Genomic DNA, 115343 nt, shown 5'->3' with positions numbered 1-115343 from the left:
CCATCTCGCGCCGATCGGTCAGTCGACGACGGCCAGGATCTGCATGTCCTTCAGACTCGCCGGCTCGGCGGTCTCGGAAACCTTCTTCCCGTCCTCGTCCACCAGCAGGACCGCATACCCGTTGCTGGTCTTGACCCGCACGACCATCGACCCGTCTGACTGGAAGTAGACCTGGTGCAGGGTGCGCCCGCCCAACGGCAACGAAATCTGCTTGCCCGTACGGGTGTCCAGCACCACGTTGACTCGCAGGTCGCGAGCGACGTCGCCGGCGTCCCCATCCGGCTTGTGCCGCAGCAGCGCGACCAGCGAGCCATCCGGGGCGAGACTGACGACGTCGTCGGTTTGCCATCCGTCCCGGGAGAAGCCGGGGACGACTCGCTTCTTCGTGCCATCCGGACCGTAGAGCGTTACCCCGTAGTCAGTGGCCATGGCGATGGTCTGGCCGTCCGCCGACCAGAAGGCGCTGCAGGCCCTGGTTTCGATGGTCCACCAACGCACGGTCTTTTTCGCCGAGTGCATGTCCAACATGCCGTACCGACCGGGGCCCAGTTCTGCTATCTCGCGGAACAGCAACTGCCGCCGGTCCGGCGACCATGCCGCGCCGACGCAATACGCATCGACATTCGAGCGGATTGCTTGCCTGTCGGAGCCGTCGGCGTCGGAGACGATGAGGTCGTTGTTGCTGTCCACCCAAGCAACCCGGTGGCCGTCCGACGAGACGCTCATCCTGCCCTTGAACGCGATATCGGGCAGTGCGAGAAGCCGCGTCGTACTGCCGCCGGGGGTCCAGGATCGCAGGTTCGCGGTCTTCACGAAGGTCACACTGGCGGGGCCGTAGAAGAGCTTCCCGAACTGCACTGTCGGGGTGTTCGTGCTGGACCCGCCGCTGGGTGGGGCGCCTGGCGTGTCGCCGGCGCTGTTGGACGGCGTCGGGGTGGGCGTCGGAGTCGGCGTCGGCGTCGCGGTGACCGACGGGGTGTCGGCAGGCAGCGGGGGCGGAGACTCATTCGGCCGGATGGCGAAGGCGGTGCCGGCCGCCGCCGCGATCAGCACCAGCGCGGCGGCCGATGTGGCCACCGCCCGTTGGATACCGAGCCGCCGGGACGTGCGCAGCGTACGGTCCCGCAGGTCGACGGAGGTGACCTCGTCGGCCAGGGCGGTCAGGTCGAGCCGGAGGCGCTGGTCGTTCATCGGGTACTCCCTTCCAGGACGTACAGCTCGGCGAGTTCGGGCGCGACGGTGCGCAGCCTGGCCAGTGATTTGGCCGTCTGGCTCTTCACGGTGCCGATCGTGACGCCGAGCAGGTCCGCCGCCTCCGCCTCGGTGCGGTCCTCGAAGAACCGCAGCACCAGCACGGCGCGTTGCTTCGGGGAGAGCTTCGCCAGTGCCGCCCGCAGGGTGAGCCGCAGACTGGTCTGGTGGGCGTGGTCCGGGGCCGAGTCGCCTCCGCGTGGCTCGGGCAGGTCGCCCGGCATCGACTCGGGTACCCGGCGCCGTCGCCACCAGGACACCTGTAGGTGGTACATGGTCTTGCGGGTGTACGCCTCGGCGTTGCCGCTGTGGTGCAGGCGGTTCCAGGAGCGGTGGGTCCGGGCCAGGGCCGACTGGACGAGGTCCTCGGCCAGGTGCTGGTCGCCGGTGAGCAGGTAGGCCGAGCGCAGTAACGCCGGCGTGCGGGAACGGACGAACGAGTCGAACTCACTCAGCAGAGGGTCCACACGGGCCAATCCTTCAGGTCTGGGTGCGAGGGCCTGGTGTCATTGCAGACGTCGGGAACGGCATCGATGGTTGCCGGCGACGGGTGCGGCTCGGATCGAAATGGATCGCTCATCCTGCCGCACCGGCCGTAGGCTGCGCGGATGCTGCTACGCATGTCGACCCTGTTGCTGCGGACCCTGCGCGAGGATCCGGCCGACGCGGAGGTGCCGAGCCATCGGCTGCTGCTGCGCGCCGGCTACATCCGTCGTGCCGCACCGGGCGGCTACACCTGGCTGCCGCTGGGCAAGCTGGTGCTTGATCGGATCACCGAGGTGGTACGCGCCGAACTGCTGGCAATCGGCGACCAGGAGGTGCACTTCCCGGCGCTGCTGCCCGCCGAGCCGTACCGCACCAGCGGCCGGTGGACGGAGTACGGCGACGACATCTTCACCCTCGCCGATCGGCGCGGTGCCGAGCACCTGTTGGCGCCCACCCACGAGGAGATGGCGGCGCTGCTGGTCAAGGACGTGTTCACCTCGTACCGGGACTTCCCGGTGACGCTGTTTCAGGTGCAGACGAAGTTCCGCGACGAGGCGCGGCCGCGGGCCGGGTTGCTACGCGGCCGCGAGTTCCTGATGAAGGACGCGTACTCCTTCGACCTGGACGAGGCGGGGCTGCGGGAGGCGTACGGGCGACATCGCGCCGCGTACCAGCGGATCTTCGACCGGTTGGGGCTGGACTACACGGTGGTGCGGGCGATGTCCGGCGCGATGGGCGGCTCCGCGTCGGAGGAGTTCCTGGCGGCGACACCGGTCGGCGAGGACACCTTCGTCGGCTGTACCTCCTGCGACTTCGCGGCGAACACCGAGGCGGTGGCCACCCGGGTGCCGAGCGCCGGCGACCCGGGCGCGCAGCCGGCCGTCGAGGTGCACGACACTCCGGAGACTCCGACGATCGCGAGCCTGGTGGAGTTGGCCAACGCGCGCCGGTTGGGCGGTCGGGACGGCTGGACCGCCGCCGACACCCTGAAGAACGTCGTGCTGTCAGTTCGTCAGCCGGGTGCCGACCGGGCCGAGCTCCTGGTGATCGGGCTGCCCGGTGACCGGGAGGTCGACCTGAAGCGGGTCGGTGCCGCACTGCACCCGGCACAGGTGACCGTCTTCGAGGAGTGGGCAGAGCATCCGGAGCTGGTTCGCGGCTACATCGGACCGCAACTGTTCGACAAGCTTGGCGTCCGATACCTGGTCGATCCTCGGGTGGTGGCCGGGTCTGCCTGGCTGACCGGGGCGAACGAGCCGGGCCGACACGCGACCGACGTGGTGTGCGGACGGGACTTCACCCCCGACGGCACCATCGAGGCGGCCGACGTCCGCGCCGGCGACCCCTGCCCGGAGTGCGAAGCGGGTGAGCTGACCATCCGGCGGGGCATCGAGATCGGGCACATCTTCCAGCTCGGCCGCCGCTTCACCGACGCCTTCGCCGTCGACGTGCTCGGGCCGGCCGGCAAGCCGGTCCGGCCGACGATGGGCTGCTACGGCATCGGGGTGTCCCGGGCGGTGGCGGCAGTGGCCGAGCAGCACCACGACGACCGGGGACTGGTCTGGCCGGCGGCGGTCGCGCCGTGTGACGTACACCTGGTGGTTGCGGGCAAGGGCCCGCAGCTCGACGCGGCGCTGGAGCTCGGCGGGCGTCTCGCCGACGCCGGCCTGCGGGTGCTTGTCGACGACCGCACGCACGTCTCCGCCGGGGTCAAGTTCACCGACGCCGAGCTGATCGGCATCCCCCGGGCCGTCGTGGTCGGCCGCCGGCTCGCCGAGGGGTACGTCGAGCTGCGCGAGCGGGCCGGCGACGGGCGCACCGAGCTGCCGCTGGACGGTCTGGTGGATCGACTCGTCCACCAGGTACGCCAGGAACGTGCGAGCCTGGTGTAGCTGCCGCGTCACGGGGTAGTGCTGTCGGATCGGGTGGAAACGTCTTCGGAGGCTCTCATGACCGGTTACCGGGTCAGCGACGTGATGACCAAGCAGGTCGTGTACCTGCCGGCCGAGACCACCCTGGACGAGGCGGCCAGGGTGATGAAGGAGGCCGACATCGGTGATGTGGTGGTCACCGACGGCGCCAGCCTCGCCGGCATGCTCACCGACCGGGACATCGTGGTGCGGGCCGTGGCGGAGAACAGCTCCCCTGCGGCCACCACCATCGGCTCGATCGTCACCCGCGAGGTCGTCATGATCGAGCAGCACTGCACTGCGGGTGAGGCGGCGGCGCTCATGCGGGATCGAGGCATCCGACGGGTGCTGGTCTGTGACAGTGACCGCAAGCTGGTGGGGATCGTCTCGCTCGGCGACCTGGCCATGCAGCTCGACCCCACCAGCGCTCTCAGCGAGATCAGCGAGCAGTCGCCCACCGTGTGACAGGGGCCCCGGCACGACGGCGGTAACCTCGACACATGGCTGACATGCCGGCCCGACTGGCCGAGATCGTCGACGAGTTCGCCGCCGCGCCGCGCGACCTGGTTCTGGAGATGCTCCTGGAGTACGCCGATGTCATCCCGGTGCTGCCCGAGGGCACCGTTGAGCGCGAAGGCATGGAGCAGGTGCCGGAGTGTCAGACGTCGTTCTTCCTGCGCGCCAAGGTGACCCCGGAGGGCACCGTGGCGACGATCTTCGACTGCCCACCGGAGGCGCCGACCACGCGGGCGTTCGCCGGGATCCTCGCCGAAGGGCTGGCGGGCGCGAGCCCTCAGCAGGTGCTGGACGTGCCGGACGACCTCTACCAGCGGATGGGTCTGGCGCAGGCGATCAGCCCGCTGCGGATACGCGGCGGCACCGCGATCCTGGGCCGGCTCAAGCGTCAGGTGCGGGAACAACTGGGCTGACCACGAGGTTGCCACCGATCATGGAGATCGAGATCTACGCGGACGTCATCTGCCCGTGGTGCTACATCGGCAAACGCCGCCTGGATGAGGCCCTCGCCCGTTACGAGGGCGAGGTGACGGTCCGTTACCGACCGTTCCAGCTCGACCCGTCGCCGGTGTCCGAGCCGCTCCCGCTGGTGGAGGCGCTGGCCGGCAAGTTCGGCGGCCCGGAGCGCGCCCGGCAGATGGTCGACCACGTGACCCAGGTCGCGGCGGCCGACGGGCTGCGGCTCGACTACGACCGCGCGGTGATTGCCAACACCTTCGACGCGCACCGGCTGGTCGCCTGGGCGACCGATCAGGGCAGGGCGGCCGAGATGGTGGAGGCGCTCTACAAGGCGCACTTCAACCACGGGGTCGACGTCGGCTCGCGGGAGGCGCTGGCCACCCTGGCCGGCGAGATCGGCCTCGACGCGGCCGACGCGCGCCGGTTCCTCGACTCCGACGAGCGCGTCGCCGACGTCGCCGCCGGGCTGGCCGCCGCCCGGGATCTGGGCATCACCAGCGTGCCGACCTTCGTGCTGGCCGGGAAGTACGCGGTCTCCGGGGCGCAGGAGGTGCAGACGTTGCTCGCCGCGTTCGCCGAGGTCGAGCAGCGCGAGTCCGCAGCGCACTCACACTGAGTCATCGGCGACCGGGCGTCCGGCATCGATGATCACGATGTTTCACGTGCAACAACATCGATGCCGATGCCTGGTCAGACCGGCCTGGCCAGCCCTTCCACCACCTGGGCTCCGGGCAGCGCGCCCAACGCCGGCCCCGGCAGCGCGATCTTGCTGTGCCGTACGCCGGACCCGACGATCACGTGCGGTGTGGCGATGACCCGCGCGTCCACCAGGATCGGCCACTGCGCCGGCAGGCCGATCGGGGTGATGCCGCCGTACTCCATGCCGGTCAACTCGACAGCGTCGTCCATCGGGGCGAAGCTCGCCTTGCGGACGTCCAGCGCCCGGCGAGCCACCCCGTTCACGTCCGCCCGCGTGGTGGCCAGGATGATGCAGGCCGCGTAACGCACCACCCCCTCGCGCTTGCCGGCCACCACGACACAGTTGGCCGACACGTCCAGCCCCACCTCGTACGCCGCGCAGAACGCAGCGGTGTCGGCGAGGTCGGCGTCGATCGGCGCTACCAGCACGTCGTTGACGTCCACCGGCGCGTCGACCGGCCACTGCGCGATGGCCTCCGCAACCGGCGGGGCGAGCAGATCCAGGCGGGCGCGGGCCGGTTCGGTCTTCAGCGTTCCCATCACGGGTGCGATCCTCGCATCCGAGACACTGAACCGCCCAGCGGCTCCCCGGCCCCCCGGCGACGCCACCGGCCCGGGCCGGATCGATCCGGTGCTCAACTGCCGGCGAGGAAGGCGTTGTCGCGCATGAAGGAGCTGTCGCGGGCAGCCGCCAACTCCTCCTCGCGCTGGGCCTTGGCCCGTTGCAGCTCCAGATCCTCGAACGCGTGCCGGACACCCAGCCGGATCACGCCGTAGAGGAAGACGAAGCCGAAGACGTAGAGGATCACAGTGGTGACGACAGCGAACATGGCGTCACGGTAAGACGAACGTGAACCGGTGTCCCTCTCATTTCCGGCCGGTTCCCCCGTACGTGTCGGCCAGGTACTCGGCCCAGGTACGCACACCCCGGGGCAGCGCCTCGGTGGTCAGACCACCGGCCCGCAGTTCGTTACCGAGTCGGCCGGGAATTCGCACCGGCAGAAACGGTCGGCGCGAGCCTCGGGCCGCTCGCCACGCCCGGGCGGCCTCGTCGAAGCGGAGCACCTGCGGCCCGCCCAGCTCCTCGATGCCGCCCAGCGGGCCGGCGACCAGTCGAGCCGCCAGCCGCGCCGCCACCTCGTCCGGGTGGACCGGTTGGGCGAGCACCGCCCGGTCCCCGATCACCGGGCCCAGCCGCGCGCTGGCGGTCAGCATGTCGTCCAGGAACTGGGGAAACTGGGTGGCCCGCAGCACCGACCACGGCACCGGCCCGGCCGCGATCACCTGCTCGGCGGCGAGCTTGTGGCGGTAGTACGGGAACGGCACCCGATCAACCCCGACGATCGAGATGTAGACGATGTGCCGCACACCGGCCGTCCCGGCGGCCACCACCAGTCGGCGGGTGCCCAACACGTCCACCTGGTAGGTCTGCCGACCCCGAGGCGCCGACGCCAGGTGCAGCACGGCGTCCACGCCGGTCACCGCCTCGGTCAGCCCATCCCCGGTGGCCAGGTCGGTCACCACCCACTCCACGTCCGAGCCGGCGGACGGCCGGCGGCTGGTGGCCCGAACGCTGATCCCGTCGTCACGCAACCGGCCCAGCACCGAACTGCCCAGATTGCCGGACGCCCCGGTGATAAGAACCTTCATCTCGTCCTCCTGCAAACCCGTCCGACCCTTACCCGGCGTTGACGAAACAACGCGACAACCCGTGACGGCGAGCGGCCACTCACCCCGATCGGACCAGGTCCAGCACCGTGAGCAGCGCGAAGAACGCGATCACGATCTCGTTGACGATCCAGGCGTGCCCCTGGGCCCACTCCCGCATCCGGGTCAGCACCCGCGAGGCCCTGTTCCCCAGCAGCAGCAACGCGAGCAGAGGCAACGCGAGCAGGAGCACGGTGAGCAGCACGAACGGCACCAGGTGCCACCACGGCAGATCATGTCGGGCCACGCTCGCCCCGACGGTGGCCATGGTCAGGTCGTCGGTCGGCGTCGCCACGAAGAGCAGCGCACCCAGCCGCAGCGCCTGCGGCGGACCGGCATGCTCGATGCTCCCCAGCCAGCGCGGCGGCCCGGAGCGGCCCCGGCGGATCCAGATCAGCACGGCCAGGCACACCAGCAGGGCCAACACCACCAGGTCGATGGCGGGGCCACGATCGACCTTCCCGGCGACGGCGCTGGCGTCGGCGGCCACTCCGCCCACCAGCTTGGTCAACAACCAGGCCACCGTCACCCCGGCGGCGACGACCAGCCCCGCGCCGGTGAGGAAGCCCAGCGACGCCGCCCGGGGCCGATCCGACGAGGCCAGGAAGACCGCCACCACCAACTGCGTCCCGGCGACCATGACCACGGCGAGCGGCAGAATGGTCAGGAGGTTCATCGCCCGCCATCCTTCCGGCACGAGCGGGTGGGACGCGGCGGAATCCGCTGATCAGCCGACCTGTCGCACACCCCCGCCCACCACCACCCGGCCGGCCAGCAGCGCCCCGAGCAGCGCCAGCCCCGCGGTCACCACGAGCGTCGTCGTGTAGCTGGCCGGGCCCGGCGCGCTTCCCGCCGCCAACACGGCCCCGGTCAGCGCGAGCACTGTCGCCGCGAAGAGGGAGTCGCTCAGTTGCAGTGACGAGCTGTTGCGACCCTGCTCACCCGGCGCGGACAACTCCAATGTGAGCACCGACAACGGCGGATAGAGCAACCCCATGCCCAGGCCGGCGATCGCCCAACCAGCCACGGCGACGGCCACCGGCAGTTCGGGCCGTACGGCCAGCGCCACAGTGGCGGTGCCGACGGTGATGCAGGTCAACCCGGCGCGCGGCAGGCTGGCCCGCGACGCCGGCACCGGGATCCGGCCCTGCAACCAGGAGCCCGCCGACCAGGCCAGCGCGCCGACAGTGAGGACCAGCCCGGCCGCGGTCGGCGACAGGCCCCGTTCCCGGGAGAGCATCAACGGGATGACCACCTCGCTGCCGACGAAGGCCGCCGACGCCAGGCCACGCAGGCCCACTACTGTGGGCAACCCTCGTGCGGCCCGAAGGAACCCGGCCGGCAGCAGGCGCGGGGCACAGACCAACAGGCCGGCCACGGCGAACGCGACAAGCACCAGGGCCGTGGTGCCGCGCTGCTGTCCCCCGATGTGCAGCAGTGCGGCACTCACAGCGGCCCCGCACGCCCAACCGATCCGTGCCGCCGCACCCCTCGGCGGGCTCGTCGCCGCACTCCGACCCAGCGACCGCAGGCCGGGGTGGATCAGCAGCCCCGCCGGCACCGCCACCGCCGGCACCGCCAGGAAGACCCACCGCCAGCCCAGGTGCTGCACGATCAGGCCGGCAATCGCCGGCCCGACCAGTGACGGTACGACCCACGCCGCCGCGAACGCCGCGAAGATCCGCCGGTGCAGCTCCTGCGGGTACGCCTGCCCGACGATCACGTAGAGCGCCACCGAGAGCAGCCCGGAGCCGAAACCCTGCACCACCCGCCCGACGACCAGCGCGCTCATCACGGGCGCGGTCCCGGCGATCAGCAACCCGACCACGAACCAGGCGACGCCGTGCCACATCGGCCCCCGAGGACCCCGCGCGTCGCACCAGATCCCGGAGACCACCATGGCCAGCACACCGGTGGCGAACGGGCCACCGAAGGCGATCCCGTAGAGCGCCAGCCCGTCCAGGCTGCGCGCGACGGTCGGCATCGCCGTGCCGACCGCCAACGCCTCGAACGCGAGGAGTGAGATCAGCGCGACGCTGCCCACCGTCATCGCGCGCAGCCGGGGTGCGAAGAGTCCCGGTGCGGCGGGTGTGTCGGTGACGGCTGTGCTCGGCATCGACCGAGCATGCGACTTCAACCCTGATTCATGTCAACCGTCCGGTGACCCGGCTCTCGTCAGGCGTCCTGCAGCGCCTCCCCGACACCGCGCACCAGTCCGGAAAAATGCTGGTCTGCCAGCAGGTGACCAGCGGTGATCACCACAGCGATCGGCCACTCGATGACCTGTAGCGCGGCGAGCGCCCCGAGCCCGGCGTAGTAGACGACCTTGTCCGGTGGCGGCACCGCCACCTCACCCAGCATCGGCAGGTGCACCCGCCGGTCGTACATCTTGACGTTCTCCCGTGAACCGTTGAGATGTCGCGTCAGCGTGCTCATTCCGGCCTCCCCATGTCCGGTGATGGTCGTCGGGTTCCACAGCCCATCCCGTCCATGCGCCGGCGCCGGCGGAAAATTCCGCCACTCAGGGGGCATAACGGATGGCAGGTCGGGAAGCCAGGCCGCCGGACGTGAGTGCGGCGGGAGGACGACATGGCCAAGGTCAGGACAAGCGGCAACAGGGAGCCGGGCCGGCGCCCGTCCAGCCGTACGCCTCGATGACGGCGGCGGGTCGCGCTGCCGGCCGCATCCTGCCATCCTTCGGCGTGCCGCACCTGGTGGGCGAGGCGTCCCGGTCGGTCAGCTCGGCCGCGGTCCGGCTGGCCCGGACGGTCGGGTTGACGCGGCGTCGGGTCTGGTCCCGGCCGGGCCGGCACCACATCGAGGTGCACGGTGTCTGCCAGGAGGGCGGCGACCAGCTCGCCCGCCAGGTGGAGGGTGCGCTGGAGCGGATGCCCGGGGTGGCCTGGGCCAGGGTGAACGCTCCATCCGGGCGGGTGGTGGTGGCCGTGCGGGCCCCCGAACCGAATCTCGATGACCTCATCGCCACCATCGACCGCGTCGAGCGGACCTGCGACCACGAGCCCGACCCGGAGATCCCGCCCCCGCACCCGCCCGAGGAGGGCCCACACAACCCGCGCACCCTCGGCGCGCTCGCCTCGGACGCGCTGGGTCTGACCCTCTGGGCGGCCACCCGGATCCTGCCGTTCGCGCCGTTGCCCGGTGAGGTGGCCGGTCTGCTCGCCGCGGTGGATCTTCAGCCAAAGCTGCACGCGTTCCTTGGCAGGACGTTGCGCTCCGACCCGCGCGCGGAGGTTCTCTTTCCGCTGGCCGAAGCCGTGGTGCAGGGCCTGACCGGCCGCTGGACGGGCATCGTCCTCGACGGCGCCCAACGGCTCGTGGAGTGGGGCGAGGACCGGGCCCAGTTCTCCGCCTGGGTGAGCGCCGAACCGCGGTTGACCGGCGACCCCGAGCGTGCCGTCGCCCGGTGGCCGATCGCCGACCGTCCCCGCCCCAAGCCGCACGGCCCGGTCGAGCGGTACATCAACCGGGCGCTCGCCGCCGGTACGGCGGCCGGCGTTGCGGCGGTGCCCTTCGCCGGGCGCAAGCGGGCCGCCGCGCTGGGCCTGTCGGCGCTACCGAAGGCGCCCGGCAGCGGACGCGAAGGGTACGGCGCCCAGCTCGGCCGGATGCTGGCGCGGCGCGGGGTGATCGCGATGGACCGCAGTGTGCTGCGGGAGTTGGACCGGGTCGACACGCTCGTGCTGGACGCTGAGGTGCTCGGCTCGGACCGGGGCGTACTTGCCGATCTGGCGCCCGCACCGGACACGGACGTCGACCAGGTGGTCGAGCGGGCCTTCGCTTTGTTCGACCCGGACGACCCGGCCGCCTCCCGTGCGTCCGACGGCTGGCGGCTCGGACCGTTGGACCAGATGCCCGCGAACGACCCGGACGCCATTCCGGACGCGGCCCGGCTGCGCTCGGCCGGCGGACACCTGCTCGGCCTCGCCCATGGTGACCGACTTGCCGCAGTGTTGCGGGTCGAGCCGGAACCCGCACCCGGCGTCGACGGGCTGCCGGCCGCCGCGCGGCGGGCCGGCCTGCGGCTGGTCGTCGCCGGCGGTGACGAGCAGCGGTACGGCTTCGCCGACGCGATACTGCCCGGCGGAGACCGGCTGGCCGCGTCGGTACGCGCGTTGCAGCGCGACGGGGCGGTGGTGATGCTGGTTTCCGCGGACCGGAAGGCGCTCGGAGCGTCCGACTGCGGCCTCGGGTTCGCCGCGCCGGAGGAACTGCCGCCGTGGGGTGCGCACCTGCTGGTCGGCGCCGACCTGCGGGTGGTGGCGCTGGTGATCGAGGCGACCGGGGTGGCTCGGCGTACGGCCCAGCAGAACATCCGGCTGGCCATGGCCGGCACCGGCCTCGGGGCGCTGGGCGCGTTCACGGCCCCGCCGACCGAGCTGCCCGGCCGCTCGCTCGTCGCGGTGAACGGCGCGGCGGGGTTGGCCTTCGCCAACGGGGTCTGGCAGGCCCGCCGGTTGCACGACCAGTCGGACACCCCGGCGCCGGTCACGACCGCCTGGCACCTGATGCCCGTCGGCACCGTGCTCGACCACGTGCACTCCACGCCGGACGGTCTGACCAGCGTGGAGGCGCAGCGCCGGCACCAGGGCGCTGGCGGGAACGGCAATGCCGCACCGGGGAGCGGGGGGCTGCTGCGTGCCTTCGTGGACGAGTTGTCCAACCCGCTCACCCCGGTGCTGGCCGCCGGGGCGGTGCTCTCCGCGTCATTCGGTTCGCTTGTCGATGCCGCGCTGGTGGGCAGCGTCGTTGGTGGGTCCGCCCTGATCGGGGCGGTGCACGAGCGCAACACCGAGCGGTCGCTGGCCGAACTCCTGTCCCGTTCGGCGGTGACCGCACGGGTCCGCCGGGACGGTGCCGAGCAGGTTCTCGCCGCCGAAGACCTGGTCCTCGGGGACGTCATCGCCCTTGAGCCCGGTGACTCGGTGCCGGCGGACTGCCGCGTGCTCGAGGCGGTGGGCCTGGAGGCCGACGAGTCGTCGCTGACCGGCGAGTCGCTGCCGGTCGCCAAGTCCAACCGACCGGTGGTCGCTGCCGCACTCGCCGACCGGCACTCCATGTTGTACGAGGGCACCACAGTCGCCGCCGGGCACGGCACCGCCGTGGTGGTGGCGACCGGGTCGGACACCGAATCCGGTCGCAGCCTCGCCCTGGTCAAGCAGGACCCACCAGCCAGCGGGGTGGAGGCCCGGCTCGGCTCCTTGACCAGCGCCGCCATCCCGTTGGCGGCCGGTTCCGCTGTGGCGGTGGCCGGCGCCGGCCTGCTTCGAGGCGTACCCCTGGCCGAAACGGCGGCGACCGCCGCGAACCTCGCCGTGGCGTCGGTGCCGGAGGGGCTGCCGTTCCTGGTCAGCGCGGCGCAGCTGGCCGCGGCCCGGCGGCTGGCCGAGCACGGCGCGTTGGTCCGCAACCCGCGCACGATCGAGGCGCTGGGCCGGGTGGACGTGCTCTGCTTCGACAAGACCGGCACCCTCACCGAGGGCCAGCTGCTGCTTGCCGGGGTCGGCGACAGCGTCGGTGACCGGTACGCCGCGCTGGACCGGTTGGACGACCGACTGCGGATGACGTTGGCCGCGGCGCTGCGGGCCACCCCCGCCGCGAAGAATCCGGAGGAGTTGGCGTTGCAGACCGACCGGGCGGTCCGGCGGGGTGCGGGTGAGGCCGGGGTGGTGGAGCAGACCGGCGCCGCCGGTTGGCACGCTGCCGGGGGCCTGCCGTTCGAGCCGTCCCGCGGTTACCACGCGAGCATCGGACAGACCGATGGTCACCTGTTGTTGAGCGTCAAGGGTGCTCCGGAGACGGTGCTGCCGCGCTGTTCGTCCCGACGCCTGGACGGTCGTCGGGAGCCACTGGACGACGCCGGCCGTGCGGAGCTGGAGCGGATCCTCGCCGACCGGGCCGGTGCGGGAAATCGGATCCTGGCCGTCGCGGAGTGCCCGGTGAACGACCCGAAGGTGACCGACTCCGACGTTCGAGGGCTGACCTTCGTGGGTTTCCTGGCCCTCTCGGACGGTGTCCGGGAGAGCGCAGCCCCGGCGGTACGCCGGATCCGGCAGGCGGGCGTGCACACCATCATGATCACCGGTGATCACCCGGCCACCGCGGAGGCGATCGCCGCCACCATCAGTGAACACGACGAACAGCGGGTGGTCACCGCCGCTGAACTCGACCAGCTGGACGACGACGCGCTCGCCGAGCGGTTGGCAAACACCGACGTGGTGGCCCGCTGCACCCCCGCCCACAAGGTGCGGATCATCCAGGCGTTGCAGAAGTGCGGGCGGACCGTGGCGATGACCGGCGACGGCGCCAACGACGCCCCGGCGATCCGGCTGGCCGACGTCGGCATCGCCCTCGGTCAACGGGGCACCCCGGCGGCCCGCGCCGCAGCCGACCTGGTGGTCACCGACGACCGGCTGGAAACCATCATCGCCACCCTGATCGAAGGGCGGGCCATGTGGTCGTCGGTGCGGCACGCGCTCAGCATCCTGGTCGGCGGCAACCTCGGCGAGATCGCGTTCAGTGTGCTCACCGCAGCGGCGACCGGCCGTTCCGCGCTCACCGGACGACAACTGCTGCTGGTCAACCTGCTCACCGACCTGGCGCCGGCGCTGGCCATCGCGGTCCGGCCGCCCGCGTCGGACCGCACCGACGCGCTGCTGCGGGAGGGCCCGGACACCGCGCTCGGCGAGAGCCTCACCAGGGAGATCGGGCTGCGGGCGGCAGCCACCACGCTGGGCGCGACAGCAGGCTGGACGTTGGCCCGCTACACCGGACGCCGGCAGCGGGCCGGCACTGTCGCCCTGGTCTCCCTGGTCGGCACCCAACTCGGGCAGACCATCCTGGCCGGCGGCACCAGCCCGACCGTGCTGGCGTCCACCGCGGCGTCACTGGGCGTCCTGGTAGTGGTGGTGCAGACCCCGGGGGTGAGCCAGTTCTTCGGCTGCACCCCACTCGGGCCGGTGGGCTGGACCATCGGGGCCGGGTCGGCGCTCGGCGCGACCTTCGCCAACGGCGCGCTCACCAAGCTGGTGGAACGCCTCCCGGAGGCCCGCCCCAACCGGACCGGATCCGGTGCCGAGCCTACGGCGGACGGTGGTTCCGCCGACTGACCGTCGGCGCCACTAGCGTGCCGGGAATGCCTCCCGCACCGGGCCGGACTCGGCCCAGCAGTGGCCGCCCCGAAACTCGACGCCTGGGATGTCGTCGACGAGTCGGCTGATGTCCGCGACGCTGGCCAGCGAGGCGGTCAGGTCGCCCCGCAACTCCGCAGCGGCCGTGTCGAGGTCGTCCTCCTCGGTGGACCAGTCGATCCCGGCGGATCGCAGATCGGCGACCGCGTGACCGGTGACAGCAGCCGGATCGGTGACCATCACGTCGACACGGCAGTACAGGTGCAGGATGACGGGTTCCGGCTGTTCGTCCACCGATGAATCATGGCGAGCGCGACGCCGGGTGGAAAGCCGATTCCTCGGTGCTGGTGGTCCACCGACCACCAGCACCGAGGCGGCTTCAGGCGGCGGCGATCACGGCCGTGGCCGGTAGGTCAGGCGGCGCAGGACGATCTCGGCGGGGCCGGGTTGCTTGCGCCTGTCGAGCTGACCCGCGATCAGGACAGTGAGGAGCCAGACGGCCAGCGCGATGATCAGACCGGTCACCGTGGGGTTGTTGAACCGGTCGCCGAGGGCGAGCGTGAAGGGCGCCAGGAGGACGAGCCAGGCCACTGACTGGAACAGGTATCCCGACAGGGAACGCTGGCCCAGGGCTGCGAGAGCGCCGACGACGGGGCCGGATCGGTGGGTCCGCATGGCGATCAGGCCGAAGACGGCCACGTAGCCCGGTCCGGCGAACATGCCGCTGACCCCGTGGAGCAGCAGCATCAGGCTGCCGGCTGACTCGTCGACGTGCAGCCAGCCGGCACTGACCAGGGCGGCCGGGAGGCCGCCGACGACTGCGGCGCCGAGGCCGAGGACGGCGGTCCAGGTGAGCAGGGTCCGGTGTTGAGCCGGCTCTTCGAGGATCCGGCGGCGCGCGGCCCACATGCCCAACCAGGCGATCATGATGAAGGGCAGGACTGTCAGCGTGTGCACCGGCCATTCGCCGAGGCGGGCCAGCATGGCCGCTACGTAATCGGGCGCTGCGAGAGAGTCGACGTGGCCCGACGGCAGCGGTGCCGACCCGCCCGACCCGCCGAGGATGCCGCTCACCACCAGGGCACCGATGACCAGCATCTCGACCGCCGACAGCGCCCAGAGCACCAGCACGATGCGGTGGAACCTGTCGCCGCGGCGCAGCAGCAACAGGGTCATCGCGATCCCGACGATCCCGTACGCGCCGAGGAAATCGCCGTAGTAGAGCAGGGTGGCGTGCGCGAAACCGAACACGACGAGCCAGAGGTTACGACGCAGCAGCACGGCGCGGACCCGCTTCGGAGTGGCGCCGGAGGCGTCCTGGCGGCGGGCAAGCTGGACGAGGCCGTAGCCGAACATCACGGCGAAGACCGGATAGCCGCGGGCATGGACGAGTTCGAAGAGCAGGAAGTTGAGGCCGCGATCGACGCCTTCCGGGGTGGCGTCGAGGCCGGGTTCGCCGGCGAAGACGACTCCGGCGACGTTGGCGAGCGCGATTATCAGCAGCATCGCTCCCCGGGCCAGATCCGGCGCGAGGGCTCGCTCGGTGCGCAGCACCGGCCCTCTCGATGTCCGTACTGCGCTGTCAATGCTCATCGTCGTCTCTCCCCGCGACTCGGCTTTAGTTTCAGAGAGAAAGTATCAGACGTACACTAATGCTGTCTGTCATGATGTGGTCGTAACCTTCCGGGCGAACGTGGGAGCCCATGACCAGCGACGATTTCGTTCCGGCACCGCTGCGCCGGCTGTGGGGGATGTCAGAGCCGTCGCGTCTCGGACGGCCCGCGTCGCTCGACGTCAAGGTGGTCGTCGCCGCCGCGGTGGGTATCGCCGACAGTGACGGTCTCGACGGCGTCACGCTTCCCAAGGTCGCCAAGAGCCTCGGCTTCACGAGCATGTCGCTCTACCGGCACGTCGGCTCCAAGGACGAGCTGCTCACACTCATGGCCGACGCCGCACTGGGCCCACCGCCGGCCATCGCCGCCCCCGACTGGCGGGAAGGACTGCGCAGTTGGGCCTCCGCGCACCGCGCAGTGCTTCAGCGTCGGCCGTGGTTGACGCGCGTGCCCGTCGCCGGACCGCCCTCCGGGCCGCACCAGATCGCCTGGATGGAGGCCGCGCTGGCGATCATGTCCGGCACCCTCCTGGACTGGGCCCACAAGATCGGCGCGATGTCGCTGATCAGCGGCTACGTGGTCCAGTCGGTACGGCAGTTCAGCGAACTCGCCGAGGGTAGAGCCGACGGCAAAGGTCAGGCCGACGCCGAACGCGACTACGGCCGCGCGCTGGCCCGACTCGTCGACCCCGACCGCTTCCCCGAGACGGCCCGCCTGTTCTCCTCGACACTGTTCGAGGCGCCGCCGTCGGACACCCCCGACCAGACGATCGCCGACGCGGACTTCTCACTGGGGTTGGAGTTGATCCTCGACGGCATCGCCGTCCGGATCGCTCGCTCCGACTCCTGACAGCGTGTCACCGCATCGGCGCAGGCAGCGGGACCTCACCGCTGATCGCCTTCTCGGCCAATTCGACGCGCTCCGAATGGAGAGTGCTATCGCCCAGCACGTGGCCGGCCACGTTGATGCAGCGCTGACCCGACCTGGCGCTACAGATTGGGCACTGGAGGAAGAATCCGCTGGACGGCACCAGTTCGACCCCCTGGGCCAGCGCGGATCTACCGATCTTGACGAGCGCGTCGTACAGGTCATCGTCCTGGTGCCGGGTAGCGGCAGCGGCCACCTCCCGCATCCCTTCCCAGAACTTCTCGACCGCATCCGGTTCGTCGATGTTGATCCGCATGAGCGCGGATCCCCTGCCGGGAAGTGGCTAAACCATCCGCGCGGATCGTCACCCCCGCGCCCGTCCCTTGTGGATCGCACCCCGAGCGGCAGTGCATGGTGACCATGAAGATTCGGCGACAGCCGCGGTGCGGTCCTACGTCGTCGCGCTCCGGCGGATCCGCTACCGCCTCTTCGGAGCCAGGCTGCACAACTGGATCGGAGTCGATCGGGGAAGGTACTTGTGGAGCCCAGGGGACTCGAACCCCTAACCCCTGCCTTGCAAAGGCAGTGCTCTGCCAGTTGAGCTAGGGCCCCGTGGGTGGCCCTGGCGACGATCGCTCGTCGCCAGGGCCGAGCGTCAGCGCAGGTCGGGCGCGGTCGTCGCCTCGTGCCACAGGGCACGCTCGTCGTTCGACGCCTTGATCTTGTTGAACACGACGGCGGCCACACCGACGACGCCAGCCAGAATCAGCAGCTTCTTGAACATGGGGCGACCCCTCGCGCTCGACTACCGTCGGACGACATGCGGTGGGGCTAGATGGAATCGAACCATCGACCTCAGAGTTATCAGCTCTGCGCTCTAACCGACTGAGCTATAGCCCCGCGTTGCGACGAGCAAGATTAACCCATCCGCTCCGCCGGCCCCAAATCGGGGTCCGAGCTTGCGAGCCAGGCCCGTCGTCGCCTGCAAAACCTACCCGAGTACGGAACGCCGGAGCGACCGCTTTCCGCGGTGCCCCGGCGTCCCGGTCACTCAGTCCCGCTCGGCGAGGGTCAGCTCGATCCCGCCGACCAGGTCGGCGCAGACGTTGTAGACGAACGCGCCAAGGGTGGCCAGCGCGGTGAACAGCACCACGTTGACCAGGCCGATCAGCGCCGAGCTGAGAATCACGCCCTTGGCGGTGATCTGGAAGCCGCTGGTGCTCTGCCCACCGCCGGCGTTGACCAGATCGCTCAGGCTCTCGTTGACGCTCTGGAACACACCCATCGCGTCCAGCGCCAGGTAGAGCACCGAGGTGGCCACCACCACGACGATGAAGAGCACCACCGACACCGCGAATGCGAACTTCATCACGGACCACGGATCGATCCGCTTGAGGTTCAGCCGGGCCCGACGCGGCCCGCGGGAGGCGGCCGAGCTGACCGACGTACGCGCCGCACGCACCGCGTCACCGACGCGGGCTGCGCCGACGGCGGACGCGTTGCCGATCCCCGGTGGGAGGCCACCGCCGCTGGCCGGGCGGCCGGCAGTGGCGGTCGCCCGCGCCGCGTCAGGCTGCGGCTGGGTCATCCCGGGTGTGATCCGCGGCTGGGTGCCGGTGGACCCGGTTGACGCCGCCTGACCGGGCCGGAGACCGATCGGTTGGGTGGTCGCCGGACGTGCCGGGGGTGCCGCCGCCGGACCCGGAGGGCTGGCGGCGGCCGACGTCGGCGCCTCGGCGCTGGACGCCTCGGTCTTGTCGCCGGACTCGCCATCTTCGCCCGGCTGCTCCGGCGGGGGTGTCATGCCTGGAGCCCTGGTGAACTTCGGGGCAGGCGCGTCGGCGGGGACCGTCGCCCGGCCCACGGCCGCGCGGCCGGTCGCTGGTGTGCCGCCCTTGGCGGCCTCCTCGTCGACCGGTTTGGCCGAGGTCCCCGTGTTCCCCGACTTCGCCTGTGTCTCCGTCATTCAACTAGTCCTGTTCGTCAGGCTCGTCGGCATTGCGAGCAATCGCCACGATAGTCACGCCGTCCGGGAGGTCCATCAGCTTGACCCCCATTGTGTTCCGGTCACGCGTACGCCGTACAGGCTTCACCGGAGTCCGAATGACACCACCGTTGCTGGTGATCGCGAACAGCTCGTCGTCCGGATCGATCACCACCGCGCCAACCAGACCGCCGCGCCGTTCGGTGATCTTTGCAGTCAACACGCCCTTACCTCCCCGGCCCTGCACCGGGTATTCCTCGATCGGGGTTCGCTTCGCGTATCCCCCGTTCGTGGCCACCAGCACATCCAAACCTTCCCGCACGACTTCCATGGCGAGCAGGACGTCGTCGTCCGTGAAGCGCATGCCGATCACACCCGAGGTGGCCCGGCCCATCGGCCGCAACGCCTCGTCCGAGGCGTTGAACCGGATCGCCTGCGCCTTCTTCGAGACCAGCAGCAGGTCGTTCTCCGGCGCAACCAGCGCAGCACCGACCAGCTCGTCCTCATCGCGCAGGTTGATCGCGATGATGCCGCCGGAACGGTTGGAGTCGAACTCCTCGAGCCGCGTCTTCTTCACCAGGCCGTTCTTCGTGGCCAGTACCAGATAGGGGGCTACCTGGTAGTTCGGGATCTCAATGATCTGCGCTATCTGCTCGTCGGGTAGGAAGGCGAGCAGATTGGCCACGTGTTGGCCCTTGGCTACCCTACTGGCCTCCGGCAACTCGTACGCCTTGGCCCGGTAGACGCGGCCCTTGTTCGTGAAGAACAGGATCCAGTCGTGGGTCGAGCAGACGAAGAAGTGGCTGACGATGTCGTCCTGCCGCAGCGTGGCGCCACTGACACCCTTGCCGCCGCGCCGCTGCGAGCGGTACAGATCGACCTTGGTCCGCTTGGCGTACCCGGTGCGGGTGATCGTGACGACCACGTCCTCGCGGGCGATGAGGTCCTCCATCGAGACCTCGCCGTCGAACGGGATGATCTGCGTCCGGCGGTCGTCGCCCCACTTGGAGACGATCTCGCCCAGCTCCTCCGAGACGATCTTCCGCTGCCGCTCGGGCTTGGCGAGGATGTCCTTGAGGTCGGCGATCTCGATCTCGAGCTTCGCCAGGTCGTCGATGATCCGCTGCCGCTCCAGGGCGGCGAGCCGGCGCAGCTGCATGTCCAGGATCGCTGTCGCCTGGATCTCGTCGATCTCCAGCAGCCGGATCAGGCCCTGCCGTGCGTCGTCCACAGTCGGTGAGCGCCGGATCAGGGCGATCACCTCGTCCAGCGCGTCCAGCGCCTTACCGAGGCCGCGCAGGATGTGTGCCCGCTCCTCGGCCTTGCGCAGCCGGTACGCGGTCCGCCGGCGAATCACGTCGATCTGGTGCTCGACGTAGTAGCGGATGAACTGGGCCAGGTTGAGCGTGCGCGGCACCCCGTCGACCAGGGCCAGCATGTTGGCGCCGAAGGTCTCCTGGAGCTGGGTGTGCTTGTAGAGGTTGTTCAGCACGACCTTGGCGACCGCGTCGCGCTTGAGCACCAGGACGATCCGCATGCCGGTACGACCGGAGGACTCGTCACGGATGTCGGCGATCCCGGCGAGCTTGCCCTCCTTGATCAGCTCGGCGATCCGCTCGGCGAGGTTGTCCGGGTTGACCTGGTAGGGCAACTCGCTGACGACCAGGCAGGGGCGGCCCCGCTTGTCCTCCTCGACCTCCACCACGGCGCGCATCCGGATCGAGCCGCGGCCCGTGCGGTACGCGTCCTGGATCGCTGTGGTGCCGACGATCAGGCCGTGGGTCGGGAAGTCCGGGCCCTTGACGATGCCGATCAGGGCTTCGAGGGTGGTCTCCTCGTCCTCCTCCGGGTGCTCCAGGCACCACTGCACCGCCGCGCCGATCTCCCTCAGGTTGTGCGGCGGGATCTTGGTGGCCATGCCGACCGCGATGCCCTCGGAGCCGTTCACCAGGAGGTTGGGGATCCGCGACGGCAGGATGGTGGGCTCCTTGGCCCGGCCGTCGTAGTTGTCCTGCAGGTCGACGGTGTCCTCGTCGATGTCCCGCAGCATCTCCATGGCGAGGGGGTCGAGCTTGCACTCGGTGTATCGCATGGCGGCGGCCGGGTCGTTACCCGGCGAGCCGAAGTTGCCGTTGCCGTCGACCAGCGGGTAGCGCAGCGACCAGGGCTGCGCCATCCGGACCAGCGCGTCGTAGATCGCCGAGTCGCCGTGCGGGTGGAACTGACCCATCACGTCACCAACGACACGGGAGCACTTCACGTAGCCGCGGTCCGGACGGTAGCCGGAGTCGAACATCGCGTAGAGGATCTTGCGGTGGACCGGCTTGAGGCCGTCCCGGACGTCCGGCAGCGCGCGACCGACGATGACGCTCATCGCGTAGTCGAGGTAGGAGCGCTGCATCTCCACCTCGAGCCCGACCGGTTCGATCCGGTCGTGCGCGACCACCGCGGCGATGGCCTCGGCGGGAACCTCAGGCTCGTTCGGTGTGGACTCGGGAGAATCGGTCACTGTATACCCTTATCAGACTCAGAGTCGTTTTCGTGCTGTGGATAACGGCTGTGGATACCGGCCAAGCTGTGGATAACTCTGTGGACCGCCGGATCGGTCGGGCCCTGCCCGACCGATCCGGCGCAGTCCGTCAGATGTCCAGGAACCGCACGTCCTTGGCGTTGCGCTGGATGAACGACCGGCGCGCCTCGACGTCCTCACCCATCAGCACACTGAACAACTCGTCGGCGGTCGCCGCGTCGTCGAGAGTGACCTGACGCAGGGTACGCGTCGCCGGGTTCATAGTGGTTTCCCACAGCTCGGGATAGTTCATCTCGCCGAGGCCCTTGAAGCGCTGAATGTCGTCCGGCTTGGCGTTCGGCTTCTTCTGCTGGCGCAGCGCGATCAGGCCGTCCCGCTCACGGTCGGAGTACGCGTACTGGGCGTCGTCGCCCTTCTTGTTCCACTTGATCTTGTAGAGCGGCGGGGCGGCCAGGTAGACGTGCCCCATCTCGACCAGCGGACGCATGAAGCGGAACAGCAGGGTGAGCAGCAGCGTCTGGATGTGCTGGCCGTCGACGTCCGCGTCGGCCATCAGCACCACCTTGTGGTACCGCAGCTTCTCCATGTCGAAGTCGTCGTGGATGCCGGTGCCCAGCGCGGTGATCAGCGCCTGGACCTCGTTGTTCTTCAGCACCCTGTCGATCCGGGCCTTCTCCACGTTGAGGATCTTGCCGCGGATCGGCAGGATCGCCTGGGTCCGTGGGTCGCGGCCCTGCTTGGCCGAGCCGCCGGCCGAGTCGCCCTCGACGATGAACACCTCGGACTCGCGGGGGTCGGTCGACTGGCAGTCGGCCAGCTTGCCCGGCATCGAGCCGGACTCCAGCAGCGACTTGCGTCGGGCCAGCTTGCGCGCCTGCTGTGCGGCGATCCGCGCGCGGGCCGCCTGGGACGCCTTCTGAATGATCGTCTTGGCCTCGGCCGGGTTGCGGTCGAACCAGTCGACCAGCCGGTCGTTGCAGACCCGCTGCACGAAGCTCTTCACCGGGGTGTTGCCCAGCTTCGTCTTGGTCTGGCCCTCGAACTGCGGGTTGGTCAGCTTGACCGAGATGATCGCGGCCAAGCCCTCGCGGATGTCCTCGCCGGAGAGCTTCTCGTCGCCCTTGAGCAGCTTCTTGTCGGTGCCGTACCGGTTGACGACGCTGGTCAGCGCCGACCGGAAGCCCTCCTCGTGAGTGCCGCCCTCGTGCGTGTTGATGTTGTTGGCGAAGGTGTAGACCGACTCGCCGTACGACTCGTTCCACTGCATGGCGATCTCGAGGGACATGCCCTCCTCTTCGGCCTCGAACTCGACCACCGTCTTGTGCATCGGGTTCTTGGAGGCGTTGAGGTGTCGGACGAAGTCGGCGATACCGCCGTCGTAGCGGAAGGTGACCTCGCGGGTCTTGCCGTCCTCGTCCTCCGGGACCCGCTCGTCGAGCAGGTGGATGGTGATGCCCCGGTTGAGGAAGGCCATCTCCTGCAGGCGTCGGTAGATGGTCTGGAAGTCGAAGTCGATCGTCTCGAAGACGTCCGGGTCGGGCCAGAAGGAGACGGCCGAGCCGGTGCGGTCGGTGGTCTCGCCCTTCTCCAGCGCGGATGGCTTGGAGTGGGTGTACTGCTGCCGCCAGACGAAGCCGGACTTGTGGATCACCACGGCCATCTTCGTCGACAGCGCGTTAACCACGGAGACGCCGACGCCGTGTAGACCACCGGAGACCGCGTACGCCTTGCCGTCGAACTTGCCACCCGCGTGCAGCACGGTCAGCGCGACCTCGACGCCCGGCTTCTTGAGCTTGGGGTGCAGGTCGACCGGGAAACCACGGCCGTTGTCGGTGACCTGGACCCCACCGTCGGCCAGCAGCACCACGTCGATGGTGTCGCAGTAGCCGGCCATCGCCTCGTCCACCGCGTTGTCGACGACCTCCCAGACGAGGTGGTGCAGACCGCGCTCGCCGGTGGACCCGATGTACATACCGGGCCGCTTGCGAACCGCCTCCAGCCCCTCGAGAACGGTGATCGACTCTGCGCCGTACTCCTGCTTGTCCTGCGCTGCCACCCTCGGCCACTTTCTCGCGTCAGCCGCGCCGGTAGGGCGCGTCGGGCGCGGGTTCGGCGGACAGGACGCGACGTCGGCGCGCGCGGACCGGCGCCGGAGAACTCCGGACAGCGGGTCGAACGCGCCGGTCGCCGCGGTTGCCCGCGGATCGCGATCGGCTCGACCCGAAGTGGAGAATGAATCTGGGCCACCGGCCCCGTCCCACTCCCGCACCGGGTCTTCGTCTCGCTGTCAATCCTACTGTGCGCGGGGGACAGAACCACCACTCGGCACCCTCAGCGAGGCGGCTGAGAAGTCCGTAGCCGGCAGAACCCCATTGCCCGCGACTCCCCCCACACGCCACGGTCCGATCGCACGCGCCGTCCTCGAACGGGTTGACCCGCGCCCGGGCGGGTCGGGGGTCGCGGCCGAAGCGTCAGTGCCGTACGTTTGCGGCGCTCCGGAACCAGGCTTGATCTTTACCGGCCGGAACCGGGACGATCGACCCGATCGACCCGACACGTGCTCTTTAAGAGGTGACAGATGGGGCTGGACAACGTCGCGGTGCACTGGCCGCGGACCGGCCGCTTCTACGATCCGGTCGCGCCGGCCGAGTTCGTCGACTTCGGCGAGATCGTCGACCTGCCGCGCATCTCCGCGCCGACAGCGGCGCTGGCCGAGCTGATCGCGAAGACCGGCACCATCCGGGCGACCGCCTACACCGAGTTGGTGGATCTGCTTCTCGGCCTCGAAGGTGTGTTGTACGCCACAGACGCCGCAGCCGAGGACGAGGACCCGGTGATCGATCCGGACGGCTGCTCCTGGATCGCGAGCGGCATCGAACGGTTCGTGGCCGCGCACCGCGCGACAGGCGAGGCGGTCACCTTCGAGTCGGTGAGCATCGTGCTGCGCTCCCTGCTCGGCGACGGTCGGTTGGCCGAGCAGCAGCTGCGCTGGCTGGAGAGCCGGCTCGACGCGCTGCGCGACGAGAGCGGTGCTCCGCCGCAGTGGAACTTCACCTGCGCGGAGCTGGGCGTGCTGGCCGCGTTCTACAGGCGCTGCGCCGAGCGCGGCTTCGCCGTCTACGCCGACGTCTGAGCCGCCGCGTCATTCTCCGACGCGCCCGGTCGGTTGGCGGCCGCGATCAGCTGCGTGAGCACCGCGTGCAGGTGTTGCAGGTCCTCGACGGGCAGCCCGAGCCGCTGCACGATCGCGGCCGGGATCAGCTCGGCCTGACTCCGCAGCTCCGCACCGCTGGCGGTGAGGGTGACGGCGAGGCTGCGCTCGTCGCTCGGGTCGCGTTCCCGGCGCAGGTAGCCGGCCGTCTCCAGCCGCTTGAGCAGGGGTGACAGCGTGCCCGGGTCGAGCTGGAGCAGGCGACTGAGGTCGCGACCGGACAACGGCGCGTGCTGCCAGAGCGCCAACATCACCAGGTACTGCGGATGGGTCAGCCCCATCGGCTCCAGCAGCGGCCGGTAGACGGCCACCACGCTGCGCGCGGCCACCGAGAGGGCGAAGCAGACCTGCTGCTCCAGGGCCAGCGGGTCGACGCCGTCAGGTCGTTCGCTCATCGGTTGCCCTCTCTCCGCACGGTGACTATCGTACCGATCATTGGTACACCAACCATTGGTGCCCCAAAGGTCTGCTCGTGCGATGGACGAGAACCGGCGAGGCGACGCGGGGAAGAGGGCGGCAGATGAGCGAGGACGGCGCGATCACCAGGGGCCCGGGCGAGGGCGGCCGATTGATGCGTTGGGCCTTCCGGCACCTCGCCGGCCCGGCCGAGGGTGTCCAGGGCGCTGTGCAGGGCGGCTCGGCCGAGGCCCGCGAGGCGTGGAAGCGCGACCTGGCCGAACGCAAACGCTTCACCCGGGAGCAGCGGGAACGCAAGCGGGCAGCCCGTGAGGCCGACCGGCGCGGCTGAACGGCCCGCTCAGCCGTACGTGTCGCGCGGACCCCGGCCGCGTACCCGCCGCGGGCCCTTCCCCCAGGAGGGCGCGGCGGGGCCGTGGATGTGCAGCTTGCGCACCACGTTGTGCCCGACCTCGCTGGCGATCTGCTTGAGCAGCGAGCCGGCGAGCAGCCGCAGCTGGGTGGCCCAGGCGGTCGAGCGCGCCTCCACTGTCAGCTCGCCGTTCTCCAACTTCACCGGGCGACTGTTCTGCGCGACCTCCGCGCCGACGACCCGCTCCCAGGCGCCGAACACAGTGGCCTCGGCGGCCGGCTGCTGCCAGCCGCGCGCCTTCACCAGCCGGTTCAGCACGGCACTGAGCGGCTGCGGATCGCGCGGGTCGGGGCCGGGGCCGGAGTAACCGCGCAACCGCCGCCCCGAGCCGCCGCCGGCAGCGTCACCGCCCCCGGGAGTACGCCGGGCGCGGGCCGCCGCCTGCCGTCGGGACAGCGCCGCGTCGAGCACCGCCCGGGCCAGCTCCGGCCCGCTGGCGGCCGCCGCCGGCTCACCGCCCGCCGATCCCTCCGCCGCCTTCGGGGTACGCGCAGCAGGACCGTCGCCGGCCGCTGGTCGTTTACTGCCTGGCTCATCCGACACGGCGTACCGTCCCTTCGCCGACCTGGTAGCGGGTGCCGCGCAGGGCCGCCGGCACGTCATCGTCCACCGCGCAGGTGACCAGCAGCTGACTCGCCCCGCCGACCAGCTCCGCCAACCGCTCCCGGCGGCCGGTGTCCAACTCCGCGAAGACATCGTCGAGGACCAGCACCGGCTCGATGCCGTCGGCCCGCAACAGGTCGTACCCGGCCAGCCGCAACGCGAGGGCGAACGACCACGACTCGCCGTGGCTGGCGTACCCCTTGGCGGGCAGTGGGCCGAGGCTCAGCGCCAACTCGTCGCGGTGTGGGCCAACCAGGGTGGTGCCCCGCTCGATCTCGGCGGAGCGGGACGCGGCCAGGGCCGCCGTCAGCGCCTCGGCCAGCGCGGCCCGATCGGTGGTCGGCTCGACCAACTCGATCGAGGGCCGGTAGGTGATGCTCGCCGCACCCCGACCGGCGGCCACCGCGTCGTACGCCTTGGCCACGTGCGGGGTGAGCGCGGCCACCAGCTCCAGGCGGCCGGCGAGCAGCTCCGCCCCATGCTGGGCCAGGTGGGTGTCCCAGACCGCGAGGGTGCCGAGGTCGCCACCCCTGGAGCCACCGGTCTTGCGAGCCAGGTACGCGGTGCGCAGCAGGGCGTTGCGCTGCTTCACGACCCGCTCGTAGTCGGCCCGCACACCCGCGAACCGGGGCTGCCTGTTGACCAGCAGGTCGTCCAGGTAGCGGCGGCGCTCGGCCGGATCACCCCGGACCAGCTCAAGATCCTCCGGGGCGAACAGCACCAGCCGGAGCGCCCCGAGCACGTCCCGGGCCCGCCGCGCCGGTGAGCGGCCCAGTCGGGCCCTGTTGGCCTTGCCGGGCACGATCTCCAGCTCGACGAGGAGTTCGCGGCCGTCGTGCACCACCGCGCAGCGGATCACCGCGGACGTGGCGCCCATCCGGACCAGAGGCGCATCGGTGGCGACCCGGTGCGAGTCCAGGGTCGCCACGTAGCCCAGCGCCTCGACGAGGTTGGTCTTGCCGACGCCGTTGGCGCCGATCAGGACGTTCGCCCCCGGCTGGAGGTCGACGGCCACCCGCTCGTACGAGCGGAAGTCGACCAGTTCCAGCCGGTGAACGTACACAGGTTGTGGATACCGCTCAGCGCTTGTGGACGGCGTGGCCACCGAACTGCTGACGCAGCGCGGAGACAGCCTTCATGGCGGGCGAGTCGTCCTGCCGCGAGGCGAACCGGGCGAACAACGAAGCGGTGATGACGTTCAGCGGCACCGCAAGCCGGACCGCCTCGTCCACCGTCCACCGGCCCTCGCCGGTGTCCTCCGTGTAGCCGCTCAGATCGGCCAGCTCCGGGTCCTCGTCGAGCGCCCGGTCCAGCAGGTCGAGCAGCCAGGAACGGACGACAGTGCCCTCCCGCCAGGACTTGATGACGCCCGGCACGTTGGTCACCAGCTCCGAGGCGGCCATCAGCTCGTAGCCCTCGGCGTAAGCGTGCATCAGGCCGTACTCGATGCCGTTGTGCACCATCTTCGAGTAGTGGCCGGCACCGACCGGGCCGGCGTGCACGAAGCCGAACTCACCCTCCGGCTTGAGCGCGTTGAAGATCGGCATCAGGCGGTCCACGTGCTCCTGGGCGCCACCGACCATCAGCCCGTAGCCGTTCTGCCGGCCCCAGACGCCGCCGGAGACCCCGACGTCCAGGTAGCCGATGCCCCGCTGGTGGAGCCGCTCCGCGCGGGGCGCGTCGTCACTGAAGCGCGAGTTGCCGCCGTCGATGATGATGTCGCCCTCGCCGAGCACCTCGGCGAGCTCGTCGATGGTGGCGTCGGTGACACCGGCGGGCACCATGACCCAGACCGCGCGCGGCGACTCAAGCTTCTCTGCCAGGCCCGCGATGGTCGTGACGTCGCTGATCTGCGCGTTGTGGTCGAAGCCGACCACCTCGTGCCCGGCCGAACGCAACCGCTCCCGCATGTTGCCGCCCATACGGCCGAGTCCTACCAGGCCGAGCTGCATGTGTTTCTACCTCCGTGGATCTGGTGTTGCTGGGCGCGATCAGCGCGAGACGCGGATCGGCATGATGAGGTACCGGTACCCCGGAATGACCTCGCCATCCTCGCCAGCGGGTGAGATCACCGCGGGCTTGAAGGCGTCGACGAACGAGAGCACGGCCGTCTGAGCGCCCAGGTTTGCCAGACCGTCGATGAGGTACTGCGGGTTGAAGCCGATGGTCAGTGGCTCACCGGTGAAGGTGGCCTCCATCGCCTCGCTGGCCCGTGCCTCCTCGGAACCGCCGGCCTCGACCACCAGGCCGTCGGCGCTGAAGCTGAGCAGCACCGGGGTGGTCCGTTCGGCGACCAGCGCGACCCGCTTGACCACCTCGATCAGCGTGCTGACCGGCACCCGGGCCGCGGCGTTGTGCGTTGCCGGGAAGAGCGACCGCACCGGCGGGTAGTTGGCGCCGTCGAGCAGCCGGCTGGTGGTACGTCGGGTGCCGCCGGCAAGGCCGACCATTCCCTCGCCGGCAGCGCCCTGGGCGAGGGCGAGCGTGACCTCGCCGCCCAGCGGGCCGAGGGCCTTGGCGGTGTCGTTCAGGGTGCGGGCGGGCACCAGGGCGTTGATGCTCACCTCAGGGTCGTCCGGCCGCCACTGGATCTCGCGCAGCGCCAACCGGTAACGGTCGGTGGCGAGCATCGACAGGGTGTTGCCCGACAGCTCGACGCGGACACCGGTCATCATCGGCAGCGTCTCGTCGCGACCGGCGGCGATGGCCACCTGGGCCACGGCGGTGGCGAACGCTGCGGCGTCGACGGTGCCGGCGCTCTGCGGCATCTCGGGCAGCGCTGGGTAATCCTCCACCGGCATGGTGGGCAGCGTGAACCGGGCGCTGCCGCAGACCAGTTCGAGGTGCGCGCCGACCGCGGCGATGTCGACAGGCTTGGCCGGCAACGCCTTGGTGATCTCGGCGAGCAGGCGGCCGGAGACGAGCGCGGCGCCGTCGGCGTCGCCCTGCACCTCGACGGTCACCTGGCTGGAGACCTCGTAGTCGAACCCGGAGACCCGCAGGTTGCCGTCGGTGACGCGGAGCATCACCCCGGCGAGCACCGGTACGGATGGCCGGTTGGGCAGGCTTTTCGCGGTCCACGCCACAGCCTCGGCGAGCGCGTCGCGCTCCACTCGGAACTTCATCAATGCCTCCGCGTCGACGTCAGCGACAACTCTCTCATGCCGACCGCTGCCTACCGTCCCGCCCGACCGTGCGGGTACCCATCGCACCTTAGGGCGCGGGGACATCGGCTGTGCGCCCGACCCCATGGATCGTGTCGATGCTGACCGGCTGATCCGACAGCGTTCGGCCCGATCCACAGAAAGCCCAACGGTGATGATTGGTTTTTGTTCTCTTAGAAGAGATAACTCATCGTCTTCATCGCACCTGTGCAAACTGTGGAAAACCGAGGTCTGCGCAGGTCAGACAGGTTATCCACCGGTGATTTAGCTGTGGAGAACCGGGGGTACAACCGGCTCGTGTGTCCACAGCCCGGCGACGACGGCCGGTTGTCCACCGTTGTCCACCGGTTGTCCACCGGTAATCCACCGACTTTCTCCCCAAGCCTGTGGATCGCGGGGAAGATCACCATTGCCGTCATCCCCAGAACCTTCAACAGCTCGTGCACAGGTTGATGATGATCGGTGGATAACCTGACGGTCGTCCCCAGGCGTCCACAGCCTCGTACACAGGGTTTCTCCACAGCCTGTGGGTAACTGGCGGAGGACGGACCGTAGTTATCCACCGACGGTGGATAACGAGCTGTGGACAACGAGTGGGGATCGAGGCGGTCACGGCCTCAATGCTGTGGTCTCCACCATGTCGAGAGTCCAGCTACTGACCCAAAAAGAACGCCCGACCGGAGATCCGGTCGGGCGTGTCCTGCGGCTGTGCGCCGCCGTGAGAGCTGTCGTACGCCTCAGCTGTTCTGCTTGATGCGGTTGGTCAGCTCGGCGATCTGGTTGTACAGCGAGCGGCGCTCCGCCATCTGCTGACGAATCTTGCGGTCGGCGTGCATCACAGTGGTGTGGTCGCGGCCACCGAACGCCTGCCCGATCCGGGGCAACGACAGCTCGGTCAACTCCCGACACAGGTACATGGCCACCTGGCGGGCGTTGACCAGCACCCGGGACCTGGACTGGCCGCGCAGATCCTCCAGGCTCACCCCGAAGTAGTCAGCGGTCGAGGCCATGATCTGGTCCGCGTTGATCTCCGGACCGGCGCCGTCGGGCATGAAGTCCCGAAGCACCTCCTCGGCAAGCGACAACTCGACTGTCGACCGGGTCAGGCTGGCGAACGCGGTCACCCGGATCAGCGCGCCCTCCAGCTCCCGGATCGAGTTCGACACCCGGGAGGCGATGAACTCCAACACGTCCGGCGGGGCGTACATCCGCTCCTGCGCCGCCTTCTTCTGCAGGATCGCGATCCGGGTCTCCAGATCCGGCGGCTGGATGTCGGCCAGCAGCCCCCACTCGAACCGGGTTCGCATCCGGTCCTCGAGGGTCGCGAGCTGGCGCGGCGACCGGTCGGAGGTGATCACGATCTGCTTGTTGGCGTTGTGCAGCGTGTTGAAGGTGTGGAAGAACTCCTCCTGGGTGCGCTCGCGGTTCTCCAGGAACTGGATGTCGTCGATCAACAGGATGTCGACGTCGCGGTAGCGCCGCTGGAACGCGCTGGTCTTGTCGTCCCGGAGCGAGTTGATGAAGTCGTTCGTGAATTCCTCGGTCGAGACGTACCGGACCGAGCGGGCGTTGCCGAGTGTGGTGGCGTAGTGCCCGATGGCGTGTAACAGGTGCGTCTTGCCCAACCCGGAGTGCCCGTAGATGAACAGCGGGTTGTACGCCTTGGCCGGCGACTCCGCCACCGCCACGCTGGCCGCGTGGGCGAAGCGGTTGGACGAGCCGATGACGAACGTCTCAAACATGTACTTCGGGTTGAGCCGGTTGCCGCCGGTGTCGGCACCGGGCAACCGACGGTCGTCGCGGCCACCGGTCCGATGGTCCACGGCGCTGCGACCCGGGCCGCTGTCCGTTCCGCTGTCCCGGGGGAGCGAACGGATCACGTGCTGGTCGCGTGGTGACGCCGAGTCGTCCCGGTAGCGGGGCTCGTAGGGCCGCGTGTCTGGGCCGGGCGGGTCCAGGCGGGCGGCCTGCTCGTCGTAACCGCGCCGGTCCGGACCCGGCCGGGAGGGCCGCAGGGGCTCCGCGAAGGCAGCGCTGAACAGCGCCTCCTGCCCGTCCCTGCTGGCGGGAATCAACCCCGCGCGATGCCCCTCCACAGGCGGCGCGAGCGGCGGACCCGCCGGCGCGGGCAGCGGAGAGGGATCGGGGGTACGCGGCGCGGGTGACTGTTCTCCGGTCATCGCGTCGGCCGACGGTCGAGCACCCTGGTCGTCGTCGAACGGCGCGTGGCCCGGGCCGTCGATGTCGAGCTGCCCGGTCTCCGGGGCGCTGCGGTAGACGGTGCCGGCCGGCCGGCCGGTGGCGTCCTCGGCCACCCGAACGGTGACCGCGACCTGGATCGGTCGGCCGAGCCGGCGGGTGAGCGCCTCGGTGATCGCCGGGCGCAGCCGTGACTCGATCACGTCGCGGGTGAACGCGTCCGGAACGGAGAGCAGCGCGGTGTCCTCGACGATCGCTCGCAGCCGGGTCAGTCGGAGATAGGCACGCTGCTGGGCGGAGATGATCTCGTCGGCGAGCTCGTCGGTCGCCGCTAACCACACTGCGGCAAGGTCGGTCGTACCGGCCACCGTCGTGCCACCCCCTCGCTTCTGCTCCCGGCCGCCGCTGTCTGCCAGCCGGCCGTCCCGGGCCCGCTGCGTTCGCGGGTGGAACAACACCCACCCGGACGGTCGACCGGTGGTCATCCACAAGTTATCCACAGCCTGTGTACCGACCGATTGTGGCCGCCGCCGGACGCGGGTGGGACCTGCCCCTGCCTGAACGGGCGCTGAAGCGGGTACACCGTGCCGAACGATTCACTGCCATGTCCGGTCTTGCCTGCGCGACGACCGGAGCTTCCGACGCTCACCGCAATCGGGCACGGTAACAGCGTTGTCCCTGCGCCATCAACCGGCGACGCGGCGGCGCCCTTGTCGGCATCAGCGAAAACCACCCTTCGGCCTCGGGCGCGTCCCGTTGTCCCCTGCTCGGGGTGTTTGACGGTCATTGCCCCCCTGCGTAGGCTGGAACGGCTGCTTTCTCGCCCTCTGCTAGGGTGATGGGTGCTTGCTGTCCGCGGTCGCATCCCCGCAACACCGAGGTCCCGCTCCGCCGGGCAGCACCGATCGTGGGCCACCGTCGAGGTGGCCTGGACCACCACACGACCCCGGCGATCCCGTCGCGCGGGGCGCGTACGAAAACGGAGAGCCTGACGTGAGCAAGCGCACCTACCAGCCGAACAACCGCCGGCGCGCGAAGACCCACGGCTTCCGGCTGCGCATGCGCACCCGTGCCGGCCGTGCCATCCTGTCGAGCCGTCGCGCCAAGGGTCGCACCACCCTGTCGGCCTGAGCCGACCGGGCCGGTCCAGGGGACGTGGGCAGTCGTGCTGGCCGCCGCACAGCGACTGCGGCGCAGTACTGACTTCGCCGCAGCGGTTCGCGGTGGCCGACGCGCCGGACGTGGCGCCGTCGTGGTCCACCTGACCATGCCGGTGACCGTCGACCCCAGCACACCGACCTTGCCGGAGCCGGTACGGGACAATAGTGCGGAGCAGTCGTCCGTGCCGTCCCGTGCCGGCTTTGTCGTGTCCAAGGCGGTCGGCAACGCGGTGACCCGTAACCGGGTCCGGCGCCGACTGCGGGGGCTGGTCCGCGAACGGTTGACCGACCTGCCCGCCGGCAGCACCCTGGTCGTCCGGGCGCTCCCCGCCGCGGCGCAGGCGTCGTACCCTCGGCTCGCCACCGACCTGGACGCCGCCATCGCTGTCGCCCGGTCGCCGCGCGAACGGCGGTCCCAATGAGCGGTGCCGAGCAGAGCAGCCCTCGGCCGTCGACAACCGGTGCCAAGGTGCTGATCGCGCCCATCATCGCGTACCGTCGGTGGATAAGTCCGGCACTGCCGGCTCGCTGTCGGTTCTACCCGTCGTGCAGTGCGTACGCCCAGGAGGCTGTCGTTCGGCACGGCGCGCTCCGGGGAGCCGTGCTGGCGGCCCGACGGTTGTTGCGCTGCCACCCCTTTCACCCTGGTGGATATGACCCGGTGCCGGAGCCGGGCGACCGCCGCCGTGCTGATGTGACTGGAGCCCCGAATTGAGTCTGAGTCTCGACTGGATCTACTACGCGATTTCGTGGATCCTGCTGACCTGGCACTCTGCCTGGGACGCCATCGGGGTGCCCGTCGGTGCGGTGATCGGCACCAACTTCGCCTGGATCCTGTCCATCATCTTCCTGGTGGTCACCGTCCGGGTGATCCTGTTCCCGGTCTTCGTCAAGCAGATCAAGTCGCAGCGGGCGATGCAGGCGCTCCAGCCCAAGGTCAAGGAGCTTCAGGAGAAGCACAAGGGTGACCGGGAGACGCTCCAGAAAGAAATGATGGAGCTCTACAAGAAGGAGAAGGCCAACCCGCTGATGGGTTGCCTTCCGATGTTCCTTCAGATCCCGGTCTTCCTGGGCCTCTTCCACGTGCTGCGCCGGCTCGACCCGGACAAGCAGAACAAGACCCTCTACGGCTGGACCGTCGACCAGTTCCAGAGCGCCTCGCAGGCGAAGCTCTTCACCGCCCCGATCGCCGGCAAGTTCGGCTCCACCGCCGACGAGCTGGCCAGCCTCGGCGCCAACGGCAGCACCGTGAAGATCATTGCTGGTGTCCTGGTCCTGGTCATGATCGCCACCACCTACCTGACCAGCCGTCAGATGATCCTGAAGACCGGCTGGGCCGAGGACCCGCAGCAGCGGATGATCCAGCGACTGATGCTCTACGGCATCCCCGCGTCGCTGCTGATCTCCGGCGCGATCTTCCCGATCGGCGTCATCATCTACTGGGTCACCAACAACCTCTTCACCCTTGGCCAGCAGCAGTGGGTGCTGCGGAAGTTCCCGCCGCCGGTGACCGCCAAGAAGGCCGTGGCGCCCGCTGCCAGCCGCAACCCGGTGCAGCCCGCCAAGTCCGGTGGCCTGTTCGGTCGCGGCAAGGCCGCCCCGGCGGCGCCGGTCAAGGCGGCCGCGCCCAAGGTGGCCGGGCCGAAGCCAGGCGCCAAGCCGGCGAACAACCCGAAGAAGAGCCGCCCCGCCAAGCGGCAGGGCTGACCTACGAGGGCCGCCGCCGGACCACCGGCGGCGGCCCGTTCCGCACCGCGCAGCCGCCGTACGGCCGGCGCCGGGCGGAACCGACCGCGCACCGCGCGGCCACGGGCGACACTGCCCGTACAGACGTGCCCGTGGGCACCGGCAACCTCCAGCCGGCCCCGGGAAACCAGTCGGACCCGACGGTCCGGCCGAGCGAGTACGGAGATGAGACCGTGACCGAGACCAGCATCCCCCGCGCCGAGCAGTCCCTGGACGAGGAGGAGACCGCCACGCTCGCGGTGGACGGCGACGACACCGAAGCCGATGACACCGAGGCGGACGACGACACCGACACCGCCGCTGGCACCCGGGTGAAGAAGGCTGTGGGCGAGGGCGACCTGTTCCGGCAGAGCGAGATCGCCGCCGACTACGTCGAGGGCCTGCTCGACATCCTCGACTACGACGGCGACATCGACGAACTCGTCGCCGCCGGCCGTCCGATGGTCGAGGTGGTCGGCGAGCGGCTGCAGAATCTGGTCGGTCAGCGCGGGGCCACCCTGGAGGCACTTCAGGAACTGACCCGCCTTGCCGTCTTCCGGCAGACCGGTACGCCGAGCCGTCTGCTGCTCGACGTCGGTGGCTACCGGGCGAACCGCCGCAAGGAACTCGCCGCGGTCGCCAAGAACGCCGTCGAGAAGGTCAAGGAGTACGGCGAGCCGGTCCGCCTGGAGGCGATGTCCGCGTTCGAGCGCAAGTGCGTGCATGACGTCGTCAACGCCATGTCCGGTGTGGCGAGCGAGTCCGAGGGTGTGGAGCCGAACCGGCGCATCGTCGTACGGCCGGCGGACTGACCGGGTGACCCACGACGACATCACGGCCGATGCCGTGTCCGGCCCGGGCGGCACGCCGCCCGGGCCGTCCGCTGTCCGCCCCGCAACCGTCGACGCTGATGCCGAACCGGCCGGGCGTGACACCGCACCGTCACCGGCTGACGCGGCGTTGCCGCCCGAGCTGGCCCCGGCCGCGCTGACCCTCTTCGGTGACCGTCTCGACCTGGCCGCCGCGTACGCCGAACTGCTCGCCACCGACGGGGTGGTCCGCGGCCTGATCGGCCCCCGGGAGGCACCCCGCATCTGGGACCGGCACCTACTCAACTGTGCTGCTGTCGCGGAGCGGATCCCGTCCGGAGCGACGGTGCTCGACGTCGGCTCCGGCGCTGGTCTGCCGGGCCTCGTCCTGGCCATCGCCCGCCCCGACCTCACTGTCACACTGATCGAGCCGCTGGCCCGGAGGACGTCGTTCCTGATCGAGGTCGTCGAGCGACTCGGTCTGGCTAGGTCGGTGCGGGTGTTCCGCGGCCGGGCCGACGAGGCGGCCAGCGGTTCGAGCGGTCGGGAGCCGATCAGCGGGGACGTGGTGACCGCGCGCGCGGTGGCGCCCCTGGATCGGCTCGCGGGCTGGAGCCTTCCACTGGCAGTTCGCGGTGGTCGGCTGCTGGCACTCAAGGGCTCATCCGCCGCAGCCGAGATCGAGGAACACGCCGAAGTGGTCGCGCGACTCGGCGGCGGGGAGCCGGCCGTGCAGCTCTGCGGCGTCGGGGTGATCGATCCGCCGACCACTGTCGTGGAGATCGTGCGCGAGCGGATGATCGGCCCGGCCCGCCCGGCGGCCAAGAAGCGCGCCCGGGGTGGACGCTCCCGCCGAGGCTGACACTTCGCGCCATCGGGCTTCCGGCCGGTGGGTTGCCTCGTTGTACCGGTACGGATGGACGAGGGGATGAGAACCCGACGTGGACCGGCCGCGCCCGTCCGCCGTAGGCTGACCGCGCGTCGATAGTGTGGAGCGGGTGACGGACGTCGCGGGTCTCCGACCGCTCCCGCGGGCCGTACGCTCCGGGATGCGGGCGAGGAGGCGGCCAAGTTGACCGGGGCGCGGACCGACCATCCGAAGCGGGCAGGGATGACAGGTGCATGACGACGGCAGGTACGACGATCCACGCGTGACCGGGTCGACCAGCGATCCCGTTTCACGTGAAACCGACTACCCGAGCTGGTCGCCCGGCGCGACCGGGCCATCGACCCGACCTACCGACGGCGATCCGCCGGCAGCGCTCGACCCACCATTGGGTGCCGGGCATCCGGAAAGCTCGGCCATTCCGGAGCCGGCGGGTGGTCGTCGGACGCCGGAGGCGTCGAGTCGACCGGTGAACGCCGCCGAGGTGCGGTCGACCTCGGGTCGCCGCAACACCGCCGCGTCGGTTCGCTTCGAGCCGGCCGTCCCACACCAACCCACTGCGGCGGTTGTTCGGGACGCCGCGCCGGTCGCTTCGACCGAGTCGTTGGCCGCCGTGGCGGCCGATCCCACGTACGTTTCACGTGAAACCCCGACGCGCGAAGAGGATGACCCACCGTTGGCTATGGAGGCGATGCGCGCCGTGCAGATCCTGAATCCCAGTGGCGAGGTGACAATGCCTCGGCCGGACCGGACCCGGGTCATGTGCGTCGCCAACCAGAAGGGCGGCGTGGGTAAGACCACCACCACCGTCAACCTTGCGGTGGCGCTCGCCCTGCACGGCAACCGGGTACTCGTGGTCGACCTCGACCCCCAGGGCAACGCCTCGACCGGGCTCAACGTCCCGCACCACACCGGAATCCCCGACGTGTACGACTGCCTGATCAACAGCGTGCCGCTGGCCGAGGTGGCACAGGCGGTCGACGGCATCCCCAACCTCTGGTGCGTACCCGCGACCATCGACCTGGCCGGCGCGGAGATCGAGCTGGTGTCGGTGGTGGCCCGGGAGTCGCGCCTGGACCGGGCGATCGCCGCCTACCCGGGCGAGTTCGACTACGTCTTCATCGACTGCCCGCCCTCGCTCGGCCTGCTCACCGTCAACGCTCTGGTTGCCGCGCAGGAGGTGCTGATCCCGATTCAGTGCGAGTACTACGCGCTGGAAGGGCTCAACCAGCTGATCAACAACATCAACCTGGTACGCCAGCACCTCAACCCGAAGCTCGATGTCTCCACCATCCTGCTGACCATGTACGACCGTCGTACCCGGTTGGCCGACGCCGTCGAGCAGGACGTCCGGAACCACTTCGGCGACAAGGTTCTCCAGGCGGTCATCCCCCGCAACGTCCGGGTCTCCGAGGCGCCGAGTTACGGCCAGTCGGTGATGACCTACGATCCCGGTTCGCGGGGTGCCACGAGTTACTTCGAGGCCGCCCAGGAGATCGCCGAGCGCGGCGTCAAGGAGCCGGTGGGCCGGAATGCGTAGTGCGGACGAGTCGCTGGGAGGCGTGGCATGAAGAACCGTCCTCGGGGCGGTCTGGGTAGGGGCCTCGGGGCGCTGATCCCAACCGGGCCGGCGCCGGATGCCGCTGGCACCGCGACGGCCGAGCCGGAGAACGAGCACCTGGACGACACGGGCACCGTCGCCGTCGCCGCGGTGCCGGCCGGAGCGCCTGTCCACGAGCCGGAGCCCGTGCTGAGCCCGGTGCCCGGTGCTCGATTCGCCGAGATCCCGGTCGACGCGATCATGCCCAACCCGAAGCAGCCCCGCCAGGTCTTCGACGAGGAGGCGCTGGAGGAGCTGAAGACCTCGATCCAGGAGGTCGGCTTCCTCCAGCCCATCGTCGTCCGACAGCTCGACGACGAGAAGTACGAACTGGTGATGGGCGAGCGGCGCTGGCGGGCCGCCCAGGCGGTGGGGCGGGAGAGCATCCCGGCGATCGTCCGGGATACCCGTGACGACGCGATGCTCCGCGACGCCCTGCTCGAGAACATCCACCGGGCGAACCTGAACCCTCTGGAAGAGGCCGCCGCCTACCAGCAACTGCTGGAGGAGTTCGGGGCCACTCACGAGGAGTTGGCCCGCCGGATCGGCCGGAGTCGCCCGCAGATCTCCAACACGATCCGACTGCTGAACCTGCCCGCACAGGTGCAGCGCCGGGTTGCCGCCGGCATCCTGTCGGCGGGGCACGCCCGCGCCCTGCTGAGCCTCGACGAGGCGGAGGCGCAGGAACAGCTGGCCCTGCGGATCGTGGCCGAGGGACTGTCGGTTCGGGCGACCGAGGAGATCGTCGCCCTGGCGCTCAACGACGGACCGGCGAAGGGCCAGGCCGCGAAGCGGCGACCCAAGGCGCACGCGCCGGCCCTGACCGATCTCGCCGATCGGCTGTCCGACCGGTTCGACACCCGCGTGAAGGTGGACATCGGTCGGAGCAAGGGCAAGATCACGATTGAGTTCGCGACGGTGGACGACCTTGAGCGGATCGTCGGGATCATCGGAGTGCAACAGGAGGAGAGCGGGGAGGACTGACCCCGCCCGCTCGCCTACGGCCGCGCTACCCCACCGGGGGCGCGGCCGTTCTGCATCCCGGGGTCGTCGCGGTTTCACGTGAAACAGACGGTGGACCTGACTCCAAGATCGGGTATGACCCGTGGACCGTCGTCATCATCGGCTCGTCCAGCCAGTCAGCCCGGGGTCCCGCTCTGGAAGCAGGAGAAGTGGGCGGTGCGGCGGGGCGGAAAGTTCGGTCGGTCGCCCTGGCCGCACGCCGACAGCACAATCCGCAGGCGGCTCGCGGCTCGCGGCTCGCGGCTCGCGGCTCGCGGCTCGCGGCTCGCGATGACGGGGGAAATGATGGGGGCGCGATGACGGGCGTGGCGGGCGACGGGGCGTGGCGATGGGGTCGCCGTGGGCACGGCGGTGCGCGGCGGTGGCGACGAGCCCCGCGTCGCGAGCGGCTGGTGGAGGAGCGGGCGCAGCGGCGGGCGGCGGACGCGGTGGCTGGCGACTGGCGGCGGCCGCTGGGGTGAGTGCGGGCCTTGAGAGGAGCGGATCCTCTACACGCGTCGCAGAAGGCTCCGGGATGGCCCACTCGACCGCAACCACCCCCTGCGCCGATCAAAGCGCCAGCGGACCGCTGAGTGGCGCGAAACGACGTCTCCGTGGTCATCCGCAGGTGGGTCGAGGTCCTCGATCGTGGTTAGTCCGCTGGAGCCGCCGCACAGCAACCTGGCGGGAGTCCGCCGGTCCGGGAGGCCGCCAGACGGGCCAGACCGCACGACCGCACGATCACCGGACCGCACGACGGCTAGACCGCACCACGGCCAGACCGCACCACGGCCGGACCCACGAACTGGATGCACGAGCGGTAGACCCCAGCGCGATATCGGCCCTGGCTCCGGATCGTCTCCGCCACCCGGCGCGGCGGTTTCACGTGAAACCGAGATAGCGGCTCGCTGGCACCGGTCGGACCCTAGGGGCGGAGTGACCGGTCAAGCGGAGTGGCCTCCCTATCCCAGGCGCTCGACGTTGGTGCTACGGGTTCGATCGACCCCTCACGGGCTTTCCGGAGACATCAGGGGATCCACGCCGCGCGAGTGGGCGTTCTGCTGACACGGTCCGCGAACGCGAGCCAACCCGTCACCGTCGACGCGTGTCAGATGAGCCAGCGGGAGGTCGTCGGTGGCTGGGGACCGCGCCGACGGTGGCACGCGACGCCGGTCCGAGCGCACCCCTCCGATTTCGTCTCCGGTGGCCGTCGACTACGCCGATTTGGCGGTTCGCGGACAACGACCGACCCGCCGAAAAGTTATCCACACCGGTTGTCCACAGGCACCCCCCGTTTCACGTGAAACAGCGCGTGGGAGCGGGTGTGAGCCTGTGGATGACGGCCTGTGTTCAGGATCTCGGCAGCCTGTGGATATCGCCTCTCGGTGGCCCGCGCGACCACGCGCACCCGGTCGACGACGGGTGCCGATCCGGTGGCCCGGGACCGCTCGAACAGGTAGGGACAGCGGTGCCAGACTCGGTTAGGGTCAGCGTCGTGCACGACAACCCTCCCTCAGTCCCGGACTTCACCCAGTGGCCGTCATTCCCCTTCGAGGGTGACCTCCACGTGAAGCAACTCGATGATCCGGTCCCGGTCGAACCGCCGCGGAAGGGCGAGGGTCTCCGGGAATGCACCGCCTGCAACGCACCCGACGACGCCTACATCTGGGTGGGTGAGCGGTGGCGCGTCCGCGCCATGGACCGGCCCACCGGCCTGCCCATGGTGCTCATCCTGGAATCGCGCACCCACCTCGATCTCGGCGACCTGCCGAACCTGCTGGCCGCCGAGCTGGGGGTGATGACAGTACGTCTGGAGCGGGCCATCCGGTCGCTCGACGGCGTGGCACGGGTGCACGTCAATCGCTGGGGCGACGGCTCGGCTCATCTGCACATGTGGTTCCTCGCCCGTCCGTACGGCCGGCTTCAACTGCGGGGCACGTTCCTGTCCCTGTGGGACTCGATCCTGCCGCCGATCTCCGAGGCGCAGTGGCGGGAGAATCTGGCGCTCGTCGCGGCCTGGCTCGCCGAGTTTGGTGGCCGCCCGCTCGCCGAGCCGCCCCGTATCCAGTGGCAGGCGCCGTCCAGTCTGCTGGCCCAGTCTGCCGCCGCGGACGCCGCTGCCGCAGCGGAGGCTGCCTCAGCGGCAGCAGCCGGGACGGAGGCTGTCTCGGTCATCGAGGCGGCAGAGGAGATCCCGGAACCGGCGCTCGACTCCACTCCTGATCCGACCGACGCCGACAGCCGGCCCCGGGCCGAACCGGTCGTGGACCCGGACGCTGATGCCGGCTCGACGACGAGCACCGTCACCGACCGCGCTGCTGAACCCGCCCGGTCGGCCACGGTCGGTGGTCCGGCGGTTGAACCCGCTCGGCCGGCGTCCGCCACCAACCTGCCCGGCATCCCGGCTTCCGGCACCCGGGACTCCACCGCCGCAGCACCGGGCAGCGCCGCATCCACTGCGGCCGCCACGGGCAGCACCGTCACGACGGCCAGCGACGGACTCCACGTCGGCCTGGCGGAGGTGCCTACCGACAGCCCTCACGGTGTCGGCGCGGCGGAGAAGCCCACCGGCGGGCCTCACCTCGGCCCGCCGAGCGAAAGTGCCGACGGGGCTGATTCCGCCAACCCGGCCGCGTCCGACCCGGCCACCGGGGGCGCCTCCGGAGAGGCCGTCAGCAAGACCGCCTCCGGGAAGGACGCCGGCACTCCGGGCCCGGACGCGCGCACCGATGGCAGCGACACACCCGACGTACGCGCGACCCACTGACCTGGAACCGACAGTGAGGTTGACCTCGACAGGCCAACCTCACTGTCGTCCCGTCGGGTTGGCCCGCTCGGGCGTACGGGTTGGCGGGGAGGTCAGTGCTTGGTGAGGCGGGCGGCTGCTCGGGCGACAAGGGTGCCGAGGAGTCGGCCGAAGTCCAGGCCGGCCGCCTGCACAGCGAGCGGAAGCAGTGACGTCTCCGTCATCCCTGGCGAGACGTTGACCTCCAGCACGTGCGGCTGGCCGGCCGCGTCCACGATCACGTCGACGCGGGAGAGATCCCGTAGACCGAGCGCGGTGTGCGCGGCGAGGGCCACGTCAGCGACCGTGGCGGCGACGTCCGGGGCCAGCCGGGCGGGGGCGTGCCAGGTGGTCCGCCCTGCCGTGTAGCGGGCGGCGTAGTCGTACACGCCGTTGCGCGGCACGATCTCCACCGGCGGCAGCGCCTGTGGACCGTCGCCGAGGTCGACGACGGAGACCGCCACATCCATGCCCGGCACGTACCGCTCCACGAGTGCGGTGGAGTAGTACGCGAAGCAGCCGACCATTGCGGCGGGCAGCGCGGCGGCGTCCCGGACCACCGCCCCGCCCAGCCCGGACCCGCCCTGCGCCGGCTTCACCATCAGGGGTACGCCCAGACGGTCGACGATCCGGTCCAGGACGGCGACCGCGCCGAGCTCGGAGAAACGATCGTGCGGGAGCGCCACCCAGTCGGGGGTGGGGATGCCGGCCTCGCGGAGCACCGCCTTGGCGGAAGGCTTGTCCCAGGCGACCCGGGAGGCCCGGGCGTCGCAGCCGACGTACGGGACATCGCACAGATCCAGCACCCCGCGCAGCGAGCCGTCCTCGCCGGTCGCGCCGTGCAGCGCGATCACCACCGCGTCCGGCGGGTCGGCGGCGAGCGACGGCAGCAGCGCTACGTCCGCGTCTCGCAGCTCGGCCTCCACCCCGACGGCGCGCAGCGCGTCGAGCACCCGACGACCGGAGCGCAGCGACACGTCCCGTTCGTAGGAGAGCCCACCCGCGAGCACCACGACGCGCAGGTCGGCCGAGATGGCGGAATCGGTCACGAGGAGGTGCTCGGCGGTCGTACCCATGCCGGCATCATGCCAAGTCGGGCCCGGGCACGTCGGAGCCGGCCCGGCCGCGTCGGCCGGCGGCACCACCCACCGCACCGAAGACCCGGCGCATGGCGATCTCCTGCTCCATCACCCCGGCCAGCCGGCGGACGCCCTCGCGGATCCGGTCCGGCGGCGGGAAGCTGAAGTTGAGCCGCATGGCGTCGGTGCCGGTGCCGTCGGCGTAGAAGCCGGTGCCGGGAACGTAGGCGACCCGGGCGGCGACCGCTCGCGGCATCATGGCCTTCGAGTCGAGCCCGTCGGGCAGGCTCGCCCACACGAACAGACCGCCGGCCGGGGTGGTCCAGCTGGTGCCCTCGGGCATCAGGTCGGCCATCGCGTCGAGCAGGGCGTCGCGGCGTTCCCGGTAAACCTCGCGATAGACCTTGAGCTGCTGCCGCCAGGGCATCGTGCTCAGGTAGGTGGCCACCGCGGCCTGGGCGAAGCCGCTGGGGCAGAGGATCTGCGCCTCGCTGGCGATGACCAGTTTGTCGCGGACCGCGTGCGGCGCCAGGATCCAGCCGACCCGCAGCCCGGGGGCGAAGGTCTTGGAGAAGGTGCTGAGGTAGAAGACGCCGTCGCGGCGGCGGGCCCGCAGAGGGGCCGGGGCCTCACCCTCGAACCCCAGTTGGCCGTACGGGTCGTCCTCGACGACGAGCAGGCCGGCGCCCTCGCAGATGTCGAGCACCCGTTCCCGGCGCTCCTCGCTGAGCGTCACGCCGGTCGGGTTCTGGTAGGTGGGGATCGTGTAGAGGAACTTGACCCGCTGGCCCGCGCGGGCCAGGTCGGCGATGGCCGTCTCCAGCGCCTCCGGGATCAGCCCGTCCTCATCCATCGGTACGTGGACGACCTGCGCCTGGGCGGCCTGAAACACGCCGAGCGCACCGACGTACGTAGGTCCCTCGGCGAGCACCACGTCGCCCGGGTCGAGGAAGAGCCGGGCCACCAGGTCCAGCGCCTGCTGCCCGCCCACCGTGACCACGACGTCCTCCGGGGAGGCACCGCAGGCGGCGTCGATCCCGGAGAGCGACATCACCTCGCAGATCCGCTCGCGCAGCTCGAGGGTGCCCTGACCGATGCCGTACTGAAGGGTGGTCACGCCCTGCTCGGAACCGAGCCGGCCGAGCATCTCGCCGACCGCGTCCAGCGGAAGGGCGGCAATGTACGGTGCGCCACCGGCAAGCGAGACGACCTCCGGACGACTGGCCACCGCGAACAATGCTCGAATCTCGGAGGCGGTCATCCCGCGTACCCGCCGGGCGTACCGGTCGGTGTAGTCGTCGAGTGTCGTGCCGGTCATGACCTCACCTCGATCACTGCTCGAGTGGCTCCCGCCCGGGTACCCCGCACACCGCTGACCATGGCGGCGGACACACCGATTGTCGATCCTAGTCCGCCGGAGTCGTGCTGCCGCCGTGCCGCAGCAGATCGACCACATGGCGGACCGTCCTCGGCGTCCCCCGTTGCGGTGGGCATTCGCGCGTCCCCTCCCGCATCGCCGATCGGCGGCGTACGATCGCTCGTCGGGGGCAGGAAGGCGGCGCTGTCGTTCCATGCCGGTTTCACCACCGAGCCTATTGTGGGGATGCGCCATATGTCGCGACGTCTGGTCAGCCTGACCCTCGACACGTTGGAAGACCTTCCGCGCCCGTGCCGGCAGTGCGTCTACTGGGAGCTCGATCCGGTCTCCGCGGACCGCGCCTGCGCTGCTGGCGACCCGGGCCTGGAGAAGGAGGCATGGGTCTCCCAGACGCTGCTGGAGTGGGGCTCCTGCGGCAAACTCGCGTACGTCGACGGCATGCCGGCCGGCTTCGTGATGTACGCCCCGCCCGCTTACGTGCCCCGGTCGATGGCGTTTCCGACCTCACCGGTCTCCGCGGACGCGGCACTGTTGATGACAGCCAACGTGGTCGCCGCGTTCTCCGGCGGCGGGTTGGGCCGGATGCTGGTGCAGGGGGTCGCCCGGGATCTGACCAAGCGTGGGATCAAGGCGATCGAGGCGTTCGGCGACGCCAAGTTCGGCGACGCGGACGACCCGGCCGGCGGTTGCGTGGCACCTGTCGACTTCTTCCTCTCCGTGGGCTTCAAGACGGTACGTCCGCATCCGCGCTTCCCTCGGTTGCGTCTTGAGCTGCGCACGGCGCTGAGCTGGAAGTCCGACGTCGAGTACGCGCTGGAGAAGCTGCTCGGGTCGATGAGCCCGGAAACCCTGCTCCGGCCGGTCCGTCCGGCCCCGGCCACCCGCTCCACCAACGGCTGACGCCCGGCGGCGAATCAGTCCACCACCGTGCCGGCGGTCACCACGGCACGCAGTTCGCTGACGTCGAGCGATCCGGTCGGGACGTCTCGTTCGATCGGGTAGTACATCCGCTGCACCGCGGCCACGATCGCCTCCACCACCCGGTCCCGGAACCGGGGGTCGACAAGGTGGGCGCGGTCCGTCGGCGAGGTGAGGTAGCCGACCTCGACCCGGACGGCGGGCATCCGCGTCAGTCGCAGCAACTCCCACGTCTTGGCGTGGGTACGGCAGTCCCGCAGCCCGGTCCGGGCGACGATTTCCCGCTGCACCAGCCCGGCCAGGCGTTCACCGGTCGCCGAGGTGACCCCGTTGTCGGTGCCGTAGTGGTAGGTCGCGACGCCCTCCGCATCCGGGTTGGCGTGGCCGTCAAGGTGCAGCGAGATGAAAACGTCGGCGCCGAGCGAGTTGGCGAGCAGGGCCCGGTCGGAGTCCGGCAGGCAACTGTCGGGCGACGGGCCGCGGGTGAGCTGCACCCGCACCCCGGAGGCGGCGAGCCGCCCCTCCAGTCGGCTGGCCAGGTCGTGCACCAGGTCCGCCTCGGTCCAGCGCAGCGAGCCGTCGGGCACCACCATTCCGGGGTCGGTGCCGCCGTGCCCCGGGTCGATGACGACGGTCTTGCCGACCAACGCCGGCCCGGACTGCCGGATCGCGTCGGATTCGCGGAGCCACTGCGGGCGGCCACCGACCACCTTGCGGCCGATGCGGCGGAGCGCGTTCATCGTGTGTGGGCCGCAGGAGCCGTCCGGGGTGAGCCCGACCTCACGTTGGAACTGGGCCACCGCCCGCGACGTCCGGACACCGTAGATCGCGTCCGCGCGGCCCACGTCGTACCCCATCTCCAGCAGTCGCTCCTGTAGCGACCGGACGTCCTCGCCGGTGAGCGGCTCGGGGACCGCGTGGTAGAGGGTGCGGGCGCCGAGCCGCCAACGGGCGGCATCCAGGGCGCGCCAGGTCTCCGCGCCGACCCGGCCGTCCACACTGAGCCCCCGCGACTGCTGGAAGGCGCGGACGGCCCGCTCGGTGTCGAGGTCGAACTCGTCGGTGTGCGGGCCAGCGGCGGCCAGCAGTTCGAGGCCGGTCAGGATGGTACGGATCTCCGTGACCGCGGGTCCCCGGTCACCGGGTCGGATCGGACGCACGCACGACCCCCTCTGCACGACACTGGCTGGCCGGGCGGCCCAGGCTTGAGGCTATGCGTTCTCCGGCGGCGAGGTGGCTGGGGCCGAGAAATCCGTCGACGGTACGGCCGAGAAGACACCGAACCCCGCACCCGGCGAGCGGGTACGGGGTTCGGTTGATGTTTCTGCTGGTCAGAGGGCCGATTCGATGAGCCGGACCAGCTCGCCCTTCGGCTTGGCACCGGCGATCGACTGGACCGGCTGGCCGTTCTTGAAGACGGTGAGCGTCGGCACCGACATCACCCGGTAGGCCCGAGCGGTCTCCGGGTTCTCGTCGATGTTGAGCTTGACGATGGTGACCTGGTCACCCATCTCCCGGGCGATCTCCTCGAGCAGCGGCGACACCTTGCGGCACGGCCCGCACCACTCCGCCCAGAAGTCCACCAGCACCGGCTTGTCGGCCTGCAGCACGTCAGCGACGAAGCTCTTGTCGGTGACCGCCTTGGTTGTTCCCACTATGCCCCTCCTCCGGGATGTGTTCCTTGTTTCAGCTGAGCGTCGCGATGAACCGCTCGGCGTCGAGCGCGGCGGCACAACCGGTGCCGGCCGCGGTGATCGCCTGACGGTAGGTGTGGTCGACCACGTCGCCGGCGGCGAAGACACCGGGCACGTTGGTGCGGGTGCTCGGGGCGTGGACCTTCACGTAGCCCTCGTCGTCCAGCTCGACCTGGCCCTGGAACAGCTCGCTGCGGGGGTCGTGACCGATGGCGACGAAGACGCCGGTCACGTCCATCACCTTGGTCTCGCCGGTGTGCACGTTGCGGACGCGAACGCCGGTGACCTTGCCGTCCTCGCCGAGGATCTCCTCGACGGTGCTGTTCCACTCGACCTTGATCTTCTCGTTGCTCAGCGCCCGGTCGGCCATGATCTTGCTGGCCCGGAACGAATCGCGGCGGTGGATGATGGTCACCGACTCCGCGAAGCGGGTGAGGAAGGTGGCCTCCTCCATCGCCGAGTCGCCGCCACCGACGACCACGATCTGCTGGTTGCGGAAGAAGAACCCGTCACAGGTGGCACACGCGGAGACGCCGTGACCCAGGAATTCCTGCTCACCGGGCACGCCCAGCGGACGCCAGGCCGAACCGGTGGAGAGAATGATGGATCGCGCCCGGTAGGCGGTCTCGCCAACCCAGACGGTGCTCACCGCGCCGGAGCCGGCGTCGCCGGTGTCCACCAGCTCGACCCGGGTCACGTCGTCGGTGAGGAACTCGGCGCCGAACCGCTCGGCCTGCTTGCGCATGTTGTCCATCAGCTCGGGGCCGAGGATGCCGTCGGCGAAGCCGGGGAAGTTTTCCACCTCGGTCGTGGTCATCAGCGCGCCACCGGACTGCACGCCCTCAATGATCAGCGGCTTCAGGTTGGCACGTGCGGCGTAGACCGCCGCTGTGTAGCCGGCCGGCCCGGAGCCGATGATGATCAGGTTGCGGACCTCGTCCACTGCCGTCTCCCGAGTTGTGTGTGTTCGGCGTCGGCGCGAGCACCGATGCTGATCCGAGTCGCCGACGCCTGGGTGGGGCCGGCAGCTGACTTCCAGAACGTCATCGTACGAACCGGGGATTCCCGAGCTGGGCATCCGGTGGGTCAGGTCACGTGGGGGGTCATCGTGCCATTGACCGTGGATTCACCCTACCCGCGCCGAATACCGGCTGTCCGAGCCGGACCCAGGCACTCCGCACTCCGGGCCACTCACCCACGCCCACCGGGCGCCGGTCGCGTCGGTGAAGTGGATGACCAGCGCCTGATCGCCCTGGAACCGCGCGTAATCGATCACCTCGATCACCAGTGGCGCCGATCCGCGCTCCGTCGCGACACTGGTCAGACAGCTGGTCAGCGCGGCCTCGTCGGTCAGCCGGGCCAGTTGGTCCGACCCGTAGGGAGAGGGACGGCGACCGCCCTCGGCATCCACCTTCGGCTGCTCGCCCGGTGTGTTGCCGGTCGCCCGGCTGGCGGCCGGTGTGCGTGGCGCGTCAGTGCCGTAGGCGTTGCCGAGGGTCTGCGGGGTGTAGTTCGTACCACTGCGCAGTGCCGGCCCGGTGGTGCGGGCCGTCCCGGCCCCCGCGACGCCCTCCGGCGCGCTGGCCGGCTGGTTCATGGCGTTTGTGCGGCCGGAGTCGTCCGACGCCCGCATCGAGAGCTGGTTGAGGCCCAGCGCAACGGCGATGACGGCGATCGCGGCGGCGGCCACTGGTGCGCCGCGGCGGGCCCAGCCGCGCTGGCGGCGGCCCGGACCGGTGGACGCCCAGCGCCCCGACCCGGCGGGTGGGGGGACGGGAGGCCGGCGACCAGCCCCGCCCTGCGTCGGTACGACCAACGGCGTCGCCGCGTCGCCGGCCCGATCGACGCTGGGCGCGCCGACTGGTGCCTCCTCGGTCGAGGTGTCGGTAGTCCGCTCCGCGGAGGCCAACGCGGCCAGGAGGCGGTCGGTGATCGCCGCCGGCATCTCCGGTGACTGCTCGGCCCAGTGGGTCAGGTCCGTCCGGACCTCGGTCACGGCGGGGGCCAGCAGCGCGTACGCCTCGGCCCAGGACGGGTCCGCGGAGACCAGTTGGGCGACCTCGTCCTGCTGCGGGGTGCCGTCCAACGCCCCGCCGAGGTAGTCAGCGAGGAGGTCGATGTCGACCTCCCGGAACCCCTCGGTCGTCACGTGTCCTCCTGGTTGGCGTCCCGCCGGTATCGACCTGACCTCGATCCGACGCCCTCCACCGGGCCGGGGTTCCCGGGCGTGACGCCGGGCACGCCCGTGATCGGGGCGGGGGGGTCCGGTCGGGCCGAGGGCGTCGCGACGGTGGCGGGGCGGAGATGCCCGAGCAGCACGGCCAGCCGCGCCCGGCCCCGGGCACACCGGCTCTTCACCGTGCCCTCGGCGACGCCGAGGATGCGGGCGACCTCGGCGACCGGATAGCCCTGTACGTCGACGAGCACCAGCGCGGCGCGTTGCTCAAGGGGCAGCGCGGCGAGCGCCTCGCGGACCACCAGCACGGTGTCGTGGTCCGTTACCGGTGCCGCCGGCTCCAGCCCGCCGGTGCCCGATCCGTCGTCGGCCCGGTTGCCGTCCGGCAGCGGCACTGTGGGGTGCGCCTGCCGTCGTCGGATCCGGTCCAGGCAGGCGTTGACCACGATGCGGTGCAGCCAGGTGGTGACGGCGGAGTCGCCGCGGAACCGGGTCGCCGCCCGATGCGCCGACAGCAGGGCGTCCTGGAGTGCGTCGGCTGCCTCCTCGCGGTCGCCGAGCGTCCGCAGGGCCACCGCCCACAACCGGTCCCGGTGGCGGTGGAACAGTTCGGTGAAGGCGTCCCGGTCTCCGGCGACGTGCGCGCGCAGCAGCTCCAGGTCGCTTGCGGCGGCGCGCCAGTCCATCACCGCGTCCAGTGCGTGCGAGGCCCGGATCGTGGTGCCCGGCTCACGACCCCTGGACCGTAATCTCCTGCACCCCCAGCTTGAACCCACCCTCGGACGGAGGCAGCTCGGTGATCCAGAACAGCAGGTACTGGTATTTCTTGTCGGCGTCGAAGCCGTTGAACGTCATTGTGGTGCCGTCGTGGTCCTCGAACGGCTGGCCGATGCCGGTCTTGTAGCTCGCGACCAACTGCTTGTCACCGCTGGAGCTGGACTCCGGTTTGATCGTGCCGGCGAGCAGTTGAGCGGACGCGCCGGTAGCCGACAGCACCGCCTGCACCGACCTGACGGTGTGCGGCTCGCCGAGGTCGATCCAGACGCCCATGCCCTTCTTCAGGTTGCCGAAGTTGGGCTTGTTCACGTAGGTCTCGGTCTCCCAGCCCTTGTCCTCGTCACCGTCGATGACCTTCTCGGCGTCACGGACCTCACTGCGGTCCTTGCTGTCCGGGTCGATGATCCGGACGCCCTTCACCGTCAGCTTGCGGGCGGTCGCGGCGGCCGGGGTGGCGTCGCCGGCCGGGGCACTTGAGGTCGGTGCGGCGACCGGGTTGGACTGCGGGTCCTTGTCGTCGCCACCCAAGGCGATGATCCCGATCAGCAGACCGACCAGGGCAACGGCCAGCAGACCGGCGATGCCGACGGCGACCTTGCGGCCCCCGGCCGCGGCCAGCGGTGACGGCTCTTCCCCGGTTTCGCCGGCGAACCGCAGCGGCCCGCTGTTGTCGAGGTAGTGCTCGTCCTCGGCCGGCACGTCCAGTCGCGCCAGTTCCGCGGCGAGCACGTCGGAGGACGGCGGCGCGATCTCGGCGTCGAGCAGGTCCATGGTCAGGTCGTCCAGGTACGCCGGAACGCCCGCCCGAACCTGGCGCGGTGCCGCGATGGCACCCCCGGCGTCCCGAACAGCGTCCGGGATGGCGGCGCGGCCGTGGCCGGCGGTGGCGCCGTGAAGTGGTGCCTCGGCGTGTGGCCAGGAGCCGGTCAGCGCGAAGTAGAGAACCCCGCCGACCGCCCGGATGTCGTTCTCCTGGCTGTCGGCGCCGTCGGTGCGGGCGTCGGCCAGGACCACTCGGCCCTCATCGCTGATCATGACGGTGCCGGGGTGGACGTTGCCGTGCACCATGCCGGTGGCGTGCACTGCGGCGAGCGCGCTCGCGACGGCGTTGCCGATCGCGGTGGCCCGGGCCGGGTCCAGGGGGCCGTCGGTCGCCAGGTCCCGCAGGGACTGCCCGTCGACCCACTCGCGCACCACGTACGCCCGGTCGGCCTCGTCGATCGCGTCGTAGACGCCGACCAGGTTGGGGTGGATTACCCGGCTGGCCGCGACGGCGGCCTGAAGCATCTCGGTGGCGGAGTCACCACCCGGGTAACGCAGCACCACGGCAACGGGACGGCGCAGGATGACATCGACCCCGCGCCAGACCAGCCGACCCGCGCTGTCGTTGTTGATGTGCTCAACCAGTTCGTACCGCTCGGCGAGGACTTCACCGGCCGTGGGAGCACCGAAGGTCATGACCGGAGGAGCGCTTTCGTCTGCCTCCTGACCCTCGCCGACCTGGGTCACCCGTCCTCCCTCGGTGATCGTGTCGATCGATGAACCCGAACTGCTGGGCATGTGGCTTCCCGCTCTGCCGTTGAAGGAACCGGCCGACCGGTGTCGACGCCCAGCGTCGGCCCCTGCCGTACCCGTCGAGAGCGACCTTACCCGGGTTGCCCGTCTCTCCGACATGTCATCTTCCCGCCGTACCTGGCGGGGTTCCGGCCTGTCGAAGAGCTCGTCCGGTTACGACCGTTGTCAGCCACGTTGCTGGCACATGTACTAGCTAATCTACGGCTTCACCGCAAGTGACCGACGCCGGGGCTGGGCTGGCGTGGCGCTCGCGCTGCCTCGTACGTTCCCACCGATCGGGTCGCCACCCTCAGCCGTACGGTTGGTTATCCACAGGCCGAAGCGGTGGTTGACCGGCGAATCGCGGAGTTATCCACAGGTGCATCCCCAGCCTGGTGATCCGTGGTCACGGTCCGTATGAGTGCCAACTTGTTGTAATCGGGTGTGGACGTTCAGCGACCGAGGCGGCGGCGAACCATCCCGACCACCTCGGTGATCTCCCCGATCCGCAGCAGCATGGCCAGACCCAGGTAGCTCCCGCCGATCACCACGCCACCGATCACCAACTGGACGATCGCCTCCAGGCGGCTGGGGGTGTCGTCACCGGGCAGCAGCTTCACCACCAGGAGGCCGACCACTGCCGAACCCAACGCCGCCACCGCGACCCTGCCGCCGGTCCGCATGATCTCGCCGAGCCCGATTCGACCGACGCGCGGCCGAAGCAGCCAGGCCGAGCCGATCGCGGCAGCCAGATAGGAGACCGTGTTGCCGATCATCATTCCCGCACCGGCGAAGCTCGCCGAGAAGGCGACGTACAGCACGATCTGCACCCCGATTCGCAGCGCCACCACCGGGATGTTGATGAGAGCCGGCGTGCGGGTGTCGGGCAGCGCGTAGAACGCGAAGGTGAAGAGCTGACTGACAGCGAACGGGACCAGCGCGAGCGCGGCGGCGAGCAACACGACGGACGTGGCGGTGGCGTTGTCCTCGTTGAACGCGCCGAACCGGAACAGCGTGAACGCGATCGGGGTGGCAAGGACGGCGTAGCAGACCGCGATCGGGGCGAGCACCGCCGTGACCGTGCGGGTACCCCGGGAGAGGTCGGCGGCGAGGTCGGCGTACCGGCCGTCGGCGGCGGCCGCGCTCATCCGGGGCATCAGCGCCGTGATGATCGAGACGGCGATGATGCCGTGCGCGGTCATCAGCAGCAGGAACACGTTGTTGTAGATCAGCGGGCCGGCGGCGTTCTCCTTGCCGGCCCGGTTCAGCAGGTTGAACAGCACGATCAGGCCGACCTGGCTCACCGCGACGTAGCAGATCATCCAGGCTCCGAGCCGGCCCAGCTCGCGTAGCCCCAGCTCGCGGAAGTCGAAGCGAAGCTTCCAGCGGAAGCCGACCTTGCGCAGTGCCGGCAGCAGGCCCATCGCCTGGATGGCGACGCCGAGCAGGGTGCCACCGCCAATCAGCAGGACCCGCCCGGTGGTCATGTCGTCCGGCTTGACGATCTCCGCACCGAAGATCGCGATGTAGAGGCCGGCGGTGCCGATCACCACCAGGTTGTTCAGGATCGGTGCCCACATCGGGGCGGCGAAGTGCCCCCGGGTGTTGAGCACCGCACTGATCAGCGCGCTCAACCCGGAGAAGAAGATCATCGGCAGCATCAGGCGGGCGAGCCCGGTGACCAGCCCTGAGTAGCCGTCAGCCGACTCCTCTCCGCCGTAGAGCCAGGTCAGCGGCGCTGCCAGCAGGAGAGCGAGCAGGGCCGCCGCGCCGAGTGCGAGCACCGCCAAGGTCAGTAGCCGCTGTGCGTACGCCTGACCGCCATCAGTGTCGATCTTGCGTCGCCGCACCAGCACCGGGATCAGCACGCTGGTGAGGACACCGCCGAGCAGGAACTCGTAGACCATGCCGGGCAGGATCTGCGCGGTGGTGTACGCGTCACCGACCAGCGCGCCGCCGAGCGCCGCGCCGATCACCAGGTTGCGCAGGAAGCCGGTGCCCCGGCTGACCAGGCTACCGATCGCCATCACCGCGCTGTTGGCAGCCGCGCTCGCCTCGGCCACCTGTTCCTGCGGTGGTGCGGTCGACTCCATGGCCGGCTGGTTCAGCGGCTCGGCGGAGATGAAGGTGGCGCCATCCCCGGGTCGGGCGTTGGTACCGCCATCGTTCGCGGCGTTGGCGCTGCGGTAGAGCCCGCCGCTCATCTCCAGCCTCCCAGGGGTACGTCGAGTCGGACACCGACCCGCACGCCACAGACCATAGTCAACCCCCACCCGTTACCCGCGCCCGGCGGATCGGATCACACCCCGGCCCGATAAGCTGGTGATCCCATGTCCGAAGCCTCCGCTCCTCACGCCGCCGACCGCCGCGAACTCACCGCCGCGCAGCGCAACGCCGTCGCCGAACTGCTCCGGGTGTCCCCGGTCGCCGACGAGTTGGGCCGCCGCTTCGTCCGCGCCGGTCACGAGTTGCACCTGGTGGGCGGTTCGGTGCGGGATGCCCTGCTCGGTCGACTCGGGGATGACCTCGACTTCTGCACCGACGCGCACCCCGACGAGACCCTGCGGATCATCAAGGGCTGGGCCGAGTCGATCTGGGAGACCGGTCGGGAGTTCGGCACCATCGGCGCTCAGCGCGACGGCCTCCGACTGGAGATCACCACCTTCCGTGCGGAGTCGTACGACCAGGTCAGCCGCAATCCGGTGGTGGTGTACGGCACCAGCCTCGACGAGGACCTGAAGCGGCGCGACTTCACGATCAACGCGATGGCTGTGAGCCTGCCGGACCACCGGTTCACCGACCCGCACGGTGGGCTGGACGATCTCTCGGCCAAGGTGATCCGTACCCCGAGCACGCCTGGTGAGTCGTTCGGCGACGACCCGCTGCGGATGCTGCGGGCCGCCCGGTTCGCCGCCCAGCTGCGTTTCGCCGTGCACCCGGACGTGCACCTGGCGATGACCGAGATGGCCGCCGACCTGGACCGGATCACCGCCGAGCGGATCCGCGACGAGTTCACCAAGCTGCTCTGCGGCGCGGACCCGATCACCGGGCTGCGGCTGCTGGTCGACACCGGGCTGGCCGAGCGGTTCCTGCCGGAGCTGACCGGGCTGAAGCTGGAGATCGACGAGCACGCCCAGCACAAGGACGTCTACGAGCACACGTTGACTGTCGTCGAGAACGCGGTCTCCTACGAGGAGGAGGGCTGCGACTTCATCCTGCGGATGGCCGCCCTCCTGCACGACGTGGGCAAGCCGGCGACGAAGGCGGTCGGGTCCGACGGCCGCGTCAGCTTCCACCACCACGAGGTGGTCGGCGCCCGGCTGACCAAGGCCCGGATGAAGGCGATGCGCTACCCCAAGGACGTCACAGCGCAGGTGACCGCGCTGGTCGCGCTGCACCTGCGTTTCTACGGGTACGGGCGGGGCGAGTGGACCGACTCGGCGGTGCGCCGCTACGTCGCCGACGCCGGTGACCTGCTGCCCCGCCTGCACAAGCTGACCCGCTCCGACTGCACGACCCGCAACCGGCGCAAGGCCGCCCAGCTCGCGGCCGACTACGACGCGCTGGAGGATCGGATCGCCCGGATCGCGGCCGAGGAAGACCTGGCGCGGGTTCGACCCGACCTGGACGGTAACGCGATCATGGAGCTGCTCGGCGTACCGCCGGGGCCGGTGGTCGGGCGGGCCTGGAAGCACCTCAAGGAGCAACGCCTTGAGCACGGTCCGCTGGACCGCGACGCCGCCGAGGCGGAGCTGCTGCGCTGGGCTCGCGCCGAGGGCATCCTCGGCTGACGCGCGCAACGTCAGTGTTGGTCAGGTAGCGCCGTCTGCAGCGAGGTGGCGGGAGCCGTCACTTCAGGGCGTGGCTGCGGCGCTGCACGGCTGTCCGGTCGACGACGAAACGCCAGCGGATCGACCGAATGGCTGAGGTGTATCGCTTTCATCGTCGTCCATGATGGCTGGGCGTCCGTCGGCTACCGGTGCACTGACACCGCCGCCGACCCCACCGCCCGTCCGGTCGTCCGGATTGGACGGGCGACGACCAACGGGGAGATCACCTAGTGAAACGCCGTGGCGTGATACGCCGCTCGGCGGTGGCGAGCCTTGCTCTCGCCTCCGCAACCATCATCGTCAGCGCCGCGACCGGCGGGGCCGCAATGGCCGAACCGACCGCTCCGTTGGCACCGAAGCCCGCAAGCAAGTTGACCGCTCCCAAGCAGGACGGCCGGTTGGCCAAGGCCAAGCCCGCCGAGGTCGTGCCGGGTCGCTACATCGTGGTGCTCAAGAACAAGAAGACCACCCCCGCCAAGATCAAGGCTGCCGCCTCGGCTCTGGCCAAGGAGAACGGTGGCAGCGTCGGCCGGCTGTACAGCAGCGCCGTCAACGGCTACTCCGCCGCGATGACCGCGAAGCAGGCCGGCCGGCTGGCCGCCGACCCGGATGTCGCCTCCGTGGAGCCGGTGGTCCGCTTCCACAAGAGCGGAACGCAGAGCGCGCCTCCCTCCTGGGGCCTGGACCGGATCGATCAGGTCTCGCCCAAGCTGAATGGCAGCTACACCTACCCCACCACCGGTGCCGGGGTGAGGGCGTACATCGTCGACACTGGCATCGACATCAATCACAGTGACTTCGGTGGCCGTGCCTCGTACGGCTACGACGCGGTCGAGCGGGACAATGTGGCGCAGGACTGCAACGGTCACGGCACGCACGTGGCGGGCACCGTCGGCGGCACGAAGTACGGCGTGGCCAAGGGTGTCAACCTGGTCGCCGTCCGGGTCCTCGACTGCGAGGGTTCCGGCACCACCGAGGAGGTCCTGGCCGGGATCGACTGGGTGACCGCCAACGCGCAGAAGCCTGCCGTGGTCAACATGAGCCTCGGCGGGCCGGAGGACCCGGACTCCCCGGCGCTCTCCAACGCGGTCAGCAACTCCATCGCCACCGGTCTCACCTACGCGGTGGCCGCCGGCAACGAAGCGGACGATGCCTGCTACTACACCCCGGCCAGGGTGTCGGCGGCGATCACCGTCGGAGCCACCGACAGGATCGACCGTCGGGCCTCGACCGAGTACTTCGATTCGAACTACGGTTCGTGTGTCGACGTCTGGGCTCCGGGCGTGGACATCGTCTCGGCGGCAAGTGGGACCACCGACGGGTCGGTGGCCTTCAGCGGGACCTCGATGGCGTCGCCGCACGTGGCGGGAGCCGCTGCGCTGCTGCTTCAGTCGAACCCGACGTGGTCTCCGTCGCAGGTGCGCAACACGATAGTGACCCGAGGGCTCGCCGGCGCTGTGTTGAACCCGCAGGGCGGGGTGGACCGTCTGCTCAACGTCGCGTCGGCCCTCTCTCCCGCGCGCACCGCGCACGGCCTGCTGGCGCGTTCCAACGGCTATTTCGTCTCGGCTGACGGTGCTGGCAGCAAGCCGCTGGCCTCCGTCGGCCCGGTGCTGGGCGGCTGGGAGAAGTTCGACATCGTCGAGGCCGGCAGCGGCCTGGTCGCACTGCGGGCGAACGTCAACGGCAAGTACGTCAGCGCCAACGGTGCCGGCAGCAAGCCGCTGATCGCCGCTGCCGCGTCGGTGAGCACCTGGGAGAGGTTCCAGCTGGTTCACAACATCGACGGCACGGTGAGCCTGAAGGCCACTGTCAACAACAAGTACGTCAGTGCGCCCAGCAACGGTGGCCCGCTGATTGCCAGCGCGGCCAACGCCAGCACCTGGGAGAAGTTCGACCTCGAGACGAACCTGATCGTCAGCTTCAAGTCGTCCGCGAGCGGCAAGTACGTCTCCGCTGACGGTGCCGGGAGCAAGCCGCTGATCCCGGTGGCCGCGACGGTCAGCACCTGGGAGAAGTTCGAGCTGTTCGATCTGGACTTCTACGGCTACTTCGGCCTGCGGTCGTTGGCCAACGGCAAGTGGGTCTCGGCGACCGGTGCCGGATCGCAGCCGATGGTCGCCTCGGCCACCGGTATCGACGCCTGGGAGGCCTTCACCTTCTGGCATCGGGGTGTTGGCACCACGGACGGGTCGGGCTGGATCTACGCGAACGTCGACGGGCAGGCGGTCAGTGCCGGCAGCGCCGGCACCAGCCAGCTGATCCCGAACAAGAACTTCGACTTCTCTGCTCCGGACTTCGGTCTCTCGGCGGGCGAGCGCTTCGTCATGAACCTCGCCTGAACCAACAACGGAATTACCACCGGCGCCCGCCGGCACCCCTCCTTCGGGAGGCGGTGCCGGCGGGCGCCGGCCGTCCGTGGGTCATCCGGTGCCGGCCAGAGCCCTGACGGCCGGCCGGTCACTCGGGCTCAGCGCGAGACGGTACTGCCGTCCACAGTGTCGACCCCGGTGGTCGGCGCGGTGGCGTCGGTGCGTCCGGCACCGAGCCGTGCCAGCAGGCCGGGCAGGTCGATCCCGGTGAGGTCGCTGCCGAGCTGGAGGCCCTGGGCCACGTTGCCGGCCACCGACTTCGTGAGCGACGACGCGCCGTCGGTGGAGATGACCGTCATCTTGTCGATCGCCCCGATCGGCGCGCTGGCCGCCTCGACGACCTGCGGCAGCACCTTGACCAGCAGGTCCAGTACGGCCGCTTCCCCGTACGCGGCGAACGCCTCGGCCTTGCGCGCCATCGCGTCGGCCTCGGCCTCACCCTTGGCGAGGATGGCCGCGGCCTCGGCCTGACCTTCCCGCTCCACCGCCTCGGCGATGGCGGAACGCCGCCGCTGCTCGGCCTCACCCTCCTTGGCGCCTTCGATGGCGTTGGCCTCGGCGAGCGCGGCACGTCGGGCCCGCTCACCCTCACCGGTGAGGCGGGCCTGCTCGGCGGAGGCCTGCGCGGCGGCGATGACCGACTGGCGCTGCGCGTCGGCGTGCAGCACCGCCGCGTTGCGGGACGCCTCGGCCTCCTGCTCCACCTTGTACCGGGCCGCGTCGGCCGGCTTGCGAACCTCGGTGTCGAGCTGGCGCTGCTTGAGTTCGGCGTTCCGCTCAGCCACCTTCTGCTGTTCGGAGAGGATCGCCTGGTCCCGCTCGGCCTGGGCGAGCGGTCCGGCCGCTGCGGACTTCGCCTTCGCCGCGTCGATCTCGGCCTGGATGCCGGCCTGCTTGAGGGCCAGGTTGCGGTTCGCCTCGGCGATGGCCTCCTCGGCCAGCAGTCGCTCCTGCTCGGCCTGCTGCCGGGCCCGGGCCTCGGCGATCGCCGCGTCCTTGAGCACCCGGGCGGCCTCGGGTCGGCCCAGGTCCTGGAGGTAGGAGCCTTCGGCGAGGATGTCCTGGAGTTGGAAGGTGTCCAACACCAGACCCTGGTTGGTCATCGAGTGCTCGGCCTCCTCGGCGACCGCGCTGGCGAACGCCGCCCGGTCCCGGATGACCTCCTCGACGGTGAGCCGGCCGACGATCGAGCGCAGCGCGCCGGCCAGCACCTCCCGGGTGAAGTTGTCGATCTCGTCCTGCTGGTGCAGGAACCGTTGGGCGGCGGCCCGGATCGCGTCCTCGGTGCCGCCGACCTTGACGATCGCCACCCCGTGCAGGTCGGCGCGGATGCCCTGCTTGCTCACGGCGCCCCGGATGCCGACGTCGATCCGCCGGCTGGACAGGTCGAGCGACTGGAGCTTCTGCACCACCGGCAGCACGAACACCGAGGCGCCCAGCACGACCTTCTGACCGGAGTTGTCGGTGGACCGCCCGCCGTCGGCGGTCTGGGTGGTGCGGCCCTTGCGACCGGTGACGATGAACGCCTCGTTCGGGCCGGCCACCTTGATCCGGGAGAGCACGAAGAGCACCAGGATGAGCGCGAGGAGGACCGCGCCACCGATGGCGATGAGTAGGGCCATATGAGGAGTCCCGTCTATGAGGGGTAGGTCAGTAGGTCTCTACGTGCACGCTGGTCTCACTGAGCGCCTGCACGACGAAGACCTGTGCGCCGATCGGGATCGGCTGGTCCGCGCGGGCGCTGAGCTTGACCGGTTGGCCGGCGAGGCGGATGCGAACCTCGCCGTACCCGTTGGCCGGCACCGGGGTGACGACCAGGCCGAGCGCGCCGACCAGGTCGTCGCGGGTGGGGGTGGGGTCGGTGCGCATGTTCCGCGCCGCCCGGCTCAGCCGGGACGCCAACCAGCCGGTGGGCACGGCTGCGAGCACGCCGCCGGCCGCCGCCCCGACGACCATGCCGGGGGTACGCGCACCGAGCAGCTCGTTGACGATGGCCGCGCCGAACCCGAAAGCCCCGGCGAAGCCGGCGACCGTCTCGACCGAGATCGGCCCGTCCACGTCGGCGTGCCCGAACTGGAGCAGCTCGGTGCCGAGCAGGGCGAGCGCGAGCACACCGATGCCCGCCCCGCCGATGATCAGAAAGATGAGCGTCCCGGTTGCCACGACCTTGACGGTATCGACGCCGCGCAACGCTGAACGGCCTGGCAGGGCCCCAAGATGATCTACCGATGCCGGGTCGGGAGTGGCGCTCAGCCCGACGTTGGTGGCCGGGCCGGCGAGAGAGCCCGGGTCGGGGAGAATAGGTGGATGCGCTGGACTGTGCTCGACTCACCGATCGGTGAGTTCTCCGTCGCCACCGACGGCACGAGCGTCCGCGGTGCCCATTTCGGCCGGTTCGAGGCTGCCACCATCGAGCCCGACGACGCGCTGTCCCGGCAGGCCGTCGACGAGCTGCGGGCGTACTTCGCCGGTGAGCTGACCGCGTTCACCGTCCCGGTGTCGGTGCCGCGTGGCTCCGACTTCGAGCGCGCCGTGTGGCGGGAGATGACGCGGATCCCGTACGGGGAGACGCTGACGTATGGCGAGGTGGCGCGCCTGGTCGGCGATCCCGGCGCGGCACGGGCGGTGGGCGTGGCCTGCAACCGCAACCCGGTCCCGGTGCTCGTGCCCTGTCACCGGATCGTCGGCGCGGGCGGCAAACTGGTCGGCTTCGGTGGGGGCCTGCCGCGCAAGGTCACGTTGTTGGAGTTGGAGGCCGGGGTCGCGCTGCGACACGCCTGGGCTGGAAGTTGACGCCATTCAACCAGGGTTATACAACTTCGGTATGGCCTTCACCCTGACGCTCAAACCCGATGTCGAACAGCGACTCAAGGAGCTTGCCGAGGCTGAGCAGCGGTCGATGCACAAGACCGTGGAGGTGGCGATCCAGGCGTACCTGGACCGCCACGATCGCGACCACTGGACCCGCCAGGCAGCTCGACAGGTGTTCGCGGAGGACGCGAAGTTCTTCGAGATGCTGGGCGAGCGGTGAATCATGCCTGGCCAGACGCGGAGGATCTACTGACTCTCCTTGGCGAATGGACCGGGCCCAAGAGTCGAGTGCGTGATGCGGGAATCCTCGTCGCAGCGGCAGCACGCCCGCATGCGCGCCTCGTGGGGCGGGCTGTCTATCCGACAGTGCTCGACAAGTCGGCAGCGCTTCTGCATGGCCTGATGATGTGGCGACCACTCGACGTCTGGAACGCCGGACTTGGTTGGGCTGCGATGCGGGTCCTCCTGGGCCGGGCCGGCTTCGTCCTCAACATGCCCCCCAAGGAGCGGATGGCGTTGACCGACGCGCTGGTCAGTGGCGAGGTCGACTCGGTTGACGAGTTGGCGTTGCGGCTGTCGCCGTACCTGGAAATGTCGAGCTGAACGCGGCAAGGGCCGGGTCCATGCGGACCCGGCCCTTGCCCGTGCTTGGCGATTCAGCGCGTCAGCGCGTGACCTCACCGGCGATGAACTCCTCGACGGCCTGGTGGGCGTCGTGGTCGGCGTACTGCACCGGCGGGGACTTCATGAAGTACGACGAGGCCGACAGGATCGGGCCACCGATCTTCCGGTCCAGGGCGATCTTCGCGGCCCGGACCGCGTCGATGATGACGCCTGCCGAGTTCGGAGAGTCCCACACCTCGAGCTTGAGCTCGGCGTTGAGGGGGGTGTCGCCGAACGAGCGGCCCTCCAGGCGGATGTACGCCCACTTGCGGTCGTCCAGCCACGGCACGTGGTCCGACGGGCCGATGTGCACGTCGCTCTTGCTCATCTCGTGCGGGATCTGCGAGGTGACCGACTGGGTCTTCGAGATCTTCTTCGAGACCAGCCGCTTGCGCTCCAGCATGTTCATGAAGTCCATGTTGCCGCCGAAGTTGAGCTGGTACGTGCGCAGCAGCTCGACGCCGCGGTCCTCGAAGAGCTTCGCGAGGGCACGGTGCACGATGGTGGCGCCGACCTGGCTCTTGATGTCGTCACCGACGATCGGCAGGCCCGCGTCGGTGAACTTCTGGGCCCACTCCGGGTCGGAGGCGATGAAGACTGGCAGGGCGTTGACGAACGCGCAGCCGGCGTCGATCGCGGCCTGGGCGTAGAACTTGGCGGCCTGCTCGGAGCCGACCGGCAGGTAGCAGACGACGACGTCGACCTGCGCGTCGCGCAGCGCCTGCGCCACGTCGACCGGGGTGGCGTCCGACTCCTCGACGATCTCGCGGTAGTACTGGCCCAGACCGTCGAAGGTCGGACCGCGCTGCACGCTGACGCCGGTCGGCGGCACGTCGCAGAGCTTGATGGTGTTGTTCTCGCTGGCGACGATCGCCTCCGCGAGGTCCATGCCCACCTTCTTGGCGTCCACGTCGAATGCCGCGACGAACTCCACGGCGTTGACGTGGTAGTCGCCGAAGGCGACGTGCATGAGACCCGGGACGCGGTCGTTCGGGTTGGCGTTCCGGTAGTACTCGACGCCCTGAACCAGGGACGAGGCGCAGTTACCCACACCGACGATGGCGACGCGGACGGAGCCCATAGCGTCTGCCTCCTTCTTTTCTGTCACGGCCGCTCATTCCTGGTCTCTCCAGGCGGAGGCGGGCTGTTGTCTTCTCGTCGGCCGCCGGCTGTCCCGATGTTGTTCGGGACCGTCGGGGCTCGGCCGGAGCGCTCGTTGGCGATGAGCTCCTCCAGCCAGCGGACCTCGCGCTCACAGGCATCAAGGCCGTGGCGCTGCAGTTCCAGGGTGTAAGCGTCGAGGCGCTCGGCCGCCCGGCCCAGCACGTCACGAAGCCCTTCGCGACGCTCCTCGATCTTGCGGCGGCGACCCTCCAGAATGCGCAGTCGGGTCGCCTGGTCGGTCCGGGCGAAGAACGCGAAGTGCACCCCGAAGCCCGTGTCGTCGTACGTCTCGGGCCCGGCCTGTGCGATCAGCTGGGCGAAGCGTTCCTTGCCTTCCGCGGTGATTTTGTAGACCACCCGACCTCGTCGGCTGGTCAGCGCGGGAACCTCCTCGGCAGTGGCGGGTGTCTCAGCAGCTTCGGTGATCCATCCCGCCGCCTGAAGCCTGCGTAGCGTGGGATAGAGCGAGCCGTAGCTGATCGCCGCCCGGATCGCGCCGAGTTTGGCGGTCAGCTCCTTGCGCAGCTCATAGCCGTGCATCGGAGACTCCTGCAGGAGGCCGAGGATGGCGAACTCAAGCACTGGCCACCCTCTCTTTACCCTCCGGCGTGGAGCGGTAACCGCCGCGATGTATCGGACCGATACATCGCACGTTAGCGGGTCGTGCCGGCCAGGGCAAACCCCCGTTCCGAGATGCCCTCGTCACGGATTGTGAGCGTGGTCGCCTGGTCGGGCCGGACCGCGTACCCTTCTCCGCATGCGTACGCAGCGCCAGGTCGTCGACTACTCGCTTCAGAAGCGAGCAGTGCTGCGTGAGCTTCTGGCCGGCCGAGTCGGCACGTACGACGTCTGCGACGCGTCGCCGTACCTGAAGAACGCCGCTCGGTTCCATGGCGAGCCGACCGACCGGCGCTGCCCGATCTGCCGCAGCGAAAACCTGACCCTCGTCCACTACATTTACGGTGACGAACTCAAGCAGTCCGCCGGGCAGGCCCGGACACTGGCCGAACTGCCGGTGCTGGCGATGACGCTGCGTGAGTTCCAGGTCTTCGTGGTGGAGGTGTGCCTCGGTTGTGACTGGAACCATCTCGTCGAGCAGTACCTGCTCGGCCGGGACGGGCTGACCGGCGACAGCGACGGCACCAACGAGCAGGACGCGGCGGGCGCCGAAGGCGCCGGCCGGCGGAGGCGAGAGGCGCAACGGTGATCTCAGCTGGTTGTACCGGCCCCGGGGCCGTAGGCGAAACCCGGGACGGTCGACCGCTTGTTGGTCCGATTGGCCCGATTGATACGGCAATGACCCTGGTCGGCTGGCACCCCCGTGCCGGCGTCCCGGGTGAAGCAACTCACGGCAACCCGGTGGCGGCGCAGCCGCGCCCCACCGCGACCGGCAGGGTGTGAGGAATGAACTCGTACGGCGATCCCAGTTCTGCGCGCGGACGGACCCAGCACTCGGGTCCAGACGGTGACCCTGGGCCAGGCGCGGACGACGCGTACCGCAGACCCGGCGGTGATTCCGGCGGGAGCGGCTGGTCAGCCTCGGACCGAGGCACGGCAACACCAGGGCGGGCCTCGGTGACGCCGCGGGCTGCCGGTGGTCGCGCCAGTGTCGGCGGTTCCGCCTCGGTGCCGCCGCGTGGCAGCGCGGCCGCCGGATCCGCCTCGGTGGGTTCGGCAGGGAGCGGCCGGGCCGGTCGAGCCTCGGTGCCGGTGTCCCCGGCACCGGGTGTGGCTGCTGGCCGCGCTGGCGCCGGTCGGGCCTCGGTGCCCGTCTCTCCGGCGCCGGGCGCGCCGGCAGGTCGGGCCGCGGTCGGTGCCGCCGCCGTCGGTGCGGCCTCGGTCGGCACCGCGTCGGCGGGTCGGGCCAGCGTCGGTTCCGCATCGGTCGGTGGTCGTGCGGCGGTCGCCCGGGCGAGCGTCTCACCGGTCTCCGGTGGGCCGGGGGGTCCCGGTGGGCCCGGCGGTCCGGGTGGTCCCGGTCGGGGCGGCCGTGGTCCGGGTGACTCGGGCGCCGCGGCGCGTGCGAAGAAGCGCAAGCGGATGAACCTGCTGATCGCCGGGTTCGCCGTCTTCATCATGCTCGCCGGCATCGGCGTGGTCGGGTTCACCTACTACTCGACGAACGTGGTGCTTCCGGACGAGATCACTCCGCCGCAGGCGACGACCCTGTACGCCTTCGACAACAAGACGATCATCGCCAAGGTGGGCGATCAGAACCGGACCCTGGTCACCATCGACCAGATCCCGGAGTACGTGCAGAACGCGGTGGCCGCGGCCGAGGACCGGAACTTCTACCGGCACTCCGGTGTGGACTACAAGGGCATCGCCCGCGCCGGCTGGAACAACCTCTCCGGCGGTGACAAGCAGGGTGCCTCCACCATCACCCAGCAGTACGCGCGCAACGCCTACGACAACCTGAAGGACGACACGTACGCCCGGAAGGTGAAGGAGGCGATCCTCGCCTCCAAGCTCAACGACGAGTACACGAAGCCAGAGATCATGCAGCACTACCTCAACGTGATCTACTTCGGCCGGGGCGCCTACGGCATCGAAGCGGCGGCGCAGACCTACTTCGGCAAGTCGGTGACCAAGCTCAATCCGGCCGAGGGTGCCGTCCTCGCGGCTCTGATCAAGCAGCCCGAACCCAGCTCCACCCACCAGGGATACGACCCGGCGATCAACCCGACCGCGGCCCAGGAGCGCTGGACCTACGTGATCGACGGCATGGTCAAGGAGGGCTGGCTCGGTGTGCCCGGCAAGGAGCCGCGGCCTGCTGAGTACCCGCTGAAGAGCATCAAGTCCCCGAAGAAGGGCGGCATCGGCGTCGACTTCGGCGTCGACACCCCGTACGGCAATGTCATCAACTACGTCCGGCAGGAGATGCGGGACAGGGGAATCTGCGTCGAGAAGGACGCGGAGGTGACGGATGCCAAGCCGCTGTGCTCCCAGGCGCTGATGGCTGGCGGTTACCGGATCCGCACGACCATGGACACCAAGATGCAGGCGGCGGCGGTCGAGACGGTCCAGCGCAAGTCCAAGGGCTCCGAGTTGGCCGGTCAGAAGAGCAACATCATGGCGGCGATGGTAGCGATCGACCCCACCAACGGTCGGGTCGTCGCGTACTACGGCGGTGACAACGGCACCGGCACCGACTACGCCGGCAAGAACACCGACTCCACCGGGGCGATCAGCGGCGGTCACTCGCCCGGTTCAAGTTTCAAGATCTACACGCTGGCGGCGGCCCTCAAGGAGAAGAAGGCGCTCGAGTCACGCTGGAAGGGCAAGGCCTTCAAGCCGGAAGGCACCTTCAAGGTCAGCAACGCGGGCGACGACAACCCTGACTGCGGTAACTCCTGCACGCTGCGGGTGTCCACGCTTCAGTCCCTGAACGTGCCGTTCTACTACGTCACCGAGGAGATCGGCGCGGACAAGGTCGTCGACATGGCCAAGCAGGCCGGCGTCACCACCATGTGGCGTACTGACACCAACCCTGCGAAGGCCTACGACCTGACCAAGAGCGACCCGAAGGACATCACGCCGGAGCCGTTCTTCAACGTGGTCGGCTACGGCCAGTACCCGATCACGGTGCTGGACCACGCCAACGGCGTTGCCACCTTCGCCAACGGGGGTGTCTACAACAAGGCCCACTTCCTGTACTCGGTGGAGAAGCAGAACGCGAACACCGGTAAGTGGGACAAGGTCTACAGCGAGAAGCTCGACTCGAAGCGGCGAATCGAGAGGAGCGTCGTGGACGACGTGACGTCCGTGCTGAAGGACTACCCGGCTGCTGTCAACCACCGGCTCGATGACGGTCGCAAGGCGGCCTCCAAGACCGGCACCTGGGAACTCAAGGACGGCAGTAAGGAGAACGGCGACGCCTGGATGATCGGTTACACGCCACAGTTGGCCACCGCGGTGTGGGTGGGCAACGTGGGGGACCGGAAGCCACTCATCCTCAAGGACGGCCGCAAGGTCAGCGGTGGAAACCTCCCGGGCGACATCTGGGAGCGGTTCATGAACGAGGCGCTGAAGGGCAAACCGAAGGTCGACTTCCCGCCCGCTGCGAACGTCGGCGATCCGGATTCCGGAAACGGTGAAGCGCCTCCGCCTCCGCCCCCACCGCCGCCACCGACCAACCCCGGCGGCCAGGGCCCGCCCTGTAACCCGCTGATCGATCTGTTCTGCAACCCGGGAGGCAACAACCCCGGGGGTGGCGGGAACCCTGGGGGCAATCCCGGCGGGAACCCGGGAGGTAACCCCGGAGGCAATCCCGGCGGTGGTGGAACAGGTGGTGGCGGTGGCGGGCTGCTGCCCAGCCTGCCACCCAACCGGGACTGACCCACACCAACGCACGACGCCGCCGCTGGCCGGACGACCTGTCCCGGCCGGCGGCGGCCTTTTGTGCCCGAAACTTCGCGCCGGGACAGGACGGGCACCCCGGTCCCACGGAGATGCGTGGCAGCCAGACCCCAGTCGTCCCCGTGCCGCCCTGCCCACGTGGTATATGCGGCGAGCGAGGACCGCAAGCGCCGCATTCTTCGACAAAAGAGGCCCTTGAGCCTCGGTTTTTATTGATGCCCACGCGAGGTTCCTGGCCCACACGGGTCATCCTTGGGATGCCCGAAGGCAGTGCTTCCGCAGGGATGGGTTGATTCAGTTGCTCGATCGACGTGTGAGGTGAGGGGACATGGGTTGGGCTGGCAGACGCCGAAGCCGAACGGTGGGGCCTGTTCGGCGCCGGGGTAAGCAGCCTGGGTCGCCGGGTCGACGTTTGCGCTGCTGCCGACCCGGATCGCCTGGTGGTTCACCGGCCGGACCGGTGTGTTAACCCGGTCTGCGGTGCGGATCTTGGCGACACGGTGAAGTTCGCCCGCCAGCGGGCGCAGGTGTTCGAATTGCCGGAGCCGAAGATCGTGGTCACCGAGCATCTGCCCGTGGCGGCGCGGTGCTGGTGCCCGCTGGTTAGTGAGGCGGCGCGGCCGGCGGGGCACCCAGTATGGCCCGAGTGTGAAGGCTGCAGCGGTGTATGGGTGTGGGGCGCAGTTCCTGCCGTTCGCGCGGGTCTCACGGCTGCTGGGTAATCTGTGCGGCGCGCGCGTCTCGACGGGGTTCGTGCACGCGGTGGTCACCGAAGCAACCCGCAGGCTGGGCCGGTTTACCTCACACCTAGCCGCGTTGCTGCACCTGGAGAAGGTACTGCACGTCGATGCGACATCGACCCGCCTTGATGGTGGGTTCAAGTAGGTGCACGTGGCCTGCACCCCGATGCCGACGTCGTTCCACGTCGGCGGCCGCAGTAAGGCCGACATCGACGTCGGTGGGGTGCTACCCGGCTTCGACGGCACCATCGTGTGGGACGGCTACGCCGCCTACCAGCACCTGCGCTACGCCGAGTCACGTAAGGGCGTGCTACGCCGGCGCCTGCAGCCGCCAGCAGAACCAGCCCGACCGCCACAGGGAGGCGTCGAAGACCGGCAAGCCGGTCGAACGTTTCCACACCCACCGCGGCATGATCCTGCGATTCGTGATCGACCTGGCCGTGCCGTCCACCAACAACCAGGGCCGAACGTGATCTTCGCCCCTGGCGCACCCTGCAAGGACTGTTGGACTTTGCCGCGGTCCGGTCTTATTTGTCCACTGCCACCAAACAGCGCCAGGACGCACTCGACGTGCTCAAACAACTGTTCACAGCCGGATCGTGGATGCCCGCAGTGATCTCAAGCTGAATACGTACCGGCTATCGCGAGGATCGCTACTCCTGCTGATGTTCGCCAAGTTTCTGGTGGTGGATAAATTCGCATAAACCAGCACTTCTTCGATGCTGGAACTTTCAATTCATCCGAGGGTCCTAGTGACGGCGCTCTTCGTCGTCTGGACTCATGCGACGAAGAACACCGTCACTATTGCGCGACGAATGACTGAGAAATACAAAACATAGCGACGACCGCGCCTGTTGGGCTGTGGAAGCACGACTTCGAATTTACTCAGGCTTGGCGCAAGAACTATTAGTGAGGGCTACAGGAAGGCGGTTTGCCCTAACTAAAATAGAGCTACTCGCCCTAACGGCTAAGCTCAGTATGCAACCAATCCAGCACCGCGCCGATCAAAGTCGACGTAGAACTCCGTGCCGTCGAGCACGTTGGACGCGATTACCTTCCAGCTTCCGACCGGCACCCACTTCAGGCCGTTGCATGTCCCGGTCCGACGGTAGCAAACCTGAGCGTACACCCCCCGATCACTGGGCTTCAGGTTGATGTCACCGCAGGATGACGTGGTCTTGGCGTATCCGGAATATGGCCACGTGAAAGAGTCGTTCATGTCGGCGTAACTCTTTGCGTTGCCGTAACATGATTGGATCACTGCAGTCTCGTTCGCGCCCACTTCAGGCGCGGACTGTAGGGCCACCTTTTGCGTGGAAAGCAGATTCGCCTTGCCAGCTGCACTGGCGTGGGCGGGGCCGGCCAGCATGAGAGTAGTCATGCATGCGATAGCAGTTGAGATTGCCACGGTCGATGGCTTCTTTCTCCACATGGCAGAAAGGGTATCGATCATGTCCTTTGTTGTCAAGCTCAAAGTTTCGGTGTGCTATTCGTGGAAGTGGCGGCTGGGTTGAGGTAGCTTCGATGACGCTGTCCGCATCTCTTCTGTGTGAGCTTCTGTCGCTAGTGGGAGTGTAAGCGGGCGTTCAAGCATTCGATTGGAAAGCTGCTATTGGCTAGGGGTTTGAGGTGCTGGTTAGGCACGTCGCTAAGCGGTTTCCTTCGTGAGGCCTTGACGTCTTCGGATCGACTGCGTTGGGTTATGCTAGCCCCGTGAGGTGAGCGCGCGAACGGGGTGATCTAATGGCGCAGGGTCCTGAATGGCATGGCACGTCGATTTCGGCGCCCTCGGCCTTTTTGCGTCAACTTGTAGTGATGCCGTATCTGGCCAATTCACGTCTCAGGCTGACTGGTATCAGGTGTACGAATGACCCTCATGTTGTCTCAATAAGTACCAAATTAGTGGAAATCGGTGAGCGACGCGGGACCAGTCAGGCATAGATTGGTGGTCCGCACTCGTGCCGTACGGCAGGATGCCTCTTCATGAGCACCCAGTCGACGCCCGGCATCGACGACGCCGGAACCACTGATCACCCGTCCCGCTCCGACGGGTTCGTCCGCGGCATCTCCAACGTCATCGGCGGCCCGCTGGGCGACCACGCGACAGCGCTGGACCGGCCGGCCGGTCGGGAGCGTCGCTTCTGGACTGCTGTGCGGATCGTGCTGGCGTTGGCGTGCGTCACGCTCGCCCTGCACTGGGTGCAGAAATCGCCCTGCCAGGACGGCGCCTGGCAGAACAACGTCCAGTACACCCGGTTCTGCTACACCGACGTCCTTGCCCTCTACTACGCCGAAGGGCTCAACGAGGGCAAGGTGCCCTACCGTGACCACCCGGTCGAGTACCCGGTGCTGACCGGCTACTTCATGGGGGCGCTGGGCCTGCCGGTGCACGCCATCGGCGACGGCGACCCGAGCATCAACCAGGGTCAGTGGTTCTACAACCTCAACGCGCTGGTGCTGGGCGCGCTCGCTGTGGCCACTGTGGCGGTGATCCTGGCGTTGCGCCGCCGACGACCCTGGGACGCGGCGATGTTCGCACTCGCCCCGGCACTGGTGCTCACCGCCACCGTCAACTGGGACCTGCTCGCCATCGGGCTGGCCGCCTTCGGCCTGCTGGCCTGGGCTCGAAAACGACCGGCGGTGGCCGGCGTACTGCTCGGGTTGGCCGGCGCGGCGAAGCTCTGGCCGCTGTTCCTGCTCGGGCCGATCCTCATCCTGGCGCTACGGGCCGACCGGGTTCGTGCCGCGCTCGTCGCCATCGGGACGGCGATCGCGGCAGTGGTGCTGGTGAACCTGCCGGCCGCCCGCGCCTACCCGGAGAACTGGGACCGGTTCTTCGAACTGAACACCACCCGACCGATCGACTGGGGCACGCTCTGGTACATCGGGCGCTACCTGGACGGCAAGGTCGGCAACGACCCCGCCAAGCTCGGCCCGTTCGAGTGGCTCAACGCCAACATCCCGACCCTCAACACCGTCTCGTACGCACTGTTCGGGCTGGCCTGCCTCGGTATCGCCGTGCTGGCGCTGCGGGCGCCGCGCCGACCGCGGCTGGGTCAGCTCGCCTTCCTGGTGGTGGCGGCGTTCCTCATCTTCAGCAAGGTCTGGTCGCAGCAGTTCGTGCTCTGGCTGCTTCCGCTGGTCGTGCTGGCCCGGCCGAAGTGGGGCGCGTTCCTGGCCTGGCAGATCGCCGAGGTCTGCTACTTCGTCGCCTTCTACGGGGAACTGCTCGGCGCGGCAACCAGCAAGCCGGTCTTCCCGGAGGGGGTGTTCGTGCTGGCCTCGACGTTGCGACTGGCCACTGTGGTGGTGCTCTGCGTGTTCGTCGTCAAGGAGATCCTGCACCCCGAGCAGGACGCGGTGCGGGCCACCTACCCGGACGACCCGGACGGTGGCGTCCTCGACGGCGCCCCGGACGCACCCTGGATAGACCGCTGGCGCCGCAGAGAGACAACCAGCGAATCCCAACCCGAGCCCGTCGCAACCACCTGACCCAAGGCCGACCGCGGCCTGGACCAGGTCAGGGTTTTCGGGGGAGCCCGCCCGGCGCAGGGATCAAGCCTGACCGCCGGAGCCGGGTGGGTTCCCCCGAAAACCGCCTCAGCGAGTAGTCGCGACGAGCCGCCAGAGCTTCAGAGGCGGAACACCACGGCGTCTCCGACCTCCTGCCGGCTGATGCCGAGCGACTCGACCGGCGCGTCGATGGTGATCTCCCAGGGTGTGCCGGTCACCTGGCCGCGCAGCAGCACCACGGTGCGGACGCCGAGCGTACGCAGGTAGTCGATGCTGGTCTGGTCCGGGAACGACTGGCTCACCCGACGGACGTCGTCGAGCTGGCGCGGCGTGAAGCCGCTACCGCCGTTGACGACGTCGGGGAACCCGCTGGTCGACCAGAGCATCACGTGCTGGTCCAGGCTCTGACTGCTGGGCAGCACCAGCATCGGCCCCTCCGCCGAACGCATCGCCGCCGGCTGGGTCGGCACCACCGGATGTGGCGTGGTGTTCAAACCTTCGACGGTGACCAGGAGCAACGGCAGCAGGGTGGCCGTCCGCAGCCACGGCCCCGGCCACGACGGAATTCGTTGCGCCGTCAGCTCGCGGACCCGGTCGGTGAGGGCGGTGACCGCGCCCGCCGCGAGCAGGCCGAGCAACAACGTGGTCCAGAGCATCAACCGCCCGGGGGTACGCAGCGCACTCCAGCCCGGCAGATGCTCGAAGAGGGGCACGTAGGTGAAGGTCCCGTCGAAGAAGCGGGTGCCCATCGCGAAGGCCATGGTCACCAGCACCCCGGCGAGCAGCAGCAGTCGGTGCCGCAGCCGCCACACCGAGAAGAGCAACCCGCCCGCGGCGAGCGCGTAGAGCACGAAGCCCGGCAGCAGGGTCATCTCCGGGTGCCACGGCAGCGCTTCCCGGGCACCCTCGTGCAGCCCACCCCAGATCCGCGACTCCCCGGGCGCCGTCACGAAGCCCGACGCCGGTGGCGAGAAGAGGCTGATGTCGCCGATGGTGCGCTCGGCGTACGGGTGCAGCTCGGTCACCTTGAAGAACGGGAACGCCATCAGCAGACCGACACCGGCGAACAACACCCCGCCGAGCACGTCGGCGGCGAACAACCGGCGACCGAACGGCACGGCCTGCCCGGTGCGCAGCCGCCGTGCGAAGAACAGGACGGCAGTGACCAGCACCGCGCCGGCCAGGAAGTACGCGAATGGCAGCCCGATGCCGAAGCCGAGGCTGAGTTGCCAGGCCGCCACCAGCCAACCCGCGTAGACCCATCCGTCATGCCGGCGCTCCGGCCGGTAGCCGTGACGCAGCGACCACCCGTGCCCGCGCGCCAACATCGCCAGCGCCAGCGGAATGCCCCCGTTGGAGAGCACGTGCAGGTGCCCGGCCTGGGCCAGCAGCCACGGCGCGTAGGTGTAGCTCACGCCCGCGACCGCCGCACCGATCCGGCCGGCCCCGAGCTGTCGGGCCAGCGCGTACGCCCCGAGCGTGGCGAGCGCGTGCGCCAGCACGAACATGATGTTGTAGCGCAGCACGGCGTCCTCGGGACCGCTGCCGAGCATCCCGGCCGGGGCGTACCCGAGCAGCGTGTCGGAGAACGCGAAGCTCCACAGCTCGGGGAAGAACGTGTTCGACTGCCACAGCCGCGCCGGCTCCGCCAGCAGGATGTGCCCGGACCAGGCCATCTGCCAGGCTTGCAGGCTCGGGTCCCAGTAGTCCTGCGGAAGGGTGTAGCGCGGATAGCGCAGCGTCGGCCAGGTCATCAACACGGCCAGTGCCAACGCGCCGAGGGCGGCCAGGGTCCACTCGTGGATCAGGAACCGCCCGACCGCCCGGCCCGCCCGACTGAAGATGGAGGGCCGTGGCTCCGGGGCGGAGGCGAACGCCTCCCAACGCTCCGGGCCGGCCGGCTTCGCCTCGCTGTCAGCCTTGTCCGTACCGTCGGCGCCGTCCGCCTTCGCGCCCTTGGCCGGGTCGCTGTCCTTGGATGAGCCGGTGCCCTCGGCAGTGCTGGCGCTGACCGTGGTGCCGCCCTCGGCGGCAACCTGCTCGGCCGCGGCGTTCCGCTTGGTCGTGGCGCTCTGCGTGTTGGTCGTGGTGCTCTGCATGGCCGCGGCGTCCTGCCTGTCGCCGGGGCGGGTCGCGTCCCCGGCGGGACCGTTCGTCGTGGGGTCGGCCTCGGGATCGCCGTCCGGGGTGGTTCCGGTCGCTGCGCCGTCGCCAGTTGGCGGCTGGGTAGCCGTGGTCCCGGCGGGGGCCTTGTCGGAGGTCGGAGCCGGTTGGGTGGGGGTGCCGGCTGCGGCCGTGGTGGCGGGTTGACTCTCGGCGGCCGCGCCGGTGGAGGTGGGCCGGGCGTTGCCGGTCCCTGGCTGTCCGCTCGTCATGCCGCCGAGCTCTCCGCTCCGAGCTGCTCACGCAGAAAGTCGATGTCGGCGGCCTGGCCGGTCACACCGCCCGGTGTCTCGACGACCACCGGCGCGCCGGCCGCCCGGATCACCGCCACCACCAGTTCCGGGTCGATCGTCCCGCCGCCCAGGTTGTCGTGACGGTCCTGGCCGGAGTTGAAGGCGCCCTTGGAGTTGTTGGCGTGCACCAGGTCGATCCGCCCGGTGATCGCCTTGACCCGGTCGACCACGCCGAGCAGCTCCTCGCCGCCCGCGTGCGCGTGGCAGGTGTCCAGGCAGAAGCCGACCTCGTAGTCACCGATCGCGTCCCAGAGTCGGGCGAGCGCGTCCAGCCGTCGGGCGCAGGCGTTGTCGCCGCCAGCGGTGTTCTCGATCAGGACCGGTACGCCGAAGCCGCCGGAGTCCGCCGCATACGCGAAGGTCTTGCGCCAGTTGTCGAAGCCGACGGCCAGGTCGTCGCCGGCGTTGACGTGCCCACCGTGGACGATCAGGCCCTTGGCGCCGATGGCGGCGGCGGCGTTGGCGTGCCCGAGCAGGAGCTTGCGGCTCGGGATCCGGATGCGGTTGTTGAGCGTGGCCACGTTGATGACGTAGGGCGCGTGCACGTAGAGGTCGACCTCGGCCTCGCGCAGCCGCTGGGCATCTTCGCGAGGCTTGGGCGCCTTCCAACCCTGTGGGTCGGCGAGGAAGAACTGCACGGTCTCGGCGGACCGGGCGGCCGCCTCCGCCAGCGGGTCGGTCGAGTCGACGTGGGCTCCGATACGCATGCGAGCGAGCCTACGTCGAGCCCCCGACCGGCGGGGCGACGGCCGGGGCGGTGTCGCGTCACCGGAGGGACCGACGGTCGTTGATGGGTGTGAACCGGCGACCAGCATCCCGGTGCCGCCAGCGGCGCGAGCGTCGCACACGGCGACCGGCGGTCGACGGCCGACAGCGAGGTCACCCCGCGGCGCGGCCCGGCGCAGCGGGGGCGACCCCATCGCACACGGATACCGAGCGACCACGAATCTCGGAAAATTGTGCTTTTCCCCCCGACAAGGTACGAGTGCTGTTGTATCGTCAGATAACAACACGATAAAGCTCCGCGGGGCGTCTTCGGTCCAACCTCATCGGTGTGGTCGTTCCTCCCCAGGTCCCACCCAAGGAATGCGGACCGGACGCCCCGCGGCCTCGTAGACGGGGGCCCACCACCGACCAGTTGACGGTCGGACGGTGGGCCCCCGTCGGCACGTCCGGGCGCGGACCCGACCACCCCGGGCATGATCGTTGGGACCGGGTATCCTGGTCAGGTTGTCCGCGTCCGGCCGGGTTCCCTCGGCGCGTGCGGGCAGCGACACAAGACCTCCTGCCACGGAAGGACCGTGGCCGCTTAGCCCACAGGAGGTGAGCACGTCTTGCGTCACTACGAACTAATGGTCATCCTCGACTCCAGCCTCGAGGAGCGCACCGTCGCACCGTCGCTCGACACGTACCTGAACGTGATTCGGACCGCGGGTGGCTCGGTTGAGAAGACCGACGTGTGGGGCCGCAGGCGCCTCGCGTACGAGATCAACAAAAAGGCCGAAGGCATCTACGCCGTCATCGACCTGCAGGCTACGCCTGCTGCGGTGGCCGAGCTGGACCGTCAGCTCCGGCTCAACGAGTCCGTGCTGCGCACCAAGGTCATCCGACCGGAAATGCGCTAGAGCATCCAACCCCGGTTCGTCCGGATCAGCCTCCGCGACTCTGTCGTACGGCTCTGCGAGCCTGTACGACGAGACGCTGAGTGCGCGAGGAGATGGTCATGGCAGGAGACACCACCATCACGGTCATCGGCAATCTGACCGATGACCCCGAGTTGCGGTTCACCCCCTCCGGGGCTGCGGTCGCCAAGTTCCGAGTCGCTTCGACGCCGCGTTTCATGGACAAGGCGTCGAACGAATGGAAGGACGGCGAGCCGCTGTTCCTCGCATGCACCGTGTGGCGGCAGGCCGCCGAGCACGTCGCCGAGTCGCTGCAGCGTGGCGCTCGGGTGATCGTGTCGGGCCGGCTGCGTCAGCGGTCGTACGAGACCCGCGAGGGTGAGAAGCGCACTGTCATCGAGCTTGAGGTCGACGAGATCGGCCCGTCGCTGCGCTACGCCACGGCGAAGGTGCAGAAGATGTCCCGCTCCGGCGGCGGTGGCGGCGGCTTCGGTGGCGGCGGTGGCGGTGGCAACCAGGGTGGCGGCGGAGGAAACTTCGACGACCCCTGGGCTTCAGCTGCACCCTCTCCCGCGCGTGCCGGTTCGGGCGCCAATTTTGACGAGGAGCCACCGTTCTAATGGCGCCTAGCGCTCGCGATCGCAAACCAGGAGCACGTGCAACGGCCAAGGCTGCGGCACTGCGCAAGCCCAAGAAGAAGGTGAACCCGCTCGACAAGGACGGGATCGCCTACATCGATTACAAGGACACCGCGCTGCTGCGCAAGTTCATCTCCGATCGCGGCAAGATCCGCGCTCGTCGGGTGACCGGCGTGACCTCGCAGCAGCAGCGGCAGATCGCCCGTGCGGTCAAGAACGCCCGTGAGATGGCGCTCCTGCCGTACACGGCCACCACCCGCTGAGAGGAGGCACCGATATGAAGATCATCCTGACTCAGGAAGTGTCCGGCCTCGGTGCCCCGGGCGACATCGTCGAGGTCAAGAACGGCTACGGCCGTAACTACCTGCTGCCGCAGGGCTTCGCGATCGTCTGGACCAAGGGCGCGGAAAAGCAGGTCACGGTCATCAAGCGGGCCCGTGGGGCCCGCGAGATCCGCGACCTCGACCACGCCAACGAGGTCAAGGCTCAGCTCGAGGGTCTCAAGGTCAACCTGAAGGTCCGCGCCGGCGACGGCGGACGGCTCTTCGGCTCGGTCACTCCGGCCGAGATCGTCGACGCCGTCAAGGCCGCCAGCGGCCCGGTCCTCGATCGTCGCCGGCTGGAGGTGCCCGGTCACATCAAGTCGATCGGCGCCTACCCGGTGAAGATCAAGCTGCACCCCGAGGTGACAGCGTCGTTCAACCTGAACGTCGTTCAGGGCTGACGTCCGCAACACCACCACGAGGGCCCGCACCGAGCGATCGGTGCGGGCCCTCGTGCGTACGTGGTCCGACCCGGCACCGCCCGGGCCCGCCGATGGGTACGCGTCGTCCACACCCTCGGTGGAGCTGCCCCGACCGCGACAAAACCGCGGTCACCCGATGGGCTGGCCCGTCACCGCGCTGATCAGCACAGTGGAGAGGCCACCGCCCACCACTGCGGCGGCAACAGCGATGGTCGCCGAGCGCCACGTCGTACCCACCCGTCGCAGTAGCGCCGCCACCACCAAACTGCTCACCAGAGCCAAACCGAAGCGCGGCGAACCGGCCACCAGTGACTCCAGCGCGCGCGACCGGGCGGACTCACACCCGCCCCCGCTGATGTCGGTCACACAACCAGCCGGCGCCTGGCTGTCCAACGTCAACAGCCAAACGAAGATCAGCATCGCCGGCACCAGGTAACAGGCCGCCGTGTACAGCAGAGGCCGGACCGACCCACCCGGATCCGGATCCAGCAGGTCGTCCTCCAGACGCCTCGCCCAGGCACCCGTGGCCGCCGACTCGACCCGCCGACGTACCGACGCCGTTCCCACCGCCGGCCGCTCCGCCCGACGCCGTGGCGTACCCGCACGCGGCGCGCCAGTACGCGGCGCAGGAGCGCTGCGCGGCCGTGGGGCGGTGTATCCCACCACCGGAGACCGCGGCGCCGACGTCGTCGGATCCATCCAACGCGGGTCGTCATCAGCCAACCGAGTGCCGGACCAGAACCCGTCTTCCCGACTCGGCCACCCCTCGGCCGCCACCGAGCGATCGGAGCGCGGCGCCAGCGTACGGTCCCACTGATCGTCCTCGATCGCGGACCGCTCCCACTGGCCGGTGCGGTCCGACCGTTCCCAGCCACCGACGCTCTCCACCGCCGACCACTGCCCGCTCAGATCCCCGCCGTCCGCGCCGGCCGTCGGCGGCCACGCGTGCACGCCAGAGGCGTCCCACGGGTCCACAGCAGGCGGGTACGACGGTTCGGGCTCCACCGCCTGGTCCGATCCGCGGGCCCACGGGTCGGCCGCCGGACGGGACCAGGACTCCTCCGCCGCACGGCGGCTACGCCGGCTGGGACGGCTCGGCTCCTGCTCCGGCACCTGCTCGCCAGGAGTTGACTCGGGCTCCCCGCCCGACCAGATCACCTGCGGACGGCCAACGGGCGCGCGGCGGGGCCGCCGGTCCGAAACAGAGCCAGAGACCGGCTCGTCCTCCCCGGCGTCGGCGCGTCGACGGCCGGCATACCCCTGGTCCTGCGGCCGGTCGAGCGTCCACTCGCGGGTGTGGTCCGAGTCTGGCGCCGGGCCGATCGCTGCCTGCTCCCGTCGGCGCGGCTCGCTGCCGCGCCGCCGACCACTCGACGACTCGGCAGACCGTCGGCCTGCCCCCGAGACCGGCCGCTCGGGCTCGTCCTCGTCGTCGTCCGGTGCCGCGTGCCGGCCACCGCCGTCCGCGTGCCGGACCCCTGACTCCAGCGCCCACCGGGGCAGGTAGGCGTCGACAGGCTCGTCCTGGCCGCGGTCCAGGGCACGCCGCCGGCTCGAGGTGCGGTAGCGCCCGTCCTCGTCGTACGGATCAACCGGAACAGACGCCGCGCGGTCACCCCACGAGGCGGTTGGCTGGCGCTCGCGCGGGCTGCCATCGCCGCGTCCCCAGTCCCGGTAATTCACGGCCGGAGTGTGACCCTTCTGAACCGAAAGCGGAATCCGCTGTCCAGGTGTAGCCGTTCGCTGGAGATAGTACGGGACGATCGTGTCACAGGCCCGACCGAAATATTCTCCTCCACAGGCTGGGGAGCATGTCTTCGCAGGTCAGCGACTTATAGCCGAGAATTCCCCAATGGTTATCCACAGGCTGTGCACACGCTGCGCACATGCTGTCCACCGGGATCCACAGGTTGTCCCGAGGCTCGTCCACCGGCGTTGTTGAGTCTCTGACCTCGGGGTCCGTATGGTTGGCCCTCGACCGCCGGCGATGGCCCCCGATCGACCGGCCCGGTCGGAGGAGAAGTGTCGTACCCCAGCGATAGAGCTGGGGTTGGAACCGGTGCAGTGGAGGGGGGACCCGTGTCGGTCACCGACGACATGCGGGCAGAGCCACGCTCCGGCGGAGGCCAGCCACCCGCGCAGCGCGACGGCCAGTTCGACAAGACCCCGCCCCAGGACGTCGCGGCCGAGCAGTGCGTCCTCGGCGGCATGCTGCTCTCCAAGGACGCCATCGCCGACGTCGTCGAGATCCTCAAGACCAACGACTTCTACCGGCCGGTGCACGCCACCATCTTCGACATCATCCTCGACATCTACGGCCGGGGTGAGCCGGCCGACTCGATCACTGTCGCGGCGGCGCTCGCCGACTCCGGGGACCTGGTACGCATCGGTGGCGCGCCGTACCTGCACACGCTCATCGCCAGCGTGCCCACCGCCGCCAACGCGGCGTACTACGCCCGCATCGTCAGCGAGCGGGCCGTGCTGCGCCGACTGGTCGAGGCCGGCACGAAGATCGTGCAGCTGGGCTACGGCACCGCCAGCGGCGGCAGCCGCGACGTGGACGACGTGGTCGACCTCGCCCAGCAGGCCGTGTACGACGTCACCGAGCGGCGGGTCAGCGAGGACTTCGCGATCCTGGCCGACATGTTGCAGCCGACCCTGGACGAGATCGAGGCGGTGGGGGCGACCGGCGGCATGATGACCGGCGTGCCGACCGGCTTCAGCGACCTGGACCGACTGCTCAACGGCCTGCACGCCGGGCAGTTGATCATCGTGGCCGGCAGGCCGGGTTTGGGCAAGGCGCTCGCGCTCGACACCCCACTGCCGACCCCGGACGGCTGGACCACGATGGGCGAGGTCAAGGCGGGCGATCGGCTACTGGCCGCGGACGGCTCTCCGACCCTTGTCACACACGCCTTCGACGTGATGCGCGACCGCCCCTGCTACGAGGTCGAGTTCTCGGACGGCACCGTCATCGTGGCGGACGCGGAGCACCTGTGGAAGACGACCACGCGGGCGGCCCGGCGGCAGGAACCGGCGCGGCAGAGGCGGCACTGGCCCGAATCGTCGCTGGCCAACGTGCGTGCGGCACATCAGCGGCTGAGCTCGCTGGGGAACCAGCCGATCACGCTCTTCGACACGATTGAGCAGGTTGGGCCGGAGTTCCGGCATGTCCTGCACACCGTCGCCCGTGAGGTCGGGTCGGTTGGCCGGATCAGCCGTCCCATTGTCCGCAACGGCAAGCCACAGAACTGGACTGCACCGGGCTACCCGGCCGGTCCGCTTCTGGGCACGCTTCTTCAACGAGCCGAGCGGGAGGTCAATGCCGGCAGCCGGGCCGACCACGACGGCGTTGTCACCACCGCCCAGATCGCGGCCACGCTACGTACTGGCACCGCCCAGCGACGGCTCAACCATGCCGTACGGAATTGCGCTCCCATCCAACTCCCGGACCGTGAGCTGCTGGTTCCGCCCTACACCTTGGGAACATGGCTCGGTGACGGGCACAGCGGCGCCAGCCGCTTCACCACGGCAGATCCGGAGATGGTCGCGCACGTCGAGGCGGACGGCTTCGTCGTGCGGCCCAGCGGGCCGATGGTCTACACCATTCTGCCGCAGCCCACTTCCACTGCTCCGGGGAACGGTGTCTGCGTGGACTGTGGCGGTTCCACCAGGGCATTGCGTGAGAATCCAGCGACGAGGAAGTGTGCCGACTGCCGTCACCGGAATGGTTCCTTCCTTGGGTTGCTGCGTCAGATCGGGGTAGCGGGGAACAAGCACATCCCGGGCGTCTATCTGCGCGCCTCGGAGGCTCAGCGCAGGGCGTTGCTCGCTGGGCTGATGGACACCGATGGGACCGTCGCCCCCTCCGGCAACCTGCAGTACACGTCGACTTCAAAGCGGCTGGCTGATGACGTACGCGAACTCGTCGTCAGTCTCGGCTACCGCTGCACTGTCAACGCGAAGCCGGTGCGGGGCCGCACCCCCGAGTCGTCGATCGCGTACACGCTGAACTTCTCCACCCCGGATGTCATCTTCCGGCTCAGGCGGAAACAGGATGCGCACGCCGAACGCCGCCGCACCACCTCCGACGTTCGAACCACCTCGCGGTTCATCGTCGATGTTCGGCCGGTCCCCAGCGTTCCTGTGCGGTGCGTGACAGTCGACAACGACGAACACCTGTACCTGGCCAGTCGGGCGATGATCCCTACCCACAACAGCACGGCTAGCATGGACTTTGCCAGAAATGCCGCTATTCGCGCCAATCAGGCGGCAGCCATCTTCTCGCTGGAAATGAGCAAGGTCGAGATCGTCATGCGGCTGCTCTCCGCCGAGGCGCGGGTGCCGCTGCACGTGCTGCGCAGCGGTCAGCTCTCCGACGACGACTGGACCAAGCTGGCCCGGTGCATGGGTGAGATCAGCGAGGCGCCGCTCTTCGTCGACGACACGCCGAGCATGAACCTGATGGAGATCCGGGCCAAGGCTCGGCGGCTCAAGCAGCGGCACGACCTCAAGATGATCGTGGTCGACTATCTCCAGCTGATGACCTCACCGAAGCGCACCGAGAGTCGTCAGCAGGAGGTCGCGGACCTGTCCCGTGGCCTCAAGCTGTTGGCCAAGGAGGTCGAGTGCCCGGTGATCGCGGTCAGCCAGCTGAACCGTGGCCCCGAGCAGCGCACCGACAAGCGACCTCAGCTGTCCGATCTGCGTGAATCAGGATCAATTGAGCAAGATGCCGATGTTGTCATCCTTCTGCATCGCGACGACTACTACGACAAGGAGTCGCCGCGGGCCGGGGAGGCGGATTTTATAATTGCTAAGCATCGAAATGGCCCCACCGATACCGTGACCGTTGCGGCCCAATTGCATCTATCGAGATTCGTGGACATGGCCATCGGATGAGCGATACGGGTTTTCGCCTTTCGGCGGCGCAAATCGAGGCGGCCGTTGAACGTGCGCAGACGGGCGAAAGCCTAACTCGAATTGCAAACTCGTATGGCATCAGCAGGCAGGCTGTCCGTGGCCTACTGAAAAGGCGAGGCGTACCCGCTCGGTCGAGGGCGAAGTTGGCCGAACCGGAACGCGCAGAGGCGGTCAGACAATACGCCGAAGGTCGGTCCATAGCCGAGGTGGCGAAGAACTTTGGGTTCACGGAGCCAGGGATGCGCGGCTTGTTGGTGCGCCGTGGCGTTGCCCTCCGGAGGACCGTTCACACGCTTCGGCACGACGCGTTCGACCTGTTGACACCAGAAGCCTGCTACTGGCTGGGGTTTCTCTTCGCCGACGGGTGTGTGACCTACCGGACGGGCCATCTCCCGCAGGTCTCCGTTGGGCTTGCCCGGCGGGACCGCGAACACCTTGTATCGCTGCGAACCTTCCTGGGTTCGACCAGTAGCATCTCGGCACCAAGTCCAACACACGGCTCATGCCAGTTCTCGGTGCGCTCGACCCGCCTTGCAGAGCGCATGATGGCGCTGGGGAGGTATGACGGACCGCTCGACGAGCGGCTGACCGAATCACGCGACTTCTGGCGCGGTGTCGTCGACGGCGATGGCTCAATCGGTCAATACCGCCGACCAAATCCTAGTCAATCGACGTTCTCTCAGTTCAGGTTGGTGGGCAGCAAGCGCCTACTCGATTCGTTTGCGGCCTTCCTGAAGAGCAACGATATAAATGGTCTTTCTGTTCGCCCGCACAAGACGATCTACACGATCGGCACAACCTGCGCGCCTGCCGAGAAAATAGTGGCGATGCTGTACGCGGAAGCGACCGTCGCGTTGGCGCGGAAAGCCGAGATCGCAGAGAAAATGCTCGGCGGTCGATAGTGCCTTCGGCTTGATCTTGTTTCTCTCAGCAGGAACGGTTGCGGGTCAGCCGAGCAGTGGGAACCAGCCTGCCGACTCACCCAGTTCCAGCCGGTCCCGGTCGGTCAGCGGTACGCGCCCGGTGGCCTTCAGCAGGAAGTCGTTGTCGTCCCAGGCGCTGGGTCGAACGGTGTCGTCGCTGAGCAGGCCGTCCATTGTCGCCACCGCGACGCGTACCGCCAGTGGGCCGGGCGGCGGCGCGTCGGGCACTTCCAGCGTCAGGTCCAGGTGGTGGACCGCGGCCTCGGTGGTCAGGGTCGCGAGGAAATCCGGTACGCGTAGCACGTGTCCCTGGGTGGTCACGTACCCCTCGGGGTTGGCTGACGCGGCGGCGCGGACCGCCGCCGGGGCGGTGTCCCGCCAGAGCGCGACGATCCCGGTCGGGCGGTCGAAGGCGGCAGCCGATCGGCGGACCCACCAGGCGTGCCGGGCGGCTTTGTCGTCGCTGCCGGGAAAGTCACGCCAGTAGCTCACGTCGTCGACGTCGGCGGGACCGTCGACGGGGCTGGCCAGTGCGACGAGTGCCCGCTGGGCGTCGCCGAGCACGTGCAGGAGCAGGTCGGCGATGAGCCAGCCCCGGCAGCGGGTGGCTCGTTGCAGGCCGGCATCGTCCAGGCGACCGACCACCGCGGTGATGCCGTCGTACGCCTGGGCCAGCGCCTCGTCCGGTTGGATCGCGGTCATGCGATTCAGCCTCGCATGAAGCATCGCGCCCGCCAACGATCAATGGCCCGGATGGTGTGCCCGGGCCGACGCGTGATCGACCCGGGCGGGAGGTCGGCCTGGGGTCAGCCGAACATCTCGTCGAGGAAGCCCTTGCGCTTCTTCTGCCGGTAGTGACCGTGGTAGCCGTGGTGCTGCTGCTGGTGGCCGTAGGCCGGCTGCGGCGGGTAGCCGTGGGCGGGCGGGGGCGGCGGCGGGACGGCGCCGTAACCGGGCTGGTGCGGCGGGGGCGGCGGGGGCGGGTAGCCGGCCGGCTGCTGCGCGGGCTGCCCTGGCGCGCCGCCGGTCTGTTGGCGGCTCCAGTTGGCCTCCGCCTCGAACAGCTTCTCCAGCTCGCCGCGGTCCAGGAAGATGCCTCGGCACTCCCCGCACTGGTCGATGACGACGCCGCTGCGCTCGTACTGGCGCATTTCTCCGTGACACTTGGGACAGGTGAGGCTACTCATCGCCCGACGGTACCTGGTGGACCTATGCAGTTGCTGTGAGCGCCTCGGTGACTTCTTCGTCGGACACCTCGTGGAAATCGTCGTAGTAGACGCTGACCGCGCCGAAGTCCGCCGGGCGTTGCGCGCAGATGACCTGGTCGGCCTCGGCGGCGAGCAGTTCGTACGCCTCCTGCGCCCCGACCGGGACCGCCACCACGACGCGGCGTGCGCCGAGTTGGCGGACGACCTCGACGGCGACGCGGGCGGTTGCGCCGGTGGCGAGGCCGTCGTCGACGATCACGGCTGTCCGCCCGGTGAGGTCCAGTTGTGGGCGGTCGCCCCGGTAGAGCCGTTCCCGGCGCTCCAGTTCGGCCTGCTCCCGATGGCGGACCTCGGCGATGTCGTCGCTGCTGAGTCTGCTGGCCACCGCGTCGTTGAGCACCTGGACACCGCCTGGCCCGAGTGCGCCGAAGGCGACCTCCCGGGCCCACGGCATGCCGAGCTTGCGGACGACCAGTACGTCCAGTGGTGCGCCGAGGCGTTCGGCGACGATCCGGGCGACCGGCACGCCGCCCCGGACGAGGCCCAGGACGACGACGTCCGGTTCGCCGATGAGCGCGGTGAGCCGTTCGGAGAGCACCCGGCCGGCGTCGGCCCGGTCGCGGTACGTGGTCATGTGTTCAGGTTTACGCCCTGACGCGCTGTTCCGCTCGGAAGTTACGCCGAAGTGGTCCGACCGGACCTCTTATCGGCAATCGCGGCGGTCGGTGTGTCGTCCGGGCGGTGCAGGGCGGGAGCCCAGGTCAGCAGGGCCAGCGGGTACAGCAGGTAGCCGAAGCGGGTCGAGGGCATCAGGGCGATGGCGGCGAGCAGCCCGTACCCGCAGATCAGTGCGGTGGCGACGGCGGTGCGGGGCGGGCGGCGGGCGAGCCGGACGGCGATGGCCACTCCGGCGGCGACCAGCAGTCCGGCGGCGATCAGCCGGCCGGCGGGTAGCGCGTTGGCGATCAGGTAGCCGGGGAACGGGGACTGCGCGGGGCTGGTGACCAGCCCGTGGCCGAGGGGGAAGCGCAGCACGTTCTCGGTGAGGGCGTCGCGGTCGACCAGCAGCGCCGGCAGTAGTGCGGCGATGGGCAGTCCGATCGCGCCGACGGCGACTCGGGTTCCGGAGCGTCGGGTCAGGCCCCAGACGATCAGGACGAGGGCTACCGGCCAGGCGAACAGCTTCAGCGCGCCGGCGAGTCCGACCGCGAGGCCGGCCCGGCCGGGTCGCTCGGCGGCGGCGAACGCGAGGGCCAGCAGGCAGAGCGCGAGTACGGGTAGGTCGTCGCCGCCGGTGGCGAGGGTGAGGGCGCAGATCGGCAGTACGGTGGCGGCCTGCACGCCGCGCAGCACTGCGGCGTCCCGGCGGCGGGTCGCGGCGGTGGTGGCCTGGCCGGTGGTGGCCGGTGTTCTGCGCAGGGCGGCCACTGCCACTGCGAGCGCCAGCGCGGTGCCCACGGCGAACCAGACCCGGGAGTCGGTCCACCAGGTGTCGAGCAGTGCTCTGGGCAGGCCGAACATCGCCATGCCGGGCTGGTACGGGGTGTAGCCCATCAGTTGCTCGCCGGGTGGGAGGGCGGCGATGGCGTCGGGTCCGAGGTAGGGCGTGCCGTGTTCCAGGAGGCGGGTGCCGGCCTGCTCCACGACCAGCACCTCCTCCTGGGCCCGGTCGGTGCGCCCGCCGGCCCGGTCGATGCTCTGCCAGGCCAGGGGCAGCAGTGTGGTGGTGGCCCAGGCGAGACCGGTGACCGTCCAGCGGGCCGGCAGGCCGGTCAGCCGGGAGGTTGGAGAGCGTCGACGCAGCAGAAGTTGGGCGATCACCGTCAGCGTTGCGAGCAGGTAGCCGACGGCGGCGACCGCGCCCCAGGCGCGGTGCGGCAGCAGGGTGGACGTGACGGCGGTGATCGCGGCGAAGGTGGCCGACACGGCGTAGAGGCCCAGGTCGAGGGCGAGTCCGTCGGCGGCGTTGTCGAGCGTGCGCCAGTGCCAGCGACTGCGGTGGGCGGTCGGGTCGTCGACGATCACGCGCGACAGTCTGGCAGACCGGGCTGCCCGCCCAGCGGGGCGATGCCTGCTCAGGCGGGCAGGTGTGGCAGGCGGTCGGGCTTGGAGCGGCCGGCCTGGCGGCGGTTCTGGCTCAGCCGGATCACCGCCCCGGTGTCGTGCAGCGGCGCGGCTAGGGTGCCCGGTCGGCCGCCCGAGCCGCGCTGCATCGCCGCGAGCAGGGTGCCGGATGGCATCGGCCGGGCGAACAGGTGCCCCTGGCCGGCGACGCAGCCCAACTCCCAGAGGGCCCGCCGCTGCGGCTCGCTCTCCACGCCCTCGGCCACCACGTCCAGGTCGAGGCTGCGGCCCAGGTCGAGGGTGGAACGGATGACGGCGGCGGCCTCCGCCGAACTCTCCATCGTCGTCACGAAGCTCCGGTCGATCTTCAGCTCGTGTACCGGGATCCGGGAGAGCAGTGAGAGGGAGGAGTAGCCGGTGCCGAAGTCGTCCAACGCCAACCGGACGCCCTCGTCGCGTAGCCGGCTGAGCACCCGGTCGACCACGTCGAGTTGGCTGAGGGTCAGCGTCTCGGTCAGCTCCAGGACCAGCCGGTCCGGTGGGAGGTCGTGGGCTCTGAGGCGGGCCAGCACCGAGCCGGGGAACCGCGCGTCGAGCAGGCTGCGTGGGGACACGTTGACAGCGACCGGTACGTCGAAGCCGGCGTCGCGCCAACTCACCGCCGCGAGCAGCGCCTGGTCGAGGATCGCCTCGGCGAAGGCCGGTAGCAGGCCCGAGCGTTCCACCGCCTCCAGGAACCGCAGCGGGTCGATCATGCCGTGGGTCGGGTGGTGCCAGCGGGCCAGCGCCTCCGCGCTGGTCACCTCACCGGTGCCCAGGTCGACTATCGGTTGGAAGTTGACGACGAACTCGTGGTCGGCGACCGCGCGGGGCAGGTCACCGCCGAGGGTGAGGCGGCCCAGGTCGGCGGTGTCCCGGGTCGGGGCGTACGTGGCGATCCGCTGCCCGGCCCGCTTCGCCTGGTACATGGCCACGTCGGCGCGGCGTAGCAGCTCGGCCATGCCGCCGTTGGACGGGGCGCCGGAGATGCCGCCGCTGGCCTCGACGCTGATTCGCATGCCGTCAAGGTCGAACGGCTCGTGCAGCGCGGCGAGCAGCGTCTCGGCCCGGTGCGCCGCCACCGCCGGGGCCGGCAGGCCGCGCAGGAGTACGGCGAACTCGTCGCCCCCGAGGCGGGCCACCAGGTCGGTCGCCTGGGCCGCGCCCCGCAACCGGTCTGCCACCTGCACCAGCACCTGGTCACCGGCGGCGTGCCCGAGCGTGTCGTTGACCTCCTTGAAGTGGTTGAGGTCGATCAGCACCAGCGCCGTCACCCCGTCGGCGCGGCGGGTGCTCAGCTGCTCGGTGCCCTCGTCGAGGAGGTGCCGGCGGTTGGCCAGGCCGGTCAGCGCGTCGTGCGAGGCCGCGTACGCGTGCTCGTCGGCGACCCGGGCCAGTTCGGCGTACGCCTGGGCGTTGCGCACGGCCGTGCAGAGCGCGGAGGCGAAGGTGCGCAGGGTGTACTGCTCCCTCTCGGAGAGCCGCACCGGGCCGCGGAAGCGCAGTCGGAGCATGCCGACGTCGACTGTCCGGTCGTGGCCTTCCAGCGGTGCGGGGACGACAGTGCCTGCCACGTCGGTGGGCGTGCCGGTCGGGCCGTCGAAGGTGATGCCGCCGGTGCCGCCGCGTACGGTGCGGCCGCCGTCGCGCAGCTCGATCTCGACCTCGTCGGCGGAGAACAACTCGGCGGCCTGGGTAACGGCGGTGGTGAGGACGTTGTCCAGGTCGACCACGTTGAGCGCGTCGGTGGTGCGGGCCAGCCGCTGCCACGCCTGCTGTTCGGTGCGGCCTCGGATGCGTGCGGAGTAGGCCAGGTGCAGGCTCAGGACCAGGGGTGGGACGGCGAGCAGTAGCCGGGGGTCCATCTGGAGGGTGAGCAGGGTCAGGGCCGCCACCACGAAACGGACCGCGTAGCCAGCCAGGCGAAGATCCAGGTTGCTGCGGAACTGAGTCGAGATTCTGGTGCCGGAGGCGAGCGCGATCACGGGGATCGCCAGCACCTCGTCAAGGAAGGCGGCGAGGAGGTACGCCACCGACAGGATCCCCACCAACTGCGGGGCATGCATGGCCGGCCAGGTCCAACCGAGCAGTGCGAAGGCAATGCCTGCTCCGGCCGCGACGAGGATGTTCTTGCCGACGCCGAAGGTCAGCTTGATCGGTGGTAGGCGAACCGAGGCGATGGTGATCCCGATGCAGGTGCAGAGCACCACCCATGGAAGGGGAGCAATGGCAGCCGCAATGACGATCGCGGCCTCGCTCCAACTGATCAGGTGCACCGTGGATCGGACACGTACGCGCGTCTTGACGAACGCGCCCAAGGCGATCATCGCGGTCAGCGTTACCAGGGTTGCTCCGTCGGGTGTCGGAGCCTCGGCCGCAGGGAAGGTCAGTCTCAGGGAGGCGAGCGCAACGATCGTGGCAGCAACGACGAGGAGACCGACGATCAGCCGTAGCCGTCGATCGGTCCCGTCATCGCGTCGTTGTGAAGAGGCCACGCAACTCCTGGATTACCTCGCCTGTCGTGCTCGCAACCATATCGCCGGGCGATGCAGAAGTCCTGCACCGATGTCAGCCCCACTCGTTTCCGCGCATTTCACCCCACCCCCTCCTTCGTGCGGTTGTCGGGCTCTGTTGGAGCCGACTCTCTACGAATGGAGCTTAAATGGGGTTGGCCCTAGTTAGGGATGATAAATGTCGTTATCCTCAACATTAGTTAATCCTGTGGGCATAAGTGACATTCTGTTTGCGTTCCGGTGCGGAGAGCGCTGGGATGCTCGCCTGTTGCATCCAGTCCGTCGCGGAATGTCGCGAGCCGTGGTGACTGATTAGACCGCGCCCTCAGTGTGGGTGCTTTGGTGCCGCAACTCATCCGCCGATTCGGTCGACCGCCGGCCAGCTTCCGGTAGGAGTCCCCTTCATCGACTGCGGCTTTCGCTCCTTCTTTCCGTGATGCGGCAGGAGTTGAGAACGTTGAGGCAACATATGGTTCTTGCAATGTTCGCATTGCACTCGTCGGGCCTGTTGCACCGGGCGGCCGCAAGAGCGTTCGCGTCGGCGGCTTGATTGGCGTCGGGCGTTACATCCGGTGCCCGTAAGCTTCGGGGCGTGATCGGCTGAATACCCCGCTGGGGCAGGGGGACGGGTGGACATTCAACTTCTGGGCGGCCTCTCAGTGCACCTGCTCGGTCGCAAGCTGCACCTGGGTACGCCTAAACAGCAGGCCGTCTTCGCGATGCTCGCGGTCCAACCCGGGCAACTGGTGACAGTCAACGACCTGGTCGACGAGCTGTGGCCAGACAGCCCGCCGCGCTCCGCGGTGCCGAACGTACGGACCTACGCCGCCAACCTGCGCCGAACCTTCGAGACCTTCGAGTCTGGTCGGGGCGTCATCGTCAGACAGCAAAGCGGCTACCAGTTCACCCTGGAACCCGAAGCTATCGACGTGTTCCGTTTCGAGATGGAGTTCGCTGCGGGCCGCGAAGCCCTGATGGCCGGCCGTATGGACCGGGCCCTGGCACGGTTGAGGTCGGCCGTGGCGCGCTGGCGGGGACCGATGCTCGCCGGCATGTCGCTCGGGCCCGTGCTCGGCGCACGCGTGGTAGCCGCCGAGGAGGAACATCTGCTGGCCGTGGAACTCCTTGCTGACGCGCAGCTCAGAGTGGGGCGGAGCGACCTCGCGATCCCCCTGTTGCGGGAGGCCATCGCCCGTCATCCCCTCCGGGAACCGGCGTACGCCCTTCTCGCTCGGGCGCTGCACGAGCGAGGCGACCACGCGGGCGCGCTCGTCACGTACGACGAGGTTCGGACGAAGCTGATGGCCGAGCTCGGCGTCCTCCCGGGTTCCGACCTTCAGGCTTTCTACCGCACTATCGTCTCCGCGGTGCCATCCCAGCGACCGGGGAAGCACGCCGTACCTCGTCCAGCTGGCCAGAGCGCCCGCCGTGTTTCGAAGGCAGCCTCGCCAGGCAGTGTCCTGATCCCCGAAGGAGCCCCTCGGCCTGAACCGGTGGATCACCTCCCCCGGGCGGTCACCGACTTCGTCGGCAGAGAGGACGTGGTGTCTCGGCTGCTGGCGGAGACCTGGCGGGTCGAGGAACGGGTGCCGGCCGTGCACATCATCGATGGCATGGCGGGTAGCGGCAAGACGACCCTCGCCGTGCACCTGGCCCGCCGGCTGTCCGATCGGTACCCGGACGGCGCGCTCTTCATCGACCTGTGCGGGCACGGGGAGAAGCACCTGGTCGAGCCAGCGAGTGCCCTGGTCACCCTGCTTCGACAGCTGGGCGTTCCTGCTGGTCGTGTACCGGTGGAGTTCGACGACAGGGTGGAGTTGTGGCGACAGGAACTGGCCCGCCGGAGGTCGGTGGTGGTGCTGGACAACGCGGCGAGCAGTGAGCAGATCATGCCCCTGCTGCCGGCCGAGCCGACCACCGTCGTGCTGGTTACCTCGCGGCGGCGTCTGTCCCACCTGGATGTCGGGCCCTCGCAGACGCTGCCGCTCCTGAACCCACAGGAGAGCGTCGATCTCCTCAGCCTGAGCATCGGTCGGGAAAGGGTTGAGGCCGAACCGGAGGCAGCCGCCGAGGTGGTGCGTCGGTGCGGGTACCTCCCACTGGCGATCCGGCTGGCCGGTGCGCGGCTGGCGCACCGGCGCGGCTGGCGGTTGGCGGACCTCGCCGAGCAGATGGCTGGCGATGCTCCAGCGCTGCACCATCTGGCTCAGGAGGAGAGCACCGTCACCGGGGCCTTCGCCGCTTCCTATGAGCCGCTTACCAGTTCGACCAAGCGTGTCTTCCGGTTCCTGGGTCTGTATCCCGGTAGCCGCTTCAGCACGCCGGCGGTCGCCGCGCTGACCGGGCTGACGATCACGGAGGCTCGTGCGGCGCTCGACGACCTCGTCGACCGGAATCTGGTGGAGGACCTGGACTCGACGCGATATCGACTGCACGACCTCATGCGGCAGTACTCCATCGAGCTGTGTTCGCGTACCGACTCCGCGAGCGACCGAAAGGCAGGGCTGGCTCACCTGCTCGACTTCACTCTGGCGGTAGCACTGAGGGTCGCTAAGACGCTGGAGCTCAACGACCTGGAATCTCGCGTCACACATCTCCCGTTCGGGCGACCCGAGTTGGTCGACGCCATCGGGGAGCCCACCCCTGACTGGTTGGAAGCGGAGCGGACGGACCTGGTAACGATGGTGAGGGCAGCGCTCGATGAGGGCTTCCACGAGCATTCGTGGCGGCTGGCCCGTGCCCTCTGGCGATTCTGTTACATCCGCGGATACTTCGAGGACATCATCACGACCCACCGGCACGCGCTGACGGCAGCGGACGCATCCGGGGACGTCGATGCAGCGGCATTGGTGAACAACTACCTCGCTTCCGGATATATCCGGACTGGCGACAACCGGGAAGCGCTGCACCATCTGACCCGCGCTGTCGCCCTCTCCAAAGACTCGCGGGACGTGCTCAGAACCGCGCGGTACCGCGCCAACCTCGCTGCTGTCTACTACTGGAGCGGCAACCTGACTGGAGCGGTGAGGGTCGGTTTTGAGCGCTTGCGTGACTACAAGGGATACGGCAAAGCCAAGGTGCCGATGGCGCTGCCGAACCTCGGCATGGCACTCACCTCACTGGGTCGCTACGAGGAGGCGTTGCGCCTGCATCGCCTGCACCTGGCGTGGGCCCGGACGAACTCCGACGTCTTCCACACACTCAACGCCCTCAGCCATATCGGCGCCGTGCGGGTCCGGATGGGCGATCTGCCGCAGGCGATCCGAATACTCCTGGCCTCGTTGGCGCTACGCGACCGCACCGGCCACCGGTATGCCGAGGCCGAGGTGCGCAACGACCTCGGGATCGCCTATCGGGGTCTCGGTCGGCTGGTGGAGGCCCAGCAGGAGCATGAGTTGGCCCAGAAGTTGGCGATCGGTTCGGGAGAGCGACACGTCGAGGCGGCCGCGCTGAACGAACTCGGGCGGACCCTGCTGGCGCAGGGCCGGGCTGACGAGGCGTTCGAGGTGCACCAGGAGGCGTTGCGGTTGGCCACTCGGATCGCGCACCCGCACGAGCAGGGCCGAGCCCTGGCCGGGCTGGCCGAACACTTCGTCCGCACGGACCCCGTCGAGGCCCGGCGGCACTGGGAGCGGGCGTTGGCGATCTTCCGACGGATGGGCGTGCCGGAGCGTTTCGAGGCCGAACGCCGCCTCGCCGAGTTGCCTGACGCAACCCCGGTCGTAGAGCGCTGACCAGCCTGAACGGCGCTTATCGATTTCTTATCGTCCGGCCCGATAGCCTCCCTGTCGTATCGGCGAACGGGGGAGGTTCTGCCCGTGGGCAGAACCGGGTCGTCGACACGCGCCCGCTGCCGGGTCCCCCCAGCGACCTCGGCGGCGGGTCGGCAAGGAAGGAGCGGCGTCGGGGCCGTCACGCCGTCAGCACCCGGTGCGATCGTCAGCGTGACGCCGCTCCTTCCGACCGCCGTCGTACCGCACCGATAGGCTCACGACCGTGACCGAACCCGCGCAGCTCAGCCACGTCGATCGCGCCGGCGCGGCCCGCATGGTCGACGTCTCCGCCAAGGCGGTGACGGGTCGGTTGGCCGTCGCGGCCGGCCGTTTGCGGACCACGCCCGAGGTCATCGACCTGTTGCATCGCGACGGGCTGCCCAAGGGCGACGCGTTGGCCGTCGGCCGGCTCGCCGGGATCATGGGGGCCAAGCGCACTCCTGACCTGATCCCGCTCTGCCACCCGATCGCCCTGCACGGTGTCACAGTCGACCTGCGACTGACCGCCGACACCGTGGAGATCACGGCCACCGCCCGCACCGCGGACCGGACGGGGGTGGAGATGGAGGCGTTGACCGCTGTTGCTGTCGCCGGTCTCGCCCTGATCGACATGGTCAAGGCGGTCGACCCGGCGGCCTCGGTGGAGGCGGTCCGGGTGCTCCGCAAGGAGGGCGGCAAGACCGGCGAGTGGGTCCGTCCGGAGGACCGGCAGTGATCCGGGCTCGGGTGATCGTCGCTTCCAACCGGGCCGCTGCCGGTGTCTACGCCGACACCAGCGGCCCGCTGCTCGTGGCCGGCCTGCGCGAGCTGGGCTGCCAGGTCGACGACCCGGTGGTGGTGCCCGATGGTGAGCCGGTCGGCGATGCTGTGCGGGCCGCCCGCGCCGACGGTGTCGATGTGGTGCTGACCAGCGGTGGCACCGGAGTGACCCCGACGGATCGCACCCCGGACGTGACCCGCGGCCTGCTGGACTACGAGGTCCCGGGCATCGCCGAGGCGATCCGCGCGCACAGTCGTGACCGGGTGCCGACCTCTGTGCTGTCCCGGGGCCTGGCCGGGGTCGCCGGTCGGATGCTGGTGGTCAACCTACCCGGCTCGACCGGCGGTGCCCGGGATGGCCTGGCCGTTCTCGGGCCGATCCTCGGGCACACCGTCGACCAGCTCCGCGGCGGGGACCACTGACCGCTTCCCCGCGGCGACCAGTGACCGGTGCGCGCCAGGCCCGGGCGGGTGTCGGTCCTTGCCGATAGGCTCGGTCGGTGAGCACGGAAACCGCACCCACAGCGGATCGGGTCACCGCACCCCCGCCGGCCGGGTGGGAGGAAGCACGTTCGCGGGTCTACGCGGTCGGTCTGGCCGCCGCGCTGCCCGCCGCCGCCCGACCACTTGTCGACACCGATGGGTCGACCCTGGCCGAGCCGTTGACCACCCGCACCGACCTGCCGGCGTTCCCGACCTCCAGCGTGGATGGCTGGGCGGTGCGGGGCAGCGGGCCCTGGCGCGTCGTCGGCCGGGTCCTTGCCGGCAGCACCCCTGAGCCGCTCACCGAGGACGACACCACAGTCGAGATCGCGACCGGCGCGATGGTGCCCGAGGGCGCCACCGCCGTGCTGCGGGTGGAAGAGTCGACGAGCGCTGACGGCCTGGTCACCGGCGTTCCCCGGGAGACGCCCGAGTGGCGGAAACCCGGCGAGGAGGCGTACGCCGATGAGGAGCTGCTGCCGGTCGGCACGCCGGTCGACCCGGCGGTGATCGGCCTGGCCGCCGCCTGCGGGCACGACACGCTGCGGGTCCGGCGGGCGCCGCGCGCCGCGCTGCTGGTCTTCGGCGACGAGTTGCTGACGGCGGGCCCACCCGCGGCCGGTCGCATCCGCGACGCGCTGGGCCCCGCGGTGCCGGCCTGGCTGCGGCGCTACGGCTGCCAGGTCCGCCCATCCGACGTGGTCGGCCCGGTGGCCGACACGCTGCCCGCGCACGTGGCGGCCCTACGCTCGGCGCTGGGCCACGCCGATCTGGTCTGCACCACCGGCGGCACCATGAACGGTCCGGTCGACCACCTGCACCCGACCCTGGAGGCGCTCGGCGCCGACTACGTGGTCAACACGGTGGCGGTCCGCCCGGGCTTCCCGATGCTGCTGGCCCGGCTGACCGGCCCCGACGGGCGGGCCCGGTTCGTGGCCGGGCTGCCGGGCAACCCGCAGTCCGCCATCGTGGCGCTGGTGTCGCTTGTCGCCCCGCTGCTCGCCGGCCTCCAGGGCCGGTCGATGCCGGTGCTGCCGCAGGTCACGTTGGCCGAGGCGGTGCCCGGTCGCGGTGACCACACCCACCTGGCGTTGGTCCGACTGGACCGCTCCGCCGGCGTCGCGTTCCCGGTCCGGCACGTCGGCTCGGCGATGCTGCGGGGCCTGGCCGGCGCGGACGGGTTCGCTGTCATCCGACCCGGCACCCGTGGTGAGCCGGGCGACCGGGTTCCGATCGTCCCACTGCCGTTGTTTCCCGGGGAGCGTGCGTCGTGACCGCACCAGCGATCACCTTCGGCGAGGTCACCGACCAGCCGCTCGACCTCGCCACGCACGAGGCGGCGGTCGCCGACCGCCGGGCCGGCGCCGTGGTGTCGTTCCAGGGCGTGGTCCGCGACCACGACCACGGTCGACAGGTCACCAGCCTGGAGTACGAGGGGCACCCGAGCGCCGCACAGGTGCTGCGCGAGGTGGCCGCCGAGATCGCCGCGGAGCCCGACGTCTACGCCGTGGCGGTCTCGCACCGGGTCGGCCCCCTGGTGATCGGTGACGTGGCGCTCGTCGCCGCGGTGAGCACCGCGCACCGGGCGGCTGCCTTCGCGGCCTGCGCCCGACTGGTCGACGAGGTCAAGGCGCGACTGCCGATCTGGAAGCGGCAGGTCTTCACCGACGGCACCGAGGAATGGGTCAACTGCCCCTGACGCTCAGCGTCGGCCGTTGACCCCCACGGCCCGGGCGAGCCGGTCGCCGTAGAACGCCGGCTCCGCGCCTGGGCGCCAGGGCAGCGCGGCGACCAGCACGATCAGCGCGAGCGCGAGCGAGTTCTCCATCAGTGCCCCGAACAGGCCGTCCTGGTAGTGCGACATCTCCGGCAGTTGATGCTCGTACGGCCAGATCGGAGAGATCAGGAAGAGCAGGTAGAGCCCGATCGCGGCGAAGCCGTGGCGGAGCCCGGTCAGCGTCGGGTACCAGATCGGCGGGCGGAGCCCGTTGACCCCGGGTAGACCGCCGAAGACCGGCCCCTGGCCGGTGCGCTGCGGCATCCCCCGGCTCGCCTCGCGGCGACGTACTGCGGCGTCGGCCAGCACGATGATCGCCGGGATCACCCAGACCAGGTGGTGCGTCCAGGAGATCGGGCTGATCACGTTCGCGGTGAGACCGACCAACGTGAAGGCGGTCAACTCGTCACCGTCGGCGCGGGAACTGGCCGCCCGGGACAGGCCCAGCGCCAGGACCAGCACCGAGAAGGCGAGCCACAACAGCCCCGGGGTCTCGATCGAGTCGTACAGCCGGGCGAGCAGGCCGGCGAGGGACTGGTTGGGCGTCATGTCCGCCGCGCCGACCCGTTCGGTCTGCCACAGCACGCTGCCGAAGTAGGTCCGCGACTCGTCACCGACGATCGCGAAGGTCGCCACCGTCACGCCGATCGTCGTGCCGATGGCGGTGGCGGCCACCCGCCACTGACGGGTGATCAGCAGGTAGGCGATGAACAGCGCCGGGGTGAGCTTGACCGCGGTGGCGAGGCCGATACCGGCCCCCGCCCAGGCTCCGCCGTAGATGAAGCGCAGCAGCGGGCCGTCGGTGGCGGCGTAGTGGGTGCCCCGGCGGGACCGCCAGCGAAGGCCGATCAGGTCCGCCATGATCAAGGCGAACAGCAGGATGTTGACCTGGCCGTAGCCGAGGGTCTCCCGGGCTGGCTCGATGGCGACCGCGAGCGGCACCGCCAGGGCCACCGTGAACCACAGTGGCCATCCCAGTCGGTCCACGATGGGTCGGAGTAGCCCGGCCAGCACCAGCGCCAACGCGGCGATGCTGGCGGCGGCGTTGACCAGGCCCGCCACGCCGATCGGCAGCTGCGCCATCGGCAGCATGACAAGCCCGGCGAAGGGCGGATAGGTGAACCCGAGTGTTGTTTCGGGCGCGATGAACTCGTAGAGCTCGTGACCGCTCGCCCACCACACCACGGCACCGTGGTAGATCTTCATGTCGAAGAAGTTGTACGGCCGCCCGAAGGTGCCGATGGCAAGCCATGCGGCATAGGCGACGGCGGCCACTATGGCGCCCCGTACGACGTTCCTGCGATCGATCCCGCGCGTCACACGGTCGATCCCGCGTGTCACACGTTGGATTGGGGCGAGGCGGTCCGCCCGTCTACCGACATCCGTCGGCATGGCGTGGCCACCCCCGTACCAAGGTCGTCCTACCCGTCCAGGTCCTGCACGGAGCCTAGAACGGCGCCTCACGTCAGTGCCTCCCGCGTTATGCGACCGTGTCCGATCCCACACATGTTTTTGACATTTCCACCGCGTTAACGCCTACCGGGTGGTTCAGGTAATTCGTGGCCTTAGCGAGGGGTGGGGGTGGGATGGAGACGGATCGACGCAGGTCAGCCGGGGAGTCGACGTGCGGTGGACGCGGAGCGGACGGCGATTCGGGCCTCGCGGCGGGCGGTCCGGACGGCGCGCTGCATGGAACGTCGAGAGTGGCCGATGCGATGGCCGGTCCGCCACCGCAGACCCGGCTTGCCGCCGGTGTCAGCCGCGGCGAGCAGCAGACCGCCGAGGAGCCCGAGGTTCTTCAGGACGTGAATCTGGTTGTTGTTCTTGGCGATCGGGTCGTCGTTGTTCCAGAAGGGATGCCCGGCGATGGTCACCGGCACCAGCGTGCCGGCCAGAACCAGCGCCGCAGGTCGGCTGAACCGGCCGGTGGCCAGCATCAGACCGGCGCTGACCTGCACTGCCGCGTTGAGCCGGATCAACGTCTCGGTCTCGGTGGGGAAGCTCGGGTGCGCCTTCTTCAACACCGGTGCGACCTTGTCGGTCACCGGTTTGGCGGCCACCGCGAGCCGGCCGGGGTCGCGTAGGTTGCGATACCCGCTGACCACAAAGATGCCGCTCAGCATGGCGCGGGCGAGGGAGCGTACGGGCGTCATGGATCAGTCATACCCCGTCGCGGCGTTTGCTACCCCGTCAACCGCAGGATCGGATTGGTGTTCGTACACGTACGCCACGCCGAATCGAACGACAGTCACGGATGGACGGGCGCTGACGGGTAACGTCGCGCGGGTGACCACGCTGCGGCTACGCCCCGAGGACCCGGCCGACGCCGGCCCGGTCCGCCGCGTACTGGCCGCCGCCTTCGCCCGCCCGGACGTGACGACGCCGCCCGAGGTCAGCCTGGTCGACGAGCTACGCGACACCCCCGCCTGGTTGCCGGAGTTGGCCATGGTCGCCGAGTACGGCGGTGAGGTGGTCGGCTACGCGCTGCTCACCCGGGTGCGGCTGCGGCCGGAGCGAGGCTCGGACGTGCCCGTCCTGGCCCTCGGCCCGGTGGCTGTCGCGCCGCACCGACAGCGTGTCGGGCACGGCACGGCAGTCGTGCAGGCCGCCCTGGACGCCTCCACCGAGCTGGGCGAGCGGCTCGTCGTCGTCCTCGGTGCCCCGGTCTTCTACCGCCGGTTCGGGTTCGGCCCGGCGAGTGAACTGGGCCTGACCGGCCCGTGGGCTGGCCTGGGCGAACCGTGGCAGGCGCTGGTGCTGCCGCCGTCCACCAGCGAGGAGGGCCCCCCGCCTCGCGGTGAGGTGCTCTTTCCGGCGCCCTGGTCGAAGGTCTGACCGGTCGACGAGATCGTTGGGGGTCAGGCCGGCTGTGTCCGCAGGTACCTGCCGAAGTGCGGGACGGTGAAGGCGACGGTGCCCCGCTCACCGGAGTAGATCAGCCCCTTCTTGATCAACGCGTCCCGGGCCGGGGACAGACTGGCCGGCTTGCGGCCGAGGGCGCGGGCGATCTCCGCGGTGGGCACCGCCGCGTCCATGTCGTCGCGGACCACCGCGCCGGATTCGCCCTCGACCGCGGACATCATGGCCATCGCCCGCATGTACTCGCGTTCGGCGGGAGTGGCCCGTTCGAACCGGGAACCGAAGAACCCGACAGCCAGTTCGGCCTCCGCCTCGGGCGCGGCGACCCGCACATCGGCGGCGGTGATCGGCGAGCGTGGCGCGTGGTCCCAAGTGGCCTTGCCGTACGCCTGGACGAAGTAGGGATAGCCGCCGGACTTCTCGTAGAGCAGGTCGAGTGCCTTCTGCTCGTACTCGACCTCCTCGCGCTCGGCGGGCGCGCAGAGCGCCCGGTCGGCGGCGATCCGGTCGAGCCGGTCGATGCGTTGATAGCGGAACAGCCGTTCGGAGTACGACTTGGCGGCGCTGAGCACGGCCGGCAGGTGCGGAAGGCCGGCGCCGACGACGATCAGCGGCGCGCCGAGCTGGGACAGCTCGTGGCAGGCGGCGCAGAGCGCTGACACGTCCTCCGGGCCGAGATCCTGCATCTCGTCGATGAAGATGGCGATGCCGGTGCCGACGTCGCTGGCCACGGCGGCGGCGTCACTGAACAGCTCGACCAGGTCGATCTCGATGTCGCCGGAGTCGGCCCGGCCGCTGGCGGCCGGCACGTCGATGCCGGGCTGCCACCGGTCGCGCAACTTGGCGGCACCGGCCCGGCCGGTCGGATTGGATCGTTGGGCGAACGCCTTGAGGACGCCGAGGAACGCGTCGATCCGGTCCGGTGCGCGGTGGCGGGGGGCGAGCTCTCGGACCGCCATGTGCAGTGCGGCGGCGACCGGCCTGCGCAACGACTGGTCGGGTCGAGCCTCGATCTTGCCGCTGCCCCAGAGTCGGTTGATGGCCTGCGACCGGAGCGTGTTGAGCAGGACCGTCTTGCCGACGCCGCGCAGCCCGGTGAGCATCAGGCTGCGCTCGGGTCGGCCCCGGGCGATGCGCTCGAGCACGATGTCGAAGACGTCCAGTTCCCGCCCCCGCCCGGCAAGTTCGGGCGGGCGCTGACCGGCGCCCGGCGCGTACGGGTTGCGGACCGGATCCACGCATCGCAGATTATCGGGCCATCTAGCTGCGGGGCTAGACATGGATAGATGGGGCTACCGGCGTGTCGAGACCGTCGACCAAAAACTAGGGCTGTCTAGCATGGACGCTAGACAGCCCTAGTTTTGGCAATCGGGCCAGCGATCGGCCAGCTCGGGCTAACGCTTCTTCAGACAGAGCACGTAGTCGAACAGGTCGACCGAGTTGTCGTGCACATAGTTCGCTGTCGCCTGCGGCGCGAGCGTCTCGCACCGGTCTCCGTCAGTGGTAGCCGGAATTCGCAGCAGCACCTGATAGGTGTTCGGGCCGCAGGGCACCTTACGGAGTTCCGCCTCGCTCTCACTGCCGTCGTTCACCACGCAGTCACCCCTGGCGAACTCCGCGCCCGGAGTCGGGGCGGCCGACGTCGGGGCGTCGCTGGGCAGCGCGGGTGGAACGCCCGGGGCGCTCGTCGACGGGGCACGCGCCGCGTCACTGCCGGCGTCGGCCACCTTCCAGATCGCCCAGCCGGCCAGGCCGAGGCACGGACAGAGCACGAGCAGCACCACCACAGCGATGATGAGAGCGACGTTGCGGCCGGTCTTCTTCGTCGGCGCGGCCGGCTGCATCCCGTAGCCGCCGGGAGGCTGCTGACCCCACGGCCCGGCCGGTTGACCCGGCATCGGACCCGCCGGCTGACCGGGCATCGGGCCCGCCGGTTGACCCGGCATCGGGCCGGCTGCCTGACCGGGCATCGGGCCCGGCGGTGGGTACGGCCCGGCCGGTGGGAACGGCCCGGGCGGTGGGTAACCCGGGCCCGACGTGGGCGGCGGCGGCCACATCGGCGTGGTCGGCGGCTCCGGGTTGGTGGGCGGCGGCGCCCACATGGGTGCCGTCGGTGGCTCCGCGCCGGTCGACGGCGGACCCCACTGCTGCCGGGTCGGGTCGTCCGCCGGCGGCGGGGTGCTCCACTGGGGCGCTGTCGGGTCGACCGGAGGTGAGCTGTCAGGCCCACCGGGCGGGCGCTGGTACGGATCGTCCGGCTGATCGGAACCCGCAGGTCCGTAGGTCGTCATGTCATCCCCTGGGGTGGAGGGTCTCAGCGTTGCTTGAGGCAGAGGACGAAGTCGAGAGTGTCCAGCTCACTGTCGAAGAAATACCAGTTGGTATAGCCCTCGACCTTGCCGCACTTGGCCTCGGCGTCCCGCTCGCCGCTGGTCGGGCCGTCGATCCGGCTCAGCACCTCGTACGACTTCGCGGTACAGCCGCTGATCAGCAGCTTCGGCTTGCCGCCCGCGGTGCCGTCGTTGCGGACGCACTGGCCGACCTTCGCGAACCGGGGATCGGCCGACGACTCCGGCGCGGCCGCGCTCGGCGCGGGCTCGACCACGTCCGCGCTCGGCTCACCGGCAACTGCCGAGTTGCTCGGCGCGGCTGCCGGTGCCGGGTCGCTCTGCCCACGGCGGAACCAGAACGCCCCGGCGACGGCCACCACCAGCAGTACGACGACCAGTACCGCGATCAGTGGCCCCCGTCCGCGCCGGCTCGGTGCCGGATCCTCGCCGTACGGGTCGTCGGGCCGGTACGGCTGCCCGCCGTACGGCTGGGTCGGCTGGTACGAGCCGCCGTAGGGCGTGCGGGGCTCGTGGCCGTAGGGCGTATCCGTCCCGCCGCCGTAGGGCCCGCCGGGCGTCGCACCGTACTGCGGGGTGGGTGCGCCGCCGTACGGTCCGGGTCGTCCCTGCGGCGCGGGCGGGTACGACGGGACCGCCGGAGGGTAGGACTCCGGCGCGGGCGGGTAGGGCTGCTGCGCCGGTCGACCGGGCGTCTCGTCGGGTCTCTGCCCACGCCACGGCCCCGGGTGGCCGCTCCCCGGTTGTCCGTAGTTCGTCATGCCGCCCTCCTGCACGAGTGGTGAAAGGCCGGCCACCAAAGCGCGACACGGACTCCGGGGTCACCGTAGCGTGGTCCACTGATGAGCTCACCTCCACCGAGCGCCACGGCCCTCGCCGGCCGTCGTGCCAGCAGCACGCCGACACTGATCTGGACCGCGTTGATCGTGGTCTACGTGCTCTGGGGGTCGACCTATCTGGCCATCCGGATCACAGTGGAGACGATGCCTCCGCTGCTGTCGGCCGCGCTCCGGTTCGCCGTGGCCGGCCTGGTCCTGGCGGTGGTGCTGCGACTGCGTCGGGGGCCCGGCGCGCTGCGGGTGGACCGACGGCAACTCGGCTCGGCCGCGTTGGTCGGGGTGCTCCTGCTCGGCGCCGGCAACGGCCTGGTGGTGCTCGCCGAATCGGGGCCGCCGGGAGTGGCGGTGCCGTCCGGGATCGCCGCGCTGCTGGTGGCCACGGTGCCACTGCTGGTGGTGCTGTTGCGCTCGGCCACCGGGGATCGGCCACCGCTCTGGACGTTCGCCGGGGTCACAGTGGGCTTCGTCGGCCTCATCCTGCTGGTGCTGCCGGGTGGCGGTTCGGCAGCGGTGCCGCTGGTCGGGGCGTTGACAGTGGTGGCGGCGGCCACCTCCTGGTCGGTCGGGTCGTTCCTTTCCGGCCGGATCCGGATGCCCGGCGACCCGTTCGTGGCCACGGTGTACGAGATGATGGCCGGCGCGCTGGTGCTGGTGGCAGTCGCCGCCGGTCGGGGCGAACTGGCGGACTTCCACCCGGCGGCGGTGAGCACCCGGTCCTGGTTGGCGCTGGGCTACCTCATGGTGGCCGGCTCACTGGTGGCCTTCACCGCGTACGTCTGGCTGCTGCAGAACGCGCCGATCTCGCTGGTGTCGACGTACGCCTACGTGAACCCGGCCGTCGCGGTGGCGCTCGGCGCGCTGCTGGTGGCCGAGCCGATCACCCCGCAGGTGCTGCTCGGCGGTGCTGTCATCGTCGCCGGGGTCGCCCTTGTGGTGACCACCGAACGGCCACGTCGGGCGGGCACGGGATCACGATCGGGGGCCACGTTGGGGCGCGACCGCCAGTAGCGTCCGGCCCATGTCGGCCGCCGCGCTGGTGTCGATCGCGCTGCTCGGCGCGCTGGTCGGCCTCGTCGTACCCCTGGTGTCGCGACGTTTCGCCACGGCGGACGCGCGGCCACTGGCGTTTCCGGGGCCGCAGCCGGTCCGACGGCCCTGGGTCGACCCGATGGTGGCGGCCAGCGTCTTTGTCGGCCTCGCCGTCGCCGTGGGTGACGACAGGGCGTTGCCGGTCTTCCTCGCGGTCGCGGCGGTCGGTCTGGTGCTGGCGCGGGTCGACCTGGCCTGCCTGCGGCTGCCCGACCCGCTGGTGCTCGTCGCCGGGTTGCTGGCCCTCGGAGGGCTGAGCACCGCGGCGCTGCTGTCCGGCACTCCCGGCCGGCTGCTCGGCGCGCTGGGAGGTGCGGCGTTCGCGGGTGCGGCGCACGTGGTGTTGGCCCTGCTGCCCGGCTCACGGCTGGGTTTCGGGGACGTGAAACTCGCCGCCGTCCTCGGCCTGCCGCTCGGCTGGCTGGGGTGGGGCACCCTGCTGGCCGGGCTGCTCCTGCCGCACGTGCTGCACGGCGTTCTGGTGCTCGGCCTGCTCGCCGCCCGAAAGGTGCACCGGAACACACTGCTGCCGCTCGGTCCGGCCCTGCTGGTGGGCGCCTGGCTCGCCCCCCTCCTCACCTGACCCGCCCACGCCCCACCCCCGCCTTCGTCGATCTTGCAGTTTCTGCGCCGACATAAGGTGCATTCCACGCACAACGACAACCGAAAGTGCAAGATCGACGGGGCGTGGGGTGGGGCGTGGGGTCAGATCAGGCGGAGTTGGCGATCCTTGGGGCGGCGGGGCTCGGCTTCGCCGAAGCGTTCGAAGAGGCCCGGGTCGATGGTGTTGAGGAACGGCGAGGGGACGCAGTCGCGCTCGGTGCCGTGCCGGGTGCGGCGGGCGGCGTGACTGACGTACAGCCGGTCCTGGGCCCGGGTCAGGCCGACGAAGAAGAGCCGGCGCTCCTCGGCGACGGCGTCCTCGTCGGGCGTCGAGCCCGGCCAGCGCAACGGCAACAGGCCGTCCTCGACACCGACCAGGAAGACCACCGGGAACTCCAGTCCCTTCGCGGCGTGCAGGGTGAGCAGTGTGACCGCCTCGGCCCGCGGGTCGAGCGCGTCCACCTCAGCGCCGGTGGCCAACTGCGACAGGAAGGCCTCCAGGTCGTCACCGCAGCGTCGGGCCAGCGGGGTCAGCAGGTCCACGGCCGAGCGGACGTCCTCGGGACGGACAGCACTGCCGCCGCCGTCCAGGGTGGGTACGGCGAACCGCTCCGCGACCACCTGACCGGCCAGCCGCACCCGGGCGGCAAGTGAGCCGGCCAGACCGTCGGCGTGCCGTAGCTCGCGGGCGATGGCGGCCACCCCGGGCCGGTCCCGCAGCCGGTCGTGGGAACGCTTCTGCACGGGGATGTTCGCCCGGGTCAGGGCGTCCACGATCGGGGCGGCCTGCGCGTCGGTGCGGTACAGCACCGCGATGTCGGAGAACGACAGCGAGGTGGACCGGCCGTCGATGCGGCCCGAGTCCAGCGAACGGTGCGACAGCCCGCCGACCAGGTCGTCGACGGTACGCACCACGAAGTCGGCCTCCTCGGCCACTGACGCCGCCGGGTAGCGCCCGACCAGCGGAGCTTCCGGGTCGAGTCGGGCCGGGTCCAGTCGCCGGCCCCGGACCAGCGTGGACGGCGCGATGGCCTGCGCGGCGGCGGCCAGGATCGGCGCCGATGAGCGGTAGTTCCGGTTGAGCCGGACCAGTCGGGCGTCGGTGAAGTCCTCGGAGAAGCGCAGGAAGTAGCCGACGTCGGCACCCCGGAACGAGTAGATGGCCTGGTCCGGGTCGCCGATCGCACAGAGGTTGCCGTCGGCGGGGCTGAGCAGCCGCAGCAGCTCGTACTGCACCTCGTCGACGTCCTGGTACTCGTCGACGAAGATCCACTGCCAGCGGTCCCGGTACCGTTCGACCAACTTCCGATCGGCCCGCAGCAGCTCCACCGGCAGGGTCACCAGTTCGTCAAGGTCGACCAGGTCCTGCTTGCGCAGCAGCGACACGTACGCGGCGCTGTCGTCGCCGGCCTCGGTGCGTGCTGCCGCCCGTTCGGCGTCGTCGGCGATCCGGAAGTCGGCCGGGAGACCCGCCGCGCCGACGTTCTCCCGCAGGATGGTCAACCCCAACGCGTGGAACGTCCCCACCGTGACGTCCTCAGCGACCGGGCCGAGCAGGCCGTCGAGGCGGTGCCGCAGCTCCTCGGCGGCCCGACGGGTGAACGTGATCGCTAGGCAGCGCTCGGGGAAGACGTTCAGCTCCGCGCAGAGGTACGCGATGCGGTGGGTGAGCGTCCTGGTCTTGCCGGTGCCCGGGCCGGCCACGATGAGCAGCGGACCGCCAGGTGCGGAGGCGGCCACCCGCTGCATGGCGTCCAGTCGGTCCAGCAGGCCGGTGCCGACCTCCTCCATGCCGGAGAGCATCGGCTCGAACGGCTCGTGCGGAGACGGCGGTGACGCGATCGGCGGTGCGGGTGCTGGGACCGGCTTCCGCTTCGGCTCCGCCTTGGCCGCCGCCGGACGCTTGGCCGGGACCCGGGGAGCCGGCTCCGCGGGTCGTCGCTGCGCTGGCACCGGTACGTCGAACAGCGTCTCCTGCGCGCCCAGCTCGGCCGGGTCGAAGAGCGTGATCACGCCGTACTCGCCGTCGTAACCGGGCACCCGGCGGACGTCGCCGCGCCGCAGCCGTCCGATGCCCTCGGCGAGCAGCTCACCACCGGTCTGCGCGATGTCGCTCAGCGGGGTCGTGGTCAGGATCTCCAGCTCGGGACCCAGTGCGGCCAGCAGCTCGTTGAGGCGACCCTCGACCTTCTTCGACCGGGCACCCACCTTGTTGATCTCGCCGAGGATCTCGGCCAGCGGCACCAGGTGGGTGACGTCCCGGGCGTGCGCCGGCCGGTGCCCGTCCGGGCGGTCGGCCAACTCCTCGATCCGGCTGAGGACACCCACGGTGAGTGGCTTGCCGCACTCGGGGCAGCGACCGCCCGCGGCACGGGTGCGCTCCGGAGACCAGTTGACCCCACACAGCCGGTGCCCGTCCGCGTGGTACTTGCCCTCCTCCGGGAAGAACTCGATGGTGCCGGCCAGACCGTCACCGGTCCGCAGCGCCTCCCGAACGGCGAAGTAGTCCCGTTCGGCGGTCAACACTGTCGCCTCCCGGCCGAGCGCCGGCGGCGAGTGCGCGTCCGAGTTGGACACCAGTTGGTAGCCGTCCAGGCTGCCGACCCGCCAGTTCATGGCGGGGTCGGAGGAGAGCCCGGTCTCCACGGCGAAGATGTGCTCGGCGAGGTCGGCGTAGCAGTCGGCGATCGCGTCGAAGCCGGACTTCGAACCCAGCGCGGAGAACCAGGGAGTCCAGATGTGTGCCGGCACCAGATAGCCGTCCGGGCTGGCCTCCAGGGTGATCTCCAGCAGGTCCCGGGAGTCCAGTCCGAGGATCGGCCGGCCGTCGGAGCCGAGGTTGCCGATCCGGCCGAGCGCGGTGTTGAACCGGGCCACCGCGTCCAGATCCGGCAGGTAGATCAGGTGGTGCACCTTGCGGGTCCGGTCGTCCCGCTTGTAGATGGTGGAGATCTCCACGCTCAGCATGAAACGGACCGGGTCCGCCTCCGCGGTCTGCGCGAGTCGGGGTGGCAGCCGACGGGCGACGTCCCGTTCCGCCTCCGGGTCGAGCCGGTAGAGCCCCGGTTCGGCCGGGCGCAGCGTCTCCCGCAGGTGGTCGTACCAGGCGGGGTGGGTGAAGTCGCCGGTGCCGAGCAGGCCGATGCCCTTACGCCGGGCCCACCACGCGAGGTTCGGCAGGGTGAGGTCACGGCTGCACGCGCGCGAGTACTTCGAGTGGATGTGCAGGTCCGCGACGAATGGCGGTAGGCCACCGGGGGGTACGGCGCTGAACGGGGGCACGCCGCATCCTGTCACGCCCGCCGCACCGGCCACCGGCCGCCACGCGCGTACGTGACCTCCGCTATGCCGAGCGCAGCTCGACCAGACTGATCTGCGGCTCCGCGCCGACCCGGACCGGCGGCCCCCAGAAACCGGCGCCGTTGGTCACGTAGACCTTGGTGCCGTCGACCTCGCCGAGCCCGCTGACCACCGGCTGCTCCAGCCCGACGGCCAGGTTGAACGGCACCATCTGCCCGCCGTGGGTGTGCCCGGACAGTTGCAGGTCGACGCCGTAGCGGGCCGCCTCCTTGGCAGCCAGCGGCTGGTGTGCGAGCAGGACCACGGGTCGGCTCGGGTCGCGGTCACCCAGGGCGGCGGCGAAGTCCGGCCCGGCGGCGAGGCCGGCGCCGCCGGTCGCGTCCAGGTCGTTCACGCCGGCCAGGTCGAGCACACCGCCACGGGCCTGGATCTCCTGCCGCCGGTTCTGCAGGACCCGCAGACCGAGCCGGTCGACCTCCTGGACCCATTCCTCCACGCCGGAGTAGTACTCGTGGTTGCCGGTGACGAAGAAGCTGCCGTAGCGGGAGCGGAGGCCACGCAGCGGCGCGGCGGCCGAGCCGAGTTCGGCCACCGAGCCGTCGACCAGGTCACCGACGACCGCGACGATGTCCGCGTCGAGCCGGTTGATCGCGGCGACGATCCGCTCGGTGTGTGCCCGTCCGCGCAGCGGGCCGAGGTGGATGTCGGAGACGGTGGCGATGCGCAGGCCGTCCATGCTGCGGGGGAGTTTGGCGAGGGGGATCCGCACCCGGTCGAGGTGGGGCGGGCCGAGCGCGGTACGAACGCCGTACCCCACGGTGCCGGCGGCGGTGAGGCCGGCGAAGATGGCCGCCCCACGGGCCAGCAGCAACCGACGGGACGGGTCGTGGTCCGGTGCCGCGACGGCGCCGGCTGCCGGTGGCTCGGTCGGCCCGGCGGCACCGACCAGCACCGGCTCGGGCGCGGCGGCGGTGGGCTCTGCGGCGACCACCCGGCGACGCAGCACCAGCCGGGCGACAAGCATTGGGACTTCCAGCACGACCAGTACGACGAGCAGGTAGAACATCAGCGCGAGCCACAGGTAGCCCGGCCAGGCGAGCCAGTAGAGCCCGGCCTGCGTTCCGGCGAGGGTGACCGGCACGAGCAGGGCCAGCACCAGGGCGGCGATCCCGCCGATCCGTCGCCAACGGCCCGGCGTGGTGGTGTCCCGAACGAGCCGCTTCCACAGGTAGAGGTGGATGAGGCCGGTGACCAGCGCCAGGACAGCCACGAACCCCAGAACCGCCATCATGTGTCGTGCCTCCCTCAGCCGCCCGCGAACGGGGGCAGGACATCGATCGTGGCCCCGGCCGGTAGGGGTGCCTGACGATCATGACAGGTGACGCCGTTCACGAGGAAACTCGCCACCCGCAGCACCCCGGCGAGCCGGTCGCCGTGGCGCTGGGTCAGCTCGGCCGCGAGGTCGTCCAGAGACGGCCCGGTGGGGATGGCCTCCTCGGCGCGGCCGGCGGCGGCGCGGGCACCTGCGAAGTAGCGGATGGTCAGCGGTGGCCCCTCCACGCTCAGCCTCCGATCGCGGACATCGGGCGGGTCGGCTGGAGGAAGGTGGGGTCGTCGATGCCGTGCCCGGCGCGCTTGCCCCACATCGCGGTACGCCAGCGCCGGGCCAACTCGTCGTCGTCCGCACCGGTGCGCAGCGCGGCGCGCAGATCCGACTCTTCGGTGGCGAAGAGGCAGGCGCGGACCTGACCGTCGGCTGTCAGTCGGGTGCGGTCGCAGTCCCCGCAGAAGGGGCGGGTGACGCTGGCGATCACGCCGACCCGGGCGGGGCCTCCGTCGACCAGCCAGGTCTCCGCAGGTGCCGCGCCGCGCTCGGTCGGGTCGGGGCTCAGATCGAAGACGGTACGCAGCGACGCCAGGATCTCCTCGGCGGTGACCATGGTGTCGCGGGCCCAACCGTGTTGGGCGTCCAACGGCATCTGCTCGATGATCCGTAGCTGGTAGTCGTGATCGAGGGCGAAGCGGAGCAGCGCCGGCGCCTCATCCTCGTTGACACCACGCATCAAGACTGAGTTGATCTTCACGGGGCTGAGCCCGGCGGCCGCCGCCCCGGCGAGCCCGGCCAGCACCGCGTCGAGACGGGGGCGGCGGGTGAGCGTGGTGAACCGGTCCGGGTCCAGGGTGTCCAGTGAGACGTTCACCCGGTCCAGGCCGGCCGCCCGCAACGCCGGGGCCAGCCGGTCCAGGCCGATGCCGTTGGTGGTCAGCGAGACCCGGGGGCGGGGTTCGAGGGCGGCGACCGCCGTCACGATGTCGACCAGCCCGGCTCGGATCAGCGGCTCACCGCCGGTGAACCGCACCTCGGTCACGCCGAGCAGCTCGACGGCCACCCGGACCAGCCGGACGATCTCCTCGTCGGTCAGCAACTCGGGGCCGGCCAGCCAGGGGAGACCTTCCGCCGGCATGCAGTAGGTGCAGCGCAGGTTGCACTTGTCGGTGAGGGACACGCGCAGGTCCCGGGCGACACGGCCGTACCGGTCGACGAGGACGCCGTCGGTCCCCGGGGCGGCGCTCACCTGTCGACCGTAGCGCGCTCGGCCCGGCTCAGGACGCCACGGGCGGTCTGGACGACCACATCTCGGAAGCTGACGCCGAAGAGTGCCGTGTGCACGAGCAGCAGATGCAGTTGATGCACCGGCACCCGGTCACGCCAACCGTCAGGTAGTGGCCAACTCTCCTGATAGGCGGCCAGCACCCGATCCAGGTGTGGGATGCCGCCGAAGAGGGCGAGCTGGGCGAGATCCGTCTCCCGGTGTCCGCCGTGCGCTGCCGGGTCAACGAGCCAGGCCCGGTCGTCGGCCCCCCACAGCACGTTGCCCGGCCACAGGTCGCCGTGGATGCGCGCGGGCGGCTCGTCGCCGCCGAGCCCGTCCAGCCGACCGATCACCTGCTCGACCAGAGCGGCATCGGCGCTGGTCAGCGCGCCACCATCGACCGAGCGTCGCAGGTAGGGGACGAGGCGTCGCTCGGCGAACCAGGTCGACCAGCGCCTGCCGGTGGGGGTGTTGTCCTGTGGGAGCGAGCCGATGAACCCGGGCCAGCTGGCACCGAAGGCGGTTGCTCCCGCCCGGTGCAGCCCGGCCAACTCCCGGCCGAAGCGCTCCGCGGCCTCCGGCGTCGGTTCGCCGGGCTCCACCCAGTCGAGCGCCAGCAGCTCCGGCAACACCACGATCACCTCGGGTACGCCGACAGCGCCCGCCTCCCGCAGCCAGCGCAGGCCGGCGGCCTCGGCGGCGAAGAAGCCCTCCGGCGGCGGTCGGTCGGCGTCTTCGGGCCAGGATTTGGCGAAGACGGAGTGGCCGTCGTCGAGAGTGAGCCGGGCGGCCGCGCAGATGTTTCCACCGGCGACCGGCGTCTCTCGGAGCCGCTGATGGGTCCGGAAGGTCGGGAGGTGTGCCGGATGCGCGCGCAGGTACGCCAGGTCCATCAGCGCACGGTAACCGCTCCTTACGACAGCCAGGTGTCGCCCGACGACATCGGCGCTCTTTCCGCACCCGTAGGTGTGGCTTGAGCAGGGCAAACACGTTCAGTAACTGTGGATAAGCTGCGTGTCGTCCACAGGGGTGGCAGGGCCCGGCACGCCCGCCGCAGGCTTCCGACATGACCTCGACCGAACGCCCTCAGCTCGCCGTCCGCTCACCCGCCGACCTGATCGCCGCTGTGCCGTACCTGCTCGGCTTTCATCCCACCGACAGCGTGGTCGCCGTGGCGCTGGTCGGCCGACAGATCGTCTTCGCCGCCCGCGCGGACCTGCCCGAGCCGACCGAGCTGGGCGGGCTGGCGGGGCACCTGGCCGGTGTGATCCGCCGGCAGGGCGCGGAGGCCGCCACCGTTGTGGGCTACGGGCAACCGGAGCGGGTCACCCCGGCCGTGGACGCGGTGCGCGACGCGCTGTACGACTTCGGGCTGCACGTGCTCGACGCGCTTCGGGTGACCGACGGCCGCTGGTGGTCCTACCTCTGCACCGAGCCCGACTGCTGCCCGCCCGAGGGCCGCCGCTACGACACGAGCGTCAACCGGGTGACCGCCTCGGCGGTCTTCGCCGGTCAGGTCGCACTCCCCGACCGGGCTGCCCTGGTGGGGCAGGTGGCACCGGTGGACGGGCCGGCCCGGGAGGCGTCCCGGGCGGCCACCGCCCGCGCCGAGCTGAGACTGGCCGAGCTGATCGAGCAGGCGCCCGAGAGTGACCTGCTCGGGGCGCGGGCGTTGCGCGCCGCCGGGGTGGCGGCGGTCCGCGAGGCCCAGCGCCGCCAGCGGCGTGGTGAGCGGCTCGACGACGACGAGGTGGCCTGGTTGAGCCTGCTGATGACCCACCTGCCGGTCCGCGATCACGCCTGGGAACGCACCGACGGCCGGGACCGGGACATCGCCCTCTGGACCGACGTGCTGCGCCGCGCCGAGCCGGAGGTTGCCGCAGCGCCGGGTGCGCTGCTGGCGTTCGCCGCGTGGCGCGCCGGACAGGGCGCGTTGGCGGCGGTCGCGCTCGAACGCACGCTGAGCCTGCACCCCGACTATTCGCTCGCGCTGCTGCTGGACGACCTGCTCCGGCGGGGCGTGCCCCCGGCCGAGTTGGACGGCTGGCCGTCGGTCGGGATGCCCGGCGTCATCCGGCCCCGCAAACGGAGCCGACGTGGCCGCCGCTGACGAGCCGGTTCCCGATTGCCGCCCGGCTGCCGGAGACTCCCCGGCAGCTTTATCGCAATCTTGCTATAGTCGGCTCTGGTCGGTTCTCTTTCACCCGGAGGCCGTAACCGAGCTGCGAGCCATACCCGCGATCGAACAGGCGGCAATCGGACACGCCGTCGAAAAGCTGGAGAGCCTCGGCCCCAACCTGGGCTACCCGCATTTGAGCAGGATCCGAACCGGCGACAACCTGCGTGAGCTGCGCCCACGTGGCGGACGTAGCCGGTGGCGCGTCTTCTATACCCAGGTTGGTGGCGCGTTCGTGGTCGGCGCTGTCGGTCCAGAAGCCAGCGTCAGTCAGCGGAACTTCGCCCGGGCCGTCGCAGCCGCAGAGCGAAGGATCAAGGACGTGGAGGTGGAGTGATGAAACGTTCCGAGCTCAAGACCTCGCAGCAGGTCATCGGCGATGCCAGCCGTCAGGACCCGGTGTTCCGCGCAGAGTGGGATCGGACAGCGTTCGCGCGCGAGGTCGCGCTTCGTATCGTGGGGTACCGCACCCAAAACCAGCTGACCCAGACCGCGCTCGCCCGCAAGGTGGGGATGACCCAGTCAGTCATCGCGCGACTGGAATCAGGCGACCAGCCGCCGTCGATCGCGACGCTCGTCAAGCTTTCCAAGGGCACTGGTATGGAGTTCGACGTCAAGATCTCCCGCGGTGCCGTCGAGATCGTAGCCGCGTAGCCAGGCGGTTACTCCGCTTTACGGGACTCAGGGTGTCGAGAGCGGTAGGCGAACGGCTGGTGGCAGTGGCGTCCGCGCCGGACTTGTCTGGAATGACTGGATCATGAATGCCGCGAAACGGCGGGCGGCCGCCAGGCGGCTGGCGGTTGACTCGGCTCGGATGCCTTCGTTGGCCATCAGCGCCAGGATCAGGTCCTCCAGGACGAAGTCGTCCCGAAGTTCTCCTGTCGCTCGCGCCCGGTCGACGAGTTCGGCCAGCATGCGCAGTGTTCGGGTGCGATCGGCGGCGAAGCCGGCTTCCTGGGGAAGCTGACTGATGAAGGCGCGGGCGAAGCCTCGATCGTGGGCGTGCGTCTCCATGAGTTTCTCCACCACCAGGCGGAAACCCAGCCAGGCATCGGGTTGAGCGAGGCCCTCCTCGACGATCGCCGAACACACGGTCATCTGCTCGGCGAATGCCTCGGCGAGCAGCGCGTCCTTGGTGGGGAAGTGCCGGTAGATAGTGGCGGCGCCCACCTGTGCCCGCCGTGCGATCTCCCGGATCGGCACGTCGAGCCCATTGGTCGCGAACGCCAGGCGAGCGACGGCCAGAATGCGCTCCCGGTTGTCGCGCGCATCCGAGCGCTGGGCTTGTCTCACTTCGACCGTCACCGGTCTCACTTTAGCTAACCGGACGGGGTGCTCCGTTACGGTTCGGCCCATGAGAGCTGTCGTGTTTGCCCAGTTCGGGCCACCCAACGTTGTGCACGTCGCCGAGGTGCTGGCCCCGCACGCAGGGCCGAGTGAGGTCCGTATCGCTGTCCGGGCGTCCGGGGTCTCGACAGGGGAGGTGCTGATTCGCGCCGGCAAGCTGGCCGACATGGTGCCCGTGACGTTCCCGTACCGGACCGGCTTCGAGGCGGCTGGGGTGGTTGACGAGGTTGGGGAGGGCGTTACCGGCGTCGCCGTCGGCGATCACGTGTTCGGCATGGCCTCGCCGGCGACGCGTGGCGCCAACGCCGACCACGTGGTGCTGAGCGCGTGGGCCGCTAAGCCCGTCGCCTGGAGTTGGGAGGAGGCGGGCGGCGCTGCCGGCAGCGTCGAGACGGCCACCCGCGTTCTTGATCGGCTCGGGGTCACAACGGGGCAGACCGTGCTGGTGAACGGCGCCGCCGGCGCGGTCGGCAGCGTCGCTGTCCAGGTGGCAGCCGCCCGTGGCGCCATCGTCATCGGCACGGCGAGTGAGCGCAATCATGACTTCCTGCGTTCACTCGGCACGGTGCCGACGACGTACGGCCCCGGGTTGCCCGACCGCATCCGCCGGCTGGCGCCGGACGGGGTCGACGCGGTCTTCGACTGCGCCGGAGGAGCACTGCCCGACCTGATTGCCATCGCCGGAGATACCGAACGCGTGGTGACGATCGCCGACTTCGCGGCCGCCGCCCACGAGGTCCACCTGTCGCACGGCGCACCTGCGGATCGGACTGGCAAGGCAGTGGGGTCCGGTGCCGATGTGCTCGCGGTACACGGCCTGGACATCGCGGTGCGCCTTGCCAAATCCGGTCGGCTGCACATTCCCATCGCGGCCACGTTCCCGCTGACCGAGGCTGCGGCCGCACACGAGTTGAGCGAGGCGCACCACGCACCTGGAAGGATCGTTCTCATCAACTGACGTTGTTGCCTGCCGCAGAGACCGCCAGCCGCGTCACTCACCGCAGGCGAGCATCCTTCTGGATGTCTGGTGGGACAACCGTCAGTCGCTGGGTCGATCTTTCCCGCCAGCCCGACGAAGCCCGCCCAGGCGGGTTCCCCAGGCGACGCCCTCCGTCGAAGGATGTACGCGTTGCTCCTGTCCACGGCCGACGCGGCGGGCTCACCGCCGCCGGAGAATGATCTCGTGACCGTTCTCCGCTCTGGTACGACATGACCCCCGAGTTGCTGCTGTCGCTGGCCGGGCTGGCGTTGATCGACAGCACCAGCATCGGCACCCTCTTCATCCCGGTCTGGTTGCTGCTCGCCCCCGGGCCGGTCAACGTCCGGCGGATCCTGGGCTACCTCGCCACCATCGCGGTGTTCTACCTCGCGGTGGGGCTGCTGCTGGTCTGGGGAGGCAGCAGGCTGGGCGACGCGCTGGGCGGCGCCCTGGACAACCGGGGCGTCCTCTGGGCGCAACTCATCCTGGGCGTGGCGATGCTGGCGCTCAGCTTCCGCTACGACGGCAAACGGCGTCCTCGTACCGGTGGCGTGTTGCGCTGGCGGGACCGGGCCACCGCCGGAGATTCCTCGGCCCGCTGGTTGGTCGGGCTCGCGCTGCTCGCGGCGCTTGCCGAGGTGGCGACCATGCTTCCGTACCTCGGTGCGGTGGGTCTCCTGGCCACCTCAGGGGTGGGAGCGGCGAGCGTGGTGGTGCTGCTCACCGGGTACTGCCTGGTCATGGTGCTGCCGGCGGTGCTGTTGCTGGGTGCCAGGGTGGCCCGCCCGCGACTGGTCGAGCCGGTGCTGGCCCGCCTGAACACCTGGATCGTCACGAAGGCGGGCAGCGCGTTGGGCTGGATCCTCGGCATCGCCGGTTTCCTGATCGCCCGTGACGCCGCCGCACGGCTGGCCCTGTTCGACCTGATCGACCGGATCGGTCGCTGACTCGGCCGCTCGGGTCAGGCTGGCTGCTCCACAGTGATCCGGTGCGGCCCGGTGTAGACGTTCATGGTCCGCCCGCGTAGGAAGCCGACAAGTGTCATCCCCGCCTCGTCGGCCAGTTCCGCGGCGAGGGTGCTCGGGGCGGACACCGCCGCCAGCAGCGGCAATCCCGCCATCCACGCCTTCTGGGTCAGCTCGAAGCTGGCCCGTCCGGAGACCAGCAGCAGGTGCCCGGCGAGCGGCAGTCGGCGTTCCCGCACGGCCCAGCCGATCACCTTGTCCACGGCGTTGTGCCGGCCCACGTCCTCCCGGAGCAGCACCAACTCACCGTCCGGGGTGAACAGGCCCGCCGCGTGCAGCCCGCCGGTCCGATCGAAGCCGCGCTGGGCGGCGCGCAACCGGTCGGGCAGCTCGGCGAGCAGCGTGGCCGGGACGCTCAGCGGGTCCGCCGCGACCGGAAAGAGCGACCGGGTGCGTATCGCGTCGATGCTGGCCTTGCCGCAGACCCCGCAGGAACTGGTCGTGTAGAAGTTCCGGGACGGGTCGGTGGTCGGTTCCGGTACGCCGGGGGCGAGCACCACGTCCACCACGTTGTACGTGTTCGGCGTCTCCGCGCCGGAACAGAGTTGCGCGGTCAACACGTCGTCGGTCGACCGGATCAGCCCTTCCGTCAGCAGGAACCCGATAGCCAGGTCCAAGTCGTCGCCGGGAGTGCGCATGGTGACGGCGAGCGGCCGGCGTCGACCGGGGCCGGCCGCGCCGACCCGGATCTCCAGCGGCTCCTCCACGGCGAGCGTGTCAGGTCGGCGGACCGACCCACGTCCGGCGGTCGCCGCGTCAAGGTCGATCCGGAGTACGCCACGTCGATCAGTTGCCCGTCCCATCTCGCCATCCTCCACCCCGCGCCGGCACACCCGCACAACCACCGACCATCAGCCCCCCAACCGCCACCGCCACCCACCCCGTCCAACCCCACCCAGCGCACCCCCACCCCACCCAGCACCACCCCGCCCCGCCCAGCACCACCCCACCCCACCCCGCCCCAGGGCGTTGATCATGAAGTTGTTTGCGCGTTTCGTCGGCGTGTCGAGCAATAACTTCATGATCAATGGGCTGCGCTGGGCCGGGTCAGGCCAGCCCGCGCCAGCCCGCGCCAGCCCGCGCCAGCCCGCGCCGGGGCGGGCCGGGGCGGGGCGGCAGGGTCGGAGGCCCGGGTGGGGGCCTCGCGATCGGGCCCGTTTGAGCGTTGGCCCGTTTGAGCGTCAAGCACGGCTACGGTGGCCGGGTGGGGACGTATGCCGCAGTGGTGCTCGCGGGTGGGGCCGCCCGACGGATGGGCGGGCTGGACAAGCCCGCGCTTCCGGTCGGCGGCCGGCCGATGCGTGACCGGGTGCTGGCCGCCGTCACCGACGCGACGCAGCGGGTGCTGGTCGGTGCGGCCGACGCTGTGCCGGCGGGTGTGCGGGTCGTCCGGGAGGACCCGCCCGGCGGGGGTCCGGTCGCGGCGGCGGCGGCCGGCCTGGCGTTGCTGGATCCCGACATCACACTTGTCGCGCTGCTCGCCGCCGACCTGCCGCTGCTCACCCGGGCCGCGATCGGCGACCTGCTGAACCACCTCCACCAGGAGACCCCCGACACCCAACCGGCGGGCGGCCACTCCGCCCCGGCCGCGCTGGCCCGCCCCGGCCTAGCTCCGGCGCCTCCGGCCGGTGGCCGCCTCGCTCCGGCGTCGCCGGCCGGAAGTGGCCTCGCTCCGGCGTCGGCCCGCGGTGGCCTCGGCGGTGAGCTGGGACCGGACGGGGCGTGCTTCGTGGACGGGGACGGGCGGCGGCAGTCGCTCTGCGGTGTCTGGCGGGTCGCCGCGCTGCGGGCAGCTGTGCACCGGCTGACTGTCGAGCGGGGCGGCAGTCTGTCCGGAGCCCCGGTGCGGGCCTTGCTGGCCGGCCTCGTCGTGCGGGAGGTGGCGTGGTCCGGCGAGGGCCCGCCGCCGTGGTTCGACTGCGACACTGACGAGGACGTACGCCGGGCGGAGGAGTGGGCGCGATGACGGTGATGGACGACTGGGTCACGGCGGTGTGCGCCGAGTTGGATCTGGACCCGGCTGCGGTGCCGGTGCCGGCGGTGCTGGATCTGGCCCGGGACGTCGCCCACCAGGTGTTGCGTCCGGGGGC

General features: G+C 70.1%; 102 protein-coding genes, 2 tRNA genes and 2 pseudogenes (1 of these 106 only partly in view). 49 read left to right on the top strand and 57 right to left on the bottom strand.

The window, feature by feature from the left end; genetic code table 11:
* Window positions 1–18: 18 nt before the first annotated feature.
* Entirely contained in the window at window positions 19–1191 is a 1173-nt protein-coding gene (locus AB0B98_RS04445) for a hypothetical protein (RefSeq protein ID WP_357360850.1), read from the bottom strand.
* The gene (locus tag AB0B98_RS04440; protein ID WP_238669665.1) at window positions 1188–1718 is read right to left on the bottom strand and encodes a SigE family RNA polymerase sigma factor; all 531 of its coding nucleotides are present in this window, start codon (window positions 1716–1718) and stop codon (window positions 1188–1190) included. Before AB0B98_RS04440 ends, AB0B98_RS04445 begins: the two co-directional genes overlap by 4 nt.
* Window positions 1719–1859: 141 nt before the next feature.
* Between AB0B98_RS04440 and AB0B98_RS04435 the strand changes: the two genes are divergently transcribed.
* The 4 genes from AB0B98_RS04435 to AB0B98_RS04420 are packed head-to-tail and all read left to right on the top strand — an operon-like array spanning window position 1860 to window position 5238.
* On the top strand, window positions 1860–3629 hold the full coding sequence (locus tag AB0B98_RS04435; protein ID WP_357360847.1) for a proline--tRNA ligase: 1770 nt from the start codon (window positions 1860–1862) through the stop codon (window positions 3627–3629).
* A gap of 57 nt (window positions 3630–3686) precedes the next feature.
* The gene (locus AB0B98_RS04430) at window positions 3687–4112 is read left to right on the top strand and encodes a CBS domain-containing protein (protein WP_030487636.1); all 426 of its coding nucleotides are present in this window, start codon (window positions 3687–3689) and stop codon (window positions 4110–4112) included.
* 35 nt (window positions 4113–4147) lie between these two features.
* Window positions 4148–4576 carry a SufE family protein gene (locus AB0B98_RS04425; protein ID WP_357360845.1) on the top strand — a complete coding sequence of 143 codons (429 nt, stop codon included), beginning with the start codon at window positions 4148–4150 and terminating at the stop codon, window positions 4574–4576.
* Between the two features lie 20 nt (window positions 4577–4596).
* Entirely contained in the window at window positions 4597–5238 is a 642-nt protein-coding gene (locus tag AB0B98_RS04420; protein WP_357360844.1) for a DsbA family oxidoreductase, read from the top strand.
* A gap of 74 nt (window positions 5239–5312) precedes the next feature.
* On the opposite strand, the gene AB0B98_RS04415 is transcribed toward AB0B98_RS04420, so the two are convergent.
* The 6 genes and pseudogenes from AB0B98_RS04415 to AB0B98_RS04390 form a co-directional block, all read right to left on the bottom strand.
* A complete protein-coding gene (locus AB0B98_RS04415; protein ID WP_238669661.1) occupies window positions 5313–5861 on the bottom strand; it encodes a YbaK/EbsC family protein in 549 nt (182 codons plus the stop codon).
* A gap of 95 nt (window positions 5862–5956) precedes the next feature.
* Window positions 5957–6151, bottom strand: coding sequence for a hypothetical protein (locus tag AB0B98_RS04410; protein ID WP_238669660.1), 195 nt, complete (start codon window positions 6149–6151; stop codon window positions 5957–5959).
* Between the two features lie 37 nt (window positions 6152–6188).
* Complete coding sequence (locus AB0B98_RS04405) at window positions 6189–6971, bottom strand: NAD(P)H-binding protein (RefSeq protein ID WP_357360842.1); 783 nt, start codon at window positions 6969–6971, stop codon at window positions 6189–6191.
* A gap of 79 nt (window positions 6972–7050) precedes the next feature.
* The gene (locus tag AB0B98_RS04400) at window positions 7051–7704 is read right to left on the bottom strand and encodes a GAP family protein (RefSeq protein ID WP_357360840.1); all 654 of its coding nucleotides are present in this window, start codon (window positions 7702–7704) and stop codon (window positions 7051–7053) included.
* A gap of 51 nt (window positions 7705–7755) precedes the next feature.
* The gene (locus AB0B98_RS04395) at window positions 7756–9144 is read right to left on the bottom strand and encodes an MFS transporter (RefSeq protein WP_357360838.1); all 1389 of its coding nucleotides are present in this window, start codon (window positions 9142–9144) and stop codon (window positions 7756–7758) included.
* Between the two features lie 59 nt (window positions 9145–9203).
* Window positions 9204–9520: pseudogene (locus AB0B98_RS04390) on the bottom strand (hypothetical protein).
* A 162-nt stretch (window positions 9521–9682) separates the two neighbouring features.
* Between AB0B98_RS04390 and AB0B98_RS04385 the strand changes: the two are divergent.
* Window positions 9683–14155 carry an HAD-IC family P-type ATPase gene (locus tag AB0B98_RS04385; protein WP_357360836.1) on the top strand — a complete coding sequence of 1491 codons (4473 nt, stop codon included), beginning with the start codon at window positions 9683–9685 and terminating at the stop codon, window positions 14153–14155.
* Window positions 14156–14167: 12 nt separating this feature from the next.
* On the opposite strand, the gene AB0B98_RS04380 is transcribed toward AB0B98_RS04385, so the two are convergent.
* The gene (locus tag AB0B98_RS04380; RefSeq protein ID WP_357360834.1) at window positions 14168–14470 is read right to left on the bottom strand and encodes a hypothetical protein; all 303 of its coding nucleotides are present in this window, start codon (window positions 14468–14470) and stop codon (window positions 14168–14170) included.
* A 99-nt stretch (window positions 14471–14569) separates the two neighbouring features.
* Window positions 14570–15769 (bottom strand): DUF418 domain-containing protein, encoded by a 1200-nt coding sequence (locus AB0B98_RS04375; RefSeq protein WP_357360832.1) that lies wholly within the window; start codon window positions 15767–15769, stop codon window positions 14570–14572.
* Window positions 15770–15879: 110 nt separating this feature from the next.
* Between AB0B98_RS04375 and AB0B98_RS04370 the strand changes: the two genes are divergently transcribed.
* Window positions 15880–16638: a TetR/AcrR family transcriptional regulator gene (locus AB0B98_RS04370; RefSeq protein ID WP_357360830.1), complete on the top strand. Its 759-nt coding sequence runs from the start codon at window positions 15880–15882 to the stop codon at window positions 16636–16638.
* Between the two features lie 7 nt (window positions 16639–16645).
* On the opposite strand, the gene AB0B98_RS04365 is transcribed toward AB0B98_RS04370, so the two are convergent.
* From AB0B98_RS04365 to gyrB, 7 genes are all read right to left on the bottom strand, one after another.
* Entirely contained in the window at window positions 16646–16972 is a 327-nt protein-coding gene (locus tag AB0B98_RS04365) for a hypothetical protein (RefSeq protein WP_357360828.1), read from the bottom strand.
* A 223-nt stretch (window positions 16973–17195) separates the two neighbouring features.
* A tRNA-Ala gene (locus AB0B98_RS04360) sits at window positions 17196–17268 on the bottom strand.
* Window positions 17269–17311: 43 nt separating this feature from the next.
* The gene (locus tag AB0B98_RS04355) at window positions 17312–17440 is read right to left on the bottom strand and encodes a DLW-39 family protein (protein ID WP_209444550.1); all 129 of its coding nucleotides are present in this window, start codon (window positions 17438–17440) and stop codon (window positions 17312–17314) included.
* A 42-nt stretch (window positions 17441–17482) separates the two neighbouring features.
* Window positions 17483–17556 (bottom strand) — tRNA-Ile (locus AB0B98_RS04350).
* A gap of 151 nt (window positions 17557–17707) precedes the next feature.
* Window positions 17708–18622 (bottom strand): DUF3566 domain-containing protein, encoded by a 915-nt coding sequence (locus tag AB0B98_RS04345; protein WP_238669644.1) that lies wholly within the window; start codon window positions 18620–18622, stop codon window positions 17708–17710.
* A gap of 4 nt (window positions 18623–18626) precedes the next feature.
* Entirely contained in the window at window positions 18627–21149 is a 2523-nt protein-coding gene (gyrA, locus tag AB0B98_RS04340) for a DNA gyrase subunit A (RefSeq protein WP_357360826.1), read from the bottom strand.
* Window positions 21150–21279: 130 nt separating this feature from the next.
* Window positions 21280–23226: a DNA topoisomerase (ATP-hydrolyzing) subunit B gene (gene gyrB / locus AB0B98_RS04335; protein ID WP_357360824.1), complete on the bottom strand. Its 1947-nt coding sequence runs from the start codon at window positions 23224–23226 to the stop codon at window positions 21280–21282.
* A gap of 522 nt (window positions 23227–23748) precedes the next feature.
* Here gyrB and AB0B98_RS04330 point away from each other — a divergent pair.
* A complete protein-coding gene (locus tag AB0B98_RS04330; RefSeq protein ID WP_238669641.1) occupies window positions 23749–24303 on the top strand; it encodes a hypothetical protein in 555 nt (184 codons plus the stop codon).
* On the opposite strand, the gene AB0B98_RS04325 is transcribed toward AB0B98_RS04330, so the two are convergent.
* Complete coding sequence (locus tag AB0B98_RS04325) at window positions 24288–24776, bottom strand: MarR family transcriptional regulator (RefSeq protein WP_238669640.1); 489 nt, start codon at window positions 24774–24776, stop codon at window positions 24288–24290. The two genes, AB0B98_RS04330 and AB0B98_RS04325, sit on opposite strands and share 16 nt — an antisense overlap.
* A 125-nt stretch (window positions 24777–24901) precedes the next feature.
* Here AB0B98_RS04325 and AB0B98_RS04320 point away from each other — a divergent pair, with 125 nt between their 5' ends.
* Window positions 24902–25129 (top strand): hypothetical protein, encoded by a 228-nt coding sequence (locus AB0B98_RS04320; RefSeq protein WP_238669639.1) that lies wholly within the window; start codon window positions 24902–24904, stop codon window positions 25127–25129.
* A gap of 9 nt (window positions 25130–25138) precedes the next feature.
* On the opposite strand, the gene AB0B98_RS04315 is transcribed toward AB0B98_RS04320, so the two are convergent.
* The 5 genes from AB0B98_RS04315 to dnaA all read right to left on the bottom strand — a co-directional run bounded on the left by AB0B98_RS04315 (window position 25139) and on the right by dnaA (window position 31544).
* On the bottom strand, window positions 25139–25753 hold the full coding sequence (locus tag AB0B98_RS04315) for a DciA family protein (protein WP_357268038.1): 615 nt from the start codon (window positions 25751–25753) through the stop codon (window positions 25139–25141).
* A complete protein-coding gene (gene recF, locus AB0B98_RS04310) occupies window positions 25743–26876 on the bottom strand; it encodes a DNA replication/repair protein RecF (protein WP_357225371.1) in 1134 nt (377 codons plus the stop codon). Before recF ends, AB0B98_RS04315 begins: the two co-directional genes overlap by 11 nt.
* A 16-nt stretch (window positions 26877–26892) precedes the next feature.
* Complete coding sequence (gene gnd, locus AB0B98_RS04305; RefSeq protein WP_238669636.1) at window positions 26893–27765, bottom strand: phosphogluconate dehydrogenase (NAD(+)-dependent, decarboxylating); 873 nt, start codon at window positions 27763–27765, stop codon at window positions 26893–26895.
* A gap of 39 nt (window positions 27766–27804) precedes the next feature.
* Window positions 27805–28938, bottom strand: coding sequence for a DNA polymerase III subunit beta (gene dnaN / locus AB0B98_RS04300; protein WP_238669635.1), 1134 nt, complete (start codon window positions 28936–28938; stop codon window positions 27805–27807).
* 776 nt (window positions 28939–29714) lie between these two features.
* Complete coding sequence (gene dnaA / locus AB0B98_RS04295; protein WP_357361126.1) at window positions 29715–31544, bottom strand: chromosomal replication initiator protein DnaA; 1830 nt, start codon at window positions 31542–31544, stop codon at window positions 29715–29717.
* Window positions 31545–32169: 625 nt separating this feature from the next.
* Here dnaA and rpmH point away from each other — a divergent pair.
* From rpmH to AB0B98_RS04245, 10 genes are all read left to right on the top strand, one after another.
* On the top strand, window positions 32170–32307 hold the full coding sequence (gene rpmH / locus AB0B98_RS04290) for a 50S ribosomal protein L34 (protein ID WP_007453904.1): 138 nt from the start codon (window positions 32170–32172) through the stop codon (window positions 32305–32307).
* A gap of 34 nt (window positions 32308–32341) precedes the next feature.
* Entirely contained in the window at window positions 32342–32758 is a 417-nt protein-coding gene (gene rnpA / locus AB0B98_RS04285; protein ID WP_357360821.1) for a ribonuclease P protein component, read from the top strand.
* Window positions 32755–33051 (top strand): membrane protein insertion efficiency factor YidD, encoded by a 297-nt coding sequence (gene yidD, locus AB0B98_RS04280; RefSeq protein ID WP_238669633.1) that lies wholly within the window; start codon window positions 32755–32757, stop codon window positions 33049–33051. The genes rnpA and yidD overlap by 4 nt, the downstream gene beginning before the upstream one ends.
* Before the next feature lie 2 nt (window positions 33052–33053).
* Entirely contained in the window at window positions 33054–34043 is a 990-nt protein-coding gene (gene yidC / locus AB0B98_RS04275) for a membrane protein insertase YidC (RefSeq protein ID WP_238669756.1), read from the top strand.
* 212 nt (window positions 34044–34255) lie between these two features.
* The gene (locus AB0B98_RS04270) at window positions 34256–34873 is read left to right on the top strand and encodes a R3H domain-containing nucleic acid-binding protein (protein WP_091397533.1); all 618 of its coding nucleotides are present in this window, start codon (window positions 34256–34258) and stop codon (window positions 34871–34873) included.
* A gap of 148 nt (window positions 34874–35021) precedes the next feature.
* Window positions 35022–35732: a 16S rRNA (guanine(527)-N(7))-methyltransferase RsmG gene (rsmG, locus tag AB0B98_RS04265; RefSeq protein ID WP_357361124.1), complete on the top strand. Its 711-nt coding sequence runs from the start codon at window positions 35022–35024 to the stop codon at window positions 35730–35732.
* 256 nt (window positions 35733–35988) lie between these two features.
* Window positions 35989–37296, top strand: a complete 1308-nt coding sequence (locus tag AB0B98_RS04260; RefSeq protein ID WP_357360819.1) for an AAA family ATPase — start codon at window positions 35989–35991, stop codon at window positions 37294–37296.
* A gap of 27 nt (window positions 37297–37323) precedes the next feature.
* Window positions 37324–38340 carry a ParB/RepB/Spo0J family partition protein gene (locus AB0B98_RS04255; RefSeq protein WP_357360817.1) on the top strand — a complete coding sequence of 339 codons (1017 nt, stop codon included), beginning with the start codon at window positions 37324–37326 and terminating at the stop codon, window positions 38338–38340.
* A gap of 335 nt (window positions 38341–38675) precedes the next feature.
* Window positions 38676–38840, top strand: a complete 165-nt coding sequence (locus tag AB0B98_RS04250) for a hypothetical protein (protein ID WP_357360815.1) — start codon at window positions 38676–38678, stop codon at window positions 38838–38840.
* A gap of 1238 nt (window positions 38841–40078) precedes the next feature.
* Window positions 40079–41125, top strand: coding sequence for a hypothetical protein (locus AB0B98_RS04245; RefSeq protein ID WP_357361122.1), 1047 nt, complete (start codon window positions 40079–40081; stop codon window positions 41123–41125).
* A gap of 92 nt (window positions 41126–41217) precedes the next feature.
* On the opposite strand, the gene AB0B98_RS04240 is transcribed toward AB0B98_RS04245, so the two are convergent.
* Complete coding sequence (locus tag AB0B98_RS04240) at window positions 41218–42219, bottom strand: D-alanine--D-alanine ligase (protein WP_357360813.1); 1002 nt, start codon at window positions 42217–42219, stop codon at window positions 41218–41220.
* A 7-nt stretch (window positions 42220–42226) separates the two neighbouring features.
* Entirely contained in the window at window positions 42227–43540 is a 1314-nt protein-coding gene (locus tag AB0B98_RS04235) for a PLP-dependent aminotransferase family protein (RefSeq protein WP_357360811.1), read from the bottom strand.
* A gap of 294 nt (window positions 43541–43834) precedes the next feature.
* Between AB0B98_RS04235 and AB0B98_RS04230 the strand changes: the two genes are divergently transcribed.
* A complete protein-coding gene (locus tag AB0B98_RS04230) occupies window positions 43835–44500 on the top strand; it encodes a GNAT family N-acetyltransferase (protein WP_091396576.1) in 666 nt (221 codons plus the stop codon).
* A 14-nt stretch (window positions 44501–44514) separates the two neighbouring features.
* Here the strand turns inward: AB0B98_RS04230 and AB0B98_RS04225 are convergent, their stop codons facing one another.
* From AB0B98_RS04225 to murJ, 7 genes are all read right to left on the bottom strand, one after another.
* Complete coding sequence (locus AB0B98_RS04225; RefSeq protein WP_238669626.1) at window positions 44515–45678, bottom strand: N-acetylmuramoyl-L-alanine amidase; 1164 nt, start codon at window positions 45676–45678, stop codon at window positions 44515–44517.
* Between the two features lie 171 nt (window positions 45679–45849).
* Window positions 45850–46173, bottom strand: coding sequence for a thioredoxin (trxA, locus tag AB0B98_RS04220; RefSeq protein WP_030331849.1), 324 nt, complete (start codon window positions 46171–46173; stop codon window positions 45850–45852).
* A gap of 31 nt (window positions 46174–46204) precedes the next feature.
* Window positions 46205–47155 (bottom strand): thioredoxin-disulfide reductase, encoded by a 951-nt coding sequence (gene trxB / locus AB0B98_RS04215; protein WP_091396582.1) that lies wholly within the window; start codon window positions 47153–47155, stop codon window positions 46205–46207.
* A gap of 183 nt (window positions 47156–47338) precedes the next feature.
* Window positions 47339–48361, bottom strand: coding sequence for a hypothetical protein (locus AB0B98_RS04210; RefSeq protein ID WP_357360809.1), 1023 nt, complete (start codon window positions 48359–48361; stop codon window positions 47339–47341).
* Complete coding sequence (gene sigM / locus AB0B98_RS04205; RefSeq protein ID WP_357360807.1) at window positions 48358–49074, bottom strand: RNA polymerase sigma factor SigM; 717 nt, start codon at window positions 49072–49074, stop codon at window positions 48358–48360. Before sigM ends, AB0B98_RS04210 begins: the two co-directional genes overlap by 4 nt.
* Window positions 49075–49117: 43 nt before the next feature.
* Window positions 49118–50725 carry a protein kinase family protein gene (locus tag AB0B98_RS04200; protein WP_357360805.1) on the bottom strand — a complete coding sequence of 536 codons (1608 nt, stop codon included), beginning with the start codon at window positions 50723–50725 and terminating at the stop codon, window positions 49118–49120.
* Window positions 50726–51171: 446 nt separating this feature from the next.
* The gene (gene murJ, locus AB0B98_RS04195) at window positions 51172–52923 is read right to left on the bottom strand and encodes a murein biosynthesis integral membrane protein MurJ (RefSeq protein ID WP_357360803.1); all 1752 of its coding nucleotides are present in this window, start codon (window positions 52921–52923) and stop codon (window positions 51172–51174) included.
* A gap of 126 nt (window positions 52924–53049) precedes the next feature.
* Here murJ and AB0B98_RS04190 point away from each other — a divergent pair, with 126 nt between their 5' ends.
* Complete coding sequence (locus tag AB0B98_RS04190) at window positions 53050–54510, top strand: CCA tRNA nucleotidyltransferase (protein WP_112700307.1); 1461 nt, start codon at window positions 53050–53052, stop codon at window positions 54508–54510.
* Between the two features lie 269 nt (window positions 54511–54779).
* Complete coding sequence (locus AB0B98_RS04185; RefSeq protein WP_357360800.1) at window positions 54780–56891, top strand: S8 family serine peptidase; 2112 nt, start codon at window positions 54780–54782, stop codon at window positions 56889–56891.
* Window positions 56892–57019: 128 nt separating this feature from the next.
* On the opposite strand, the gene AB0B98_RS04180 is transcribed toward AB0B98_RS04185, so the two are convergent.
* Both AB0B98_RS04180 and AB0B98_RS04175 read right to left on the bottom strand, forming a co-directional pair.
* Window positions 57020–58543, bottom strand: a complete 1524-nt coding sequence (locus AB0B98_RS04180; RefSeq protein WP_238669619.1) for an SPFH domain-containing protein — start codon at window positions 58541–58543, stop codon at window positions 57020–57022.
* A gap of 28 nt (window positions 58544–58571) precedes the next feature.
* Window positions 58572–59111 (bottom strand): hypothetical protein, encoded by a 540-nt coding sequence (locus tag AB0B98_RS04175; protein ID WP_238669618.1) that lies wholly within the window; start codon window positions 59109–59111, stop codon window positions 58572–58574.
* A gap of 117 nt (window positions 59112–59228) precedes the next feature.
* On the opposite strand from AB0B98_RS04175, the gene AB0B98_RS04170 reads away from it, so the two are divergent.
* From AB0B98_RS04170 to AB0B98_RS04160, 3 genes are all read left to right on the top strand, one after another.
* Window positions 59229–59714, top strand: a complete 486-nt coding sequence (locus AB0B98_RS04170) for a methylated-DNA--[protein]-cysteine S-methyltransferase (RefSeq protein ID WP_357360798.1) — start codon at window positions 59229–59231, stop codon at window positions 59712–59714.
* 31 nt (window positions 59715–59745) lie between these two features.
* Window positions 59746–59952, top strand: coding sequence for a ribbon-helix-helix protein, CopG family (locus AB0B98_RS04165; RefSeq protein WP_357360796.1), 207 nt, complete (start codon window positions 59746–59748; stop codon window positions 59950–59952).
* A 122-nt stretch (window positions 59953–60074) separates the two neighbouring features.
* A complete protein-coding gene (locus AB0B98_RS04160) occupies window positions 60075–60335 on the top strand; it encodes a hypothetical protein (RefSeq protein WP_357360794.1) in 261 nt (86 codons plus the stop codon).
* Between the two features lie 61 nt (window positions 60336–60396).
* On the opposite strand, the gene AB0B98_RS04155 is transcribed toward AB0B98_RS04160, so the two are convergent.
* Together AB0B98_RS04155 and AB0B98_RS04150 are read right to left on the bottom strand one after the other, a co-directional pair.
* Window positions 60397–61476, bottom strand: a complete 1080-nt coding sequence (locus AB0B98_RS04155) for an inositol-3-phosphate synthase (protein WP_238669615.1) — start codon at window positions 61474–61476, stop codon at window positions 60397–60399.
* Window positions 61477–61499: 23 nt separating this feature from the next.
* A complete protein-coding gene (locus tag AB0B98_RS04150; protein ID WP_238669614.1) occupies window positions 61500–62141 on the bottom strand; it encodes a PadR family transcriptional regulator in 642 nt (213 codons plus the stop codon).
* A gap of 175 nt (window positions 62142–62316) precedes the next feature.
* Here AB0B98_RS04150 and AB0B98_RS04145 point away from each other — a divergent pair, with 175 nt between their 5' ends.
* From AB0B98_RS04145 to AB0B98_RS04135, 3 genes are all read left to right on the top strand, one after another.
* Entirely contained in the window at window positions 62317–62766 is a 450-nt protein-coding gene (locus tag AB0B98_RS04145; protein WP_238669613.1) for a DUF5318 domain-containing protein, read from the top strand.
* Window positions 62767–62963: 197 nt separating this feature from the next.
* Window positions 62964–65897, top strand: a complete 2934-nt coding sequence (locus AB0B98_RS04140) for a transglycosylase domain-containing protein (protein ID WP_357360792.1) — start codon at window positions 62964–62966, stop codon at window positions 65895–65897.
* A 627-nt stretch (window positions 65898–66524) separates the two neighbouring features.
* Complete coding sequence (locus tag AB0B98_RS04135; protein ID WP_357360790.1) at window positions 66525–66803, top strand: transposase; 279 nt, start codon at window positions 66525–66527, stop codon at window positions 66801–66803.
* Between the two features lie 828 nt (window positions 66804–67631).
* Here AB0B98_RS04135 and AB0B98_RS04130 read toward each other — a convergent pair.
* Window positions 67632–68126: a hypothetical protein gene (locus AB0B98_RS04130; RefSeq protein ID WP_357360787.1), complete on the bottom strand. Its 495-nt coding sequence runs from the start codon at window positions 68124–68126 to the stop codon at window positions 67632–67634.
* Between the two features lie 515 nt (window positions 68127–68641).
* On the opposite strand from AB0B98_RS04130, the gene AB0B98_RS04125 reads away from it, so the two are divergent.
* The gene (locus AB0B98_RS04125) at window positions 68642–70150 is read left to right on the top strand and encodes a glycosyltransferase 87 family protein (RefSeq protein ID WP_357360785.1); all 1509 of its coding nucleotides are present in this window, start codon (window positions 68642–68644) and stop codon (window positions 70148–70150) included.
* 140 nt (window positions 70151–70290) lie between these two features.
* Here the strand turns inward: AB0B98_RS04125 and AB0B98_RS04120 are convergent, their stop codons facing one another.
* Window positions 70291–72546 carry a hypothetical protein gene (locus AB0B98_RS04120; RefSeq protein ID WP_357360783.1) on the bottom strand — a complete coding sequence of 752 codons (2256 nt, stop codon included), beginning with the start codon at window positions 72544–72546 and terminating at the stop codon, window positions 70291–70293.
* Window positions 72543–73334, bottom strand: coding sequence for a deoxyribonuclease IV (locus AB0B98_RS04115; protein WP_238670053.1), 792 nt, complete (start codon window positions 73332–73334; stop codon window positions 72543–72545). The genes AB0B98_RS04120 and AB0B98_RS04115 overlap by 4 nt, the downstream gene beginning before the upstream one ends.
* A 627-nt stretch (window positions 73335–73961) precedes the next feature.
* Here AB0B98_RS04115 and rpsF point away from each other — a divergent pair.
* From rpsF to rplI, 4 genes are all read left to right on the top strand, one after another.
* Window positions 73962–74252, top strand: coding sequence for a 30S ribosomal protein S6 (gene rpsF / locus AB0B98_RS04110; RefSeq protein WP_036391391.1), 291 nt, complete (start codon window positions 73962–73964; stop codon window positions 74250–74252).
* A gap of 80 nt (window positions 74253–74332) precedes the next feature.
* Complete coding sequence (locus AB0B98_RS04105) at window positions 74333–74869, top strand: single-stranded DNA-binding protein (protein WP_181518404.1); 537 nt, start codon at window positions 74333–74335, stop codon at window positions 74867–74869.
* Window positions 74869–75150, top strand: coding sequence for a 30S ribosomal protein S18 (gene rpsR / locus AB0B98_RS04100; RefSeq protein ID WP_051723758.1), 282 nt, complete (start codon window positions 74869–74871; stop codon window positions 75148–75150). The genes AB0B98_RS04105 and rpsR overlap by 1 nt, the downstream gene beginning before the upstream one ends.
* 14 nt (window positions 75151–75164) lie before the next feature.
* Entirely contained in the window at window positions 75165–75611 is a 447-nt protein-coding gene (gene rplI / locus AB0B98_RS04095; RefSeq protein ID WP_030487689.1) for a 50S ribosomal protein L9, read from the top strand.
* A gap of 150 nt (window positions 75612–75761) precedes the next feature.
* Here the strand turns inward: rplI and AB0B98_RS04090 are convergent, their stop codons facing one another.
* Window positions 75762–77315, bottom strand: coding sequence for a hypothetical protein (locus AB0B98_RS04090; RefSeq protein WP_357360781.1), 1554 nt, complete (start codon window positions 77313–77315; stop codon window positions 75762–75764).
* A 381-nt stretch (window positions 77316–77696) separates the two neighbouring features.
* Between AB0B98_RS04090 and dnaB the strand changes: the two genes are divergently transcribed.
* Window positions 77697–80534 carry a replicative DNA helicase gene (gene dnaB / locus AB0B98_RS04085; protein WP_357360779.1) on the top strand — a complete coding sequence of 946 codons (2838 nt, stop codon included), beginning with the start codon at window positions 77697–77699 and terminating at the stop codon, window positions 80532–80534.
* A 260-nt stretch (window positions 80535–80794) separates the two neighbouring features.
* Window positions 80795–81457 (top strand): hypothetical protein, encoded by a 663-nt coding sequence (locus AB0B98_RS04080; protein ID WP_357360777.1) that lies wholly within the window; start codon window positions 80795–80797, stop codon window positions 81455–81457.
* Between the two features lie 45 nt (window positions 81458–81502).
* Here AB0B98_RS04080 and AB0B98_RS04075 read toward each other — a convergent pair whose 3' ends face one another.
* The 5 genes from AB0B98_RS04075 to AB0B98_RS04055 form a co-directional block, all read right to left on the bottom strand.
* Window positions 81503–82180: a maleylpyruvate isomerase N-terminal domain-containing protein gene (locus tag AB0B98_RS04075; RefSeq protein WP_357360775.1), complete on the bottom strand. Its 678-nt coding sequence runs from the start codon at window positions 82178–82180 to the stop codon at window positions 81503–81505.
* Window positions 82181–82284: 104 nt separating this feature from the next.
* Window positions 82285–82665 (bottom strand): zf-TFIIB domain-containing protein, encoded by a 381-nt coding sequence (locus AB0B98_RS04070; RefSeq protein WP_238670049.1) that lies wholly within the window; start codon window positions 82663–82665, stop codon window positions 82285–82287.
* Window positions 82666–82687: 22 nt separating this feature from the next.
* A complete protein-coding gene (locus AB0B98_RS04065; RefSeq protein WP_357360772.1) occupies window positions 82688–83320 on the bottom strand; it encodes a phosphoribosyltransferase family protein in 633 nt (210 codons plus the stop codon).
* A gap of 41 nt (window positions 83321–83361) precedes the next feature.
* A complete protein-coding gene (locus tag AB0B98_RS04060) occupies window positions 83362–84711 on the bottom strand; it encodes a glycosyltransferase family 87 protein (protein WP_357360770.1) in 1350 nt (449 codons plus the stop codon).
* A 50-nt stretch (window positions 84712–84761) separates the two neighbouring features.
* Window positions 84762–87284 (bottom strand): bifunctional diguanylate cyclase/phosphodiesterase, encoded by a 2523-nt coding sequence (locus tag AB0B98_RS04055; protein WP_357360769.1) that lies wholly within the window; start codon window positions 87282–87284, stop codon window positions 84762–84764.
* Window positions 87285–87931: 647 nt separating this feature from the next.
* Between AB0B98_RS04055 and AB0B98_RS04050 the strand changes: the two genes are divergently transcribed.
* The 5 genes from AB0B98_RS04050 (at window position 87932) to AB0B98_RS04030 (ending at window position 94016) form a co-directional block, all read left to right on the top strand.
* A complete protein-coding gene (locus AB0B98_RS04050) occupies window positions 87932–91036 on the top strand; it encodes a BTAD domain-containing putative transcriptional regulator (protein ID WP_357360766.1) in 3105 nt (1034 codons plus the stop codon).
* A 262-nt stretch (window positions 91037–91298) separates the two neighbouring features.
* Window positions 91299–91790 (top strand): cyclic pyranopterin monophosphate synthase MoaC, encoded by a 492-nt coding sequence (gene moaC / locus AB0B98_RS04045; protein ID WP_238670044.1) that lies wholly within the window; start codon window positions 91299–91301, stop codon window positions 91788–91790.
* Window positions 91787–92257: a MogA/MoaB family molybdenum cofactor biosynthesis protein gene (locus AB0B98_RS04040; RefSeq protein WP_357360764.1), complete on the top strand. Its 471-nt coding sequence runs from the start codon at window positions 91787–91789 to the stop codon at window positions 92255–92257. Before moaC ends, AB0B98_RS04040 begins: the two co-directional genes overlap by 4 nt.
* Window positions 92258–92334: 77 nt before the next feature.
* Entirely contained in the window at window positions 92335–93591 is a 1257-nt protein-coding gene (locus AB0B98_RS04035) for a molybdopterin molybdotransferase MoeA (RefSeq protein WP_357360762.1), read from the top strand.
* Window positions 93588–94016, top strand: coding sequence for a molybdenum cofactor biosynthesis protein MoaE (locus tag AB0B98_RS04030; RefSeq protein WP_091396665.1), 429 nt, complete (start codon window positions 93588–93590; stop codon window positions 94014–94016). The genes AB0B98_RS04035 and AB0B98_RS04030 overlap by 4 nt, the downstream gene beginning before the upstream one ends.
* A gap of 3 nt (window positions 94017–94019) precedes the next feature.
* Here AB0B98_RS04030 and AB0B98_RS04025 read toward each other — a convergent pair whose 3' ends face one another.
* On the bottom strand, window positions 94020–95486 hold the full coding sequence (locus AB0B98_RS04025) for a glycosyltransferase 87 family protein (protein ID WP_357360759.1): 1467 nt from the start codon (window positions 95484–95486) through the stop codon (window positions 94020–94022).
* A gap of 215 nt (window positions 95487–95701) precedes the next feature.
* A complete protein-coding gene (locus AB0B98_RS04020; protein WP_112583895.1) occupies window positions 95702–96247 on the bottom strand; it encodes a DoxX family protein in 546 nt (181 codons plus the stop codon).
* A 133-nt stretch (window positions 96248–96380) separates the two neighbouring features.
* Between AB0B98_RS04020 and AB0B98_RS04015 the strand changes: the two genes are divergently transcribed.
* On the top strand, window positions 96381–96929 hold the full coding sequence (locus AB0B98_RS04015; RefSeq protein WP_357268109.1) for an N-acetyltransferase: 549 nt from the start codon (window positions 96381–96383) through the stop codon (window positions 96927–96929).
* Between the two features lie 23 nt (window positions 96930–96952).
* On the opposite strand, the gene AB0B98_RS04010 is transcribed toward AB0B98_RS04015, so the two are convergent.
* From AB0B98_RS04010 to AB0B98_RS04000, 3 genes and pseudogenes are all read right to left on the bottom strand, one after another.
* Window positions 96953–98191 (bottom strand): ATP-binding protein, encoded by a 1239-nt coding sequence (locus AB0B98_RS04010; RefSeq protein WP_357360757.1) that lies wholly within the window; start codon window positions 98189–98191, stop codon window positions 96953–96955.
* Between the two features lie 156 nt (window positions 98192–98347).
* Window positions 98348–98797, bottom strand: coding sequence for a hypothetical protein (locus AB0B98_RS04005; RefSeq protein WP_308193519.1), 450 nt, complete (start codon window positions 98795–98797; stop codon window positions 98348–98350).
* Between the two features lie 470 nt (window positions 98798–99267).
* A pseudogene (locus AB0B98_RS04000) lies at window positions 99268–99735 on the bottom strand (hypothetical protein); the annotation flags it as partial.
* 408 nt (window positions 99736–100143) lie between these two features.
* Between AB0B98_RS04000 and AB0B98_RS03995 the strand changes: the two are divergent.
* Both AB0B98_RS03995 and AB0B98_RS03990 read left to right on the top strand, forming a co-directional pair.
* Window positions 100144–101148 carry an EamA family transporter gene (locus tag AB0B98_RS03995; RefSeq protein ID WP_357360755.1) on the top strand — a complete coding sequence of 335 codons (1005 nt, stop codon included), beginning with the start codon at window positions 100144–100146 and terminating at the stop codon, window positions 101146–101148.
* A 10-nt stretch (window positions 101149–101158) separates the two neighbouring features.
* A complete protein-coding gene (locus tag AB0B98_RS03990) occupies window positions 101159–101812 on the top strand; it encodes a prepilin peptidase (protein WP_357360753.1) in 654 nt (217 codons plus the stop codon).
* A gap of 122 nt (window positions 101813–101934) precedes the next feature.
* Here the strand turns inward: AB0B98_RS03990 and AB0B98_RS03985 are convergent, their stop codons facing one another.
* The 5 genes from AB0B98_RS03985 to AB0B98_RS03965 form a co-directional block, all read right to left on the bottom strand.
* On the bottom strand, window positions 101935–105114 hold the full coding sequence (locus AB0B98_RS03985; protein ID WP_357360750.1) for a UvrD-helicase domain-containing protein: 3180 nt from the start codon (window positions 105112–105114) through the stop codon (window positions 101935–101937).
* A 61-nt stretch (window positions 105115–105175) separates the two neighbouring features.
* Window positions 105176–106423 carry a metallophosphoesterase gene (locus tag AB0B98_RS03980; protein WP_357360748.1) on the bottom strand — a complete coding sequence of 416 codons (1248 nt, stop codon included), beginning with the start codon at window positions 106421–106423 and terminating at the stop codon, window positions 105176–105178.
* Between the two features lie 14 nt (window positions 106424–106437).
* Window positions 106438–106692: a MoaD/ThiS family protein gene (locus AB0B98_RS03975; RefSeq protein WP_238670034.1), complete on the bottom strand. Its 255-nt coding sequence runs from the start codon at window positions 106690–106692 to the stop codon at window positions 106438–106440.
* A gap of 2 nt (window positions 106693–106694) precedes the next feature.
* Window positions 106695–107708: a GTP 3',8-cyclase MoaA gene (gene moaA / locus AB0B98_RS03970; protein WP_238670033.1), complete on the bottom strand. Its 1014-nt coding sequence runs from the start codon at window positions 107706–107708 to the stop codon at window positions 106695–106697.
* Window positions 107705–108619: a fructosamine kinase family protein gene (locus AB0B98_RS03965; RefSeq protein ID WP_357360745.1), complete on the bottom strand. Its 915-nt coding sequence runs from the start codon at window positions 108617–108619 to the stop codon at window positions 107705–107707. The genes moaA and AB0B98_RS03965 overlap by 4 nt, the downstream gene beginning before the upstream one ends.
* Before the next feature lie 173 nt (window positions 108620–108792).
* On the opposite strand from AB0B98_RS03965, the gene AB0B98_RS03960 reads away from it, so the two are divergent.
* The 3 genes from AB0B98_RS03960 to AB0B98_RS03950 are packed head-to-tail and all read left to right on the top strand — an operon-like array spanning window position 108793 to window position 110556.
* Window positions 108793–109836: a DUF4192 domain-containing protein gene (locus AB0B98_RS03960; protein WP_357360743.1), complete on the top strand. Its 1044-nt coding sequence runs from the start codon at window positions 108793–108795 to the stop codon at window positions 109834–109836.
* Complete coding sequence (locus AB0B98_RS03955) at window positions 109823–110239, top strand: type II toxin-antitoxin system RelE/ParE family toxin (protein ID WP_357360741.1); 417 nt, start codon at window positions 109823–109825, stop codon at window positions 110237–110239. Before AB0B98_RS03960 ends, AB0B98_RS03955 begins: the two co-directional genes overlap by 14 nt.
* The gene (locus tag AB0B98_RS03950; RefSeq protein ID WP_238670029.1) at window positions 110239–110556 is read left to right on the top strand and encodes a helix-turn-helix transcriptional regulator; all 318 of its coding nucleotides are present in this window, start codon (window positions 110239–110241) and stop codon (window positions 110554–110556) included. Before AB0B98_RS03955 ends, AB0B98_RS03950 begins: the two co-directional genes overlap by 1 nt.
* Window positions 110557–110583: 27 nt before the next feature.
* Here AB0B98_RS03950 and AB0B98_RS03945 read toward each other — a convergent pair whose 3' ends face one another.
* A complete protein-coding gene (locus AB0B98_RS03945; RefSeq protein ID WP_357360738.1) occupies window positions 110584–111207 on the bottom strand; it encodes a helix-turn-helix domain-containing protein in 624 nt (207 codons plus the stop codon).
* Between the two features lie 49 nt (window positions 111208–111256).
* On the opposite strand from AB0B98_RS03945, the gene AB0B98_RS03940 reads away from it, so the two are divergent.
* Window positions 111257–112207, top strand: a complete 951-nt coding sequence (locus AB0B98_RS03940) for an NADP-dependent oxidoreductase (protein WP_357360736.1) — start codon at window positions 111257–111259, stop codon at window positions 112205–112207.
* A 251-nt stretch (window positions 112208–112458) separates the two neighbouring features.
* Window positions 112459–113175 carry a GAP family protein gene (locus AB0B98_RS03935; RefSeq protein ID WP_357360733.1) on the top strand — a complete coding sequence of 239 codons (717 nt, stop codon included), beginning with the start codon at window positions 112459–112461 and terminating at the stop codon, window positions 113173–113175.
* 14 nt (window positions 113176–113189) lie between these two features.
* On the opposite strand, the gene fdhD is transcribed toward AB0B98_RS03935, so the two are convergent.
* The gene (gene fdhD / locus AB0B98_RS03930; RefSeq protein WP_357360731.1) at window positions 113190–114056 is read right to left on the bottom strand and encodes a formate dehydrogenase accessory sulfurtransferase FdhD; all 867 of its coding nucleotides are present in this window, start codon (window positions 114054–114056) and stop codon (window positions 113190–113192) included.
* 401 nt (window positions 114057–114457) lie between these two features.
* Between fdhD and AB0B98_RS03925 the strand changes: the two genes are divergently transcribed.
* A complete protein-coding gene (locus tag AB0B98_RS03925; RefSeq protein ID WP_357360729.1) occupies window positions 114458–115219 on the top strand; it encodes an NTP transferase domain-containing protein in 762 nt (253 codons plus the stop codon).
* Window positions 115216–115343: the start of a DUF6457 domain-containing protein gene (locus AB0B98_RS03920; protein WP_357268139.1), read on the top strand. It continues 139 nt past the right edge of the window; only the first 128 of its 267 coding nucleotides appear in the window; the start codon lies at window positions 115216–115218; the stop codon falls past the right edge of the window. The genes AB0B98_RS03925 and AB0B98_RS03920 overlap by 4 nt, the downstream gene beginning before the upstream one ends.

It is taken from the genome of Micromonospora sp. NPDC048947, from assembly GCF_040649495.1.
In the GTDB taxonomy this organism is placed as follows: Bacteria; Actinomycetota; Actinomycetes; order Mycobacteriales; family Micromonosporaceae; genus Micromonospora; species Micromonospora alfalfae.
This window is presented reverse-complemented; position numbering and strand designations above follow the sequence as displayed.

Bases quoted from the DNA above. Each gene is read 5' to 3' on its own strand.
- AB0B98_RS04445 (WP_357360850.1), bottom strand. From the start codon at position 1,191: ATGAACGACCAGCGCCTCCGGCTCGACCTGACCGCCCTGGCCGACGAG.
- AB0B98_RS04435 (WP_357360847.1), top strand. From the start codon at position 1,860: ATGCTGCTACGCATGTCGACCCTGTTGCTGCGGACCCTGCGCGAGGAT.
- AB0B98_RS04430 (WP_030487636.1), top strand. From the start codon at position 3,687: ATGACCGGTTACCGGGTCAGCGACGTGATGACCAAGCAGGTCGTGTAC.
- AB0B98_RS04425 (WP_357360845.1), top strand. From the start codon at position 4,148: ATGGCTGACATGCCGGCCCGACTGGCCGAGATCGTCGACGAGTTCGCC.
- AB0B98_RS04420 (WP_357360844.1), top strand. From the start codon at position 4,597: ATGGAGATCGAGATCTACGCGGACGTCATCTGCCCGTGGTGCTACATC.
- AB0B98_RS04415 (WP_238669661.1), bottom strand. From the start codon at position 5,861: ATGGGAACGCTGAAGACCGAACCGGCCCGCGCCCGCCTGGATCTGCTC.
- AB0B98_RS04410 (WP_238669660.1), bottom strand. From the start codon at position 6,151: ATGTTCGCTGTCGTCACCACTGTGATCCTCTACGTCTTCGGCTTCGTC.
- AB0B98_RS04405 (WP_357360842.1), bottom strand. From the start codon at position 6,971: ATGAAGGTTCTTATCACCGGGGCGTCCGGCAATCTGGGCAGTTCGGTG.
- AB0B98_RS04400 (WP_357360840.1), bottom strand. From the start codon at position 7,704: ATGAACCTCCTGACCATTCTGCCGCTCGCCGTGGTCATGGTCGCCGGG.
- AB0B98_RS04395 (WP_357360838.1), bottom strand. From the start codon at position 9,144: ATGCCGAGCACAGCCGTCACCGACACACCCGCCGCACCGGGACTCTTC.
- AB0B98_RS04385 (WP_357360836.1), top strand. From the start codon at position 9,683: ATGACGGCGGCGGGTCGCGCTGCCGGCCGCATCCTGCCATCCTTCGGC.
- AB0B98_RS04375 (WP_357360832.1), bottom strand. From the start codon at position 15,769: ATGAGCATTGACAGCGCAGTACGGACATCGAGAGGGCCGGTGCTGCGC.
- AB0B98_RS04370 (WP_357360830.1), top strand. From the start codon at position 15,880: ATGACCAGCGACGATTTCGTTCCGGCACCGCTGCGCCGGCTGTGGGGG.
- AB0B98_RS04365 (WP_357360828.1), bottom strand. From the start codon at position 16,972: ATGCGGATCAACATCGACGAACCGGATGCGGTCGAGAAGTTCTGGGAA.
- AB0B98_RS04355 (WP_209444550.1), bottom strand. From the start codon at position 17,440: ATGTTCAAGAAGCTGCTGATTCTGGCTGGCGTCGTCGGTGTGGCCGCC.
- AB0B98_RS04345 (WP_238669644.1), bottom strand. From the start codon at position 18,622: ATGACGGAGACACAGGCGAAGTCGGGGAACACGGGGACCTCGGCCAAA.
- AB0B98_RS04330 (WP_238669641.1), top strand. From the start codon at position 23,749: ATGGGGCTGGACAACGTCGCGGTGCACTGGCCGCGGACCGGCCGCTTC.
- AB0B98_RS04325 (WP_238669640.1), bottom strand. From the start codon at position 24,776: ATGAGCGAACGACCTGACGGCGTCGACCCGCTGGCCCTGGAGCAGCAG.
- AB0B98_RS04320 (WP_238669639.1), top strand. From the start codon at position 24,902: ATGAGCGAGGACGGCGCGATCACCAGGGGCCCGGGCGAGGGCGGCCGA.
- gnd (WP_238669636.1), bottom strand. From the start codon at position 27,765: ATGCAGCTCGGCCTGGTAGGACTCGGCCGTATGGGCGGCAACATGCGG.
- dnaN (WP_238669635.1), bottom strand. From the start codon at position 28,938: ATGAAGTTCCGAGTGGAGCGCGACGCGCTCGCCGAGGCTGTGGCGTGG.
- yidD (WP_238669633.1), top strand. From the start codon at position 32,755: ATGAGCGGTGCCGAGCAGAGCAGCCCTCGGCCGTCGACAACCGGTGCC.
- AB0B98_RS04255 (WP_357360817.1), top strand. From the start codon at position 37,324: ATGAAGAACCGTCCTCGGGGCGGTCTGGGTAGGGGCCTCGGGGCGCTG.
- AB0B98_RS04250 (WP_357360815.1), top strand. From the start codon at position 38,676: ATGACGGGCGTGGCGGGCGACGGGGCGTGGCGATGGGGTCGCCGTGGG.
- AB0B98_RS04245 (WP_357361122.1), top strand. From the start codon at position 40,079: ATGGTGCTCATCCTGGAATCGCGCACCCACCTCGATCTCGGCGACCTG.
- AB0B98_RS04240 (WP_357360813.1), bottom strand. From the start codon at position 42,219: ATGGGTACGACCGCCGAGCACCTCCTCGTGACCGATTCCGCCATCTCG.
- AB0B98_RS04235 (WP_357360811.1), bottom strand. From the start codon at position 43,540: ATGACCGGCACGACACTCGACGACTACACCGACCGGTACGCCCGGCGG.
- AB0B98_RS04230 (WP_091396576.1), top strand. From the start codon at position 43,835: ATGTCGCGACGTCTGGTCAGCCTGACCCTCGACACGTTGGAAGACCTT.
- sigM (WP_357360807.1), bottom strand. From the start codon at position 49,074: ATGGACTGGCGCGCCGCCGCAAGCGACCTGGAGCTGCTGCGCGCGCAC.
- AB0B98_RS04200 (WP_357360805.1), bottom strand. From the start codon at position 50,725: ATGCCCAGCAGTTCGGGTTCATCGATCGACACGATCACCGAGGGAGGA.
- murJ (WP_357360803.1), bottom strand. From the start codon at position 52,923: ATGAGCGGCGGGCTCTACCGCAGCGCCAACGCCGCGAACGATGGCGGT.
- AB0B98_RS04190 (WP_112700307.1), top strand. From the start codon at position 53,050: ATGTCCGAAGCCTCCGCTCCTCACGCCGCCGACCGCCGCGAACTCACC.
- AB0B98_RS04180 (WP_238669619.1), bottom strand. From the start codon at position 58,543: ATGGCCCTACTCATCGCCATCGGTGGCGCGGTCCTCCTCGCGCTCATC.
- AB0B98_RS04170 (WP_357360798.1), top strand. From the start codon at position 59,229: ATGCGCTGGACTGTGCTCGACTCACCGATCGGTGAGTTCTCCGTCGCC.
- AB0B98_RS04165 (WP_357360796.1), top strand. From the start codon at position 59,746: ATGGCCTTCACCCTGACGCTCAAACCCGATGTCGAACAGCGACTCAAG.
- AB0B98_RS04155 (WP_238669615.1), bottom strand. From the start codon at position 61,476: ATGGGCTCCGTCCGCGTCGCCATCGTCGGTGTGGGTAACTGCGCCTCG.
- AB0B98_RS04145 (WP_238669613.1), top strand. From the start codon at position 62,317: ATGCGTACGCAGCGCCAGGTCGTCGACTACTCGCTTCAGAAGCGAGCA.
- AB0B98_RS04140 (WP_357360792.1), top strand. From the start codon at position 62,964: ATGAACTCGTACGGCGATCCCAGTTCTGCGCGCGGACGGACCCAGCAC.
- AB0B98_RS04125 (WP_357360785.1), top strand. From the start codon at position 68,642: ATGAGCACCCAGTCGACGCCCGGCATCGACGACGCCGGAACCACTGAT.
- AB0B98_RS04120 (WP_357360783.1), bottom strand. From the start codon at position 72,546: ATGACGAGCGGACAGCCAGGGACCGGCAACGCCCGGCCCACCTCCACC.
- AB0B98_RS04115 (WP_238670053.1), bottom strand. From the start codon at position 73,334: ATGCGTATCGGAGCCCACGTCGACTCGACCGACCCGCTGGCGGAGGCG.
- rpsR (WP_051723758.1), top strand. From the start codon at position 74,869: ATGGCGCCTAGCGCTCGCGATCGCAAACCAGGAGCACGTGCAACGGCC.
- rplI (WP_030487689.1), top strand. From the start codon at position 75,165: ATGAAGATCATCCTGACTCAGGAAGTGTCCGGCCTCGGTGCCCCGGGC.
- AB0B98_RS04080 (WP_357360777.1), top strand. From the start codon at position 80,795: ATGCGCGGCTTGTTGGTGCGCCGTGGCGTTGCCCTCCGGAGGACCGTT.
- AB0B98_RS04075 (WP_357360775.1), bottom strand. From the start codon at position 82,180: ATGACCGCGATCCAACCGGACGAGGCGCTGGCCCAGGCGTACGACGGC.
- AB0B98_RS04070 (WP_238670049.1), bottom strand. From the start codon at position 82,665: ATGAGTAGCCTCACCTGTCCCAAGTGTCACGGAGAAATGCGCCAGTAC.
- AB0B98_RS04065 (WP_357360772.1), bottom strand. From the start codon at position 83,320: ATGACCACGTACCGCGACCGGGCCGACGCCGGCCGGGTGCTCTCCGAA.
- AB0B98_RS04025 (WP_357360759.1), bottom strand. From the start codon at position 95,486: ATGCCGACGGATGTCGGTAGACGGGCGGACCGCCTCGCCCCAATCCAA.
- AB0B98_RS04020 (WP_112583895.1), bottom strand. From the start codon at position 96,247: ATGACGCCCGTACGCTCCCTCGCCCGCGCCATGCTGAGCGGCATCTTT.
- AB0B98_RS04005 (WP_308193519.1), bottom strand. From the start codon at position 98,797: ATGCAGCCGGCCGCGCCGACGAAGAAGACCGGCCGCAACGTCGCTCTC.
- AB0B98_RS03995 (WP_357360755.1), top strand. From the start codon at position 100,144: ATGAGCTCACCTCCACCGAGCGCCACGGCCCTCGCCGGCCGTCGTGCC.
- AB0B98_RS03990 (WP_357360753.1), top strand. From the start codon at position 101,159: ATGTCGGCCGCCGCGCTGGTGTCGATCGCGCTGCTCGGCGCGCTGGTC.
- AB0B98_RS03980 (WP_357360748.1), bottom strand. From the start codon at position 106,423: ATGATGGCGGTTCTGGGGTTCGTGGCTGTCCTGGCGCTGGTCACCGGC.
- AB0B98_RS03965 (WP_357360745.1), bottom strand. From the start codon at position 108,619: ATGGACCTGGCGTACCTGCGCGCGCATCCGGCACACCTCCCGACCTTC.
- AB0B98_RS03960 (WP_357360743.1), top strand. From the start codon at position 108,793: ATGACCTCGACCGAACGCCCTCAGCTCGCCGTCCGCTCACCCGCCGAC.
- AB0B98_RS03950 (WP_238670029.1), top strand. From the start codon at position 110,239: ATGAAACGTTCCGAGCTCAAGACCTCGCAGCAGGTCATCGGCGATGCC.
- AB0B98_RS03940 (WP_357360736.1), top strand. From the start codon at position 111,257: ATGAGAGCTGTCGTGTTTGCCCAGTTCGGGCCACCCAACGTTGTGCAC.
- AB0B98_RS03935 (WP_357360733.1), top strand. From the start codon at position 112,459: ATGACCCCCGAGTTGCTGCTGTCGCTGGCCGGGCTGGCGTTGATCGAC.
- fdhD (WP_357360731.1), bottom strand. From the start codon at position 114,056: ATGGGACGGGCAACTGATCGACGTGGCGTACTCCGGATCGACCTTGAC.